Origin of the sequence: Rhodococcus sp. NPDC058532 (genome assembly GCF_042719255.1) — a bacterium.
Classification (GTDB): Bacteria; Actinomycetota; Actinomycetes; order Mycobacteriales; family Mycobacteriaceae; genus Rhodococcus_G.
Window position 1 is genome coordinate 57,672 of record NZ_JBHXNU010000004.1, and the last position, 112,258, is coordinate 169,929.

General features: G+C 71.1%; 111 protein-coding genes (2 of these 111 only partly in view). 46 read left to right on the forward strand and 65 right to left on the reverse strand.

Going from position 1 to position 112,258, the window contains the following annotated elements; translation table 11 throughout:
• The 7 genes from dpdE to ACFWQG_RS06620 form a co-directional block, all read right to left on the reverse strand.
• A protein-coding gene (gene dpdE, locus ACFWQG_RS06590; RefSeq protein ID WP_378506798.1) for a protein DpdE crosses the window boundary here: on the reverse strand, positions 1–1,127 show its 5' end (the start). It extends 2,113 nt beyond the left edge of the window; 1,127 of the gene's 3,240 nt are visible here — the first part of the coding sequence; the start codon lies at positions 1,125–1,127; its stop codon lies off the left edge, out of view.
• A 443-nt stretch (positions 1,128–1,570) separates the two neighbouring features.
• The gene (locus ACFWQG_RS06595; RefSeq protein ID WP_378506799.1) at positions 1,571–2,341 is read right to left on the reverse strand and encodes a hypothetical protein; all 771 of its coding nucleotides are present in this window, start codon (positions 2,339–2,341) and stop codon (positions 1,571–1,573) included.
• Positions 2,342–2,392: 51 nt separating this feature from the next.
• Positions 2,393–3,079, reverse strand: a complete 687-nt coding sequence (locus ACFWQG_RS06600) for an SIMPL domain-containing protein (RefSeq protein ID WP_378506800.1) — start codon at positions 3,077–3,079, stop codon at positions 2,393–2,395.
• Between the two features lie 20 nt (positions 3,080–3,099).
• Positions 3,100–3,885, reverse strand: coding sequence for an amino acid ABC transporter ATP-binding protein (locus ACFWQG_RS06605; RefSeq protein ID WP_378506801.1), 786 nt, complete (start codon positions 3,883–3,885; stop codon positions 3,100–3,102).
• A gap of 28 nt (positions 3,886–3,913) precedes the next feature.
• A complete protein-coding gene (ehuD, locus tag ACFWQG_RS06610) occupies positions 3,914–4,555 on the reverse strand; it encodes an ectoine/hydroxyectoine ABC transporter permease subunit EhuD (protein WP_378506802.1) in 642 nt (213 codons plus the stop codon).
• The gene (gene ehuC / locus ACFWQG_RS06615; protein WP_378506803.1) at positions 4,552–5,322 is read right to left on the reverse strand and encodes an ectoine/hydroxyectoine ABC transporter permease subunit EhuC; all 771 of its coding nucleotides are present in this window, start codon (positions 5,320–5,322) and stop codon (positions 4,552–4,554) included. The genes ehuD and ehuC overlap by 4 nt, the downstream gene beginning before the upstream one ends.
• Before the next feature lie 4 nt (positions 5,323–5,326).
• Positions 5,327–6,262, reverse strand: a complete 936-nt coding sequence (locus tag ACFWQG_RS06620) for a transporter substrate-binding domain-containing protein (protein WP_378506804.1) — start codon at positions 6,260–6,262, stop codon at positions 5,327–5,329.
• Positions 6,263–6,501: 239 nt separating this feature from the next.
• On the opposite strand from ACFWQG_RS06620, the gene ACFWQG_RS06625 reads away from it, so the two are divergent.
• Positions 6,502–7,263: a GntR family transcriptional regulator gene (locus tag ACFWQG_RS06625; RefSeq protein ID WP_378506805.1), complete on the forward strand. Its 762-nt coding sequence runs from the start codon at positions 6,502–6,504 to the stop codon at positions 7,261–7,263.
• Between the two features lie 18 nt (positions 7,264–7,281).
• Here ACFWQG_RS06625 and ACFWQG_RS06630 read toward each other — a convergent pair whose 3' ends face one another.
• The 5 genes from ACFWQG_RS06630 to ACFWQG_RS06650 form a co-directional block, all read right to left on the reverse strand.
• Positions 7,282–7,563, reverse strand: coding sequence for a GNAT family N-acetyltransferase (locus ACFWQG_RS06630; protein WP_378506806.1), 282 nt, complete (start codon positions 7,561–7,563; stop codon positions 7,282–7,284).
• A 160-nt stretch (positions 7,564–7,723) separates the two neighbouring features.
• Complete coding sequence (locus ACFWQG_RS06635; RefSeq protein ID WP_378506807.1) at positions 7,724–7,855, reverse strand: hypothetical protein; 132 nt, start codon at positions 7,853–7,855, stop codon at positions 7,724–7,726.
• A 323-nt stretch (positions 7,856–8,178) separates the two neighbouring features.
• On the reverse strand, positions 8,179–11,409 hold the full coding sequence (locus tag ACFWQG_RS06640) for an SNF2-related protein (protein ID WP_378506808.1): 3,231 nt from the start codon (positions 11,407–11,409) through the stop codon (positions 8,179–8,181).
• 55 nt (positions 11,410–11,464) lie between these two features.
• Positions 11,465–12,403, reverse strand: a complete 939-nt coding sequence (locus ACFWQG_RS06645) for a GTP pyrophosphokinase family protein (protein WP_378506809.1) — start codon at positions 12,401–12,403, stop codon at positions 11,465–11,467.
• Positions 12,404–12,435: 32 nt separating this feature from the next.
• Complete coding sequence (locus ACFWQG_RS06650) at positions 12,436–13,521, reverse strand: hypothetical protein (protein ID WP_378506810.1); 1,086 nt, start codon at positions 13,519–13,521, stop codon at positions 12,436–12,438.
• 177 nt (positions 13,522–13,698) lie between these two features.
• Here ACFWQG_RS06650 and ACFWQG_RS06655 point away from each other — a divergent pair, with 177 nt between their 5' ends.
• From ACFWQG_RS06655 to ACFWQG_RS06670, 4 genes are all read left to right on the forward strand, one after another.
• Positions 13,699–14,235, forward strand: a complete 537-nt coding sequence (locus ACFWQG_RS06655; protein WP_378506811.1) for a DUF3558 domain-containing protein — start codon at positions 13,699–13,701, stop codon at positions 14,233–14,235.
• Between the two features lie 21 nt (positions 14,236–14,256).
• Complete coding sequence (locus ACFWQG_RS06660; protein WP_378506812.1) at positions 14,257–14,631, forward strand: hypothetical protein; 375 nt, start codon at positions 14,257–14,259, stop codon at positions 14,629–14,631.
• Between the two features lie 27 nt (positions 14,632–14,658).
• A complete protein-coding gene (locus ACFWQG_RS06665; RefSeq protein ID WP_378506813.1) occupies positions 14,659–16,152 on the forward strand; it encodes a hypothetical protein in 1,494 nt (497 codons plus the stop codon).
• A gap of 71 nt (positions 16,153–16,223) precedes the next feature.
• Positions 16,224–16,592 carry a hypothetical protein gene (locus ACFWQG_RS06670; RefSeq protein WP_378506814.1) on the forward strand — a complete coding sequence of 123 codons (369 nt, stop codon included), beginning with the start codon at positions 16,224–16,226 and terminating at the stop codon, positions 16,590–16,592.
• A gap of 13 nt (positions 16,593–16,605) precedes the next feature.
• On the opposite strand, the gene ACFWQG_RS06675 is transcribed toward ACFWQG_RS06670, so the two are convergent.
• A complete protein-coding gene (locus ACFWQG_RS06675; protein ID WP_378506815.1) occupies positions 16,606–17,973 on the reverse strand; it encodes an FAD-binding oxidoreductase in 1,368 nt (455 codons plus the stop codon).
• A 328-nt stretch (positions 17,974–18,301) separates the two neighbouring features.
• On the opposite strand from ACFWQG_RS06675, the gene ACFWQG_RS06680 reads away from it, so the two are divergent.
• Positions 18,302–19,957 carry a hypothetical protein gene (locus ACFWQG_RS06680; RefSeq protein WP_378506816.1) on the forward strand — a complete coding sequence of 552 codons (1,656 nt, stop codon included), beginning with the start codon at positions 18,302–18,304 and terminating at the stop codon, positions 19,955–19,957.
• A gap of 99 nt (positions 19,958–20,056) precedes the next feature.
• Complete coding sequence (locus tag ACFWQG_RS06685) at positions 20,057–20,707, forward strand: class F sortase (protein ID WP_378506817.1); 651 nt, start codon at positions 20,057–20,059, stop codon at positions 20,705–20,707.
• A gap of 19 nt (positions 20,708–20,726) precedes the next feature.
• Here ACFWQG_RS06685 and ACFWQG_RS06690 read toward each other — a convergent pair whose 3' ends face one another.
• The 4 genes from ACFWQG_RS06690 to ACFWQG_RS06705 are packed head-to-tail and all read right to left on the reverse strand — an operon-like array spanning position 20,727 to position 26,576.
• Positions 20,727–21,344: a DUF4232 domain-containing protein gene (locus tag ACFWQG_RS06690; protein ID WP_378506818.1), complete on the reverse strand. Its 618-nt coding sequence runs from the start codon at positions 21,342–21,344 to the stop codon at positions 20,727–20,729.
• Complete coding sequence (locus ACFWQG_RS06695) at positions 21,341–22,774, reverse strand: HAD-IB family hydrolase (RefSeq protein WP_378506819.1); 1,434 nt, start codon at positions 22,772–22,774, stop codon at positions 21,341–21,343. The genes ACFWQG_RS06690 and ACFWQG_RS06695 overlap by 4 nt, the downstream gene beginning before the upstream one ends.
• The gene (locus ACFWQG_RS06700; RefSeq protein WP_378506820.1) at positions 22,771–25,095 is read right to left on the reverse strand and encodes a glycerol-3-phosphate 1-O-acyltransferase; all 2,325 of its coding nucleotides are present in this window, start codon (positions 25,093–25,095) and stop codon (positions 22,771–22,773) included. Before ACFWQG_RS06700 ends, ACFWQG_RS06695 begins: the two co-directional genes overlap by 4 nt.
• Positions 25,092–26,576, reverse strand: a complete 1,485-nt coding sequence (locus ACFWQG_RS06705; RefSeq protein WP_378506821.1) for a wax ester/triacylglycerol synthase domain-containing protein — start codon at positions 26,574–26,576, stop codon at positions 25,092–25,094. Before ACFWQG_RS06705 ends, ACFWQG_RS06700 begins: the two co-directional genes overlap by 4 nt.
• 430 nt (positions 26,577–27,006) lie before the next feature.
• Between ACFWQG_RS06705 and ACFWQG_RS06710 the strand changes: the two genes are divergently transcribed.
• Together ACFWQG_RS06710 and ACFWQG_RS06715 are read left to right on the forward strand one after the other, a co-directional pair.
• The gene (locus ACFWQG_RS06710) at positions 27,007–27,321 is read left to right on the forward strand and encodes a hypothetical protein (protein ID WP_378506822.1); all 315 of its coding nucleotides are present in this window, start codon (positions 27,007–27,009) and stop codon (positions 27,319–27,321) included.
• Positions 27,322–27,500: 179 nt separating this feature from the next.
• Positions 27,501–27,821, forward strand: a complete 321-nt coding sequence (locus ACFWQG_RS06715) for a hypothetical protein (RefSeq protein ID WP_378506823.1) — start codon at positions 27,501–27,503, stop codon at positions 27,819–27,821.
• 23 nt (positions 27,822–27,844) lie between these two features.
• Here the strand turns inward: ACFWQG_RS06715 and ACFWQG_RS06720 are convergent, their stop codons facing one another.
• Entirely contained in the window at positions 27,845–28,252 is a 408-nt protein-coding gene (locus ACFWQG_RS06720; protein WP_378506824.1) for a RidA family protein, read from the reverse strand.
• 70 nt (positions 28,253–28,322) lie between these two features.
• Here ACFWQG_RS06720 and ACFWQG_RS06725 point away from each other — a divergent pair, with 70 nt between their 5' ends.
• A complete protein-coding gene (locus tag ACFWQG_RS06725; RefSeq protein ID WP_378506825.1) occupies positions 28,323–28,952 on the forward strand; it encodes a TetR/AcrR family transcriptional regulator in 630 nt (209 codons plus the stop codon).
• Positions 28,953–28,958: 6 nt separating this feature from the next.
• Here ACFWQG_RS06725 and ACFWQG_RS06730 read toward each other — a convergent pair whose 3' ends face one another.
• Genes ACFWQG_RS06730 through ACFWQG_RS06745 form a run of 4 tightly spaced genes read right to left on the reverse strand, consistent with a single transcriptional unit; the run spans position 28,959 to position 31,011 of the window.
• Complete coding sequence (locus tag ACFWQG_RS06730) at positions 28,959–29,591, reverse strand: Type 1 glutamine amidotransferase-like domain-containing protein (RefSeq protein ID WP_378506826.1); 633 nt, start codon at positions 29,589–29,591, stop codon at positions 28,959–28,961.
• Positions 29,591–30,445, reverse strand: a complete 855-nt coding sequence (locus ACFWQG_RS06735; protein WP_378506827.1) for a maleylpyruvate isomerase family mycothiol-dependent enzyme — start codon at positions 30,443–30,445, stop codon at positions 29,591–29,593. The genes ACFWQG_RS06730 and ACFWQG_RS06735 overlap by 1 nt, the downstream gene beginning before the upstream one ends.
• 28 nt (positions 30,446–30,473) lie before the next feature.
• The gene (locus tag ACFWQG_RS06740; RefSeq protein ID WP_378506828.1) at positions 30,474–30,626 is read right to left on the reverse strand and encodes a hypothetical protein; all 153 of its coding nucleotides are present in this window, start codon (positions 30,624–30,626) and stop codon (positions 30,474–30,476) included.
• A 7-nt stretch (positions 30,627–30,633) separates the two neighbouring features.
• A complete protein-coding gene (locus ACFWQG_RS06745) occupies positions 30,634–31,011 on the reverse strand; it encodes a DUF488 domain-containing protein (protein ID WP_378506829.1) in 378 nt (125 codons plus the stop codon).
• Positions 31,012–31,286: 275 nt separating this feature from the next.
• On the opposite strand from ACFWQG_RS06745, the gene ACFWQG_RS06750 reads away from it, so the two are divergent.
• The 4 genes from ACFWQG_RS06750 (at position 31,287) to ACFWQG_RS06765 (ending at position 34,715) form a co-directional block, all read left to right on the forward strand.
• A complete protein-coding gene (locus ACFWQG_RS06750; protein WP_378506830.1) occupies positions 31,287–32,402 on the forward strand; it encodes a Re/Si-specific NAD(P)(+) transhydrogenase subunit alpha in 1,116 nt (371 codons plus the stop codon).
• Positions 32,402–32,728, forward strand: a complete 327-nt coding sequence (locus ACFWQG_RS06755; RefSeq protein ID WP_378506831.1) for an NAD(P) transhydrogenase subunit alpha — start codon at positions 32,402–32,404, stop codon at positions 32,726–32,728. The genes ACFWQG_RS06750 and ACFWQG_RS06755 overlap by 1 nt, the downstream gene beginning before the upstream one ends.
• Entirely contained in the window at positions 32,728–34,152 is a 1,425-nt protein-coding gene (locus tag ACFWQG_RS06760; protein WP_378506832.1) for an NAD(P)(+) transhydrogenase (Re/Si-specific) subunit beta, read from the forward strand. The genes ACFWQG_RS06755 and ACFWQG_RS06760 overlap by 1 nt, the downstream gene beginning before the upstream one ends.
• Positions 34,153–34,379: 227 nt before the next feature.
• The gene (locus ACFWQG_RS06765) at positions 34,380–34,715 is read left to right on the forward strand and encodes a hypothetical protein (RefSeq protein WP_378506833.1); all 336 of its coding nucleotides are present in this window, start codon (positions 34,380–34,382) and stop codon (positions 34,713–34,715) included.
• Positions 34,716–34,746: 31 nt separating this feature from the next.
• Here the strand turns inward: ACFWQG_RS06765 and ACFWQG_RS06770 are convergent, their stop codons facing one another.
• Positions 34,747–35,940 (reverse strand): MFS transporter, encoded by a 1,194-nt coding sequence (locus ACFWQG_RS06770; protein WP_378506834.1) that lies wholly within the window; start codon positions 35,938–35,940, stop codon positions 34,747–34,749.
• Positions 35,941–36,083: 143 nt separating this feature from the next.
• On the opposite strand from ACFWQG_RS06770, the gene ACFWQG_RS06775 reads away from it, so the two are divergent.
• Both ACFWQG_RS06775 and ACFWQG_RS06780 read left to right on the forward strand, forming a co-directional pair.
• A complete protein-coding gene (locus ACFWQG_RS06775) occupies positions 36,084–37,490 on the forward strand; it encodes a PLP-dependent aminotransferase family protein (protein ID WP_378506835.1) in 1,407 nt (468 codons plus the stop codon).
• A gap of 48 nt (positions 37,491–37,538) precedes the next feature.
• Entirely contained in the window at positions 37,539–38,513 is a 975-nt protein-coding gene (locus ACFWQG_RS06780; protein WP_378506836.1) for a DMT family transporter, read from the forward strand.
• Positions 38,514–38,682: 169 nt separating this feature from the next.
• Here the strand turns inward: ACFWQG_RS06780 and ACFWQG_RS06785 are convergent, their stop codons facing one another.
• The 4 genes from ACFWQG_RS06785 to ACFWQG_RS06800 all read right to left on the reverse strand — a co-directional run bounded on the left by ACFWQG_RS06785 (position 38,683) and on the right by ACFWQG_RS06800 (position 43,373).
• On the reverse strand, positions 38,683–39,810 hold the full coding sequence (locus tag ACFWQG_RS06785) for a dihydrolipoamide acetyltransferase family protein (RefSeq protein ID WP_378506837.1): 1,128 nt from the start codon (positions 39,808–39,810) through the stop codon (positions 38,683–38,685).
• Positions 39,811–39,819: 9 nt separating this feature from the next.
• The gene (locus tag ACFWQG_RS06790; protein WP_378506838.1) at positions 39,820–40,800 is read right to left on the reverse strand and encodes an alpha-ketoacid dehydrogenase subunit beta; all 981 of its coding nucleotides are present in this window, start codon (positions 40,798–40,800) and stop codon (positions 39,820–39,822) included.
• Positions 40,797–41,882: a thiamine pyrophosphate-dependent enzyme gene (locus ACFWQG_RS06795; protein ID WP_378506839.1), complete on the reverse strand. Its 1,086-nt coding sequence runs from the start codon at positions 41,880–41,882 to the stop codon at positions 40,797–40,799. The genes ACFWQG_RS06790 and ACFWQG_RS06795 overlap by 4 nt, the downstream gene beginning before the upstream one ends.
• A 105-nt stretch (positions 41,883–41,987) precedes the next feature.
• Positions 41,988–43,373, reverse strand: coding sequence for a cytochrome P450 (locus ACFWQG_RS06800; protein ID WP_378506840.1), 1,386 nt, complete (start codon positions 43,371–43,373; stop codon positions 41,988–41,990).
• Positions 43,374–43,609: 236 nt separating this feature from the next.
• Between ACFWQG_RS06800 and ACFWQG_RS06805 the strand changes: the two genes are divergently transcribed.
• The gene (locus ACFWQG_RS06805; protein WP_378506841.1) at positions 43,610–44,641 is read left to right on the forward strand and encodes a phosphotransferase family protein; all 1,032 of its coding nucleotides are present in this window, start codon (positions 43,610–43,612) and stop codon (positions 44,639–44,641) included.
• 187 nt (positions 44,642–44,828) lie between these two features.
• Here the strand turns inward: ACFWQG_RS06805 and ACFWQG_RS06810 are convergent, their stop codons facing one another.
• The 3 genes from ACFWQG_RS06810 to ACFWQG_RS06820 all read right to left on the reverse strand — a co-directional run bounded on the left by ACFWQG_RS06810 (position 44,829) and on the right by ACFWQG_RS06820 (position 47,253).
• Positions 44,829–45,455, reverse strand: coding sequence for a PIN domain-containing protein (locus ACFWQG_RS06810; protein WP_378506842.1), 627 nt, complete (start codon positions 45,453–45,455; stop codon positions 44,829–44,831).
• 58 nt (positions 45,456–45,513) lie between these two features.
• Positions 45,514–45,924 (reverse strand): helix-turn-helix domain-containing protein, encoded by a 411-nt coding sequence (locus ACFWQG_RS06815; protein ID WP_378506843.1) that lies wholly within the window; start codon positions 45,922–45,924, stop codon positions 45,514–45,516.
• Positions 45,925–46,419: 495 nt separating this feature from the next.
• Positions 46,420–47,253, reverse strand: coding sequence for a shikimate 5-dehydrogenase (locus ACFWQG_RS06820; RefSeq protein ID WP_378506844.1), 834 nt, complete (start codon positions 47,251–47,253; stop codon positions 46,420–46,422).
• 358 nt (positions 47,254–47,611) lie between these two features.
• On the opposite strand from ACFWQG_RS06820, the gene ACFWQG_RS06825 reads away from it, so the two are divergent.
• The 8 genes from ACFWQG_RS06825 to yhjD all read left to right on the forward strand — a co-directional run bounded on the left by ACFWQG_RS06825 (position 47,612) and on the right by yhjD (position 55,973).
• Positions 47,612–48,835, forward strand: coding sequence for an NADP-dependent isocitrate dehydrogenase (locus ACFWQG_RS06825; RefSeq protein WP_378506845.1), 1,224 nt, complete (start codon positions 47,612–47,614; stop codon positions 48,833–48,835).
• A 107-nt stretch (positions 48,836–48,942) separates the two neighbouring features.
• Positions 48,943–50,706, forward strand: a complete 1,764-nt coding sequence (locus ACFWQG_RS06830) for a molybdopterin-dependent oxidoreductase (protein ID WP_378506846.1) — start codon at positions 48,943–48,945, stop codon at positions 50,704–50,706.
• A gap of 143 nt (positions 50,707–50,849) precedes the next feature.
• The gene (locus ACFWQG_RS06835) at positions 50,850–51,992 is read left to right on the forward strand and encodes an MFS transporter (protein ID WP_378507035.1); all 1,143 of its coding nucleotides are present in this window, start codon (positions 50,850–50,852) and stop codon (positions 51,990–51,992) included.
• 34 nt (positions 51,993–52,026) lie between these two features.
• Entirely contained in the window at positions 52,027–52,830 is an 804-nt protein-coding gene (locus ACFWQG_RS06840) for an exodeoxyribonuclease III (protein ID WP_378506847.1), read from the forward strand.
• Entirely contained in the window at positions 52,827–53,342 is a 516-nt protein-coding gene (locus ACFWQG_RS06845) for a ribonuclease domain-containing protein (protein ID WP_378506848.1), read from the forward strand. The genes ACFWQG_RS06840 and ACFWQG_RS06845 overlap by 4 nt, the downstream gene beginning before the upstream one ends.
• Positions 53,342–53,797 carry a barstar family protein gene (locus ACFWQG_RS06850; protein ID WP_378506849.1) on the forward strand — a complete coding sequence of 152 codons (456 nt, stop codon included), beginning with the start codon at positions 53,342–53,344 and terminating at the stop codon, positions 53,795–53,797. Before ACFWQG_RS06845 ends, ACFWQG_RS06850 begins: the two co-directional genes overlap by 1 nt.
• A 75-nt stretch (positions 53,798–53,872) precedes the next feature.
• Positions 53,873–54,904 carry a tryptophan--tRNA ligase gene (trpS, locus tag ACFWQG_RS06855; protein ID WP_378506850.1) on the forward strand — a complete coding sequence of 344 codons (1,032 nt, stop codon included), beginning with the start codon at positions 53,873–53,875 and terminating at the stop codon, positions 54,902–54,904.
• 37 nt (positions 54,905–54,941) lie between these two features.
• Positions 54,942–55,973 carry an inner membrane protein YhjD gene (yhjD, locus tag ACFWQG_RS06860; RefSeq protein WP_378506851.1) on the forward strand — a complete coding sequence of 344 codons (1,032 nt, stop codon included), beginning with the start codon at positions 54,942–54,944 and terminating at the stop codon, positions 55,971–55,973.
• A gap of 10 nt (positions 55,974–55,983) precedes the next feature.
• Here yhjD and ACFWQG_RS06865 read toward each other — a convergent pair whose 3' ends face one another.
• From ACFWQG_RS06865 to sdhC, 9 genes are all read right to left on the reverse strand, one after another.
• Positions 55,984–57,318, reverse strand: a complete 1,335-nt coding sequence (locus tag ACFWQG_RS06865; protein ID WP_378507036.1) for a D-alanyl-D-alanine carboxypeptidase family protein — start codon at positions 57,316–57,318, stop codon at positions 55,984–55,986.
• A gap of 53 nt (positions 57,319–57,371) precedes the next feature.
• A complete protein-coding gene (locus ACFWQG_RS06870) occupies positions 57,372–58,358 on the reverse strand; it encodes a hypothetical protein (protein ID WP_378506852.1) in 987 nt (328 codons plus the stop codon).
• Positions 58,355–58,873 (reverse strand): hypothetical protein, encoded by a 519-nt coding sequence (locus ACFWQG_RS06875; protein ID WP_378507037.1) that lies wholly within the window; start codon positions 58,871–58,873, stop codon positions 58,355–58,357. The genes ACFWQG_RS06870 and ACFWQG_RS06875 overlap by 4 nt, the downstream gene beginning before the upstream one ends.
• 14 nt (positions 58,874–58,887) lie before the next feature.
• Positions 58,888–60,063 (reverse strand): hypothetical protein, encoded by a 1,176-nt coding sequence (locus ACFWQG_RS06880; protein WP_378506853.1) that lies wholly within the window; start codon positions 60,061–60,063, stop codon positions 58,888–58,890.
• Between the two features lie 58 nt (positions 60,064–60,121).
• Positions 60,122–60,541, reverse strand: coding sequence for a helix-turn-helix domain-containing protein (locus ACFWQG_RS06885; RefSeq protein WP_378506854.1), 420 nt, complete (start codon positions 60,539–60,541; stop codon positions 60,122–60,124).
• A gap of 210 nt (positions 60,542–60,751) precedes the next feature.
• On the reverse strand, positions 60,752–61,525 hold the full coding sequence (locus ACFWQG_RS06890) for a succinate dehydrogenase iron-sulfur subunit (RefSeq protein ID WP_378506855.1): 774 nt from the start codon (positions 61,523–61,525) through the stop codon (positions 60,752–60,754).
• A complete protein-coding gene (gene sdhA, locus ACFWQG_RS06895) occupies positions 61,525–63,276 on the reverse strand; it encodes a succinate dehydrogenase flavoprotein subunit (protein ID WP_378506856.1) in 1,752 nt (583 codons plus the stop codon). The genes ACFWQG_RS06890 and sdhA overlap by 1 nt, the downstream gene beginning before the upstream one ends.
• A gap of 6 nt (positions 63,277–63,282) precedes the next feature.
• A complete protein-coding gene (locus ACFWQG_RS06900; protein ID WP_378506857.1) occupies positions 63,283–63,726 on the reverse strand; it encodes a succinate dehydrogenase hydrophobic membrane anchor subunit in 444 nt (147 codons plus the stop codon).
• 63 nt (positions 63,727–63,789) lie between these two features.
• Positions 63,790–64,194: a succinate dehydrogenase, cytochrome b556 subunit gene (gene sdhC / locus ACFWQG_RS06905; RefSeq protein WP_378506858.1), complete on the reverse strand. Its 405-nt coding sequence runs from the start codon at positions 64,192–64,194 to the stop codon at positions 63,790–63,792.
• A gap of 269 nt (positions 64,195–64,463) precedes the next feature.
• Between sdhC and ACFWQG_RS06910 the strand changes: the two genes are divergently transcribed.
• From ACFWQG_RS06910 to ACFWQG_RS06920, 3 genes are read left to right on the forward strand one after another with little or no spacing between them, the layout of a single operon-like run.
• Positions 64,464–64,883 (forward strand): cytidine deaminase, encoded by a 420-nt coding sequence (locus ACFWQG_RS06910; RefSeq protein ID WP_378506859.1) that lies wholly within the window; start codon positions 64,464–64,466, stop codon positions 64,881–64,883.
• A gap of 14 nt (positions 64,884–64,897) precedes the next feature.
• Positions 64,898–66,211 carry a thymidine phosphorylase gene (locus tag ACFWQG_RS06915; protein ID WP_378507038.1) on the forward strand — a complete coding sequence of 438 codons (1,314 nt, stop codon included), beginning with the start codon at positions 64,898–64,900 and terminating at the stop codon, positions 66,209–66,211.
• 9 nt (positions 66,212–66,220) lie between these two features.
• Complete coding sequence (locus tag ACFWQG_RS06920) at positions 66,221–67,336, forward strand: adenosine deaminase (protein WP_378506860.1); 1,116 nt, start codon at positions 66,221–66,223, stop codon at positions 67,334–67,336.
• An 18-nt stretch (positions 67,337–67,354) separates the two neighbouring features.
• Here the strand turns inward: ACFWQG_RS06920 and ACFWQG_RS06925 are convergent, their stop codons facing one another.
• Genes ACFWQG_RS06925 through ACFWQG_RS06945 form a run of 5 tightly spaced genes read right to left on the reverse strand, consistent with a single transcriptional unit; the run spans position 67,355 to position 70,871 of the window.
• A complete protein-coding gene (locus ACFWQG_RS06925; RefSeq protein WP_378506861.1) occupies positions 67,355–68,623 on the reverse strand; it encodes a primosomal protein in 1,269 nt (422 codons plus the stop codon).
• Between the two features lie 10 nt (positions 68,624–68,633).
• Positions 68,634–68,921, reverse strand: a complete 288-nt coding sequence (locus ACFWQG_RS06930; RefSeq protein WP_378506862.1) for a hypothetical protein — start codon at positions 68,919–68,921, stop codon at positions 68,634–68,636.
• Positions 68,922–68,941: 20 nt separating this feature from the next.
• Positions 68,942–69,382, reverse strand: coding sequence for a hypothetical protein (locus ACFWQG_RS06935; protein WP_378506863.1), 441 nt, complete (start codon positions 69,380–69,382; stop codon positions 68,942–68,944).
• A complete protein-coding gene (locus tag ACFWQG_RS06940) occupies positions 69,379–70,545 on the reverse strand; it encodes a C40 family peptidase (protein WP_378506864.1) in 1,167 nt (388 codons plus the stop codon). Before ACFWQG_RS06940 ends, ACFWQG_RS06935 begins: the two co-directional genes overlap by 4 nt.
• Before the next feature lie 2 nt (positions 70,546–70,547).
• On the reverse strand, positions 70,548–70,871 hold the full coding sequence (locus ACFWQG_RS06945) for a type VII secretion target (RefSeq protein ID WP_378506865.1): 324 nt from the start codon (positions 70,869–70,871) through the stop codon (positions 70,548–70,550).
• A gap of 170 nt (positions 70,872–71,041) precedes the next feature.
• On the opposite strand from ACFWQG_RS06945, the gene upp reads away from it, so the two are divergent.
• Together upp and ACFWQG_RS06955 are read left to right on the forward strand one after the other, a co-directional pair.
• Positions 71,042–71,671 (forward strand): uracil phosphoribosyltransferase, encoded by a 630-nt coding sequence (gene upp, locus ACFWQG_RS06950; RefSeq protein WP_378506866.1) that lies wholly within the window; start codon positions 71,042–71,044, stop codon positions 71,669–71,671.
• Between the two features lie 83 nt (positions 71,672–71,754).
• On the forward strand, positions 71,755–72,927 hold the full coding sequence (locus ACFWQG_RS06955; protein WP_378506867.1) for an IS30 family transposase: 1,173 nt from the start codon (positions 71,755–71,757) through the stop codon (positions 72,925–72,927).
• Here the strand turns inward: ACFWQG_RS06955 and ACFWQG_RS06960 are convergent.
• Together ACFWQG_RS06960 and ACFWQG_RS06965 are read right to left on the reverse strand one after the other, a co-directional pair.
• Positions 72,845–74,542 carry a phospho-sugar mutase gene (locus ACFWQG_RS06960; protein ID WP_378506868.1) on the reverse strand — a complete coding sequence of 566 codons (1,698 nt, stop codon included), beginning with the start codon at positions 74,540–74,542 and terminating at the stop codon, positions 72,845–72,847. The two genes, ACFWQG_RS06955 and ACFWQG_RS06960, sit on opposite strands and share 83 nt — an antisense overlap.
• Entirely contained in the window at positions 74,539–75,324 is a 786-nt protein-coding gene (locus ACFWQG_RS06965; RefSeq protein WP_378506869.1) for a purine-nucleoside phosphorylase, read from the reverse strand. Before ACFWQG_RS06965 ends, ACFWQG_RS06960 begins: the two co-directional genes overlap by 4 nt.
• A gap of 54 nt (positions 75,325–75,378) precedes the next feature.
• Between ACFWQG_RS06965 and ACFWQG_RS06970 the strand changes: the two genes are divergently transcribed.
• From ACFWQG_RS06970 to ACFWQG_RS06980, 3 genes are all read left to right on the forward strand, one after another.
• Positions 75,379–76,077 carry an enoyl-CoA hydratase/isomerase family protein gene (locus ACFWQG_RS06970; RefSeq protein ID WP_378506870.1) on the forward strand — a complete coding sequence of 233 codons (699 nt, stop codon included), beginning with the start codon at positions 75,379–75,381 and terminating at the stop codon, positions 76,075–76,077.
• A 67-nt stretch (positions 76,078–76,144) separates the two neighbouring features.
• Positions 76,145–77,323 (forward strand): M20 family metallopeptidase, encoded by a 1,179-nt coding sequence (locus tag ACFWQG_RS06975; RefSeq protein ID WP_378506871.1) that lies wholly within the window; start codon positions 76,145–76,147, stop codon positions 77,321–77,323.
• Positions 77,320–78,489 (forward strand): M20 family metallopeptidase, encoded by a 1,170-nt coding sequence (locus ACFWQG_RS06980; RefSeq protein ID WP_378506872.1) that lies wholly within the window; start codon positions 77,320–77,322, stop codon positions 78,487–78,489. The genes ACFWQG_RS06975 and ACFWQG_RS06980 overlap by 4 nt, the downstream gene beginning before the upstream one ends.
• Before the next feature lie 161 nt (positions 78,490–78,650).
• Here the strand turns inward: ACFWQG_RS06980 and ACFWQG_RS06985 are convergent, their stop codons facing one another.
• Positions 78,651–79,127, reverse strand: coding sequence for a gamma-glutamylcyclotransferase (locus tag ACFWQG_RS06985; RefSeq protein ID WP_378506873.1), 477 nt, complete (start codon positions 79,125–79,127; stop codon positions 78,651–78,653).
• Between the two features lie 161 nt (positions 79,128–79,288).
• Here ACFWQG_RS06985 and ACFWQG_RS06990 point away from each other — a divergent pair, with 161 nt between their 5' ends.
• Both ACFWQG_RS06990 and ACFWQG_RS06995 read left to right on the forward strand, forming a co-directional pair.
• Positions 79,289–80,692: an NAD(P)H-quinone dehydrogenase gene (locus ACFWQG_RS06990; protein ID WP_378506874.1), complete on the forward strand. Its 1,404-nt coding sequence runs from the start codon at positions 79,289–79,291 to the stop codon at positions 80,690–80,692.
• Positions 80,693–80,880: 188 nt separating this feature from the next.
• Positions 80,881–82,020, forward strand: coding sequence for a PLP-dependent aminotransferase family protein (locus ACFWQG_RS06995; RefSeq protein WP_378507039.1), 1,140 nt, complete (start codon positions 80,881–80,883; stop codon positions 82,018–82,020).
• 80 nt (positions 82,021–82,100) lie between these two features.
• Here ACFWQG_RS06995 and glpK read toward each other — a convergent pair whose 3' ends face one another.
• Positions 82,101–83,552 (reverse strand): glycerol kinase GlpK, encoded by a 1,452-nt coding sequence (gene glpK, locus ACFWQG_RS07000; RefSeq protein ID WP_378507040.1) that lies wholly within the window; start codon positions 83,550–83,552, stop codon positions 82,101–82,103.
• Between the two features lie 95 nt (positions 83,553–83,647).
• Between glpK and ACFWQG_RS07005 the strand changes: the two genes are divergently transcribed.
• Positions 83,648–85,414, forward strand: a complete 1,767-nt coding sequence (locus ACFWQG_RS07005; protein ID WP_378506875.1) for a glycerol-3-phosphate dehydrogenase/oxidase — start codon at positions 83,648–83,650, stop codon at positions 85,412–85,414.
• A 3-nt stretch (positions 85,415–85,417) separates the two neighbouring features.
• Here ACFWQG_RS07005 and ACFWQG_RS07010 read toward each other — a convergent pair whose 3' ends face one another.
• Positions 85,418–85,912, reverse strand: coding sequence for a hypothetical protein (locus tag ACFWQG_RS07010; RefSeq protein ID WP_378506876.1), 495 nt, complete (start codon positions 85,910–85,912; stop codon positions 85,418–85,420).
• A 28-nt stretch (positions 85,913–85,940) separates the two neighbouring features.
• Positions 85,941–86,573: a TetR family transcriptional regulator gene (locus ACFWQG_RS07015; protein ID WP_378506877.1), complete on the reverse strand. Its 633-nt coding sequence runs from the start codon at positions 86,571–86,573 to the stop codon at positions 85,941–85,943.
• Between the two features lie 90 nt (positions 86,574–86,663).
• On the opposite strand from ACFWQG_RS07015, the gene ACFWQG_RS07020 reads away from it, so the two are divergent.
• Positions 86,664–87,431: an SDR family NAD(P)-dependent oxidoreductase gene (locus tag ACFWQG_RS07020; protein ID WP_378506878.1), complete on the forward strand. Its 768-nt coding sequence runs from the start codon at positions 86,664–86,666 to the stop codon at positions 87,429–87,431.
• A gap of 29 nt (positions 87,432–87,460) precedes the next feature.
• On the opposite strand, the gene ACFWQG_RS07025 is transcribed toward ACFWQG_RS07020, so the two are convergent.
• Complete coding sequence (locus ACFWQG_RS07025) at positions 87,461–88,111, reverse strand: hypothetical protein (protein WP_378506879.1); 651 nt, start codon at positions 88,109–88,111, stop codon at positions 87,461–87,463.
• A 112-nt stretch (positions 88,112–88,223) separates the two neighbouring features.
• On the opposite strand from ACFWQG_RS07025, the gene ACFWQG_RS07030 reads away from it, so the two are divergent.
• Positions 88,224–88,664: an iron chaperone gene (locus tag ACFWQG_RS07030; RefSeq protein ID WP_378506880.1), complete on the forward strand. Its 441-nt coding sequence runs from the start codon at positions 88,224–88,226 to the stop codon at positions 88,662–88,664.
• Positions 88,665–88,738: 74 nt separating this feature from the next.
• On the opposite strand, the gene ACFWQG_RS07035 is transcribed toward ACFWQG_RS07030, so the two are convergent.
• The gene (locus tag ACFWQG_RS07035) at positions 88,739–93,388 is read right to left on the reverse strand and encodes an ATP-dependent helicase (protein WP_378506881.1); all 4,650 of its coding nucleotides are present in this window, start codon (positions 93,386–93,388) and stop codon (positions 88,739–88,741) included.
• Positions 93,389–93,451: 63 nt separating this feature from the next.
• Complete coding sequence (locus ACFWQG_RS07040; RefSeq protein ID WP_378506882.1) at positions 93,452–94,243, reverse strand: VOC family protein; 792 nt, start codon at positions 94,241–94,243, stop codon at positions 93,452–93,454.
• 196 nt (positions 94,244–94,439) lie between these two features.
• On the opposite strand from ACFWQG_RS07040, the gene ACFWQG_RS07045 reads away from it, so the two are divergent.
• Entirely contained in the window at positions 94,440–95,270 is an 831-nt protein-coding gene (locus ACFWQG_RS07045; RefSeq protein WP_378506883.1) for an alpha/beta fold hydrolase, read from the forward strand.
• Positions 95,271–95,332: 62 nt separating this feature from the next.
• Here the strand turns inward: ACFWQG_RS07045 and ACFWQG_RS07050 are convergent, their stop codons facing one another.
• Positions 95,333–96,850, reverse strand: coding sequence for an aldehyde dehydrogenase family protein (locus tag ACFWQG_RS07050; protein ID WP_378506884.1), 1,518 nt, complete (start codon positions 96,848–96,850; stop codon positions 95,333–95,335).
• Between the two features lie 75 nt (positions 96,851–96,925).
• On the opposite strand from ACFWQG_RS07050, the gene ACFWQG_RS07055 reads away from it, so the two are divergent.
• The 4 genes from ACFWQG_RS07055 (at position 96,926) to ACFWQG_RS07070 (ending at position 100,000) form a co-directional block, all read left to right on the forward strand.
• Positions 96,926–97,363, forward strand: coding sequence for an Lrp/AsnC family transcriptional regulator (locus ACFWQG_RS07055; RefSeq protein ID WP_378506885.1), 438 nt, complete (start codon positions 96,926–96,928; stop codon positions 97,361–97,363).
• A gap of 66 nt (positions 97,364–97,429) precedes the next feature.
• Positions 97,430–98,761 carry an L-lysine 6-transaminase gene (lat, locus tag ACFWQG_RS07060; RefSeq protein WP_378506886.1) on the forward strand — a complete coding sequence of 444 codons (1,332 nt, stop codon included), beginning with the start codon at positions 97,430–97,432 and terminating at the stop codon, positions 98,759–98,761.
• Positions 98,762–98,903: 142 nt separating this feature from the next.
• Positions 98,904–99,161: a hypothetical protein gene (locus ACFWQG_RS07065; protein ID WP_378506887.1), complete on the forward strand. Its 258-nt coding sequence runs from the start codon at positions 98,904–98,906 to the stop codon at positions 99,159–99,161.
• Between the two features lie 26 nt (positions 99,162–99,187).
• Entirely contained in the window at positions 99,188–100,000 is an 813-nt protein-coding gene (locus tag ACFWQG_RS07070) for a tyrosine-protein phosphatase (RefSeq protein ID WP_378506888.1), read from the forward strand.
• 19 nt (positions 100,001–100,019) lie between these two features.
• On the opposite strand, the gene ACFWQG_RS07075 is transcribed toward ACFWQG_RS07070, so the two are convergent.
• From ACFWQG_RS07075 to ACFWQG_RS07120, 10 genes are all read right to left on the reverse strand, one after another.
• Positions 100,020–100,718 (reverse strand): NAD-dependent deacylase, encoded by a 699-nt coding sequence (locus ACFWQG_RS07075; protein ID WP_378506889.1) that lies wholly within the window; start codon positions 100,716–100,718, stop codon positions 100,020–100,022.
• Between the two features lie 38 nt (positions 100,719–100,756).
• Positions 100,757–101,098 carry a hypothetical protein gene (locus ACFWQG_RS07080; RefSeq protein WP_378506890.1) on the reverse strand — a complete coding sequence of 114 codons (342 nt, stop codon included), beginning with the start codon at positions 101,096–101,098 and terminating at the stop codon, positions 100,757–100,759.
• On the reverse strand, positions 101,098–101,511 hold the full coding sequence (locus tag ACFWQG_RS07085; protein ID WP_378506891.1) for a DUF1707 domain-containing protein: 414 nt from the start codon (positions 101,509–101,511) through the stop codon (positions 101,098–101,100). Before ACFWQG_RS07085 ends, ACFWQG_RS07080 begins: the two co-directional genes overlap by 1 nt.
• A gap of 81 nt (positions 101,512–101,592) precedes the next feature.
• Positions 101,593–103,386, reverse strand: coding sequence for an acetyl/propionyl/methylcrotonyl-CoA carboxylase subunit alpha (locus ACFWQG_RS07090; RefSeq protein WP_378506892.1), 1,794 nt, complete (start codon positions 103,384–103,386; stop codon positions 101,593–101,595).
• Between the two features lie 166 nt (positions 103,387–103,552).
• The gene (locus tag ACFWQG_RS07095; RefSeq protein WP_378506893.1) at positions 103,553–104,971 is read right to left on the reverse strand and encodes a condensation domain-containing protein; all 1,419 of its coding nucleotides are present in this window, start codon (positions 104,969–104,971) and stop codon (positions 103,553–103,555) included.
• A gap of 46 nt (positions 104,972–105,017) precedes the next feature.
• Positions 105,018–105,431, reverse strand: coding sequence for a SufE family protein (locus ACFWQG_RS07100; RefSeq protein ID WP_378506894.1), 414 nt, complete (start codon positions 105,429–105,431; stop codon positions 105,018–105,020).
• Positions 105,428–106,324: a sulfurtransferase gene (locus ACFWQG_RS07105; RefSeq protein WP_378506895.1), complete on the reverse strand. Its 897-nt coding sequence runs from the start codon at positions 106,322–106,324 to the stop codon at positions 105,428–105,430. Before ACFWQG_RS07105 ends, ACFWQG_RS07100 begins: the two co-directional genes overlap by 4 nt.
• Before the next feature lie 87 nt (positions 106,325–106,411).
• Positions 106,412–107,056 carry a Maf family protein gene (locus tag ACFWQG_RS07110; RefSeq protein WP_378506896.1) on the reverse strand — a complete coding sequence of 215 codons (645 nt, stop codon included), beginning with the start codon at positions 107,054–107,056 and terminating at the stop codon, positions 106,412–106,414.
• Entirely contained in the window at positions 107,053–107,334 is a 282-nt protein-coding gene (locus ACFWQG_RS07115) for an acyl-CoA carboxylase subunit epsilon (protein ID WP_378507041.1), read from the reverse strand. Before ACFWQG_RS07115 ends, ACFWQG_RS07110 begins: the two co-directional genes overlap by 4 nt.
• Positions 107,335–107,423: 89 nt before the next feature.
• Positions 107,424–109,055: an acyl-CoA carboxylase subunit beta gene (locus ACFWQG_RS07120; protein WP_378506897.1), complete on the reverse strand. Its 1,632-nt coding sequence runs from the start codon at positions 109,053–109,055 to the stop codon at positions 107,424–107,426.
• Positions 109,056–109,196: 141 nt separating this feature from the next.
• Here ACFWQG_RS07120 and ACFWQG_RS07125 point away from each other — a divergent pair, with 141 nt between their 5' ends.
• Positions 109,197–110,042: a biotin--[acetyl-CoA-carboxylase] ligase gene (locus ACFWQG_RS07125; RefSeq protein ID WP_378506898.1), complete on the forward strand. Its 846-nt coding sequence runs from the start codon at positions 109,197–109,199 to the stop codon at positions 110,040–110,042.
• Between the two features lie 66 nt (positions 110,043–110,108).
• Here the strand turns inward: ACFWQG_RS07125 and ACFWQG_RS07130 are convergent, their stop codons facing one another.
• Complete coding sequence (locus ACFWQG_RS07130; protein WP_378506899.1) at positions 110,109–110,534, reverse strand: hypothetical protein; 426 nt, start codon at positions 110,532–110,534, stop codon at positions 110,109–110,111.
• 170 nt (positions 110,535–110,704) lie between these two features.
• Between ACFWQG_RS07130 and ACFWQG_RS07135 the strand changes: the two genes are divergently transcribed.
• Together ACFWQG_RS07135 and ACFWQG_RS07140 are read left to right on the forward strand one after the other, a co-directional pair.
• A complete protein-coding gene (locus tag ACFWQG_RS07135; protein ID WP_378506900.1) occupies positions 110,705–111,157 on the forward strand; it encodes a DUF6069 family protein in 453 nt (150 codons plus the stop codon).
• Between the two features lie 20 nt (positions 111,158–111,177).
• Positions 111,178–112,258, forward strand: the 5' portion of a protein-coding gene (locus ACFWQG_RS07140) for an AI-2E family transporter (RefSeq protein WP_378506901.1). 116 nt of this gene lie beyond the right edge of the window; only the first 1,081 of its 1,197 coding nucleotides appear in the window; its start codon is at positions 111,178–111,180; its stop codon lies off the right edge, out of view.

The window sequence follows — 112,258 nt, forward strand, 5'->3', positions numbered from 1 at the left end:
CTGAGCGTGACGTCGTGGGGGACCAGGTTCAAGATCTCGTCGAATTGCAACTGGAGCAACTCGGGGTTGTCGGCATCGGGTTCTTCGTCGAGGCCGAAGATCGCCACCGCCAACTCTCGGCGTGCCTCGAGCAGATGCTCGAACTCTTCCCGGGCTTCCCAGCGGAACAACTGAGGGTCGAGCAAATTCAGCAGCGCCAGGTGGGTCGAACTGCTGCGGGAGAACGGTGTTGCAGACAACAACAACAGGCGTGGCGCCCGATGAGCGAGCATCGCCAGTTCCCGGTACGGGGAGTCCATCGGGCCCGTCGTCCGGGCGAGCAGATGGGCCTCGTCGATGACGAGCATGTCGACGCCCAAGAGATCGACCCATCGGTCGGGTTCGCTGTGCGGGACGATCTGGAACGGCAGCCTGCCATTCGAGAGGGGGAAGTCGTCGAGATAGAACTTGTCGAGCAGTTCGGAACGCCATTGTCCCACGAGCGCATCCGGCACGATGATGCCGATCCGCCTTCCGGGGGCGTCGAGCAGGAGTTGACGCATGACGAATCCAGCCTGGATTGTCTTGCCCATCCCCACTTCATCGGCAAGGAGGTAGCGCTGCACAGGATCGCGGATGATCCGCAGTGCTGCGCTTATCTGGTGTGCATGGAGACGTACGCCAGCCGACATGATGCCAGTTGCCGACGCTGTTGCCCTTCTCTCTGCCAGCAGCAGGCGCCGCACAGGTTCACGAGCGTCACGATAGCGCGGTGTCTCGTTGGCCTGCGACAGGAGGACTTGCAGGGGGTCGTGGGTCGGGCGTTCCCAACGCACCCGAAGCAAGTTTTCTGGCACCTGCAGATCCACTTCCACGTTTGGAAGTCGAACGTAGTAGATGTCTGGTCCGCCACCGATGACACGCCCCGCCCGCCACCGGTGCTGTGCATCTTGGAAGAACACGCGGGACTGCGTTCCTAGGCGGACTCGTTGGACGTCAGCGAGTGGCACCCAGCGAGCCTCAACTACGGGTTGGGCGGGGGATTCAAACTGCTCGAGTCGGACTTGCCCGTCTGTGATCTCGCCAATCCGTGCGATATCGGACGTGCCGCGCTGAACGACGAGTTTGCCCACGTCTGAGTTCGTCATCGCACCTCGCCGATCATTACGAGGCGTCCCGAAACAGATTTGACGGCCGCGGTGTGGTGCGCAATTAACAGTTGAGCAGCATGCCGAACCGTTGGCTTCTGAGTGAACCAGCAAGTTGCGCCGCCCAAGGTTGCTCTCCTGTCTGGGGATCTCATGACAATCTGTTTGGTTGCGGATCACTGTTTCGCGCGAACCATACCCGTGTGCGCCAGAAGGGCAGCCTTCGAGGTTGCCGCGGTTCGTCGCTCGCTACTGCGCAACCAATACCGCAGCGTTGGGTGCGCCGTGTGTCGACCTTGGATTCACGAGGCTGGCGCGCCGCCTCCGTCCTCACTGTCGAGTCGAATACGGGAACGGTCACAGCGGAAGCCCGAGAATGCTGAGGGGTGGTTCACGAATTGCACTCTATGGCGGCTGCAGATCACCGGATGTCGTGCGTTCGTTCAGAACAGCGTCGGTTCCGCCCGCTGCCCGGTCCGCGCCTCATGCACCCGTGCCGTCCACCGCTCGACGAGCCAGCGCTCGACGAGTTCCGGGCAGGTCTCCGCCTGCTCGGCCCAGGCGTTCAGCACGCCGAGGTACCGGTTGTACCGGCGCACGGTGAAGCCGGTGACGGCGGGGTTCTCGATCCAGCCCTGGTGGAGCAGGGTGGAGATGCCGTGCTGATCGATGAGTTGGGCGGGGCCGGCGGCGGTGCGGGCGCCGACGGCCCACAGGTACGTCGACAGCAGCACCACGCCGACGCCGGGGGTGTCGGGCCAGCCGGACCAGGAGCTGTCCGGCGCGTCGGGTATTCGTTTCTGCTTCGCGCAGAAGTCGAGGACCGCCTCGATGGTGGCGAGCGGGTCGACGTCCTTGGGGAGGCGTCCGTTTCGCACATCCGGGAACCGGCGTCGCGCCTGCCGGCTGTGGTGGGAGCCCTGCCACGCCGCGCACAGGAACAGCAGTCCGAGGTTCGGGTGGCCGCCGATGGCGAGCTCGCTGCCCGGCCGCAGGTCGTTGCGCAGGATGGTGGTCTTGCCGCCGTCGACGACCCGGCCGTCCAGGTCCCGTCCGCGCAGCCGGATCTCGTGCCCGCCGGCCTTGAGGTGCGTGTTCCACCAGTCCAGGTCGACGAGGGCGCCGTCGTCGAGGACGTGCAGATCGTGGGTGCGGTTCCGGCACCACAGCACGCAGTCCTCGGGCGGCTCGAAACCCTCGTCGAACGGATGCATCGGCCCATCATGGCAGCGGACGCCGCCGAAACTGGGGAGGCGCGGCGCCGGTTACGACGCCTCGAACCGGGCCTCCACGTCGGCGCTGATCGTCACCTGCCCGGGTTCGAGGACCAGGGCGGGTCCGCCCGCGTCGGTGGCCATCGCGGCCATCGGCGCGGCGGCTCGCATCGCCCCGCGGGCGAGCGGGCCGGGCGGGGTCGGAACGCCCAGCATGCCGGTGTCGGCGATCGCGGCGGCGTGGAAGGCGCCGAGCCCGAGGCTCTCCGTGTAGATCTGCGCCTTCTCGATCGCGTCGGCGACGGCGAGGCGGCGCACCGCCGCCACCCGCTTCGCCTCCTTCCCGCGGCTCATCCACCACCGCAGGTGCTCGACGCTCGCCGCGTCGACCTCCGCGGCACGGGTGACGAACGGCCCGACGGCGCGGAAGTCGGTGAACGTCACCGTGATCGGCGCCGACGACTGGTACAGCCACGGCTGCTGCGTGCCCTCCGGGTGGTAGGGCCGGGTCCGGGTGTGCTGCACCTGGTCGAGGCTCCACCGCCGGACCGGGCCGCCGTCGTCGCGGAGCGCGGTGATCAGGTCGGTGACCGCGGCGATCGCGGCCGCGGCCTGCCCGGCCGCCGCCTCGCGGGTGGCGCCGTCGGCGTGCACCCGCAGCGTCACCGTGCACCGGTTCGGGGTGAACCGTCGCTCGGCGTGGCCGGTGACGGTGATGGACACGGTGGGGGAACTCATGTCCGCCAGTGTGCCAGCGTTCAGTGGTCGAGGACGGCCTTGAGGAACTCGCGGGTGCGGGTGTGCGCGGGCCGGGTGAACATCGTCTCCGGGTCCGCCTCCTCGACGATCCGGCCGCGGTCGAACATCAGCACCCGGTTCGACACCTCCCTCGCGAACCGCATCTCGTGGGTGACCAGCAGCATCGTGATGTCGGTGTGCTCGGCGATGTCCCGCAGCACCGCGAGCACGTCGGCGACGGTCTCCGGGTCCAGCGCGGAGGTCACCTCGTCGAGCAGCAGGATCTCCGGGTCCATCGCCAGCGCCCGCGCGATCGCGACCCGCTGCTGCTGGCCGCCGGAGAGTTGGGTGGTGCGGAAGTCCCGCTTCTCCAGCATCCCCACCTGGGTGAGCAGTTCCTCGGCGCGGGTGACGGCCTCGGCGCGGCCACGGCCGAGCACGTGCATCGGCCCCTCGATGATGTTCTCCAGCACCGTCATGTTCGGGAACAGGTTGAATTGCTGGAACACCATCCCCACCCGGCGCCGCACCTGGCGGCGCCGCTTCTCCGGGATCGCGACCCACCGGTCGCCGCGGTACTCGTGCGTGTAGGGGTCGCCGTCGATGAGCAGCAGCCCGCCGTCGGCCTCCTCCAGCGTCATCAGCAGCCGCAGGATGGTGGTCTTGCCGGAGCCGGACGGCCCGATCAGGGTGACCCGGTCGCCGGGCGCGACCGTGAAGTTCAACCCGTCGAGCACGACGTTGTCGCCGAAACGCTTGACGACGTTGCGGAATTCGATGGCGGGGGTGGCGGCGTCGGCGGTCATGTGGTGGCTCCCAACGGGGGTGTTCAGGTCAGGCAAGGCGGCGCTCCATCCGCCGCACCAGCAGCGACGTCGGGTAGCTGAGGATCAGGAACATCAGGCCAGCCAGGGTCAGCGGCTCGGTGTACGAGAAGGTGTTGCCGCCGTAGGTTTGTGCGGCGGTGAACATTTCGACGACGGAGATGACGAACAGGTACGGCGTCTCCTTGAACATCGAGATCGCGTAGTTGCCGAGGCCGGGCAGCGTGTTGCGGATCGCCTGCGGCAGCACCACCGCCCGCCAGGTGCGGGCCCGCGACAGGTTCAGCGCGGTCGCCGCCTCCCACTGCCCGGCCGGGACGGCGTCGATCCCGGCCCGGTACACCTCGGACATGTACGTCGCGTAGTGCACCCCGAGCACCCCGCAGCCGACGACCAGCGCGGGCACGCTCGGCAGCAGCAGATACACGAACAGCAGCTGCGTCAGCAGCGGCGTGGACCGGATGAACTCGACAACGATCCGCAGCGGCAGCGTCACCCAGCGCCGCGGCGAGCGCCGGACCAGCGCGATCGCCAGGCCGAGGATCGACGCGATCACCATCCCGATCACGGTCGCGAGGACGGTGATCTTCAGGCCGTCGAGCATCTGCGGGAGCACATCCCACGCCGTCTCCCAGCTCCACACGTCGTTCACGCGGCCCCCTCCTTCACGCCGTCGGGCGCGGCGGCCGCGGCGGTGGGCGTCGGCCCGGTCCGGGGCGCGAGCCGCAGCACCTCCCGCAGCGTCGGCCGCGGCGGGCCCTGCCCGAGGCGGCGTTTCGCGCGCGCCTCAAGCACATTCATCAGCAGCGTCAGCAGGTAGGCGATCGCGAAGTACACCAGCAGCCCCACCCCGAAGCTGAAGAACGTGTCCTGCGTCGCCTGCCGCAGCTGCCCCGTCCAGAACTGGACGTCGTGCAGGAAGATCGTCGACGCCAACGCCGACCCCTTGAGCAGCTGGATCAGCAGGTTGGCCAGCATCGGGACCATCTGCGCCCACGCCTGCGGAAAGATCACCCGCCGAATCCGGTGCAGCCGACCCAGATTCAGCGCGGTTGCCGCCTCCCACTGGCCGCGGGGGACGGCGTCCACCGAGCAGCGCACCACCTCGGCGCCGTAGGCACCGAAGTTCAGCCCGAGCGCGACGATCCCCACCGCGATCGAGTCGAGCTTGATCCCGAATTCGGGGAGCACGAAGAACAGCCAGAAGAACTGGACGACGAGGGAGGTGCCGCGGAAGAACTCGACCACCACCCGGGACGGTCCCCGCACCCACAGGGTGCCCGCGCGGGACCCGAAGCCGAGCAGCACGGCGACGAGCAGGGCCAGCAGGGCGCCGCCGACGGTCAGCTCGAGGGTGACGAGGACCGCCTCCCCGAGGGCGGGGAGCCGGGCGATCAGCGTCGAGACGTCATCGGACATGCGGTCAGGAACCCAGGCCGAGCTCCGGGCCGAGCTCGGTGGCGATCTTCTCGAGGTCGCCCTCGCAGAGCATGGCGGCGGTCAGGCCGGGGACGGGCCGCTCCGCCTCGGTGAACCCGAACGGCCCGAGGATTTCCTGGTACTTCTGCGGGTCGGAGACGATGGCGGCGAGCTTGTCGTTGTAGGCGTCGAGCAGCGCGGTGTCGCCGCTGCGGAAGACGGTGCCGCCCGCGCCGACCTGCGGGACGCCGTCGATCACCGCGACGAACGAGTCGGTCGCCTCGACCGCGGCGTCGGACCGGTCGGCGAGGGCGCGCACCGAGATGCCGGTCAGCGCGAACGCGTCGGCTCGGCCGGCGACGACGGCGTCGAGCCCGTCCTGCGGGCTGCCGACCTGGATCGTCTCGACACCGGTCCGGTCCGCGTAGCCGGCCTCGATGGCGCCGTTCATCACCGCGAGCTTGACGCCGGCGTCGACGGCCGACTGCCAGTCGCCGAGCCGGTCCGGGTTGCCGGTCGGGACGAGAAACGCCGTCGTGTACATGATCTCGGGTTCGCTGAAGGCGGCGTTCGCGCAGCGGTTCGGGAGGATCGACATGCCGGCGCTGATCGAGTCGAACCGGTCGGCGGTCAGCCCGGGGATCAGGTTGTTCCACTCGGTGAGGACGCCGTCGACCCGGTCGATGCCGAGCTGCCCGTAAATCTCCCGGTTCAGGGCGACGGCGGCGCCGGTGAGCTGGCCGCCGTCGTCGGTGAAGCTGTACGGCTCCTCCCCGGCGAAGCCGACGCTGATCGCCCCCGCGCCCTGCAGTTCGGCGAGCAGGTCGCCGGGGTTGCCGCCGGAGCCGGTGCTCGAGCACGCGGTGAGCGCGGTCAGGGCGAGGGCGGAGCCTGCGGCGATGGCGGCGCGGCGGCCGCTGCTGGTCCTGGTGGACGACACGGATGTCTCCCTTCCGTGGCTCGGCGCGGGCGGTTCCGACGCGTGAGCCGGGGGTGCGTGAACGATCGGCAACGAACGAAGATGATGACGATGCGACAATCTACGTGTCGGTGTGTCGGATTGTCTACAATCTGCGTGCCGGGGTCGGCGGGTGTCGGCGCCGGCCGTCAACGCCGCGGGTCAGGCGGGGTGCGTCAAGCGATTAGGATTGCCGAGTCAGGCTGGATGAAGGAGAGCGGATGACCTCGTCGCCCCGCGGGATCGCACCGTCGCTGTCGCCGGTGACCCGCCCGTCGACCGTGGACCTCATCACCACCGAACTGCGCAACGCCGTCTACTCCGGCGCGCTCCCGGTGGGGTCGCCGATCCGCGAGGTCGAGATGTCCGGTCAGCTGGGCGTCAGCCGCGGCCCGTTCCGGGAGGCGGCCCAACGCCTGGTGCAGGAGGGCCTGCTGCGCGCGACCCCCGGCCGCGGGCTGAGCGTCGCCCGGATCGGCAGGGACCGGGTCCGCGCCCTGTACGAGGCGCGGCTGGCGGTGGAGACCAGCGCTGCCCCGCTCGCCGTCGCGCGCGCCACCGCCGCGCAGGTCGCGGCCGTGCGGGCCGCGCACGACGAGCTGATCGCCGCCGAACGTTCCGAGGACGCGCTGCGGGTCGGGGACGCCGACCTCAACGTGCACTGGACGCTGGTCGCCGCCAGCGGGAACCCGTGGCTGGTGCGGTGGATGACGACGCTGATCGTCGAGGTCCGGATCGCGAGCTTCAGCCTCAGCGAGGAGTACGCGGTCCGCAAGGACACCGCCGACTCGCACCTCGGGATCGTCGAACGGTTCGAGGCCCGTGACGCCGACGGGCTGGTCGCGGCGATCCGCGCCTGCCTGGACGGTGCGGTGACCCGGCTGCTCGCCCCGGGCAGCGTCGAGGTCGAGACGTTCGACGAGCCGCGCCCGTCGTCGGCGCCGCGGCTCGATCCGATCACCCCGATTCTCCCCGAGGCCTGAGCGGCCGGGGCGGGGGCGTCAGGCGAGCAGGTCCTGGTATTCCGGGTGCCGCGCGACGTACGCCTGCACGTACGAGCAGGAGGTGGCGATCGTGATGCCGTCGGCGCGGGTCGCGTCGAGGGCGGCGGCGACGAGTTTGCCTGCCAGGCCCTGACCCTGGAACTCGGGATCGGTGACGGTGTGGTCGAAGTCGCGGACGCCGCCGTCGATGACGGTGTAGTCGGCGTGCCCGGCGACGGTCCCGTCGACGAGGATCTCGAAACGGTTCTGCTCCGGCTTGTGCTCGATGGTGTGCGCCACGGCCCTGGTCCCTTCGTCGTCGGTGAACGCCCCGCACGCTACCCGGCGGCGGCGCCGTCTCCCTCAACGCGACGACCGGCGGCCGCATTCCATTTCCGAACTGTGCGTGAGTTTTACCCCAGTCGGGGTAAAACTCACGCACGGGCGCGTCAGCGCACGATCAGCTCAGGCCGCTCTCGCCGACGAGCTTGACCACACCGTTGATGGTGTTGGTGATCGAGTCGACGATGCCGGCACCGACGATGTCGACGCTGCCGAGCGGGATCAGGGCGATGGTCTCGAGGGAACCCATGTGTACCTCCGGGGGTGGGGCGGGACCGCGACGGCGGGCCGCCGGACTGTGGTCACCCGGCGACGCGCGCCGGGCGGGATGTCAGGGGTCGGTTCAGCTCTCGGCGAGGCCGGACAGGACCGTGAACAGGTGCGTGACCGCGGCAACGGTCTGGCTCTCGGCGAGCAGATCCTCGATCGAACCCATGAACTTCTCCTTCGCATGACAAGCTACCGCCCAGCGCGGACTGCGCTGGGCGGCAAGACTTTCGGGGTGCCCTCGGGCGGGGTGCCCGGGAACTTAGGGGATGCTAACAGGTGCGGCGGGCGGGTGGGGACGCCAGGTCAGTTCAGCAACTCGCGGATGTCCTCGGCGGTCAGCGCCGCGGTGAACGCGCCGCCGTCGTCGACAACCGACGAGAACAGTTCCGACTTGCGGGCCTTGAGCGCCATCACCTTCTCCTCGATGGTGCCGCGCGCGATCAGCCGGTACACCATCACGTGCCGGGTCTGCCCGATCCGGTGCGTGCGGTCCACCGCCTGCGCCTCCGTCGCCGGATTCCACCACGGGTCGAGCAGGAAGCAGTAGTCCGCCTCGGTCAGGTTCAGGCCGAATCCGCCCGCCTTCAGGCTGATCAGGAACACCGGCGCGTCCCCGTTCTTGAACCCGTCGAGGACCTTCGCCCGGCCCCGCGTCTTGCCGTCCAGGTAGGCGTGCGCGATGCCCTCCGCGTCCAGCCGCTGCCGCACCCGGTCCAGGAACCCGGTGAACTGGCTGAACACCAACGCCCGGTGCCCGCCCGCGACGACGTCCCCGAGCTGCTCGAGCAGCGCGTCGACCTTCGCCGACCCGACCGCGCCGTGCCCGTCGTCGACCAGCGCCGGGTCGAGGCTGAGCTGGCGCAGCACCGTCAGCGACCGCAGGATCGTGAACCGGTTCGAGTCGAGGTCGTCGACGAGGCCGAGGATCTTCTGCCGCTCCCGCTGCAGCCGGGTGTCGTACAGCTTCCGGTGCCGCGGCGACAACTCCACCTCGAGCACCTGCTCCTGCTTCTCCGGCAGGTCCGCCGCGACCTGTTCCTTGGTGCGCCGCAACATGAGTGGACGGATCCGGCGCCGCAGCTGCGCGAGCAGTTCGGTGTCGCCGCCCTTCTCGATCGGGGTGCGGTAGTACTCCTGGAATCGGGTCGGGTTGGGAAACAGGCCGGGCGCGGTGATCGACAGCAGCGACCACAGCTCCATCAGGGTGTTCTCCATCGGGGTGCCGGAGATCGCGATCTTCGTCGGCGCCTCGATCCGCCGCATCGCCTGATACGCCTTGGAGCGGTGGTTCTTCACGAACTGCGCCTCGTCGAGCAGCAGCATCGACCAGCGATGCGCCTGGTACTCGTCGGCATCCAGCCGGGCGAGCGTGTACGAGGTGACCACGATGTCCGCGCCGTCGATCGACTCGGTCAGCGCCGCACCCCGTTTCGCGGCCGTCTCCGACACCGCCACCACCCGCAGGTGCGGCGCGAACCGGGCCGCCTCCGACGCCCAGTTCGGCACCACCGACGTCGGCGCCACGATCAGCACCGGCGGATCGCTCGGCTGCCGCTGCCGGGCATGGCAGATCAGCGCGAGGGACTGCACGGTCTTGCCGAGGCCCATGTCGTCGGCGAGGATGCCGCCGAGCCGATTCGACCACAGGAACGCCAGCCAGCGGAACCCGTCCAGCTGGTAGGGGCGCAGGGTCGCGTCGAGGCTCGCCGGCGGGTCGAGGTCCGCCGTCTCGGCCAGGTCGAGCAGCCCCTGCACCTGCTCGCGCCACTGCGCTGCCTGCCGTTCCACCACCCCGAGCGCCGCCAGCTCCTCCCACAGCCCGGCCTGGAAGCGGCTCAGCCGCAACCGGTTCGGGTCCTGGTCGTGCAGGTCCCGCGCCTCCGCGATCAGGCCCCGCAGGCGCTGCAGTTCCGGCTTATCCAGCGACAGGTACGCCCCGTCCGGCAGCAGCAGGTGGGTGTCGCCCGCGCTGAGCGCGGTGAACAGGTCCTTGAACGGCACCGGCGCGTCCTCGACCCGGACGGTGATCGACAGGTCGAACCAGTCGCCGTCGTCGGTGGCGTCGGTGCCGACCCCGATCCGCAGCGACTCGCCCGCGTCCCGATAGTCGGCGGGGGTGCCGGACACCCGGACCTCGACGTCGTCGCGGCCGCGCAGCAGCGGCAGCAGCTCCCCGGTCAGCCGGGCGGTGTCGAGGCCGTGCAGCGTCACCCGCGGATGCGGGCGGCCGTCCGGCCCGGACCGCAACCCGTACTCCTCGAGCGGCGCGTCGAGCCCGGCGACCAGCGCGTCCTCCCGGTCGGGGTCGCGGATCGCGGACCGGGACGGCTCACCCAGCGGGATGAGCCGCTCGGCGCCGTCGACGCGGTAGCGCAGCGACCACGCCACGTCGGCGCGGTGGCCGGCCGCGTAGGCAACGTCGAGGATCAGCTCGGGGCCCTCGACGGTCGGCGGGGTGAAGTCGTCCCCGGTGGAGCGGACCGTCGCCGCGCGCTGCAGGCGCGGGTAGTACTCGGCGGCGAACCGGTCGGTGTCCTCGGCGGGGACGGTCAGCGACGCGTTCCCGATCACCAGGTCCTGCATCGCGCGGGGCGCCCGCCCGGTCAGCCGCGCCATCCGGAACGGCCACCGGTCCGGGTCCGGCCCGGTCGGGTCTCCGGGACGCAGGTACAGCACGCCGTGCGGGTCCGGCCCGAGGAATCCGAGCACGATCACCGGGAGGTCGGTGTCGGCGGCGTGCACGGTCGGCGTCAGCTCGAGGCCCCGCGGGGTGCGGTCGAGGTCGACCACCAGCTCCGCCCGCGACGGCCGCGGCACCGTCCCGAGCGCCTTGCGGGCGTACACGAATTCGATTCCCGCGTCCCGCATCTCGTCGAGCAGCGGCCACAGCCGGGACGGGACGATCGTGCTGAGGTCGATGTCCTTGTCGTTGCCGTACCCGTAGAAGCTGCGCCTGCCGACGTGATAGGTCGAGAGCAGCTCCGACGCCAGCGCCACGTGCCGCGGGTCGGCGTCCGGGAGGTGCCCGAGGTTCGACCAGCTCAGGTTGCCGTTGACCCAGCCGGTCTTGCCGGGACGCACCAGCCGGGCGCTGACCGCCCACCGATCCGACCGCGACCCGCGCAGCAGCGACAGCTGCACCCCCAGCGGCGTCGACTCGGCCGCGTCGGTGTCGTCGCGCAGGGCCGCATCGAGGACCGACTCCCAGTTCGGCGGGGCCGTCGCCGCGTCCCCGGCCGCGGACTCGATCAGCACCACCGTCAACGCCACCACGTGCTTGCAGTTCATCCGCACCGGGCAGGTGCACTGCCCGAACCGGAACTCGAGTTCCCCGCCGACCTCCTCGAAGTGCGCGATCGACTGGTAGGACTCGGTGCCGTCGACGGTCCCGACCGCGGTGAGGTCGTCCTCATACCAGTCGATGCCCGCGACCGCCCCGGACCGGGCGTACCGGGAGCCGCGCCCGTACGCGGCCTGCCCGACCACCCGGGCCAGCGAGGCGAGGGTGTGCGCGGAATGGGCGTCGGAGGTCATGCGTCGACGGTACCGGGACCGCGGACGGTCACCGATCGCCGCCGGTCGCGGCGGCTCACCCGAGATTCACCGGATGGAAGTACAGCGCGCTGTCGGTCTCCTCGATCCGCACGTCGACGGTGTCCCCGACCCGCAGGTGGTCGTCGACGTTGATGCGGCTGCTCGACTCGAGCGCCGCCCGCACCGACCGCGCCGGGATCAGGCCCTGCCGCCCGTCCGGGGCGATCGCCAGCGCGTACCGCCTGCCCGTCCGGGTGACCCGCGCGAACACCGTCGACTCGTCCGGGATCGGGCCGCGGTCGTCGTCGGGCGCGGTCTGCCGGTCGAGTTCCGCGGCGAGCAGATCCGCCATCGTGTCGACGTTGTCGAGCAGCTCGGCCATCCGCCGCGCCACGTCCCGGTGGAACTCGTTCGGCTTGAGCGCCTTACCCGGCTTGTACATGTCCTCGTGGGTCAGCTCGCTCCACGCGTCCTGCAGCCGCGTCTTGACCTGCACCTCCACCTTCACCGGCAGATCACCCTCGTGGGTGGGGACGGTGACCAGCAGCACCGCGTGGAACGCGCGGTACCCGCTGTCCTTCGGGTCGGCGACATAGTCCGTCGGCGGATGCGCGAGCCGCACCGAGCAGGCCGCGGACGTGCACGCCTCCTGCAGCTTCTCGGTGAACGCCGTCAGGTCCCGCGGCGTCTTGCACAGCACCTTCACCCCGAGCAGGTCGTGGAGGGTGTCGGCGACCTCCTCCGGGGTGGTCGGCCTGGCGAACTGCCCGGACGCCACCTTCCGCAGGATCTTGTCGACCGCCCGCGCCCGATCCTTGATCCGCGCCGACTCGGCGTTCAACCGGTCCCGATCCTGGCCCTCAAGCACCGCGTCGGCGAGGGTCTCCAGGAACGTCTGCGTCGTCACCAACGCCGCAGCCCACGCCCGCTCCCGCTGGTCATACAGCCGATCCACCAGGGACTCGACCGCATCCGCCCGCTTCGATCGCCGCATGACTGCTCGACTACGCCCGGTCGACGCGCCGGTCAGCTCGGGTCGTCGAACAGGGGCTGCTCGCCCGGGTCGGTGAACAGCTCCAACGGCAGCCGCGGCTGGGTCGGCGGGGTCGGCGGCATCAGCTCACCGCGCTCGACCTCGACGGCCTCCGGATCGTCGTCGGCCAGCCCGTCGAGGTGGCCACCGAACCGGGTCGCGAACCGCGGATCGACCGTCTTCGTGAACGCGAACAGCTGCTGCAGCGTGTCGATCAGGTGCTGCGGAACGTACGGGTTCGCCAGCACCGCCGCCCACACGTCCACCCGGTCCGCGGCGAGCACGAACTTCAGGTGCGGCCACCGACGGTTCAGGTCGCCGAGCAGTTCACTGGCCCGGGTCCGGTCGCTGATGTCCCGCAGCAGCGGCATCCGGACCTGCACCTCACCGCCGTCCAGGTGCGGCCCGACGAACCCGACGAGCGGACCGATCGCCAGCATGAAGTCGTCGTCGTCCGGGTCCCCGTCGTCGTCGCGGTCGTCGCCGCCGGGCGGCTCGTCGAACAGTTCCGACAGCGTCGACGCCACCAGGTCGTGCAGGTGCGCCTCGTCGCGCGGCGTCACCGCGCGCTGCAGGTCCAGCCCGTCCGGGTCCTCGGGGTCGGGCTCGTCGGAGGTGAGGGTGCGGTGGGTGTCGGCCTCGGTCGCGTCGATCCGCAGGAACGTCGGATGCGGCACCGACCAGACCTCCCGGAACACGGTCACCGCCATCGACGCCAGCTGATCCGCCCAGTTCGACGGCTTGTCGACGAAGAACGCGGGCGACCCCGAATCCGGCTCGTCGTCGGGGCGCCGGGTGGGACGGTGCCAGCCGAGGTCGACGAGCCGGGACTCGTCGTCCGCGGTCAGCCGGTACCGCGGGTCGAGGTAGTCGTTCGACGGCACCTCGCATCGGATCTGACCGTCACCCCAGGCCAGGAACTGCACGCACGGCACGAAGCCGTCGACCCGGGACTCCTCGCCGAGCTCCAGGGCAAGCAGATCGTCCTCGCGCATCGCGGCGATGACGTCCGCCAACCGCTGCTGGTGCTCGGACCAGGCGCGATCCACGCCGGAGTCGAAGTCCTCGAACTCGGACATGATCCCCCAATCCGTCGCAGCATTGTCGAGTCCACGCTAGCGCGCGCAAGCCCGTTCGGCTGGGAGCCGGGCGGGGTGTTCGGGTCACGTTTTCGGCGGCGGTTTCGGTGACGACGGAACCGGACGAGGGCAGGATGCGTCCAAGCCAGGGTGAGCCGGTCGACGGTAGGGGGAGGCATGCGCGCAGCGGTCGCCGCGGCAGTCGCGAGCGGGACGGTGATTGCCGCGGCGTTGCTCGCCGGGTGCGGACCCGGCCCGGTGTCGGGGGACGCCGAGGCAGCCGGTGTTGCTGCCGGGGAGCCGGTGTTCAGCCCGTGCGACGACATACCGGACGAGGTGCTGCGGGGGATCGGGGTGGATCCGGCGACGGAGTCGCGCGACATTCTCGGGGTGAAGCAGCCGGGGTGGAACATCTGCAAGTGGATGGGGGGCGGCCCCGCATTGAGCGTGTTCGCCACCACCTACACCCTTGACGACATCAGGGCCAAGGACGGCAACGGCGAGTTCGCCGATATTGAGATCGGTGGCCGACCGGCGTTCACCTACCGGGTTGATTCCGATCTGGACAGGCGGGACTGTGACGTCGCAGTTGAATCCGCGGAGGGGGCTGTACTGGTGTCGGTTGCGAATGTTGGGGTTGATCCGGTGGCCGAGGATCCATGCGCCACCGCAGTCCGGCGGGCAACGGGCCTGATGGCGTACATCCCGGAGTAGGTATCTGTAGTGGGGGCACAGATGATCGATCAGGGCACGTCGTGGTCGCAGATTGCGCAGCTTGTCGAGGAGGGCGGTGTCCGCCTCGATCCCGGTGTTGCGCAACGGTGCGCGCAGCATTGTTCGGACTTCGTGGCTCTCCTGGAGGCGCTCCAGGCGGAGGTTCGCGGATTGACACGAGTAGAGGGGATGGGGACGTTCCCGTCCGGGATCGCCCTGGCGCGAAAGTTCTCGTTGAAGGCCTCGGGCGGCTCCTATTCGATGGATCAGGCGCTCGCCGATCACATCGCCGAGGTGCAGCGGATGCGGCAGGTGTTTGAGCGGATCGAGGCGATGTACGCCGCCACGGATGATGCTGCGGCGCGGGGGATCACGGGCGTCGGCTCGGGGTCGTGACGGGCGGGAACCGGCAGGGGGGATGAGATGGGGATCAGCATGAACGAGATCGCCGACGCGTTGGGTCGGTTCGCGGACGGGGTGGGGGAACTCGTCGTGGACGGCGGGAACGCGGCGATCGACCTGGCCACCGGCTACAACCTCGCCGAACGCGGTCGGGTCCGGGATGCGCAGGCGGCGGGCAATGAGGAACGCGACGGGATCTACGGAACGCAGGCCGAGCTGCGCGGCAGGTTCACCGGCGACTGGGACGCCCGGCAGTTCGTGGAGGAGAGCTTCGACTCGATGTCGCATCGGCAGATCATGGACTCGGTGAACCGGATGGATCCGGCGGCCGTCACCGCGAGCGCGCACGGCTGGACCGCGATCGGAACGGCGCTCGCCGACGGTCTGCACGGCTTCACGACGGCGATCCTCGGCGAGATCAAGGACGGCTGGGAGGGCGCCGCCGCGGACCGTGCGCTCGACGCGACCGCACGCTATGTCCGGGTCTCCGACGAACTCGCCACGGCGGGAAGCCTCGTCGGCACCAAGGTGGCCGAGGCGGCGACCGGGATCACGCAGGTGAAGGCGACGGTTCCGCCGCCCGCGCAGACGTCGGTCGCCGAGGTGCTGGTCCACCAGTTCAGTCCGGGAACCGCCCTGATCAAAAGCCTGCTGCACGACCGCAACGAGGCCCACGAGCAGGCCATCCAGATCATGAAGACGGTCTACAGCCCGGTCATGCGGCAGGCGGATTCCCAGGTGCCGGTGCTGCCCGCGCCGCCGACTGTCGCGCAACCGGAGGTCGCGGGCCCGACCGGAGCGGGCGGCGGCTCCGCGAACCCGACCGCGGCGGACTCCGCCGTTTCCGCCGGATTCGGCCCGCCAGGTCGGGACGCCCCGTCCGGGCCGGGTGCGGTGCCGGGGGCAGATGCGGGGGACACCGGCCCGTCCGGGGGGCCCGCCCCCGCGGGCGCCGAACGGGGGTCGGGACGGGACGGTTCCGCGGAGTCCGTTCCCGCACAGTCCGATCCGTCGTCGCCGTGGACCCGACCGGCCGGGGTGGACGCCGCGGGCGGGGCGGGCGTCCCCGGCAACCCGGCCGCGTCGGGTGCGGGCGCGATGTCCGGCGCAGGCGGACCGTCGGGGTCCGGGCCGGGCGGGCTCGGATCCGGTGGGCTCGGATCCGGTGGGCTCGGAACCGGTGCCGTCGCTGCCGGCGGCAACGGAGTGTCCGGTGGCGCAGCCGGATCGGGGTCCGGCGGGTACGGCGGCGGGGCAGGCCTGGTGGGAATTCCTGGCGGTGCCGTGGGCACCACAGCGGGCGCCGCTGGGGGAGGCGGCGGTGCGGCGGGTGCCGGTGCGGGCGCCCCCGGCAGGCCGGGCATGCCCGGCGCCGGGATGATCCCCGCCGCGGCCCGCGGCAGGGGCGAGGACGACACCGAACACGCCACCCCCGGCTATCTCGTCACCGTCGACAACGGCAACGACATCGTCGGTACCCTCCCGCTGGTTGCGCCGCCGGTGCTTGGCGGGTAGCGCAGGCGGTCCGGGGCCGTCTCGCGGTCCTCCCCGATGTGCTGGACGCCGAATCGTGGTGAGCTGTGGTCATGATGGTCCTTGCGGCGGAGGCCGCCGCCGACCCGCCCCGCGCCATCGGGATCGCCGTGTTCGTCGTGCTCGTTGCGCTCGGTGTGCTGCTGATCGGCTCCGTGTTCAGTCGGACCCTGCGGTCCCGGGTCCTCGCACCGGCGGGTTACGCCGTCGTCGGCATCGTCGGCGGGTACCTCGTTGCCCGCGGCATCGTGGAGGTCGTCACGATCGACGTCGCCGACCCGGCGAGCTACCGCGACGACTGGGGAGGCCCGAGCCTGCTCGGGGTGCTCGCCGTGCACTGCGGCCCCGGGGTGGCCGTGCTGATCGCCGCGGGACTCCTGATCCGCCGACGCCGAGCCAACCGCGTGCCCGTGGCCGACTGAGCAGGCGCGCGCGTCAGTCGAGGACGGCGCCCGGATTGAGGATTCCGTCCGGGTCGAGCGCGGTCTTGATCCGGCGGGTCAGGTCCATCACGTCGGGGCCGAGTTGGTTCGGCAGCCAGTCCCGCTTGAGTCGGCCGACGCCGTGTTCGCCGGTGATGGTGCCGCCCAATGCGATCGCGAGATCCATCACCTCCCCGAACGCGCGGTGGGCTCGCTCCGTTTCGTCGGGGTCGTCCCGGTCGAACACGATCAGCGGATGGGTGTTGCCGTCCCCGGCGTGGGCGACGACGCAGATCCGGACGCCGCAGTCCGCGGCGATCGCCGCGACGCCCGACACCAGCGTCGGCAGGGCCTGCATCGGCACCCCGACATCCTCGAGCAGCAGCGACCCCAGTGCCTGCACCGCGGGGAACACCGCCCGCCGCGCCGCCGTGAACGCCTCGCCCTCGGCCGGGTCGTCGGTGGCGAATACCTCGGTGGCGCCGCACGATTCGCATGCCGCGACCATCGCGGCGATCTCCAGGCCCGCGGCAGCGCCGGGCGCATCGGACTGCGCGAGCAGCAGCGCGTTGGCGTCGCGGTCCAGCCCCATCCGCAGCGAGTCCTCGACCGCGCAGATCGACGCCTGATCCATGAACTCGAGCATCGCCGGTCGCAGCGTCGCGGTGATCGCCAGCACCGCGTCCGCCGCCGCCTCCACCGTGCCGAACGAGGCGACCATCGTCGACGTGGGAGGCTGCGCCGGAATCAGTTTCAGGGTGATCTCGGTGATCACGCCGAGGATTCCCTCGCTGCCGACGAACAGCTTCGTCAGCGACAACCCGGCGACGTCCTTCAGTCGCGGTCCGCCGAGTCGCACCGCGGTGCCGTCCGCCAGCACCACCTGCAGCCCGAGGACATAGTCGGTGGTGACGCCGTACTTGACGCAGCACAGCCCGCCCGCGTTGGTGGCGGCGTTGCCGCCGATCGAGCAGATCTCGAACGACGACGGGTCCGGCGGGTACCAGAGTCCGTGCTCGGCGACGGCCCGTTTGACCTCGGCGTTCAGCAGTCCGGGTTGCACGACCGCGGTCCGGGTCACCGGGTCGACGACGATCGACCGCATCCGCTCGGTGGACAGCACGATCCCGCCGTCGACCGCGGACGATCCACCGGACAGCCCGGATCCGGCGCCGCGGGGGACCACCGGAACGCGGTGCGCGCTCGCCCAGCGCAGCACCGCCTGCACGTCCTCGGTGCGGGTGGCGCGGACCACCGCGAGCGGGGTGCCCGCGTTCGGGTCTGCCGCCCAGTCCTGGCGGTAGCCGACGAGTAGGTCGGGGTCGGTGAGCAGGGCGCCCTCGGGGAGGTCGGCGGCGAGTGCGGCGAGGTCGGCGGGCATGAGACCATCCTTCGCCGATCCGGCGGGGCGGGCCATGTCGACGCGCCGAGGGTGAGCTGGGTTACGAGACGTAATCGTGATCGGAACGTTACTGGCAACTGTGTAGTTCTCGAGGAGCCCTGCTCAGGGGCCCGAGGAGGTGTCGAATTGGACACGGTGGCCTCGGGATTTGGCCGTCGGGGCCCGGTGGGGAGGTTCGTTCTCAATGCTTGCGAACGCTACAGTTACCGCGCCGCAACCCAAGGCGGTAGCAATCCGGGGCTCCGACCGTGTCTACGTCGGCGGGCTCCGCCGGGGTCGACCGACCCAGTGACTTCAGGACGGAAAAGTGAATCTTCACTCGAAACGACCGTGGCTCCCGCGCGTCCGCGCCACGGTCGCCGTGGCAGGCGCGATGGCCCTGATTGGTGCGGGCGGGGCGGGCATTGCCGCGGCCGATCCCGCAGACCCGAGCTTCACCGCGCCGACATGCGAGGCGACGGAATGGACCCCGCTCGACGGGCAGCTGACCCTCACCGGGGCGCGCCTGGACAGCCTCAACGCCGGCAACGTGGTGCCGCTGTACGGCAACCTGCCCGAGGACGACATCACCATCCAGTACCCGCCGATCTGTGGTGTCCGACTGGTGAACGGCGCCCCGGTCGCGGAGTGGATGTACTGCACCGACGCCGACAACGGCACCTGTGCAGGCGTCGCCCCGGAGGGCTGGGTGGATCCCTTCACCAAGGAGCCCATCCCGGAGGGGACACAGCTCAACGACTACGGCGAGGCCGTCGGCCCGACGCTGCCGCAGACCGGCAACCCGAGGCTCACCGCCGACCAGGAGAAGGTCATCAGCTACCTCCTGCTGAACGGCGTCGAATGGCAGACCACCAATCCCGAGCATGGCGGCACCTCCACCTGGACCGACAACACGTCGGAGGCCAACCGGAACGCGCTGCAGGACGCGATCTGGTGCGTCTCGGACTACGGCGCCGGCGACACCGCGCTGTGCGACCGGTTCATCGGCAAGGAGAAGCAGGCCGAGATCCTCGCCTCGATTCCGGATCACGAGGAGTCGGTGCTCGACCTCGAGCGGGTCGACCCGACCCCGGGCGACGAGCTGCCGGTCGGTGACACCGCCCGGTTCACCCTGACCACCAACCTGTACAACCAGGACCTGGACCTGGTCCTGCCGCCCAACGCGACCGTGACCGTCTGCGAGGGCGACGCCACCATCACCGACGGCAAGCTCGTCGTGACCGGCACCGCCGCGGCGGGCACCACGATCACCCTGTGCGTCACCTCGGACACCGAGGGTCGGGTGGACCTCGCCGTGCGGGGCACCGAATCGCCGGAGAAGCACATCAAGTGGAACCAGGCGAGCTCCACCGACGCCGACCCGGCCGAGCACGCCGGCTGGCCGCGGCACGAGTGCCAGGTCTTCGCCACCTTCGACACCACCGCCGAGAAGCTGCGCGACGCCGACCATGCGGTGTTCGTCGACGACGAGGGCAACGGTTCGCTCGGTAGCGCGGGCAGCGTCGGAAGCCTCGGCAGCCTGGGCGGCAGTACCGGCAGCCTCGGCAGCGCGGGCAGTGCCGGTGCCGGTAGCGCCGGACTCGGCAGCGCGGGCCTGGGCAGTGCCGCCCTCGGCAGCGCGGCACTGGGCAGCGCCGCGCTCGGCAGCAGCGACCTGGGCAGCAACGGCGGCTCGCTCGGCACCACAACGCCGCAGCCCGCGCCGACCACGACGCAGCCCGCGCCGACCACCACCCCGGCGCCGACGACCACCGCCCCGACGACGGCTGCGCCGACGACCACGGTGGCTCCGACCACCACGGCTCCGGCCACGACCGCGCCGCAGGGCGAGCGCCCGCACGCCATCGACGGTGGCGCGGCGGAGGAGGGCTTCACCGCGACGACCGGTCTCGGTCTTGCCCTTGCCCTGCTCGCCGTGGGCGGCGTCGGTGTGGCCATCGCGGTCCGCAGGCTGCGTGGCTAGCCTGAGCTGACGGACGGCGCCCGCCCCGGTCGAACGCGACCGGGCCGGGCGCCTCGTCGTCGCCGGACACCCGGCCGACGGACACGACGAGGACGGACCATGACACGAACTGGACGGCATCGGCGGCGGCCGAGCGTGATCGGGACGCTCGCGGTGCTGGTGGTGGCGCTGCTCGCGGTCGTCGTCGGCGTCGGCATGCTCACCGCCGACGGCGAGGAACCCGCCGTCGCCGACCCGAATCCGCCCGGTGTCGCCGCGCCGGTTCCCGCCCCGACATCGCCGCAGCCCGACATCGGAACATTGCCGCCGCGCACCCTTGCCCTGCCCCGGGTCGGGGTGGCCGCGCCGATCGGCGTCGCCACCGTGCCCGGCGGGGTGCTCACCCCGCCGAACGACGTGTCGACGGTGGGGATCTGGCAGGACGGGGCGCCGCTCGCCGCGGACGCGGGCACCACCCTGCTCGCCGGGCACGTCAACATGGTCGGCCAGGGCAACGGTGCCCTGTTCTCCCTCGCGTTGATGCAGCCGGGGGACGTCATCCACACCTCCGACGATGCGGGCCGGTCCACGGCGTGGCGGGTCACCCGGGTGGTGGAGCGCCCGAAGGCGGACGGCGTCGAGGAGAGCGTGCTCGACGGTCCGACCGGTCCCCGCCGCCTCGCGGTCGTCACCTGCGGCGGCGACCTCACCTACACCGACGGCGTCGGCGACTACACCGACAACGTGTACCTGTACGCGGACGCCGTCTGACGCGCGTCACCCCTCCCGCTCACCGGGCCGCGACCGCGGTCACCTGCAGTTGGTTCACGTCGTAGGTGGCGCATCCGGTGCCCGCGTGGCCGACGAACAGGGTTGCGGTGTCGTTCGGGGGATAGACCCGCAGACCCGCGACCGGGGTCGGGACGCACTCCTGCGCGGGGTAGTCGAGCACCTGCACCGCGCGCACCATCGCGGTGGCCCGCGCGCCCGGCGCCAGCACCACCGGTGCGCCGCCCTCGCCGGACCGGGTCGCCGCCCGGCCGACCTCCCTCCCGTCCTCGCCGTCGACGTAGGAGACCCCGGGGAACCCGTCCAGTGTGCAGGTGCGTCCGCCGGTGTTCGTGAACACCAGCGGAATCGTCACCGAGCCAGCGGATCCCTGCGACTTGCCGTCGTTCACCGACAGTTCCCGCGTCGTGCAGCGGTCCGTGTCCGCCACCGGTGCGGCGGCAGCGGTCTCCGCCGCGGCGACCTCCGGTGGGGTGGCCGCGGTGGTGCCCGGGTCCGCCACGGCGGCCGCCGGGCGCGGTGTCGCCCCGGACGGGTCGGACGCGCACCCGGCGACGATCCCGGCGCCGATCAGCAGTGCTCCCGCGGCCGCGCCTGCCCGGGTGGCTGCGGCGGTCATCGCGGCCCCCGCCGCAGGCATTCGTCGAACATCTCCCGCACCTCCCGCACGTGTTCGTCGAGCGTCTCCACGGTCCAGTCGTCGGTCGGCACCGGCGCGAGCACGTCGACGTGCACCGTCCCCGGATGCGCGACAAGGGAATTGCGCCACATCAGTTCGCCGGCGTCGTGAATGACGATCGGCACGATCGGGACCCGCCCCTGCATCGCGACGTGGAATCCGCCCTTCTTGAACCGCCCCAGCCGCGGTGTCGGGGACCGGGTGCCCTCCGGCGCGATCGCCAGCGACGTCCCCGACCGGAGCTTCGCGACCGCGGGGGCCAACGCAGCCTTCGCCGCGGTGGTATCCGACCGGTCGAGGTAGGCCACGTCGAGCAGCGCCCCGACGGGGAGGAAGCGGGGATCGCGGGCGGCCTCCTGCTTCGCGACACCGGTCACGTCGCAGCGGATCACGGTGCCCAACACCAGCACGTCGAGGGAACTCTGGTGGTTGAACATGAACACCGCGGGCCTGCTGCTCCACGCGTTCTCCCGGCCCCGCACCGTCACGGTGATGCCGCAGATCGTCAACGCCAGGTCCGGGCCGACCGCGCCGACCAGGTTCGCCGCGGTCTGCCGGTTCCGGGTGAGCAGGCCGACCCCGACCGCGGCAGCGGTCGTCGTCATCAGCGCGCCGATCGCGGTCGCGGTGCGGACGGTGGACAGTGGTGTCGCGCCGCGCTGCGGCCTCGGCAGCCGCACGATCGGCCATCCGCCGCGCCGCGCCCGCCGGGACAGTTCCCGATCCGGGTTCAGCGCGACCGGGTGGCCCACCGACTCCAGCATCGGAACATCCTCGCCGCCATTGGAATACGCGAACGCGACCGCCAGGTCGATGCCCCGCTCGTCCGCGTACCCGGCGAGCGCCTTCGCCTTCGCGGGGCCCCACAACGGGGGCGACGCCAGCCGCCCGGTGAGCATGCCGTCGCGCACCTCCGGTTCGGTGCACAGCAGGTCGGGGAGGTCGAGGTCCTCCGCCACGTACCGGGCCTGGTACGGCGTCGCGGACGTCGCCAGCACCACGGTATGCCCGGCCCGGCGGTGCGCCGCGACGATGGTGCGGGCGTCGCGGTAGATCATGCCCGCGATCTGCTGCCGGAACAGTCGCAGGCCCCACTCGAGCAGGTCATCCTCCTGCCTGCCCGCGAGCGCGTGCACCGCGACGTCCATCAGGCCGCCGACGTCGGCGCCCCGGAACTGGGTGTCGAGCACCGCGCCCGTCGTGCGGAGCAACTCGCCGACGCTGATGTCCCTGGTGCGCAGTCGATCCCGATACACCACCGTCGCGGAGTAGCCGGCGATCAGGGTGCCGTCGAGGTCGAACGCGGCGAGCGTCCCCGGCCCCGGCGGCGCCTCCTCAATGGCCCGCAGGACGGTGGCGAGGGCACTCACGACGCGGACCCGTCCGGCTCGGGTGCGCCCCCGTCGGTGTCCGGGCCGGGTACGGGCGCGGGGACCGGCTCGGACAGGCTGTCCAGGCGGGCGTGGGCCAACTCCCGGATCCGCTGCACCCGGCGAACCAGCACCCCGATCTCCGCGGCGAACTGGGCCCGCCGGTGCGCGGTGTCGGCCCCGGTCGCCTCCACCAGCCCCCGGTTGCGCGCCAACGCCAACGCGGTGCCGAACAGTTCACCCGAGATCGATTCGCTGCTCGCGATCTGCTGACGCAACCGCCGCTGCTTCGCGATCGCCAGACACTGCTCCACGAACGCCGGCTCGTCGAGGGCGGGGGACGCCGGCGCGAGCACCAACTGGTCGGCCACCACCGCGTACGCCTCGAGGAACGGCTGCAGCACCCGGTGCGCGAGATACGGCCGCACCGCGCCGAGAATGTTCTCGGCGTAGTGCGGGTTGGTCAGCTCGTCCTCCCAGGTGGGGCGGATCAGGTCCAACTCGTCGCGCAGCTGCCGCTCGAAGGTGTCCTTGTCGGGGAAGAAGAATTCGAACTTGAGCAGGTCCCGGATGCGTTTCGCCTCGGTCCAGCCGTCCCGGATCGGGTCGGTGAACCGTTCCTCGACCGCCGCCTGCAGGACCAGTTCCGCGATGGCCCGCACGACAAGGAAGTGAATCGAGTTGTTGCGGTAGAACGCCGCAACGAGATGCTGATCGGAGCCGAGGAAGTAGACGCGCTCGTCGCCCTTGTCGAAGCGGCGCAGCACGCCGGAGTCCAGATGGGTCTGCAGCGCCGTGCGGAACACCAGCGGGTTGGTCAGGTCGAAGTCGCCCGCGGTCGGGAGGCGGCGCGCCCGGATGTAGTCGATCAGCGGGTCGAGGATGAAGTCGAGTTCGGGCACCGTCAGCGCCCGGTCCTCGATGCCGAGGAACGCGAGCAGCAGCAGCGACGACGCGGTGACCGGGGTGACCTCGTTGATTCGATGGCACACCTCGAACGCGGTCTTCTGGATCGCGAGGCGCTGGTCGGGTTCCTGCGCGAGGGACCGCGCCAGCGACAGCGGACGCCCGATCGTCACGTGCGCGACACCGCGCCGGTTGCCTTGCGCGCGAACATATCCGACCATCCAACGGAAGCCCTCCTTCTGCTTCACCTCACCGTGGGCCTCCGCGGCCATCGCCTTCACCTCGTACAGCTGGTCGTACGTCAGCGCCACCGGCACCAGGTACACGTCCGAGGCGACGGACGTCCGGAACGCCTGTGCGAGGTAGGTCAGCAGCCCGAATCGTGGCGGCCGCAGCTTCCCGGTGCGGGTGCGTCCGCCCTCGATGTACCACTCCAGGTTGAACCGCTTCGTCACCAGATACCGCATGTACTCGCGCAGGGTCCACTTGTAGACGTCGTCGTCGCCGAACTTGCGGCGGATGAACACGGTGCCGCTGCGCTTGCCGATCGGACCGATCGGCCAGAAGTTGATGTTGAGGCCGCCCATCACGTGATTGAGCGGAAGATCGTTGGCCAACAGCGCCGGCCGCAGCACCAGCGGATCCAGGTACGACCGGTGGCTGGGCAGGAACACCAGCGAATGCTGCCGGTTCAGCTCCCGCAGTTCGTCGAACCGCGCGGTGTCGACGTCGAGGCGGTAGGCGCGGGAGAAGTAGCGGCCCAGCCGATCCCACACCGCGATCGCCCGCCTGCTCTGGGTGGCGACCAGCTCGTCGAGCGCCTCCCTGGCCCGCCCGTCCACCTCGCCGAGCGGGACGCGAAGGTCGGCCGCCAGCTGCCGGGTGCCGTCCCGGTAGCGGCGGCTGTCGGTGATCTCGTCGACCACGAACCGGGACACCTTGTACTGGTCGCCGAGCAGGGTCCGCTCGGCGCGCTCGAGGGCGAGGGCGGCCTGGCGGCGGATGAACTCCGGCAGCGATCCGCCGCCGTCCTCGGTGAGGCGGCGTTCGAGGTCGCTCAGGGGTGCCGGTTCGCCCTCGATGACCCGGCAGCGGTCCGGGTCGGTGCGCAGCATCCGGCGTTGCGCGCCGCGCCCCGGGTGCAGCGGGTCCCGCGGGGACAGCGCCTCCCGAAGGCGCTGGGCGCCGGGCTCGTCCGGGTCGCGGGGCAGCCACACCACCCGGACCGGCGTCAGCAGCGGATCGTCGTCGCGGGCGGTCAGCTCGGCCAGCGCCCGATCACTGATCGTCACCGCGGTTGCCGGGGTCGCCGAACCGCTCACCTGCTCGCCGAGCCAGGTGTGCAGGACACCGGATTCGGTTTCGGTCATCGGTTCGGTCAGGTACACCCGGGGATGCTGCCCGTTCGTCCTCATCGCGGGGATCCTTCCGTCGCGCCGAGCGCGACCACCTCGTCGAAGCCCTCCTGCAGGCATTCCATGAACGCGGCCGGTGCGGTGACGGCCGCGGTGTCGAGATTGACGCCGACGCAGCAGATCCCGTTGTGGGAGACCAGCGTCGCCATCACCGCGCAGCCCGGCGCCGGGCCGAACGGGAACATCCGCTCGATCCGGGCACCGGCGAGGTACACCGGAACCGGAACCCCGGCGACGTTGCTCGCCTGCAGGTCCAGCCCGGTGGACTGGGCGAGGTACCAGTTCGCCAGCAGCCATGTCGGCAACCGCGACAGCACCGGGGCCGCGAGGTCGAGCGCGTCCAGTGCCGGTTCCTCGCGCAGGCCGAGCACGATCGCGCGGACCGCCGCGATCCGGGCCGCGGGGTCGCGTTCGGCGGCCGGGCCTGCGAACCGCACCGCGGTGAAGCGGTTGCCGCCGGATGGATCCGACGCGGTGCGCAGGTTTACCGGCATGCCCATCGGGACCGCCCCGACCCGTCGACCGTGCCGGTCGTGGTAGCGCGCGACGCCGCCGAGCAGCGCAGCGACGTAGGCGTCGTTGACGGACCCGCCCGCCGCCTTCGCGCCCGCCTTCAGTTCGGGCAGGCCCACCTCGAGGGCACCGAACCAGCGCCCAAGACCCCGGTCGCGGAGCAGTGCCGACCCGGTCGCCGGTGGGGGAGTGACCACCCGGCGCAGCGAATTGGCGTACTCGAACGCCTCGGTGACCGCCCCGATCGGGTCCGCGACGGCGGCCGTTGCCGTGCGCACCGCCCCGCCGACCAGTCCGGCGATCCGGCCGGGGGCCCGCCGCGCCAGGGTCACCACCTCCTCGCCGAGCGCGGTGACCGTGTTCAGGTTCTCCGGCGGGGCGGGCAGCCGGTCGGGCTTGTCGGGGGTCGGTTCCCGGCGGCGGCTGTGCAGCAGGGTCATCAGCCCGATGCCGCCCATCCCGTCGGTCATGCTGTGGTGCGTCTTCACCACGTACACGGCGCGGCCGTCGTCGAGGCCCTCGATCAGCATCGCCGTCCACGGCGGGCGGGCCTTGTCGAACGGTTCCGTCGCCAGGTGCCTGCAGATCCGGAGGGCGTGGTCGAAGGTCGCCGGGTCGGGCAGCCGGACCCGGCGCAGGTGGTAGTCGAGGTCGAACTCGGGGTCGACCGACCACACCGGATTGCCAAGGCCGAACACCGGTTCCACCGCCCGCATCCGGATCCGGGGGACGATGTGCGAGGCCCACTCGTGCGCCCGGACCAGCCGATCCCAGTCCGGCGGGCCGTCGAGGACATCGACCGCGACGATCGGGGAGCGGAGCTTGGGCTGGGCCTCCTCCATCCGCCACATGCCCGCCTCGAGGTCGGACATCGTCCGGTCCCAGCCCCGAGCGAGTCCGGACAGGTCGACGTCGACGGCGCTCGGCGGGACGAGGGGCGGGCCGCTGGCGTCGCCGACTGTTCCCATCTCGCACTCCTACGGTTGTCCACTGCCCGCGCGGTGCCGGTGCCGCAACGCGGCGCCGCCTCCAGTCTGTACCCGAGTCCCGGCCCGCGCGCGTTATCCGGGGGACGGTGCGGTCCGGGACCGCCGCGTCCCGCTCACCGGGACCGGGGTCCGCCCGGCGCGCGACACGCCCGACCGGGGCGGGCCCCGACGGAGACGCTGGTAGTGACGCAGATTACATTTCCGGGCAGGTCACTGTGGGGCACCCCACATGCCGTGTTACCTGAAATTTCCGAGCTGGCTATACACAACTGCCCGGTAAGGGGCTAGATTCGCGTCCATCGCTCGACGTCACTTCGGTGTTACAGGTCGGGTGTGCATGTCCTTCGAGTGGGGGACACGGTTCTACCGCCGCGCGTGCGCGCGTGGCATGCGTGATGGGAGTGACGAGATGGGCGATCGGACGGTCACGGACGGCATGGTCCGCGCGATTCTCGCGTACGAGTTCGAGGAACTCGACACCGACGGCGCCGCCGTCGTCACCGCGGTCCGCGCGGGCCTGCTCGGCGACTGGGTTCGGGCCGTCGCCGACTCCGGGATGATGTCCGTCGGCGCGGTGCGGGACCTGGAGGCGCAGTGGCGGGCCGACCCGGAGCTGCTGGTGGATGCACTCCTCGACGGCGTGGACGAGATCACCCGCCGACGGCTGACCGGGTCCCGCGTTGCGGTGCTGCCGGTTGCCGCGGAGCGGGTCACCGCGGGCTGACCGCCGCACCCGCCGCCTCGTTTGCCCCAAGAATCACAATTGTCACTCTGTTACCGGATTGTGGTGATTGGTTCTCGCCAGGGCCCGCGAGACCGGCTAGGTTTGCACCAATCGCTCGAGCGCACCGAAGTGTTACGCCCATACGGACGGACATCGCAGCCGACGAAGGGACCGCACCCATGAACCCTCTGGCATCCCCGACGAAAGACCTGGTCACGGCCGTTCTGTTCAGTGAATGGGACGGCGGCGAGATCGACGTCCATGCCATCGACCTGGTGCGGGACGGCGAGATGTCGGAGTGGCGGGAGGCGCTCTCGGACAGCGGCCTGTTCACCGACGAGGCGCTCGTTGAGATCGTCGCGGCCTGGCGCCGCGACCCCGAACTGCTCGTCGACGCCCTGCTGGCCGGGGCGGACGAGGTGTCCCGGCGCAGGCTCAAGGTGCCGCGCAGGCTCTCGCTGCTGCCCGCGGTGCCCGACCGGGTTGCCGTTTTCGGCTGACCCGGTCGGCCGCCCGGTTGCCGTCAGGGGAGAACGGCGGTCGCCTCGACCTCGACCATGAGGTCCGGCTCACCCAGGGCCGCGACCCCGAGCAGCGTGATCGGCTTGACCGGGTCGACGCCCAGCTTCTCGGCCGCCCGGCTGACGCCCTCCCCGAGGAGGGGCATCTTGTCCGGGGTCCAGTCCACGATGTAGATGGTCAGCTTCGCCACGTCGTCGAAGGATCCGCCGATCGCGGCGAGCGCCGTTCCGACATTGAGGTAGGCCTGCTCGACCTGCGCGGCGAGGTCGCCCTCGCCGACCCGGTTGCCGTCGGCATCGCGGGCCACCTGACCGGCAAGAAACACCAGCCTCGATCCCGTTGCGACGGAGAGTTGTCGGTAGACGTCGGGCGTCGGCAGGCCTTCGGGGTTGAGCAGTGTCACGGGCATGGCGGTCTCGTCTCGGTTGGGTGGCGAGCGGTCACGGCAAAATGTAGCAGCTGTTATGTATTGTCGGGTGGTGGTGAGAACGAAGGACCCGGCGGTCCGCGGACTGCTGGTCGAACGGGCGGCGCGGATGCTCCGCGCCAGGGAGCCGATCACCCTCCGGTCGCTCGTCGCCGGGACCGGCGTCTCCACGATGGCGGTCTACACCTACTTCGGTGGCGTGGACGGACTGTGGCGGGCGGTGCGGCAGGAAGGCTTCACGCGGCTTGCGGCCACGCTGCGGGAGGTCGCGGTGTCCGAGGATCCGGTGCGGGACTTCGTCGCCCTCGGGTCGGCCTACGTATCGAACGCCTTGGCCAACCCCGACCTGTACCGGGTGATGTTCGACGACACCATCGAGCTCGACGATCCGCGGGCCGCGGACGACACCCTGAACTACCTCGTTCGCGCCGTGCAGCGAGCACAACGCGCCGGACGCTTCGCCGACACCGTCGTCGCAGCCGACCTCGCAACGCGGTGTTGGGTCATCGGCCACGGGCTGGTCTCGCTCGTTGCCACCGGACCGCTGGACAGGCGGGCACTCGACCACGGTGCGGCCATGCTGACCGCACTGCTGATCAGTGCCGGCGACGAGCCGGGGCGGTGCGAACGTTCGGTCGAGGCGGGCTGGCAGATGCATCCGCCCGCCGCCAGCACCGACTAGTTCGTGTCACGAACCCTCACCGACGACGATCACCTCGTCATCGGTGAGGGTTCGGTGTTTCACGCCGTCGCGGCGGTAGCCGTCGGCGATCCGCTCGATCCGCGCGGACTCCTCCGCCGGGTATCCGGGCGAGCGGTAGTGCGGGACGATCGCGTGGTCGACCAGCCCGAGCCCCTCCCAGACGACCGGCACCCCGCACGCGGCGGCGACCTCGGCAGGGTCGTCGACGAGGTCGAGGCCGCGCAGGCTCGGCGCCAGCACGCAGGCGCCCGCGCTGTACCCGGCGTACACCAGCGCGTCCGCCCGGAGCAGGTCGGTCAGCACGGTGTCGGCGCCGCTGCGCGCGAGCTGCGCCCGCAGCACGAAGGTGTTCCCGCCCCGCACCCACACCGCCCGATATCCGGACAACTCGTCGCGCAGCCGATCCGGCGCGTTGACGAACCGCCGCAGGTCCAGCTCCTGCGGCTCGAACCCCAGCCGGCGCAGCGGCACCAGGTCCGAGACCACCGCCGAGTCCCGTGCCGAGCCCCACGCGTCGGTGGCGTTGGCGATCACCGCGACGCGGCCCGGCCCGCCGGTCAGCCGGAGCAGCCGGTCGGGGTCCGCGCCGAACCGGTAGGACGCGAGAAACAGCCGCATCAGATCGTGAACGCGAGGTTCGCCGCGATCCGCCTGCCGAGGTCCTCGTCGCCGGAGATCGCGATCTCGTCGATCCGGTCGGCGGGGCGGAGCCGCCCGCCGCACAGCCGGGTGAACAGCCGAGAATCCAGGGTCAGGATGACGGTGGCCGGCGCGGGCAGGGCGGCAACGACCGCGGCGCGCCCGCCGACCGCGACGTGAATCTCCCGCGGCCGATCGTCGGTGGGCGCCATCGGACCGGTCAGCGCGAACGTCACCGACGACCCGTGCGGCGCGCCCCCCTTCTTGCCGACCGCATACCCGAGGCCGGTCAGCAGTTCGGCGAGCGCGTACTCGGCGCGGGCGCCGCCCTCGTCGCCGGGCAGGGCCAGCGCGTCGCGGAGGTCGTGTTCGTGGAACCAGCAGTCGAACAGGCGGGTGCGCATGAATCGTCCGTAGCTGTCCGGACCGACCGGCGTCATCGCGGGGGCGTCGAAGTCGTCCTGGGTCATCGCGGCGAGCGCGCCGGCGCGGCGGGCGGTGATGTCGCGGTACGCGGCGAGCAGCTCGGCGGCGGTCCGGTCCCGCAGCCCGAGGATCCACCGTTCGTTGAACGCGCCGATCGGATTGTGCACGTGCGGGGAGTCCGGGACGGCGTCCGCGTCGACCGGCGGGTCGATGCCCTCAAGCATCGACTCGGTGCCGACGAGGTGCGCGACGACGTCCCGCACCGCCCAGCCGGGCAGCGGGGTCGGCGCCTCCCAGCGGTCCGTCGGGAGGCCGTCGAGCAGGGAATCGATGGCGTGCCACTGCGCGAGCAGGGCCGCGGTCAGCGGTTCCCGCTCGAGCAGCGTCGGGGTCCGTGCCTGGCTCATCCGGTCACTGTAGGCGGGTGTACCGCGGTCACGTCGCGATCTCGTCGCGGCCGGGTGTCGCGGCGCCTGCGCCGCACCGCGGGCAGCCGTGGTCGGGTCCGTCCGGCAGGAACGCCCCGCAGTCCGGGCACACCCGGTCCAGCCAGCACACCGGGTCGCCGCCGAGGTCGTCGTCGATCACGGCGCGCTCAGTGCTCGCCGCCGAGGACCTCGGCGAGCACGTCGGCGTGGCTGTGCTCGAGGTCGCGGGTTGCGGTGAGCAGCACCAGCGGCCTGCCCGCCGTCAGGGTCAGCACCCGGGAGACGGCCTCGCGGCCCTCGTCGGATTCGAGTTCGGCGCGGTAGCGGGCGCGGAACTCCCGGAAGTGCGCGGCGTCGTGGCTGTACCAGCGGCGCAGTTCGGCGGACGGGGCGAGGTCCTTGGCCCAGTCGTCGTAGTGGAAGTCGTCCTTGCGCACCCCGCGCGGCCACAGTCGGTCGACGAAGACGCGGACCGCGCCGGGTTCCGGCTCGGGATGGTCGTAGACCCGCTCGACCGTGATGCTCGGTGTCGTCCGACTGGTCATCGTCACCTCCGCGGTTGTGCGCGTTCCAGTCTAGGTTTGGCCGCTCGAATCGCCCGGCGGCGGTGTGACAGAAGGCACAATTACCTCGCAATTTACGCCTCTTGCCCTTGATCGGATTCGATTCAGTGACCGTTTTTCCGATTTCGAGATGTATCCGTGACCCTTTGCCTGGCTAGCATTGGCAAATTCGTGCCGCCTCACCCACGGGCCGCTCGTCGCGTGAGGGCCACCGTCGGTCCCGGCCCGATAACCATCAATCGCAGGAAGTAGTCACATTGGACACATCGAAGAGCACGCCGCAGGCGCGCCCGACGGTCGGCGTCGTTCGGGAGACGAACGACGGTGAACGGCGGGTGGCGCTTGTCCCCAAGGTCGTGACGACCCTGATCGGCAAGGGCCTCGACGTGGTCGTCGAGACCGGTGCCGGACTGGGCGCGCTGATCCCCGACGAGCTGTACAAGGAGGCCGGTGCCACCATCGGCGACCCCTGGTCGGCGGATGTGGTGGTCAAGGTCGCGCCCCCGACGGACGCCGAGACGGCGAAGCTGCGCTCCGGCGCGGTGCTGATCGGCTTCCTGGCGCCGCGCACCAACCCGGACGGCATCGCCGCGCTCAAGGCCGCGGGTGTGCAGGCGTTCGCGGTCGAGTCGATCCCGCGCATCTCCCGCGCCCAGGTGATGGACGCGCTGTCCTCGCAGGCGAACGTGGCCGGCTACAAGGCGGTCGTGGTCGCGGCGTCGGAGTCCACCCGGTACTTCCCGATGCTGACCACCGCCGCAGGCACCGTGAAGCCCGCGACCGTGCTGGTCCTCGGTGTCGGTGTCGCCGGCCTGCAGGCCCTCGCGACCGCGAAGCGCCTCGGCGGCCGCACCACCGGCTACGACGTGCGCCCGGAGGTCGCCGACCAGGTGCGCTCCGTCGGTGCGCAGTGGCTCGACCTCGGCATCGACGCCGCCGGTGAGGGCGGCTACGCCCGCCAGCTCACCGAGGCCGAGCAGGCGCAGCAGCAGCAGGCGCTCGAGGACGCGATCAAGGGCTTCGACGTGGTGATCACCACCGCGCTGGTGCCGGGTCGTCCCGCGCCGCGCCTGGTCACCGCCGCCGCGGTGCAGGGCATGAAGCCCGGCTCGGTGATCGTCGACCTCGCGGGCGAGACCGGCGGCAACTGCGAGCTGACCGAGCCCGGCCAGGTCGCCGTCAAGCACGGCGTGACGATCTGCTCGCCGCTGAACCTGCCCGCGACGATGCCCGAGCACGCCTCGGAGCTGTACTCGAAGAACCTGCAGGCCGTGATCGAGCTGATGCTCGACGAGAACGGTGCGCTGGCACCGGACTTCGACGACGAGATCCTCGCCGCCGCCTGCGTCACCTGTGAGGGGGCGAACGCCTGATGTACACCGAGCTGTTGGCGAACATCGCGATCCTGGTCCTTGCCGGGTTCGTCGGTTTCGCGGTCATCTCCAAGGTCCCGAACACGCTGCACACGCCGCTGATGTCGGGCACCAACGCCATCCACGGCATCGTCGTGCTCGGCGCCCTGGTCGTCCTCGGTCACCTGCCTGGTGACGCGCCGTGGTCGATCAAGATCATCCTGTTCGTCGCGCTGGTGTTCGGCACCCTGAACGTCGTCGGCGGTTTCGTGGTCACCGACCGCATGCTGGCGATGTTCAAGCCGAAGAAGGACGCGCCTGCCGTGAAGAAGGGGGCTGACGCCTGATGGGCTACCTCGTGACAATCCTGTACATCGTCGCGTTCTCGATGTTCATCTACGGTCTCTCGGGTCTGACCGGCCCGAAGACCGCGGTGCGCGGCAACTACATCGCCGCGGTCGGCATGCTCGTCGCCGTGATCGCGGTGCTGATCGACATCCGTGAGACCGACAACTGGGCCCTGATCGTCGGCGGCCTCGTCGTCGGCATCGTCCTCGGCGTTCCGCCGGCGCTGCGCACCAAGATGACCGCGATGCCGCAGCTGGTCGCGCTGTTCAACGGCGTCGGTGGCGGCACGGTCGCGCTGATCGCGTGGGCGGAGTTCCTCAACTCGGACGGCTTCACCGCCGTCGAGTCGGTGCCGTCGGCGCCGTTCATCATCGGGTCGCTGTTCGCGGCGATCATCGGTTCCGTCTCGTTCTGGGGTTCGCTCGTCGCGTTCGCCAAGCTGCAGGAACTGCTGAACAAGAACCTCGAGAAGAAGGTCGTCGCCGCGGCGAAGCTGTTCCAGGTCGCGAACATGATCCTCGCGCTGGTTTCGATCGGCCTCGCGATCTACATCGGCCTCGGCGCCGACGGCGACCCGCAGTCGTCGTGGCTGATCGTCGGCCTGCTCGTTGCGGCGGGCGTGATGGGCCTGTTCGTGGTGCTGCCGATCGGCGGCGCCGACATGCCCGTCGTCATCTCGCTGCTCAACGCCCTCACCGGCCTGTCCGCCGCGGCCGCTGGCCTGGCGCTGAACAACCAGGCGATGATCGTCGCCGGCATGATCGTCGGCGCGTCCGGCACCATCCTGACCAACCTGATGGCGAAGGCGATGAACCGGTCCATCCCGGCGATCGTGTTCGGCTCGTTCGGTGGCGACGACGGCGGCGCGGCGGGCGGCGGCGCCGCTGGCGGCACCGTCAAGGCGACCTCCGCCTCCGATGCGGCGATCCAGATGGCGTACGCCAACCAGGTCATCGTCGTTCCCGGCTACGGTCTCGCCGTCGCGCAGGCCCAGCACGCGGTCAAGGAGATGGCGGCGCTGCTCGAGGAGAAGGGCGTCGAGGTCAAGTACGCGATCCACCCGGTCGCCGGCCGCATGCCCGGTCACATGAACGTGCTGCTCGCCGAGGCCGACGTCGCGTACGACGCGATGAAGGAGATGGACGACATCAACGGTGAGTTCTCGCGCACCGACGTCACCATCGTCATCGGCGCCAACGACGTCACCAACCCGGCCGCGCGTCAGGACTCGTCGTCCCCGATCTACGGGATGCCGATCCTCAACGTCGACCAGTCGAAGTCCGTCATCGTGCTCAAGCGGTCCATGTCGTCCGGCTACGCCGGCATCGACAACCCGCTGTTCACGGCCGACCAGACCTCGATGCTGTTCGGCGACGCGAAGAAGATGGTCGGCGAGGTCACCGAGGAGCTCAAGGCCCTGTAGGACCCACCCGACCGACAGCTGCGCGCGGCCGGAAACCACGGTTTCCGGCCGCGCGCAGCTGTCTGCCTAGGGCTCGTCTCGGACGTAGAATGAGGGCTTCTTGGGCCAGCGCCGATGTTCGGGGGGGTTTGGAGCGGGCCGCCGGGCAGGGAGGTTCGTCGATGTGGCACCGTCACCGTCTACGCCGAGCATCGATCGTCGCCGGAGCTGGCGCTGCGCTGCTCCTGGTGGCACACCCCGCGGCCGCCGCACCGACCGACACGGTCTTCGCCATTCCCGGTTCCGGTTTCGGCGTCGGTGTGACCGGACTCCCGAGCGCGGGCACCTACTACCTGACTGCCACTACCGACACGGACGCTCCGGGAGTGACCCGATTTGGGCCGTACACCGATGTCTTCGTCCATTGGCGGAACATCTCAACCGGTGCAGCGGGCGTCGCATACCTCCGTGACGGCGCAGAGGTCGAGACCGGTTCCGGGACGGTGGTCGCTCTGGCCACCCTGCCCGATGGATATGGGCTACTCGCGAGCACGCCCGGCGCTGGCGCCTGGACGGTCCCCTGACCGCGCCAACACCGTCACCTAGCGCCGCGAGTCACAGCTCGTCAGCTGCTGCGGCCGGTCGGACCTGGTCCGCGAACCGGCACGCGACCAGGACGAACACCAGGGGGACGGTGAGGGTCAACGTCAGCGGGATCACCTCGGTGAGCCAGCCGAGCAGCGCAGGACCGGCCAGCAGGCCCAGGTAGCCCATGCCGACGACCCGCGACATGTTCACCCCCGGCGCCCCCTCGTGCAGATTGCCCGCCGCGGTGAAGATCTGCGGAATGCACCCCGACAGGCCGAGGCCGAACACCGCCCAGCCGGCCAGCGTCAGCCACACCCAACCCGAGCCGATCACCGCCGTCAGCCCGACCGCCGCGATCAGGGTGCCGTACCGGACCACGGCGACTGGGCCGAGGGCGGCGGCAACCCGATCCGCGGTGAGCCTGCCGACGGTCATCATTACCGCGAACGCGCCGAACGCGAGCGCCGCGGTCGCATCCGACGTGCCGAGATGCTCCTTCACCTGCAGGGTGCTCCAGTCGTTGGCCGCCCCCTCGGCGAGGAACAGCGCGAACGCGATGGTGCCGAGGGCGAGGACGCGCCGGGTCGCGGCCCGGGTCGGCGGCCGCCGCCCGGTGCCGGTCTCGGAAGCTTCGGGCGGGTGCGGTTCGTGGGGGAGCAGCGCGGGCAGGCAGCCGAGGATCGTCGCGGCGCCGAGCGCCCCGGCACCGGCCAGCGCGGTCGGCGGGGCAACGCCCGCGGCAAGGGTCGCGGCGCCCAGCACCGACCCGACCACCCCACCGAGCGAGAACAACGCGTGGAACGCCGACATGATCGGCCTGCCGTAGGCCCGTTCGACGTGCACGGCCTGCGAGTTCATCGACACGTCCAGCGCGCCGTTCCCGAGCCCGAACACGGCCAACGCCACCGCAAGGCCCGTCGCGTCCGACGCCAGTCCCGGCCCGATCGCGCCGACGGACAGCAGCAGTCCGGCCGCGCCGATCATCCGGCGGCTGCCCCACCGGTCGGCGAGCGGTCCCGCGATCTGCATGCCGACCAGCGCGCCCCCGGCCAGCACCAGCAGCAGCCAGCCCAGCGTCGCGTGGCTGACGCCGGTGCGGTCGGAGATCGGCGGGATGTGCACGACCCAGGCGGCGAGCAGGAAGCCGTTGACGGCGAACACGCCGAACACGGCGGCGCGGGCGGAACGGAGCCGGGCGGGGTCGAGCGTCGCGAGGGTCATCGGCACCCATTGTGGCTGGCCGCGGCGATCACCGGATCGGAGAACGGTGCTCACGCGTCGGTGCCGTCCCGGTCCCGACCGGGTCGACCCGCAGCTGCGCGTTGCTGCCTGCCCCCTACCGCTATCGACGTAGAGTCGGGTTTGTGAGTAGCGCTGATCGGATCGTGACGGATCTCCGTGCCTGGATCGCGTCCGCCGCGCCCGGCGCGCAGCTGCCGTCCAGTCGGGAGCTGGCCGGCCGGTACGGCGCCAGCCCGGTGACGGTGCAGAAGGCGATGCGGACCCTGATCGGGCTGGGGCTGGTCGAGAGCCGCCCCGGGGCGGGCAGCTTCGTCCTGGGGCACCGCACGCCGCGGGCCCTGGATTTCGGCTGGCAGACCAGCGCCCTGCGTTCGGCCGCGGCGAGCGTGCCCAGCCTCGCCGCGCCGCTGCGCGAGCCGGCGATCGACGCGATCGAGCTGCATTCGGGCTATCCGGCTCGCGAGCTCCTTCCGGAGCGGATCGTCCGATCGGCGCTCGCGCGCGCGGCCCGGGGGGAGACGGCGGTGACGCGGTCGCCCGCGCAGGGCCTGCCCGAACTGCAGGCCTGGTTCGCCAGCGAGTTGGCGTCCCGGACCCCGGCCGGGGTGACGGCGGTTGCGCCCCGCGACGTGCTCGTGGTTCCCGGCACCCAGAGCGGGCTGACCTCGGTGTTCCGGTCGGTCGCCGGGCCCGGACTGCCGGTGCTGATGGAGTCCCCGACCTACTGGGGGGCGATCCTCGCCGCGGCGCAGGCCGGGGTCCAGATCGTCCCGGTCGCTGGCGATGCCGACGGTCCGGACCCCGACGACGTCGCCCGCGCGTTCGCCGAGACCGGCGCTCGCCTGTTCTACGCGCAGCCGACCTTCGCCAATCCGACGGGCGCGCAGTGGTCGTCGACCAGGCGCGAACGGGTGCTGGCGGTGGTGCGCGAGCACGGCGCGTTCCTGGTCGAGGACGACTGGGCGTGTGACTTCGCGATCGACGGGGAGGCCGTGCCGATGGCCGCCTACGACGACACCGGCCACATCGTCTACATCCGGTCCCTGACCAAGAGCGTCTCCCCGGCGGTGCGGGTCGGCGCGGTAATCGCGCGCGGGCCGGTCCGGGAGCGGATGGTGGCGGACCGGGGCGCCGAGTCGATGTACGTCAGCGGTGTCCTGCAGTCCGCGGCGCTGGAAGTCGTGCTGGCGCCCGCCTGGCGAACGCACCTGCGGAGCCTGCGGGGGCAGCTGCGCGAGCGGCGCGACCTCCTTGCCCGAAGCGTGGCCGAGCACCTGCCGCAGGCGACCCTGGACCGCCTGCCGCGCGGCGGGCTGAACCTGTGGCTGCGGCTGCCCGACGAGGTCGACGCGGAGCGCCTGGTGCGGGACTGCGAGCAGGACGGCGTGCTCATCGCGGCGGGCGCCGAGTGGTTTCCCGCGGATCCGTCGGGTCCGTTCGTCCGGCTGAACTTCGCCGGTCCGGATCCGTCGCGGTTCCCGGACGCGGCCCGGATCATCGGGCGCGCGGTGGGGACGCAGCTGCGCTGACCGGACGCGGGGGCGGCGTCAGCAGGCAACACGGTGCTATCGTCAAACATGAATGACGTGAGTAGCGCTATCGGTAGGGCGCGAGCACTGGTATCGAGTGGTTCCGGGCTTGGTTGGGGCCTGCTCGGGGTGACGGCGTTCTCCTTCACGGTGCCGCTGACCCGGGTCGCCGTCGACAGCGGTCACCTGTCGCCGATGTTCGTCGGCGCGGGCCGCGCGGTGATCGCCGCGACGCTGGCGGCCCTGGCGCTGTGGTTCACGCGGCAGCGGTGGCCCAGCGGGAGGCAGTGGCTGCAGGTGGGTGTGGTGGCGGGCGGCACGGTCGTCGGGTTCCCGCTGCTGACCTCCTATGCGCTCACCGAGGTACCGGCCAGCCACGGCGCGGTCGTGATCGCGCTGCTGCCCGCGGCGACGGCGGTGGTTGCCGTGGTGCGGACCCGCGAACGGCCCGGCCGCGGCTTCTGGCTTGCCGCCGCGGCCGGCGCGGTCGCGGCCGTCGGCTTCGCCGCGGCGCAGGGCGGCGGCCGCACCGGACTCCGCTGGCCGGACCTGCTGCTGTTCGCCGCGGTGATCGTCTGCGCGATCGGCTACGCGGAGGGCGGCGTGCTCGCCCGCACCCTCGGCTCGTGGCAGACGATCTCCTGGGCGCTGGTGGTCGCCTCGCCGCTGATGGTCGTCCTCGCGGGTGTCGCCGTCGTCGAGCAGCCGCAGGCCGGCACCCCGATCGAGTGGGCGGCGTTCGCCTACCTCGCGGCCGTCAGCGCGTTTCTCGGCTTCTTCGCCTGGTATCGAGGGCTCGCGATCGGGCCGATGGCCCAGGTCAGCCAGGTGCAGCTGGCCCAGCCGGTGATGAGCATCTGCTGGGCGGGGCTCCTGCTCGGCGAGCAGGTCACCGGGGGCACCCTCCTCGGCGGCCTCGCCGTCATCGCCTGCGCCCTCTTCGCGGTGCGTACCCGCGGCGCGCGCACCCCCGCCCACGTCCCGCGCGCCCGGGCGTCCGCACCCAAGGAGATGTCCCGATGATCGGGCTAGGGCATGTCTCCCAATCCCCATTTCGGCGCCCCTGGCGTCCAATCGCCGCCCGGCGGCGTTGTCGTCGGCGCCGATACAACAGCGGTATCGGCTTCTCCTCCGCCTACCCGGACGACGATTGTCCGGCCAGGTGCATCCGAGAGGGATTAGGAGACACGCCCTAGGCGCGGGCGAGGAGGGTCAGGGGATCGGTGAGGAGGGCGGCCACGTCGGCGAGGAACCGGGACCCCTGCGCCCCGTCGACGACGCGGTGGTCGATCGACAACCCGAGCGTCGTCACCCACCGGGGGACCACCTCGTCGTCGACCACCCACGGCCTGCGTGCGATCGCGCCGAGGCACAGGTTCGCCGCCTCTCCGGGCGTCAGGATCGGGGTGCCCGCGTCGACGCCGAACACGCCGACGTTGGTGATCGTGATCGTGCCGCCGGTCAGGTCGGCGGGTGTCGCGGTGCCCGCGCGGGCGACGGCAACCCGGTCGTCGATCGCGCGGGTCAACTCGACCAGACTCATCGCCTGCGCATCGCGGACCGTCGGAACCAGCAGACCTCGCTCGGTGTCCGTCGCGATCCCGAGGTGCACCCGGCTGTCGACGACGATCTCCTGCCGCTCCTCGTCCCAACTCGAGTTCAGGTCCGGGTGGGTGCGCAGCGACACCAGCATCGCCCTCGCCACCAGCGGGAGCGGGGTCGGGGTGAGGCCGGCGAACTGCGGCAGCACACGGAGCCGATCCAGCAGCTGCACCGTCGCGGTCACGTCGCACGTCGCGAACACCGTCACGTGCGGCGCGGTGAACGCGCTGCGCACCATCGCGGCGGCGGTCCGCTTCCGGATGCCGCGGATCGGCACCCGCGTCTGCGTCCCCGGTGCCTGGTTCCCTAATGTCACATCGGGGGTCGTGACGTGAGCCGATGTGACATTAGGGAACCTCGGGGTGGGCGCGCGGCGGGCCCGCCGCCTGCTCGGCGCGGGCGCGCTGGGGCCGTACCCGACGAGGACCGAATCACGCTGGGCCGCGGCGGCATCGGTGGTGGTCGCCGGGTCGTGGCCGATCGTCTCGATCCGGATCAGCGGGGCCCCCACCGGAACGGTGTCCCCTGGCGCCGCGAGCAGCGCGCGGACGGTGCCCGCAAACGGGGAGGGCAGCTCGACGGCCGCCTTCGAGGTCTCCACCTCGGCGAGCACCTGATTCAGTGCAACGGTGTCCCCGACGGACACCGACCAGGACAGCAGGTCCGCCTCGGTCAGGCCCTCCCCGAGGTCGGGCAGTCGGAACTCGTTCTCGGTCACGGCGGCACCTCACGCGGCGAGGACGCGGTCGACGGCGTCGAGAATGCGGTCGGGGTCGGGCAGGAAATGCGTCTCCAGGCGCGCGGGCGGGTACGGCGTCGCGAACCCGCCGACCCGCAGGACCGGCGACTCCAGCCGGTGGAAGCAGCGTTCGCTGATCCGCGCGGCGATCTCGGCGCCGAGACCGGCGAACACCGGGGCCTCGTGCACGACCACCAGTCGCCCGGTGCGCCGGACCGACGCCTCGACGGTGTCGAAGTCGATCGGCGACAGCGAGCGCAGGTCGACCACCTCCAGCGAATTCCCTTCCCGCTCGGCCACATCCGCGGCGGCGATGGCGGTCGCGACCATCGGCCCGTACGCGACGAGGGTGGCGTCGGTGCCCGATCGGGCGACCCGCGCCCGATACAGGTCGGTGGCCGCCGCCGCGTCGGGGTCCACCTCGCCGCGATCCCAGTACCGGCGTTTCGGTTCGAAGAACACCACCGGGTCGTCGTCGGCGACGGCCTGCTGGATCATCGTGTACGCATCGGCCGGGGTGGCGGGGCTGACGACGCGCAGGCCCGCGGTGTGTGCGAAGTACACCTCCGGTGACTCCGAATGATGTTCCACCGCACCGATACCGCCGCCGAACGGGATCCGGATCGTGAGCGGTGCCCGGACCAGGCCCTCGGTGCGGTAGTGGATCTTCGCGACCTGCGAGACGATCTGGTCGAAGGCGGGGTACACGAACCCGTCGAACTGGATCTCGCACACCGGCCGGTAGCCGCGCAGGGCGAGACCGAATGCGGTGCCGATGATGCCGGACTCGGCGAGCGGGGTGTCGATGACGCGGGTGTCACCGAAGTCCTTCTGCAGGGTGTCGGTGACGCGGAAGACGCCGCCGAGCGCGCCGATGTCCTCGCCGAGCAGCACCACCTTCGGGTCGTGTTCGAGGGCCCGCCGCAGACCGGCGTTGATCGCGCCTGCCAGGGTCATCGTGGCGGTCATGACGGCACCTCCTCCAGCGTCCGCAGGTAGTCGGCGTACCGGCCGCGTTCCTCCTCGAGCAGGGGATGGGGGCCGGTGTAGACGTGGTCGAACAGGGTCATCGGGTCGGGGTCGGCCAGCGCGAGTGCACCGGCCCGGAAGGCCGCGGCCACCTCGTCCGCCTTCGCCCGGACCCGGGTGTCGAGCGTGTCGTCCCAGGCGTCCTCGCGGTCGAGGAGTCGGCGGACGCGGTCGATCGGGTCGCGGGCCTGCCAGGGGGCGAGGTCGGCCGCGCCGCGGTAGCGGGTCGGGTCGTCGGAGGTGGTGTGCGGGCCGAGCCGGCACGTCAACGCCTCGACGAAGCTCGGGCCGCTGCCCTCCCTGGCCCGTGCCGCGGCGGTTCGGGTGACGGCCAGCACCGCGAGCACGTCGTTGCCGTCCACCCGGGCCGACGGAATGCCGTACCCGGTTGCCCGCTGCGCCAGCGGGACCGGGCTCTGCAGGGTCACCGGTTCGCTGATCGCCCACTGGTTGTTCTGGCAGAAGAACACCACCCCGGCGTGGTAGGACGACGCAAACCCGAGCGCCTCCGCCAGGTCGCCCTGGCTGGTGGCGCCGTCCCCGAAGTAGGCGACGGTCGCGATCTCGGCGCCGTCGAGGTGCGCCCCGATCGCGTAGCCGGTGGCGTGCAGCCCCTGCGCGCCGACGACGATCGCCGGGTTCGTCAGCGCCAACTCGTTCGGATCCCAACAGGACAGCGCGACCCCGCGCCACAGCCGCGGCCACTGCGCCGGGTCGACGCCGCGGCAGTAGGCCACCCCGTGCTCGCGGTAGCTGGTGAACACATAGTCGTCGGCGGCGAGCGCGTGCGCGGACCCGACCTGCGCGGCCTCCTGTCCGAGGCACGGCGCCCAGATCCCCAGCTGCCCCTGACGCTGCAGCGCGGTGGCCTCGGTATCGACGCGCCGCACTACCACCATGTCCTCGTACAGTGCGCGCAGCCGTTGCGCGTCGACGTCGGCGACGACGTCCGCGTACCGGGCGCCGTGCACCCGCCTGCCGTCCGGTTGGACGAGCTGGACCGGGTAATCCCTGTCGGTCACCGGGACCTCCTCGTGCCAGCGCCGAAGAGGTCCTCGTGAGACCACGTCCGGCGCGCTGAGCCCTCACCTCCCAGCATCCCCCTTTGCCCGCCGGACGCAACCAGGTCAGCGGCGGCGCAGCCCGAGGCGCAGGTTCGCGGGCTTGAGGGTGAACTCCTCGGCGACCTGGAGCCGGTATCCGGGGTCGGGTTCGAGGCCGAAGCGGTGCAGGATCATCGCCAGCGTGAGCACCGTCTCGTGCAGCGCCAGCTGCCGTCCGATGCACTGCCGCAGGCCGGTCCCGAACGGCTTGTAGACGCCGGGCGGGCGGGTGCGGGCCCGTTCGGGGAGGAAGCGGTCCGGGTCGAACGCGAGGGGGTCGCCGCCCCACAGCGGGTCGCGGTGCACCGCAAGGGTCAGGGCGACCATCGGCTGCCCGGCCCGGACCAGGTAGCGGCCGCCGAGCAGGGTGTCGTGCAGCGGTTCGCGGAGGAACCCCGGCCCGATCGGCCACAGCCGCAGCGTCTCGTCGACGACGCGACGCAGGTAGCGGAGCTTGTGGACGTCGGCGAAGGCCGGGTCCGGTTCGGTGCCCGCGGGCCACAGCGCCTCGATCTCGGTGCGGGCCCGGTCGGCGACGTCGGGGTGGGTGGCCAGCAGGTGCAGCGCGAACGACATCGTGCCGGAGGTGGTCTCGTGCCCGGCGGCGAGGAACGTGAAGACCTGGTTGCGAATGTTCTCGTCGTCGAGGTACTCGCCGGTCTCCGGGTCGGCGGTGGTCAGCATCAGGGCCAGCAGGTCGTCGTCGGGTGCGGCGTCCGGGTGCGCCCGCCGGTCCCGGATGACGTCGTCGACGACCTCCTGGGTGTACGCCACGTCGGCATCGACCCGCGCGATCGCGCGGTGGTGGACGAGCTGGTCGAGCCAGCGCACCGGGATCCGGTACCCGGCCCGCCCCATGTAGGCGAACACCCGCAGCGTCGCGGCGGCGTACGGGTCCGGCTCGGCGGAGTCGAAGCAGTGGAAGTCGCGACCGAACCCGATCCGGCCGATCGTCTGCAGCGTCAGCTTGCTGGTGTCGGTGTGCACGTCCACCGGCCCGGACCGGGACGCCCTGTCCCAGTGGGTGATCAGGCCGCGGCTGGTCTCGACCATGGTGTCGTGGTAGTTCTTCATCGCCGACAGCGAGAACGCGGGCTGCAGGATGTTGTGCGCGCGCGACCAGTTCGGCTCGGTGGTGTACGCGGCGAACAGGGCGTCGCCGGTGATCTCGCGGGCGAAGGCGGTGCTGAACGCGATCCGTTTGCCGAACCGCGCGTCGTCGCACAGGTCCGCGTACAGGTCGGGACCGGACACCACGGTGAGATGCTCGCGGAACACCTGGACGTCGAAGATCGGCCCCAGCGTCGCGGCCTGCTCGGCCATGTGCTGGACGGGGCGGTGCGGGTCGGCCGTCAGCATGTCGCCGAGCAGCGGCAGCCGTCGCGGCGGGTGCGGAAGGGTGGTGGTCATCGGGATGCTCTCGCTTCCATCCCCCGAGGGTGGACTGTGCCGCCGCCATTCTCCCGCATCCGGGCGGCACTGTCTGCTGCCGTTTCGTGATGTGCCGGTTCCACTTCGGCGAACCGGGGCGTCGTTGCCGAGGTCGCTCCCGAACGGCGCGACGGCACTAGCATCGTGTCGGATGGGCAGCACCCGTCGATCCGCCCCGACCGGGGCGGGCGGGCGATCAGTGAGGGGAGCGGTCGATGGGCGACGTCGTTGGCTTGGACGAGCGGGCGGTCTCCGCCTGGATCGCGGATCTCGGGGTCGGCGCGCTGGCGCCGCTGACGTTCACCCGGATCGGCAACGGGCAGTCCAACCTCACCTACCGGGTGACCGACTCGGGCGGCTCGAGTTGGGTGCTGCGCAGGCCCCCGCTCGGGCACCTGCTGGCGTCCGCGCACGACGTCGCCCGCGAGTATCGCATCCTCTCGGCGCTGCAGGGTACCGGCGTTCCGGTACCGAAAGCGCTTGCCCTGACCGAAGATCCGGCGGTCACCGACGCGCCGCTGATGCTGATGAGTCACGTCGACGGGATCGTCGTCGACAGCATCGGGGTGGCCAAGGAGCTCACCCCGGAGCGCCGCCGAGCCACCGGGCTGTCGATGCCGAGCGCGTTGGCGAGCATCCACCGGGTCGACCTGGAATTGGCCGGGCTCGACGATCTGGCGAGCCGGTCACCGTTCGCGGAGCGGCAGATTCGGCGGTGGTCCGGGCAGTGGGACAAGTCCCGGACCAGGGACGTGCCCGCCGTCGACGACCTGACCGCGCTGCTTTCCCGGACCGCGCCGGAGCAAACCGAAACCACCCTCGTGCACGGCGATTTCCACCTAAGCAACGTCATCACCGCCCGGGACGACGGCCGGGTCGTCGCGGTGCTGGACTGGGAACTGTGCACGCTCGGCGACCCGCTCGCGGACGTCGGGGCGCTGCTGGCGTACTGGTCGGAGGCGGGCGACCACGTGCAGGGTCCGTTCGTCGCGTCCTCCGCGGAGGGCTTCCCGACCCGCGACGAACTCGCGGACGCGTACTTCGCGGACACCGGCCGGGACCGGTCCGCGGTCGGCTACTGGCACGCGCTGGCGCTGTGGAAGCTGGCGATCATCGCGGAGGGGGTGCTGCGCCGCACCCTCGACGACCCGCGCAATGCCGCGGCGACCGGCGGGCCGTCGACCCGGATCATCGACGACATTGTCGCGCGGGCGCAGGAGGTTGCTGCGGCGGCCGGCCTTCGCTGAACTCAGGTCACGAAACCCGCCCAGGTTGATCCCGACACGCCGCGGCAGGGTCCGGGTGTCCCGGAACCGTTCGATTTCGAGACGCCGAATCTGGACCTGATCAGACCGAGTTCGAGCAGGTCGGGCAGTCGGCCGAGCGCGGCTCACGAACCCAATCTCCTGGCCTATGTGCCATCCGGATATCTCCTCATCTGGTTGTGTCGGAAACGTAGGAGAGAGCCTGGGCGACCGCCGGCGCCTGCATCATCTCGCGGACCGCGGCAGCGAACTTCGGTGCCTGAGCCGACTCGAGACGGGCGGCGAGGTTGAACGGCTCGCCGCGTCGGCGGAAGTAGGCGATCTGGTCGAGCAACGCCTCGCGGACCGTGGCGATCGCATCCCGGTGAACGAGCATCAGGAAGTCGTCCGGGGTGTACACCTCGTAGCCGAGGTGATCATCATTGGCCGCGGCGAAGTCGTGGAATCCGCGGTCATTGGTGATGACGTACTGGACGCCGCCGTGTTCGGCGGCGGCATGCAGGTGCGCGTCGTACTCGTCGGTGTACTCGAGGTCGGGGTCGATCTCGTATCCACGGATCGGGCCGTGCTCGGCGACGGAGATGATGCGGTCCCGCACTCCTCCGATCTGACGGTCGGAGAAGTGCGGGTGGTTCTTGCGCAGGTGATAGACCAGCTCCGCGAGTATGTCCTCGGACCAGCGCAGGTGGAACAGCGGTGGACCGGACCGGGTGGCCACCAGGCAGAACCAGTCCCGCAGCGTCCGCGAATACAGCACGTTCGCGTCCGGCAGCACGTTCGGAACTCGTGAACTCACCCGAGTGACAATAGGTGCCGGCGCCGACCGCCCGTGCCGCACCACCGGTCCCGGATGGTCAGTAGTCCAGACCCTCCGCTTCTTCGAAGTCACGCAGCTCCTGCAGCGCCGCCCGTTGCCGCTCACGCAGTCGATCCCGATAGCCGAGGACATCGGAGGTATTCAGTCGGGTGTGGGTGCCGACCTTGTGCGCGAGGATCTGGCCTTCCCGTACCAGTTTCATCAGCGTCGGCCGGGAGATCCCGAGCAGATCCGCCGCTGAGGTGGTGGTCAGCTCGGCCGGCGTCGACCCGATCGTCACCGTGCCCCCGGCCGCGACGATCCGCACCACCTCGGTGAGGATTCCGGCCAGCTCGGCTGGCACCACCGACCGCAGTGCCGTCGGGTCGAACGCCCCGGCCTGCGACACCTGATCGGACGTCACCGTCAGGGTTGTCTTTCCGACTCCGCTGTCGATCACCGTGTTCATCGCCTTGCGCCTCCTGCTGTCTACCGCCGACCGTACCCCTGTTTCACTTACAAGTGCAACGCCGTATGCGTGGTGGACAATCCAGACCCCCGGTACGCCAGTGTTCGGCGGCGACGTGCGCAGCGCTGTGCCGGCCCGCGCTGAACCCGCCGGTGCGGGCAATGGTTGTCCGATCGTGATCGCACATGTCTTGAAAAGTTCACTTTCGAAACCTGGGACAGCGGGCCGCCGGCCGTGCACACTGGGTCGCGGCCGGATCCGGCCGATACGACAACCGAAGGGGTACATCATGGAGAAGATCCTCGAACTGCTCACCGGCCTGCTCGGCAGCTTCTCGGCCGACGCCGAGACCCCGGAGACCACCCCGCCGGTTACCACCCCCGAGGCCTGATTCGCCTCTCTGCGAGGCCTGCGGGCCCGCCTCCATCTCGACTTCCGTCCGCCCCGCTCACCAGAGCCGGGCGGACGGCGTCGTTCCGGCCTCGCCCCGCTCGATCACGTTCGTCGGGAGAACTCCGACGCCCGGCGGATCTGGTCGGGGGTCGGGGTCACGCCGGTGTACAGCACGAACTGGGCGGCGGCCTGCAGCGCGCTCACCTCGTCCCCGGTGATGACCGCCGTGCCCGCGGCCCTGGCCGCCCGGACCAGCGGCGTGTCCGCGGGCATCGCCACGACGTCGAACACGGTGTCGGCGGCCCGCACGACGTCCAGGTCGAAGGGGCAGGCCTCCGTGCCGGGACCGCCCGCCATGCCGATCGGGGTGGCATTGACCAGCAGTCCCGTCCGTTGCCCGTCCGGTGCGGGGTGCCATTCGAACCCGTACTGCCGGGCAAGCGCCCGCCCGGTGGTCTCGTTCCTGGCCAGCACCGTCACCGCCCGGAACCCGCAGGCGCGCAGGGCCGCGACGACGGCCTTGGCCATGCCGCCGCTGCCCGCGACGACGGCCGGGGTCGCGGGGTCGACCCCACGGTCGGTGAGCAGGGTGACCACCGCCTCGTAGTCGGTGTTGTGGGCGTGCAGCACGCCGGACTCGTTGACGATCGTGTTCACCGACGCGATCGCCGCCGCGGACGGGTGCAGCACGTCGACGTGCTCGAGGCAGGCCTCCTTGAACGGCATCGACACCCCGCAGCCGCGGATCCCGAGCGCCCGGATCCCCGCGATCGCGGACGGCAGGTCGGTGGTGGTGAACGCCTTGTACAGGTAGTCGAGGCCGAGCTCCTCGTAGAGGTGATTGTGGAACCGGGTCCCGAGGTTCGACGGCCGTCCGGACAGCGACATGCACAGCGTCGTATCCCTGGTGATGGTGTCCCTGCTGATCCGGCGCACCCGACCACGGTATCCGGGGCGGCGACCGCAGGCACGGAGGTGACTCGCCTCACATCCGGACGTAGAGTCTGGGGGCGTCGTCGTCGACGCCGGTGCGGCGTCGGGCGCGGTGGGGTCGCGGGCCGCGCCGCTGGTGGGGGTCTGAACTGGGAGAAGTTACCGATTGGTAGGGGGTGGGCCCGTGGGGTCGGCCGTTGTGCGAAACGCCGCTAGCAGTACGCTTGTCTTGTTTGGCGCGGCAGCCCGGTGCTCGCGCGCCACGTATAGGTTTATCGATTGAGTCGTTCGCCGACCGCTCACGAAGCGGTCGACAGACCGTGTGACCAGGGGAAACTTCCTAGGAGGACGCGAAGTACACATGTCCAAGATCAAGGTTGAGGGCACCGTCGTCGAACTCGACGGCGACGAGATGACCCGCATTATCTGGCAGTTCATCAAAGACAAGCTGGTTCATCCGTACCTGGATGTGAACCTCGAGTACTACGACCTCGGCATCGAGTACCGCGACAAGACCGACGACCAGGTCACCATCGACGCCGCGAACGCCATCAAGAAGCACGGCGTCGGCGTCAAGTGCGCGACCATCACCCCGGACGAGGCCCGGGTCGAGGAGTTCGGCCTCAAGAAGATGTGGCGTTCGCCGAACGGCACCATCCGCAACATCCTCGGCGGCACCATCTTCCGCGCGCCGATCCTGATCTCCAACGTGCCGCGCCTGGTTCCGGGCTGGACCAAGCCGGTCATCGTTGGACGTCACGCGTTCGGCGACCAGTACCGCGCCACCGACTTCAAGGCGCCCGGCGCGGGCACCGTCACCATCACGTACACCCCGGACGACGGCTCCGAGCCGATCCAGCACGAGGTGTGCAAGCTGCCCGAGGACGGCGGCGTCGTGATGGGCATGTACAACTACAAGAAGTCCATCCAGGACTTCGCGCGGGCGTCGCTGGCCTACGGCCTGCAGCAGAACTACCCGGTCTACCTGTCGACCAAGAACACGATCCTCAAGGCCTACGACGGCATGTTCAAGGACGAGTTCCAGCGGATCTACGAGGAAGAGTTCAAGGCCGAGTTTGACGCCGCGGGCCTGACCTACGAGCACCGCCTGATCGACGACATGGTCGCCTCCTCGCTGAAGTGGGAGGGCGGCTACGTCTGGGCCTGCAAGAACTACGACGGCGACGTCCAGTCCGACACCGTCGCGCAGGGCTACGGCTCGCTGGGCCTGATGACCTCGGTGCTGATGACCCCGGACGGCAAGACCGTCGAGGCGGAGGCCGCGCACGGCACCGTCACCCGGCACTACCGCCAGCACCAGCAGGGCAAGCCGACGTCGACCAACCCGATCGCGTCGATCTTCGCCTGGACCCGGGGCCTCGAGCACCGCGGCAAGCTGGACGGCACCCCCGACGTCATCGGCTTCGCGCAGCAGCTTGAGGACGTCGTCATCAAGACCGTCGAGGGCGGCCAGATGACCAAGGACCTCGCGCTGCTCGTCGGCGGGGACCAGGGCTACCTGACCACCGAGGAGTTCCTCGGCGCGCTGGACGAGAACCTGCAGAAGGCGTACGCGGCCAAGTAGTCCGCGCGCGCGTTCGTCACGAAGGGCCACCCCCGCGATCGTCGATCGCTGGGGTGGCCCTTCGGCGTACCCTGCGGGGCCGACTGTGCGGTGTTACCTTGCGACGCATGACACTTCACGGTGCGGAAGGTCGGGACGGGGACAACGGAACCGGTCCGGACCTGCGCCGAGGAGTGCGGCGCAGCGGCGAGGACCGGGTCGACATCGCCACCTGGTCGGGATCCGTCCCACCCTCGCCCGCGCTGGCGCCCCGGGTGCGGATCGGACGGGACCGGTGGCTGAACCTGCTGTGGCTCATCCCGATCGGCTTCGTCCTGCTCATCGCCGCCGTCGCCGCCGCGCAGGGCCTGCGCGGCAACCCGTCCGTCCAGGCGTTCATGGAACGCAACCCCGGTGTGGTGGATCCCGGGGTCGGTCCGGGGATTCCCGCGTGGGTCGGCTGGCAGCACTTCTTCAACCTGTTCCTGATGACGTTCATCATCCGGTCGGGCATTCAGATCATCACCGACCATCCGCGGCTGTACTGGACCCGGCACTGCACGCCGGGCCGGGAGTGGTTCCGGATCCAGAAGCCCGTCCCGGACGATCCGCTGTGGACGGCGAAGCAGGACTCGGTGTCGCTGCCCGGCCAGGTCGGGCTGCCCGGGGTCCGGCATTCCATCGGCTTCGCCCGCTGGTGGCACCTCGGGATCGACGTCCTGTGGCTGGTCAACGGCCTGGTGTTCTACATTCTGCTGTTCGCCACCGGCCACTGGCGTCGTCTCGTCCCGACCAGCTGGGACGTCTTCCCCAACTCCGTGACCGTGCTCATCGAGTACCTGTCCCTCGACTGGCCGACGGAGAACGGCTGGGTCGCCTACAACAGCCTGCAACAGCTGACCTACTTCGTGACCGTCTTCGTGGTCGGGCCCGCGGCGCTGCTCACCGGCCTGGGCATGTCGCCCGCCCTGTCCACCCGGTTCCGTGCGCTCAGCCGGGTGCTGAGCATCCAGGTCGCGCGGTCGCTGCACTTCCTGGTGCTGGTGTGGTTCCTGCTGTTCATCGTCATCCACGTCGCCCTCGTATTCACCACCGGCCTGTTGCGGAACCTCAACCACATGTACGCCGGACGGGACGCGAACACCTGGGTCGGCTTCGCGGTGTTCGCGGCGTCGATGGTCGTGGTGATCGTCGGCTGGGTGGCCGCGACCCCGGTGACCTTCCGGTATCCGCGGCTGATCCAGCGGGTCGGTGCGGCGCTGCTCGGCCCCGCCGAGCGGCTGTTCGAACACGTCGACACGAAGCCCGGCGAGTACACCGAGGCGGACATCTCGCCGTACCTGTGGCACAACGGGCGCTACCCCGAGAACGACACCTACCGTGCCCTGCAGGACAGCGACTTCGCCGACTACCGGTTGCGGATCGGCGGCGAGGTGGACAACCCGGTGGACCTGAGCCTGACCGAGGTGCGCGCCCTGCCGCACCACGAGCAGATCACCCAGCACTTCTGCATCCAGGGCTGGTCCGGTGTCGCGAAATGGGGCGGGGTGTCGATGACGACGGTGATGGAGCTGGTCAAGCCAAGCCCGGAGGTCCGGTGGGTGGTCTTCTACTCGCTCGGGGAGGGCGCCGACGGCGGCACCTACTACGACGCGCACCCGATCGAGCAGATGGGCTACCACCTGACGATGCTCGCCTACGACATGAACGACGCGCCGCTCAGCTACGGGCACGGCGCCCCGATCCGGCTGCGCAACGAGGTGCAGCTCGGGTTCAAGCACGTCAAGTGGATCGGGGCGATCGAGTTCGTCTCCGACTTCGAGTCGATCGGCCGCGGCTTCGGCGGCTACAACGAGGACCACGAATTCTTCGGGTACCGGCAGTCCCTGTGACGGCCCGGTGAGCGAACTCACCCGCCCTCGGTTGGGGTCCGCGCGGCCCCCACGCGGACAATCGGTCGGTGGTTTCGACACTCACCCCTTCCGGACCGGCCCGCGCCGGCGGTGCGCCCCGTGACCGCCGTCGGCTCCTCGCGATGCTCGCGTTGGCGCTGGGCGGCTTCGGGATCGGCACGACCGAGTTCGTCGCGATGGGCCTGCTGCCGGAGATGTCGACCGGGCTGGGCATCAGCGAACCGACCGCCGGGCACGTCATCTCCGCGTACGCGCTCGGGGTGGTCGTCGGCGCCCCGACGATCGCGGCGCTGACCGCGCGGATGCCGCGCCGCACCCTGCTGATCGTGCTGATGGTCGCGTTCACGGTCGGCAACGCGGCATCGGTGTTCGCGCCGAGCTACGCGACGCTGATGGCGGCGCGGTTCGTCGCGGGCCTGCCGCACGGCGCGTACTTCGGCGTCGCGGCGCTGGTCGCCGCGCATCTCGCCGAACCGGGGCGCCGCGCGAAGGCGGTCGCGACGGTGATGCTCGGCCTGTCGGTCGCCAACGTCGTCGGGGTTCCCGCCGCCGCCTGGCTCGGCCAGCACCTCGGGTGGCGCTCCGCGTTCGCGCTCGTCGCGGTGATCGGGGTGATCACCGTCGGGTCGCTGCTGCGCTGGATCCCCCGGCTCGGGGACATGCCGACCACGAACCCGGTCACCGAACTCGGTGCGCTCGGCCGGGTGCAGGTGTGGCTGACGCTGATCATGGGCATGGTCGGTTTCGGCGGTATGTTCGCCGTCTACTCCTACATCAGCACCACGCTGACCGACGTGTCCGGGATGGCCCGCTCCCTGGTGCCGCTGGCGCTGATGCTGTACGGCCTGGGCATGGTTGCGGGCAACCTGCTCGGCGGGTATCTCGCCGATCGGGCACTGATGACCGGGCTGGCCGCGACGATGGTCGCGCTGGCGGTGATCCTCGCGGTGTTCGTCGCCGCCGCGCACACCCCGGTGACCGCGCTGCTGTTCGTGTTCCTGATCGGGCTGGCCGGCTCCGCGATGGTGCCCGCGCTGCAGACCCGGCTGATGGACGTCGCCGCCGACGCGCAGACCCTCGCCGCCGCGCTGAACCATGCCGCGCTCAACGTCGCGAACGCGTTCGGCGCCTGGATCGGTGGCGTGGTGATCGCCGCGGGCTTCGGGTACACCGCGCCGGCGGCGGTCGGCGCACTGCTCGCCGTCGCGGGGTTGCTGGTGCTCGCCTGCGCGGTCCTGCTCGAGCGCAGGCGCGGCCACGCCTGATCGCCGCGGACCCCATCCGATACGGTTTCCCCTCGTGCCGCACATCATTTCCACCGTCAACGTCAACGGCGTCCGGGCCGCCGCGAAGAAGGGTCTGCTGGAGTGGCTCGCCGCCACCGACGCGGACGTGGTCTGCCTGCAGGAGACCCGCGCCGACGACACGCAGCTGCGCGCCACCCTCGCCCCGGCACTCGACGCGGGCTGGCACCTGGCGACGGCGGAGTCCGCGATCAAGGGCCGCAACGGCGTCGCGGTGCTCTCCCGCAGGCAGGCGGACGCCGTCCGGATCGGGCACGGCGACGACGAGTTCACCGCGGCAGGCCGCTATCTGGAGGCCGACTTCGACGAGCTGACCGTCGCCAGCCTGTACCTGCCGTCCGGGGAGGTCGGCACCGAGCGGCAGGACGAGAAGGAACGGTTCCTCGCCTCGTTCGGCGCGCACCTGGCCGCGACCGCCGCGTCGGCCGCCGGGGCGGGCCGGGACGTCGTCGTGTGCGGCGACTGGAACATCGCGCACACCGAACTGGACCTGAAGAACCACAAGGGCAACGTCAAGAACTCCGGGTTCCTGCCGCACGAGCGGGAGTGGATGAGCACGGTGTTCGGCGAGCACGGCTGGGTGGACGTGGTGCGCGGGCTGCACCCCGACCTCGCCGGGCCGTACAGCTGGTGGTCGTACCGCGGCAAGGCGTTCGACAACGACTCCGGCTGGCGGATCGACTACCAGGCCGCGACCGCTGGCCTCGCCGAGCGGGCGAAGGAGGCCGTCGTCGAACGCGCCGCGTCCTACGACCAGCGCTGGTCCGACCACGCGCCGGTCACGGTGCGGTACCGGTGACCCGGTTCGGGGCGCGGGCCCGCGCCGTCCTTGGCACCGTCGTCGCGATCGTCGCGGTGGTGGCCGGGTTCCTGCTCACCGGCCCCGCCGACGACCCGGGATCCGGACCGGCGACCGGATCGTCGACCACGACAACGACCGCGACCGCACCGCGGCCGCCGGACCCGACGGGCCCGTCCCGGGCCTCCGCGGCCCCGGTGACCGCGGGCCCGCGCGGCGTCGTCCCGGTCCCGGTGCCCGACGCGGCGTGGGTGACGCTCGCCGAGATCGACGCGGGCCGCTGGCCCGGGTCGGCGGACGCGCCGGGCACGAAGGGCGGCGACCCGTGGCGGAACCGGGACGCGACGCTGCCCCGCACCGAGCCCGGTGGCGCGTCGATTCGGTACCGGGAATGGGACGTGAACCCGAAACGCCGCGGGGAAACACGCGACGCGGAGCGGATCGTCACCGGGAGCGACACCAGCGCCTGGTACACCGGTGACCACTACACGTCGTTCGTAAGGATGCGCTAGTGACCACCCTGCACCAGTTCGTGACCGCCCAGCCGCCGATCGTCGGGCTGCTTCCCGGGGCGCCGCGCGACGCCGACAACGCCGCCTACGCGCTCACCGAGAGCGGGTACGCGGTCCGGCTGGTCCGCGGACCCAAGATGCCGACCGTCGCCGCCGTCTACGACGAGGTCGCCGCGGCCCTGCAGTTCCCGTACTACTTCGGCGGCAACCGGGACGCCTTCGACGAATGCCTCCGGGACTGGCGGGACTGGCTCGGGGACGCGCCCGAACTGGTCGTCGTGGTGCGCGACGCGGACGCGCTGCTCGGCGAGGAGCCGCAGGAGATCGGCTGGCTGCTGTCGGCGTTCGCGGACGCGTCGATCCGGGTGGTGGCCCAGGCCGGGCCGACGCGCTCGGCGGCGGTGACGCGGCGATGGGCGGCGGCCGGGGCGCCGGTGCAGCGCATCGACGACTGACCGGCCGTGGTCGTCGGCCCGGCGGCCGCAGGGCGGACGCCGGGGCCCGGCCTCGGGCATGAAAAGATCGGGGGCATGTCGAGTTCCGCATCGTCCGCCCCCACCGCACAGCCGCGGGTGCTCTCCGGCATCCAGCCGACCGCCGACTCCTTCCACCTCGGCAATTACCTTGGTGCGCTGGCCCAGTGGGTGCCGCTGCAGGACGACTTCGACGCCTTCTACTTCATCCCCGACCTGCACGCGATCACCGTGCCGCAGGACCCGAAGGAACTGCGCAAGCGGACCAAGATCGCGGCCGCGCAGCTGCTGGCGCTGGGCATCGACCCGGACCGGGCCACCCTGTTCGTGCAGAGCCAGGTGCCCGAGCACGCGCAGCTGGCGTGGGTGCTCAACTGCATCACCGGTTTCGGTGAGGCCAGCCGGATGACCCAGTTCAAGGACAAGTCCGCCAAGCAGGGCACCGAGGCCGCGACGGTCGGCCTGTTCACCTACCCGGTGCTGATGGCGGCGGACATCCTGCTGTACCGCCCGCAGCGGGTGCCGGTCGGCGAGGACCAGCGTCAGCACCTGGAGATGGCCCGCGACCTCGCGCAGCGGTTCAACACCCGTTACGGCAAGACGTTCGTGGTGCCCGAGGCGCAGATGATCAAGGGCACCTCCAAGATCTACGACCTGCAGGACCCGACGTCGAAGATGAGCAAGTCCGCGGCGTCCGAGGCGGGGCTGATCAACCTGCTCGACGACCCCAAGGTTTCCGCGAAGAAGATCAGGTCCGCGGTCACCGACAACGAGCGGGAGATCCGCTTCGACCGGGACACCAAGCCCGGCGTGTCGAACCTGCTGACCATCCAGTCCGCCCTGTCCGGCACCGGCATCGACGATCTGGTCGCCGGGTACCAGGGCAAGGGCTACGGCGACCTGAAGGCCGACACCGCCGACGTGCTGGTGGACTTCGTGACGCCGCTGCGCGCCAAGGTCGACGAGTTCCTCGCCGATCCGGCCGAGCTGGACCGCATCCTCGATGCGGGCGCCCAGCGGGCACGGGAAGTGTCGGCCCGGGTTTTGGCCACCGTGTATGACAAGGTGGGGTTCCTGCCGCAGCGGTGATCCGGTGGCGGCGAGTCAGCGACAGGGGTGAACGCCGGTGCCGGACCTCAAGGGCATGCTCGAGCGCCGACGCGCCGCCTGGCCCTGGCTCGATCACGCCATCCGCGCCGGCGGCCGGTACCAGGAGAACCGGGGCGACTACTTCGCCGCGGGCATCACCTATTTCAGTGTCTTCGCGCTGTTCCCGATCCTCATGGTGGCGTTCGCGGTCTCCGGGTTCGTCCTTGTGCAGAACCCGGAGGTCCTCGACTCGATCCACGACGCCGTCACCAAGGCGATGCCCGGCGATCTCGGGGACCAGATCAACGCGCTGATCGACTCCGCGATCGCGGCCCGCGCCACCGTCGGTGTCCTCGGCCTGCTCACCGCCGCGTACTCGGGTCTGGGGTGGATGGCGAACGTCCGCGAGGCCCTGTCCGCGATGTGGGCGCAGCGGCACCCGTCGTCGGGTTTCGTCGCGACCAAGCTGCGGGACCTGTCGAAGCTGCTCGGCCTGTTCCTTGCGCTGGTGTTGTCGGTCGGGTTGTCGATCCTCGCGGAGGGCGGGGTGACGCGGACGGTCCTCGAGTTCCTCGGCATCGACGACATCGGCTGGGTGCAGACCCTGGTGCAGGTCGGCACGTCGCTGCTCGCGGTCCTGATGACCTGGATCCTGTTCACCTGGGTGATCGCCCGGCTGCCGCGGGAGCCGGTCACCCTGCGCAGCGCGGCGCGGGCCGCGTTGATAGCGGCGGTCGGGTTCGAGGTGTTCAAACGGGTCGGCGTGATCTATCTGCAGTCGGTGACCGGCGGCCCGGCGGGGTCGACGTTCGGCCCGATCATCGGTCTGCTGGTGTTCATCTACTTCACCGCGCGGCTGCTGCTGCTGTCCACGGCCTGGGCCGCCACCGCGCACGAGAACGAGCGGCGGGCGTTCGTGCCGCCACCGGACCCGGTCGTGATCGAGGTCGCGGCCCCACCGGCCCCGCGGCGGGCGACCCTCACCGGGGCGGCGGTGCTGCTCGGGACCGGGGCGGCGGCCGCGCTGGGGGTCGGGGGGTGGCTGCGGCGCAGGCGCGGGGAGCGCTGACGCGGGACCGTCAGCGGCGGCGACGCTGCAGCAGGGCCGCGCCGATCAGCAGCGCCGCGATCACCACGCCGCCGCCGACGAGCACCGGGACGCGCGACGGGGCAGCGCCCGGTTCGTCGTGGTCGTCCGCGGCGGGCGGCGGCGGGGTCGCGAGCAGGATCGACGGGGCGGGGGCCGCGTCGGCGCTGCCCGGGTCGACGAGCGTGCCGACCGACGTCGACGCCGGGAGCGCGAAACCGTGGTCGAGCAGTCGGGCCGCCTGCTCCCACGGCCGGATCGGTCGCACGTCCGCGGCGAGCAGCGTCACCACCAGGCGTCGCCCGTCCCGCTCGGCGCCAGCGACGAACGTCTGCCGCGCGTCGTCGGTGTACCCGGTCTTGCCGCCGAGCGCGCCCGGGTAGTTGTAGAGCAGGCTGTTGTCGTTCGCGAGGGTGAACGGGGGATGGTCGGTCGGCACCGGGGTACTCGACGCGGGATCGCCCGCGGCGGCGGGGTCGGTGGTGGGGAGCGGGTCGTTCGGGTCCCGTGGGAAGCCGGGGAACTCGACGGACTCGGTGCGGATCAGCTCCGCGAACGTCGGATTGCGCATCGCCTCCCGATAGAGCAGCGCGAGATCATATGCGGACGTGGACATTCCCGGGCCGTCCAGGCCGGACGGGGTGGCCGCCCGGGTGTCGAACGCGCCGAGACCCTGGGCGGTCTCGTTCATCTTCCGGACCGTCTCGTCCACCCCGCCGAGCTGGCTGGCCAGCGCGTGCGCGGCGTCGTTCCCGGACGCCATCACCAGGCCCTGCATCAACTGCCGGATCGTGTAGGTGCCGCCCTTGCCGAGCCCGACGGCGCTGCCCTCGATGTTCGCGTCCTCCTCGGTGGCCGTCACGACAGTGTCGAGGTCCAGTTCGTTCAACGCGACGATCGCCAGCAGGATCTTGATCGTGCTGGCGGGCCGGTACCGGCCGTGCGGATCCTTCGCGGCGAGCACCGCACCGGAGTCGAGGTCGGCCAGCACCCACCCGGTCGCCGAGATCTCCGCGGGCAGCGGGGGAGTGCCGTCGGCGGTGACGATCCCGCAGCGGTCGAGGTCGCCGCCGCCGATCGGTCGCTGCGGCACCGGCAGCGGCGTCGGGGTCGGGTCGCCAGGGGCGGGCACCTCGGACAGGTCGATCGCGGGCGGCGGCGCCACCCGGTGCGGGCAACGGTCGGTGTCCGGGGTGGCGAACGGGGTACTGGTGACGGTCGGCGGTGGGGGCTGCGCCGCCGCGGGCGGGGGTTGCGCCGCCGCGGGCGCCCCGATCAATCCGATCGCGGTCGCGAGGATCGCGCAGCGTCGTGCCGTGGCGAGCATGTCCATCGTGCTGGCAGGGTAGCAGTCGGGTCGGAAAGCGCAGGTCGCGCGGGTCAGGCGACGGTGGCCGTCGCGCGCCGCCGGGGACGGTCGTATGCGGCGCTGACGGACAGAATCCACTGCCGGTCGGTGAGGCCATCGGGGGTGCCGAGCCATCCCGGGTCGATCGGCTCGACCTCGACGGCGGTCCGGTGCAGCCACCGCGCGACGGACTCCGCGTGCTCCGCCGGGTCGGCCGGGGGCGGGGTGCCGCCGGGACCGAGCAGCCCGGCGCCGTCGTGCAGGTACAGGCCGTCGAGGATCTGAGAGATCCGGTCGCCCGCGGTCAGCGTCGCCGTCATCGACCGGTAGTCGCTGTCGAGCAGTTCCGGGTGGGCGGCCGTCAGCGCCGTCCACAGCCCGCGGGTGCGGCGCAGATCCAGCTGGGCGCGGGCCCACGCCTCGATCATCACCGACGAGCAGCCGCCGCACACCAGGATCACCGCCAGCGACCACCATCCCGACGCGGGCGACAGGTGCTCACGCGGCTGCGCGACCAGACCGGCCACGCACACCGCGGCGACCACGACGAGGCCCGCGCAGTACAGCCCGATGGCCCGGCCGAGCACGTTCCAGCGGACGTGTCGCGCCGCGACGGCGGTGGCGATCAGCGACGCCGCAACCAGGTACGCCGACGTGCTCGGCGCGTGCTGGGCCGCCGTCAGCTCCGTCCCGGCCACCAGCACCGCGACCGCGGCACTGGCGACCGCGAGCGGCCACTGCTGGCGCGTGCTCAGCGCCGTCAGCGACGCCGCCGCGATCAGCGCGGTCGTCGCGGCGAACGCGATCAGGCACAGTTCGAACACGGTCGCGGCGAGCTGCTCGCGGTGGCCGTCGAGCAGCTCCGACACCGTCGCGGTGCGCACCGTCGCCGCGGCGGTCAGCGCGATCGCCGCGATCGCGATCGACACCCGCGCCAGCGACGGGGGACGCACCGTCAGCCGCCCGATCCGCGCCCCCACCGCGGTCGAGCAGAGCAACGCGACGATCCAGGTGATCACCCGAGCGCCTCGTCGAAGCAGAGCAGCGGGCGCCAGTTGTCGTCGCGCTCGAACTGCCCGAGCCGCTGCAGCAGGCGGACCGCGAACGCCTCCGCCTCCCACTCGTGCAGCGCCTCCTGCGACAGGTCCGTGGAGCCCGCCGACCGCTGGCTGAGCATGTAGGCGATCAGATCGTCGTCCGCCGCGAGTGTCGTCTCGGCGACCGCCGCACCCGGATGGCGGAAGACGATGTGCCCGATCTCGTGGGCGAGCGTTCTGGTCACACTGGGCAGGCTACGCGCGAGCACGATCCGGTCGTGATCCGGGAACTCGCGACGCTGCCCCCAGATCCCCGGACCCAGATCCTCGAAGGCCACCTCGATCGGGCGCCTGCGGGTGGCGGCCAGCGACTGCACGATGTCCTCGACGGTGACCGCATGGGTCTGCGCCGCCATGTCGAGGACCGCGTCCACCGCCGCCAGCACCCGGCGGTGATTGCGGACCGGACGCGACCCCGGATTCCGCTGCGCCGTCATCTCTGTGGGACTGGTCACGGGAGCGGCTCCAGGAACTCGGCCCGGGCCAGGTTCAGCCGGGTGCGCGCCGCGCGGGCGCTGCGGAAACTCATGAATCCGGTCGCGCAGGCAACGAACACCACCGCGGAGATGCCCGCGGACGCGGCCCCGAGATCCCCGCCCGGCCGGGATGCCGACGCGAGCGCCGCCTCGGCCGGGGGCGCGGTCGGATCACCGAGGGTCACAGCACCGAGTGACGCGGCACCGGGCGGCCGCTGCTCCGGCGGTGCCGCCATCGCGATCAGCGTCTCGTGTCCGGGCGCTGCCTCGCGCCGCGCCGCTGCCTCGGGCCTCGCCTCGGGGCCATCGTTCGGCAGCTGGCGCACCTCGGACGCCGGCTGGCGGTCCTGCGCAGCGGGGGAGTCGTTCGGGGCGTTGTCAGCACCGGGAGCCGCCTCGTCCGGTGCCGGTGCCGGCACCGGTGACCCGGCCTCGGGGTTCGGGTCCGGGGCGGCGAGCGGAGGGGGCGACGGACGGGTGGGGTCCTCGGGGCGGTCGTTGCCGTTCGACGGGCCGTCGCCCGGCACGACCGCACCCGCGGAGGCAGTGGTCGTGGTTGTCGAGGGGGCCGTGGTCGTCGAGGGGTCCACGGTGGTGGTTGTGGGGTCGACGGTGGTCGTGGTGGTGGTGGGGTCGACGGTGGTCGTGGTGGTGGTGGGGTCGACGGTGGTCGTGGTGGTGGTGGGGTCGACGGTGGTCGTCGTGGGGTCGACGGTCGTGGTTGTGGGGTCGACGGTGGTCGTGGTGGTGGGGTCGACGGTCGTGGTCGTCGTGGGGTCGACGGTCGTGGTTGTGGGGTCGACGGTCGTGGTTGTGGGCTTCGTTGTCGTCGGCCTGGTGGTGGTGGTCGGCTTGGCGGTGGTCGGCTTTGGCTTGGTGGTGGTCGGCCTGGTGGTGGTCGGCCTGGTGGTGGTGGTGGGTTTCGTTCCACCGCAATGGTTGCCGTGCCGATCGTGCCGGTCGTGGCATCCGCCGTGATGGCCGCCGTTGCCCGGACGGTTGTTCCCGCCGCCGTGGTTCCCGCCGCCGTTGTTTCCGCCGTTGCCGTGCCTGGCCTCGTCCTGCCCGCGGTCCTGGGTCGATTGCGGGGGCGGGCCGTCGCTGTTCGCGGCGGCGGCCAGTCCGGGGAGGAACAGGAGTGAACCCAGCAAGGCGCCGGCGGTCAGGACCCGCCGGCGCCTTCCTCGTGAATGTGGGGTGCGCACTCCGCTACTCGGTGGAATCCGGCGGGGTTGCCGGCAAACCTTCACTGCGCCGCAGCTTCTCGGCCATTGCCGAGAGCAACTCCTGCGATTCGCTGGAGAGGTCGAATGCGCGCGCCGACAGCCTGCGCAGGCCGTAGCCGCGCAGCTGGGACAGCAGGTCCAGGTCGTGGTCGATCCGTGCGGCGTAGATGTCGTCGAAGAAGTAGTCGGACTTGACCTTGAAGAACTGGGCAAGGGCCGCAACGGTTTCCGTCGACGGATTGGTGCGCTGCCCGTTCCGCAACTGCGAAATGTATGGCTTGGAAATGCGGTGGCCTGCGGCGTTGAGCGCCTCGGCGACCTCGGTGTTCGTGTGTGGCTTGCGGCCCGGTGGATGTACCGTGTCGAACAGTTTGTTCAACCGCGATGCGAAATCTGACTCCATTGCCGTAGGTCCCGATCCCTTCGTGTGATGCCCCGTGAATTGGGGTCTCGCGCAATGCTGCGACCACATGGTAACGGATTGGTTGCGGACGTTACAGGTGTTTCTGAAGTGAAATATAGATTTCACGTTTCCGCTGGTGGAACGCAGGAAAAGGCGCGGACCCGGAGGGGTCCGCGCCTTAGCTGGGATCATGCGAAGGACCGCGAGCGATCAGCGGGCGAAGAGCAGGGCGCGCTTGACTTCCTGGATCGCCTTCGTCACCTGAATGCCGCGGGGGCACGCGTCGGTGCAGTTGAAGGTGGTGCGGCAGCGCCACACGCCTTCCTTGTCGTTCAGGATGTCGAGTCGCTCGGCGGCACCCTCGTCACGGCTGTCGAAGATGAACCGGTGTGCGTTCACGATCGCGGCCGGGCCGAAGTAGCTGCCGTCGCTCCAGTACACCGGGCACGACGTGGTGCAGCAGGCGCACAGGATGCACTTGGTGGTGTCGTCGAACCGGGCGCGGTCGGCCTGCGACTGGATCCGCTCGCGGGTCGGCTCGTTGCCCGAGGTCATCAGGAACGGCTTCACGGCACGGAACGCGTCGAAGAACGGCTCCATGTCGACGACGAGGTCCTTCTCGACCGGCAGGCCCTTGATCGGCTCGATCGTGATGGTCAGCGCCTTGCCGTCCTTCGGCAGCAGGTCGCGCATCAGCACCTTGCAGGCGAGTCGGTTGACGCCGTTGATGCGCATCGCGTCGCTGCCGCACACGCCGTGCGCGCAGGACCGGCGGAACGTCAGCGTCCCGTCGAGGTAGCCCTTCACGTACAGCAGCAGGTTCAGCAGGCGGTCGGTCGGCAGGCACGGAACCTGGAACGACTCCCAGTGCTGGCCGTTGCCGTCCTCCGGGTTGAACCGGGCGATCTTGAGGGTGACCAGGACGGCACCTTCGGGCACGGGCGGCAGCGCGGGTGCGTCCTTGTCTACAACGGGTGCGGACATCAGTACTTACGCTCCATCGGCTCGTAGCGGGTCTGGACAACCGGCTTGTAGTCCAGACGGATCTCGGAGATCAGGTCCTTGCCGACCTTGTACGCCATCGTGTGCTGCATGTACTCGGCGTCGTTGCGATCCGGGTAGTCCTCGCGGGCGTGGCCGCCGCGCGACTCCTTGCGGTTGAGCGCACCGACGACGGTGACCTCGGCCATCTCGAGCAGGAAGCCGAGCTCGACGGCCTCGAGCAGGTCGCTGTTGTAGCGCTTGCCCTTGTCCTGCACGGTGATGTGGTTGTAGCGCTCCTTGAGGGCGTGAATGTCCTTGAGCGCCTGCGTCAGGGTCTCCTCGGTACGGAACACCGACGCATTGTTGTCCATCGACTGCTGCAGTTCGCGGCGGATGTCCGCGACCCGCTCGTGGCCGTGGTCGGACAGGATGACCGCGAGCCACTCCTCGACCATCTTCGCCGGCTCCTCCGGGAGCGGGACGAAGTCGGTGGCGAGGGCGTGCTCGGCGGCGGCGATGCCCGCGCGGCGACCGAACACGTTGATGTCGAGCAGCGAGTTGGTGCCCAGACGGTTCGCGCCGTGCACCGAGACGCACGCACACTCGCCAGCGGCGTACAGGCCGGGGACGTGATCGGTGTTGTTGCGCAGCACCTCACCGTTGATCTTGGTGGGGATGCCGCCCATCACGTAGTGGCAGGTCGGGTACACCGGCACCAGTTCGGTGACCGGGTCGACACCGAGGTAGGTGCGGGAGAACTCGGTGATGTCGGGGAGCTTCTCCTCGAGCACCTCCTCGCCGAGGTGGGTCACGTCGATGTAGACGTAGTCCTTGTTCGGTCCGGCGCCGCGACCCTCGAGCACCTCGAGCACCATCGAGCGGGCGACGATGTCGCGCGGCGCGAGGTCCTTGATGGTGGGGGCGTAGCGCTCCATGAAGCGCTCGCCGTCGACGTTGCGGAGGATGCCGCCCTCGCCGCGGACGGCCTCGGAGATGAGGATGCCGAGGCCGGCCAGTCCCGTCGGATGGAACTGGTGGAACTCCATGTCCTCGAGCGGCAGGCCCTTGCGGAAGATGATGCCCATGCCGTCACCGGTGAGGGTGTGCGCATTGGACGTCGTCTTGTACATCCGGCCGGAGCCGCCGGTGGCGAACACGATCGACTTCGCGTGGAAGACGTGGATCTCGCCGGTGGACAGCTCGTACGCGACGACGCCTGTCGCGACTGGGCCGTCCTCGGTCTCGGTGAGCGCGATGTCGAGGGCGTAGAACTCGTTGAAGAACTCGACGTCGTGCTTGACGCAGTTTTGGTAGAGCGTCTGCAGGATCATGTGGCCGGTGCGGTCGGCGGCGTAGCAGGCTCGGCGGACCGGGGCCTTGCCGTGGTCACGGGTGTGGCCACCGAAACGGCGCTGGTCGATCTTGCCCTCGGGGGTCCGGTTGAACGGCAGACCCATCTTCTCCAGGTCGAGCACCGCGTCAATGGCCTCCTTGGCCATGATCTCGACGGCGTCCTGGTCGGCGAGGTAGTCGCCGCCCTTGACGGTGTCGAAGGTGTGCCACTCCCAGTTGTCCTCTTCCACGTTCGCCAGTGCGGCGCACATGCCGCCCTGCGCCGCACCGGTGTGGGAGCGGGTGGGGTAGAGCTTGGTGAGGACCGCGGTGCGGGTGCGCGGACCCGACTCGATGGCCGCGCGCATGCCCGCGCCGCCTGCGCCGACGATGACCACGTCGTAACGATGTTCCAACATGAAGAATTAGCTCCCCGGGACGAAGGTCGGGTCGAAGGTGAAGATGACGTACGTGCCGGTGACCATGATCAGGATCATCGCGATCGCGAGGATCGTGTTCAGCCAGAAGCGCGTCTTGTCATTGCGCGAGTAGTCCGCGATCACGGTGCGCAGGCCGTTGCCGCCGTGCAGCTGGGCGAGCCACAGCATCGACAGATCCCAGATCTGCCAGAACGGGCTGGACCAGCGGCCCGCGACGAACGCGAAGTTGATGCGGTGCACACCGTCGTCCATCATCAGCATGATGAACAGGTGGCCAAGCACCAGGATGACCAGCGCGAGGCCGGACAGTCGCATGAACAACCAGGCGTAGAGCTCGAAGTTGTTCTTGGCCTGACGGCGCGGCGAGCGCGGCGCGTCCAGGCTGGCGGGGCGGTCGAACGACGTCCCGATAGTCTTCGCTTCGCTCATGTCAGTGCCTCAAATGTCGTCGCTTCGCTCATGTCAGTGCGAGGGGTCGTCGCTTCGCTCATGTCAGTGCCCCGCAAACATGTTGTAGAAGATGCGTCCGGCGGCCGGAATCATCACGACGAACCAGATCGCGAGGATGACCCAGAGCATCACGCGCTGGTACTGGGGGCCCTTCGACCAGAAGTCCACCAGCATCACGCGGATGCCGTTGAGCGCGTGGTAGAGGACCATCGCCACCAGGGCGAGCTCCATGAGACCCACGAGCGGGTTCTTGTAGGTCTCGATGACCCGGTCGTAGGTGTCCGCGTTGACCCGCACGAGTGCGGTGTCGAGCACGTGGACGAAGAGAAAGAAGAATGTCGCGACGCCGGTGATCCGGTGTAGAACCCAAGACCACATTCCGGGGTCGCCCCGGTATAGCGACCGCGTGCGCTCCTGTGCCGGAGCGGCTTCAGTCGTGCTACTCATCGAGTGCTGTGCCTCCAACGTCTTTGATGGACGCGTCGCACCGGAATTTCGGCTGTTTGTGGGGACCACCCGTGGAGTCTTCAGCCTATGGCGCGACGAGAACCTGAACCGACTCCCTGCACTGTAATCCTCCCGTGAAGTGGGAACTAATTTGGCGGGCGGTTCGTACGACCCCGACCGCGGCGACTTAGGTTTGCCTTTCCAATGATTCGGGGTGTCGCGGCGAGCTACGCTGCGATCCCGCCCGCGCCGTGACAGGATGGGGAGCCGTGGCCGAGATTGATTGGAAAATGTTGCGGGACAACGCAGATGGGGTTCGGGTGGGGGCGTATGCGCCGTACTCGCACTACCCGGTGGGTGCGGCAGCTCTGGTCGACGACGGCCGGATCGTCGTCGGATGCAATGTGGAAAATGTCTCATACGGACTGAGCCTCTGCGCCGAATGCGGACTCGTCGGTAACTTGCACGCGACCGGTGGTGGGCGGCTGGTCGCGTTCACCTGCCGGGACGCAAACTCCCAGGTCCTGACGCCGTGCGGGCGGTGCAGGCAACTGCTGCACGAGCACGGCGGCCCCGGCCTGTTGGTGGACGGCGAGGCCGGGCCGGTGCCGTTGTCATCGTTGCTGCCTGCGGCTTTCGGGCCTGCCGATCTCGCGCGGGTGCACGGCGCCGACGGCGGTCCGCGATGACCGCGCGGTCCGGGATGATCGACGCGGTCTCGGTCATCACCACCAAACGGGACGGGCACCCGCTCACCGACGACCAGATCGTGTGGGTCGTCGACGCCTTCACCCGCGGCGACGTCGCCGACGAGCAGATGGCGGCGCTGGCAATGGCCGTCGTCCTCCGTGGGCTGGACCGGCGGGAGACGGCGACGTGGACCCGCGCGATGATCGGGTCCGGCAGGCGGATGGACCTGTCGTCGCTGCCGCGGCCGACGGTCGACAAGCACTCCACCGGCGGGGTGGGGGACAAGCTCACCCTGCCGCTCGCGCCGCTGGTCGCCGCGTGCGGTGCCGCGGTCCCGCAGCTGTCCGGGCGCGGACTCGGCCACACCGGCGGCACCCTCGACAAGCTCGAATCGATCCCCGGCTGGCGCGCCGATCTGGGCGCCGCCGAGATGCTCCGGGCGCTGGCGGATCCGCAGGTGGGGGCGGTGGTCTGCGCTGCGGGCGCGGATCTCGCCCCGGCGGACCGCAGGCTGTACGCGCTGCGCGACGTCACCGGCACCGTCGAATCCGTTCCCCTGATCGCAAGTTCGATCATGAGCAAGAAGATCGCGGAGGGCTCACAGGCGCTGGTTCTCGATGTGAAGGTCGGGTCGGGGGCATTCATGAAGACGGTCGAGCAGGCGCGGGAATTGGCAACGGCGATGGTCGAACTCGGCGAGGACGCCGGGGTGCACACCGTCGCCCTGCTGACGTCGATGGACACCCCGCTCGGGTACACCGCGGGCAACGCGCTTGAGGTCGAGGAGGCGATCGCGGTGCTCGCGGGCGCCGGCCCCGCGGACGTGGTTGACCTGACGGTCACCCTGGCCAGGGAGATGCTCGCCGCGGTCGGCCTGGACGCCGTCGACCCGGCGGACGTGCTGCGCAGCGGCCGCGCGATGGACCGGTGGCGTGCCATGGTGGCGGCGCAGGGCGGCGATCCCGCCGCACCGCTGCCCGTCGCGGCGGAACGAGAAGTGTTGTACGCCGACAGTTCCGGGGTGCTCACCCGACTCGATGCGCTGGCGGTCGGGACCGCGGCCTGGCGTCTCGGCGCCGGACGGGAACGGCAGGGGCAGGCCGTGCAGGCGGGCGCAGGCGTGCAGTGGCACGCCAGGCCCGGTGACGTGGTCACCGCGGGAGCGCCGCTGCTCACCCTGCACACCGACACCCCCGATCGGATCGCGGCCGTCCGCGCGGCGCTCGACGGGGCTTGGGAGATCGGCGATCCGCCACCCGACGAGCCCCTCGTGATCGACCGCATCGGACCGGCACGTCGGCCCCGCACGTCGGGGTCGGGGCGCTAGCGTCGGTCCATGAGTACGCCACCCCCGCTGCCCGGACCGGCACCGCTCGACCTCGCCGCGGTCCGGACCGCGCCGAAAGCACTGCTGCACGACCATCTCGACGGCGGACTTCGGCCGGCGACCGTCCTCGAACTCGCGCAGCACTGCGGGTACGACCGGTTGCCCGCCGACGACGCCGACACGCTCGCGGCCTGGTTCGCCTCGGCGGCGAGCAGCGGATCGCTGGAGCGGTACCTCGAGACGTTCGCCCACACCGTCGCCGTGATGCAGACCCCGGAGGGGCTGCAGCGGGTGGCCCGCGAATGCGTCGCCGACCTCGCCGCCGACGGCGTCGTGTACGCGGAGGTCCGGTTCGCGCCCGAACAGCACCTCGAGCGGGGCCTGACGCTCGACGAGGTTGTCCACCACACCCTGCTCGGCTTCGAGGACGGGATGGCGCAGGCCGCCGACGGCGGGCACCGGATCCGCGTCGGGTGCCTGCTCACCGCGATGCGGCACGCCGCCCGCTCCAGGGAGATCGCGGACCTCGCCGTCCGGTTCCGCGACCGCGGCGTCGTCGGGTTCGACATCGCGGGCGCGGAGGCAGGGCATCCGCCGAGCAGGCACCTCGACGCCTTCGAACACATGCGGGCGAACAACGCGCACTTCACGATTCACGCGGGGGAGGCCTTCGGGTTGCCGTCCATCCACGAGGCGATCGCGTTCTGCGGCGCGGACCGGTTGGGGCACGGCGTGCGGATCACCGACGACATCACCGTCGGCGACGACGGCGACGTCCGGCTCGGTCGGCTGGCCAACTATGTGCGGGACAAGCGGATTCCGCTGGAACTGTGCCCGAGTTCGAACGTGCAGACCGGCGCCGTCGCCAGCCTCGACCAGCACCCGTTCGACCTGCTCGCGCGGCTGCGGTTCCGGGTCACCGTCAACACCGACAACCGGTTGATGAGCGCGACCAGCATGAGCCGGGAAATGGTCGTGCTCGCCGACACCTTCGGCTACGGGTGGGGCGACCTCGAACGGTTCACGATCAACGCGATGAAGTCCGCGTTCATCCCGTTCCCGGAGCGGCTGGCGGTGATCGACGAGGTGATCAAGCCCGCCTACGCCCGGCTCCGCGGGGAGTGACCCGAGCCGGGGTCCGCGTCACTCGACCCGCAGCCGGGCCTCGAACTCCTGCTCGAGTTGCCGCCACGCCTGCGCCTCCGCGGTGAACGGTGCGCTCGGTGCCAGCCGGGTGGGATCCGGGTTGAGGGTGTACGAGACGTACCACCCGAGCGGGGTCGACGGCGCCAGCGCCCGCTCGGTGGAGTCGTCGTCGGCGAACGCCGCCGCGTCGGTGAACAGCTCCACCGCGAGGTCGAGCTGGTCGGCGTCCACCGCGCGGGGGCCCGCCGCGAGATCCTCGGCGATCCCCGACAGGACGTACACGTTCTCCTCGGTCACCTCGATCACCAGCGACCCGTCGACGGCGGCGGTCGACACCTCGGTGTAGGTGCTGACGTGGGCGAGGTCGTGCTCGTGGTTGTCGGCGAGGTACCGCGCCAGCGCCCGCTCGGAGGTGAACACCAGGATCCGGCCGGACCGGCCGAGGAAGACCGGCTCGTCGTCGAGGTAGCAGCGCAGCGTGAAGTAGGTCGCCGCGGCGGTGATGATCTTGATCGGGTCGATCCCGACCGACGTCCAGAACGTCTCCTCGGCGGCGGCGTCGGCGGTCGGGTCGTCCTGGTGGTCGTCGATGTCGAGGATCGTGTACTCGAGATCGTCGTCGTCCTCGCCCTCGTCGGCGGCATCGTCGGCGTCGACGACGTTCTCCTCGGCGGCGACGATCTCGGCCTCCGCCTCCTCGACCGCGGCGGCATCGACCGTGGGGGAGGTGGTGACCGCGTCGATCGCGTCGATCACGTCGTCCCAGCCCGCGGCAATCGCCGCGCCGATCTGATCCCAGCGCTCCTCGCCGTCCCGGCCCACGAACGCGGCCGGGCCCGCCGCGACCGAGCCGAGCACCGGGTGCGCGCCGAAGTAGCGGGTGACGACGTCGAGGTCGCAGACCTCGCCGATCGAGCGGGCCATCTCGAACGTGTCCTCAAGCTCCCCGAGGGTGTCGGCGTCCGGGTCGCCGGCAACGAGTTCGGGGACGCCGATCAGGTCGAAGACATGCGAGTCGTCGGGCTCAAACTCCGCCGCGGACAGCGCGGCGACGATCGGCCAGGACGGGTGCTCGGCCAGGTCGTGTTCGGCGCGTCCCCGGACGAAGGCGGCCAATTCGGCGGCCGAGCCGAACCCGTACAGATCCTCCCCGTGGCCGAGGAACGCCTCCCATTCGTCGTCCCCCTCCCGCCAGCGGGGAGCCCACAGGGTGACGAGGTCGCCGTCGGTCAGACCGAGTTGGATCGGGACGATGTCTCCAGCCATGGCGCGAAGCCTAATCGGTGAACCGGCGTGCAAGCGATGCCAGGACCTGTTCGCGTTGGGCTGCGACCAGTTCCGCCGCCCGGGCCGCGGTCTCCACCACCGCCCGCCCCAGGTCACCGGCGTCCACGCCGCCCAACGCCGCCGGCAGCCACAGCCCGCACATGCCGCCGTGCTCGTCCGCCTCCACGCTCACCAGGCCGGACGGATGTGTGACCCGGGCCCGCGCCGTCGTCAGCTGGTGCAGCGCCTCCTCGAGGTCCGCGAGCCGCGTCCCCGCCCGGGTGACCACCGCGTCCATCGGGCGCCCGCCCGCGCCGCTCACAGCGGTCGCAGCCAGGTCGGCGGCACGGGCCCGTCGGCCGCGTCGCGGTCCTGCACGGACGCCATTGCGTCCCGGGTCGGCAGCCCGAGCCGGTCGAGGATGTCCGGCGGGACCCCGGCCCCCGCGAGGTCGTCGCGGCGGCGGGCCTTCGCCTCCGCCGCCGCCGACCGGCACATCTCGAGGATCGCGGCTGCCAGTTCGGCTCCGCCGTAGCGCAATTCCCGCTGGTCGACGCGCAGGTCGAGCGGCTGCCCGCGGTCGGTCGCCGTGACCGTGACGGTGCCGCGCCGGTTCGACGCCGACGCGACCGCGACGTCGTCGGGTGCCGATGCCGGTGCGGCCTGCTCACCGCCCGGCGTGCGGTCGTCGGTGGGCGGGGCAGCGGGGGCGCCGAGCACGCCGTCGACCGGGACGCCCGGCCCGAACGGGGTGCTCACGCGGTCGGCCGGTAGAAGCCGTGGAAGCTCATCCCGATGTTGTCGGTGCGGACGGAGCTGACCTGGACCGGGTCGCCCGCCTCGACCATCTGACCATTCCCGATCACCATCGCGACGTGGCCGTCCCAGACGGCCAGGTCACCGGGCCGCAGATCGGACGGGTCCACCGCGGAGCCGACGGACTGCTCCTGCGCGAGCCGCGGAATGTCCACCCCGGCCTCGCCGTACGCCCACTGCGTCAGGCCCGAACAGTCCAGCCCCTGACCCGGTGTGGTGCCGCCCCACGAGTACGGCACCCCCTGCTGGCTCAGCGCGTTGCGGACCGCGTCCGCCGCCTCGCGGTTCGGTGCCATCGCGGTGCTGCCGTCGGGCAGGAACACCTCGACGCCGCCGCTGCTGCCCAGCGGGTCGGAACTGCTGCCGCCCCGCACACCGGCCGCCTGCGGCTGCGCGCCGCCGCGGCCGGCGCCCAGCGCGCCCGCGAAGCCGGGATATCCGGGGTTCGACGGCGATCCCGAGGTCGTGGCATCGGCGAAACCGCGTGCGAACCCGCCGAACGCGTCGCCGCGCTGCTGCAGCCCGGCCAGCGGCACCGACGGGCCGGACGAGGCGGGCCGCACCACGGCCTCCGCGGTCCCCGCACTGGCCGGGGCGACCCCCGGATCCGGAGCCGTCAACCGCGTCATCGCGGCCGTGTGCAGGTCGAGCTCGGAGCGGACCCGGGCCACCACCGCCACCCCTCGGGAGAGGTGGTCGATCGCGGCCGCGACGATCATGAGCTGCCCCGCCGGGGTCGTCAGCGCCGGGCCAGCCGCGACGGCGGTCGACACGAACGACGCCGCGATGCCCTGCAACTCGGCGAGGCCGGCGCCCACGTCCCCGGACGCCGCGGTCAGCACCGTCGCGATCTCCGTGCCCCGCTCGGAGAGCTGCACCTGCTGGATCTGCGCCTGCCCGCCCTTCGAGGCCGCCGCATCGGCGGCGCTGCCCGACCAGGCCCCGCCGAGCTCGGCGAGGCCGAGTTTGCCGATGGCGTAGGCGGAGTCGAGGGCGGCGGACGCGATCGTCAACGCCTCCGGCGGGCCGTCGGGCGGCACCACGCCGGTGCCGAACGTGTCGAGCAGGTCCGTCAACGGCCGGGTCAGCAGGTCGAGTCCGATCACCGTCACACCCCCAGCCCGGTGCCGGTGACGGCGAGGCCGCCCGCGGCCCCCGCGTCGGCCTCGTCGTAGGCGGCCGCCGACGCCGCCGCGGCGGCACCCATGCTGTCCAGGGTGTCGGCCAGGGAGCCGAGGGCGGCGGTGTGTGCGGCGTGCGCGGCGGTGAACGCGGCAAGGAAGTCACCGCCGATCAGACCGAACACCGGTGTCAACACCCCGGGGCCGACCGCGGCCGCCCCCACCGCCGCCTGGCGAACCCCGGCCGCCATCGTTGTTGCCGTCGCGCCGAACGCGCGGATGCCGTCGGTTGCCGCTGCGAACTCGGTCATGGCCCGATCCCCCCCGTTTCTCGTCGCGGCCACCCCGGTCCCGTCCCACCCGGGGTCGCCGCACCCGACCCGTCACGACATTGGACGCATCGGTTCCCGATCCGGTTCCCGGCGGACGCGATGCCGCCGATGGCGCGACGGACCGGGGCCGACTGCCTATCCTGAAGCGCATGGACACGCAGGTGGTCGACCATCCACTGGCCGCGGCACGTCTGACCACGATGCGCGACGAACGCAGCAGCAACCCGGCGTTCCGCGCGGCGCTGCGCGAGCTGACCCAGATGCTGATCTACGAGGCCATCCGCGGCGCCGCCGTCGAGGAGTTCGACATCGCCACCCCGGTCGCCCCGGCCCGCGGCGTCCGCCTCGCCCACCCGCCGCTGCTCGTGCCAGTCCTGCGGGCCGGGCTCGGCATGGTCGAGCAGGCCAGCCTGACCATCCCACAGTCCCAGGTCGGGTTCGTCGGCGTGGCGCGCGACGAACAGACCCACAGCCCGATCGCGTACCTGGAATCGCTGCCCGCCGACCTCTCCGGCATCCCCGTCTACGTGCTCGACCCGATGCTCGCGACCGGCGGGTCGATGGTGCACACCCTGGAACTGCTCGCCGACCGCGGTGCCACCGACATCACCGCGGTCTGCGTGGTTGCCGCGCCGCAAGGTGTTGCCGCACTGGAGAACTCGGGCCTGCCCGTCCGCCTCGTCACCGCGAGCATCGACGACGGCCTGAACGTGGACGCCTACATCGTTCCCGGCCTCGGCGACGCGGGCGACCGCCAGTTCGGCCCCCGCAACATCTGAGCCGCGCCCCGCGCCCGTGCGCGATTTTTACCCCTCTGGGTCAAGCGGTCGTTGCAACACCCCGATGATGGAGGGTGTTTGTGATGGCGATGGTGGTGGGACGCCCGGCTGCGTCGATCGAGGCCCGGCTGCGGTTCTGGCAGTGCCGTAGCGACGGCAAGACGCGACTGGAGGCGGCGTGCGAGGCCGGGGTCAGTCTCGGGACAGCCCGGCGGTGGATCGTCGCGTCCGGCGGGGTCCGTCCCCGCACCCCGGTGCCACCGTCGGGACGGTTCCTGAGCCTCGAGGAACGCGAGACCATCGCGGAGATGCTCACGGGCGGTCGCAGCAAGTCTGCGATCGCCCGCGAGTTGGGGCGTGATCGCAGCACCATCGGCAGGGAAATCGAACGGGGAACCAACGCCCGCGGCTACTACAGTCCCGGCGCCGCGGACCGGGCCGCGAAGAACCGAGCGAAACGTCCGAAGGACGCGAAACTTGCTGTCTCCAAACGGCTTCGAAGGTTCGTCGAGGACAAACTTAAGCTGAACTGGTCGCCCCGACAGATTTCGAAGGCGTTGATCCGGCAGTTCCCGGACGACGAGACTATGCGGGTGTCACACGAGACGATCTACCTCGCCCTCTACATCCAGTCCCGGGGCGCCCTCAAGCGGGAGTTGACGCGGCACCTGCGCACCGGCCGGCATCTGCGTCGCGGGCACAAACGCTCCGACGAGCGCCGCGGGAAGATCCCGGGGATGGTCAACATCTCCGAGCGGCCCGCCGAGGTCGCCGACCGGGCGATACCGGGTCACTGGGAGGGGGATCTGATCCTGGGCGCGAACAACGCCTCGGCGATCGGCACGCTGGTCGAACGCACCACCCGGTTCGTGATGCTGCTGCACCTGCCCAACGGGCACACCGCCGAGCAGGTCGCCGCGGCGATGGCCGCCAAGATCCGCGAGCTGCCCGCGGCGCTGGTCCGGTCGATCACCTGGGATCAGGGCAAGGAGATGTCCCGGCATGCCCAGTTCACCGTCGACACCGGGGTGCAGGTCTACTTCTGTGACCCGCACTCACCGTGGCAGCGGGGCACCAACGAGAACACCAACGGCCTGCTCAGGCAGTATTTCCCGAAGGGCACCGACCTGTCGGTGCACTCCGAGAAACACCTGCGGCGGGTCGCCGACGAACTCAACGGGCGTCCCCGCGAAACCCTCGACTGGCATAATCCGGCGGAGAAGCTCGACGAGCTCCTTGTTGCGACGACCGCATGAATCCGCCCCCCGATCGGGGTAAAAATCGCGCACAGTCGCGGAGCGACCTGGCGGCGGCCGCGCGGGCGCGGGGCAGGTCGGCGGGCCCGTCGACCGGCTCGACGACCTCGAGATAGCACTTGAGCTTCGGTTCGGTCCCGGACGGCCGCACCACCACCCGGAGGCGCTCGCCGGTCAGGATCACGGCGTCGGTGGCCGCCTGGCCGCGGCGGTGCAGCAGATCCTCCGCGACCACCGGCGCGCCCGCGACGTCGGTGGGGAGATCGGCGCGGAACCGCGCCATGATCGCGGCCACCTCCTCGACCCGCGCGACCCGGCGCGACACCTGGCTGGTGGCGTGCACGCCGAACTCGACGGCGAGGTCGTCCAGCGCGTCCTGCAGGGTCCGGCCCGCCGCCTTCAGGGTCGCGGCCAGCCCCGCGGCGACGACCGCGGCGGAGATGCCGTCCTTGTCCCGCACCGCGTCCGGGTCGACGCAGTGCCCGACCGCCTCCTCGTAGGCGTACACCAGGCCGCTGCCCGCGCGGACCAGCCACTTGAAGCCGGTCAGGGTCTGCGCGAACCGGGCGCCGCGGGCGGACGCGATGCGCTCGAGCAGTTGCGAGGACACGATCGTCGTCGCCACCAGGGGATCGGCGCCGTCGGGTTGCCGCGCGAGCAGGTGCGCACCGAGTAGGGCCCCGGTCTCGTCGCCGGTGAGCATCCGCCAGCCGGTCGCCGTCGGGATCCCCACGGCGCACCGGTCCGCGTCGGGGTCGAGGGCGATCGCCAGATCCGCCTCCACCCGCGACGCGAGGTCCAGCAGGGCGTCGGTCGCGCCGGGCTCCTCGGGATTCGGGAAGGTGACGGTCGGGAAGTCCGGGTCGGGTGCGAACTGGCTTGCGACGGTGTGTATCTCGGTGAATCCTGCCGCCCGAAGGGCCTCGACGGCCAACGGTCCGCCGACACCGTGCAGCGGCGTCAATGCGATCCGCAGCTCCCGCGCGGGACCGGCGGGCAGGGTCGATACCCGGGCCAGGTAGTCCCGGACCAGGGGGTGCTCCGTCGGCCGCACGGGGGTGCGCGGGACGTCGACGGCCCGCCCGATCCCGGCGATCGCGGCCTCGATCTCCCGGTCCGCGGGCGCGACCAGCTGGGCACCGCCGTCGAGGTACACCTTGTAGCCGTTGTCGCCCGCCGGGTTGTGCGAGGCGGTGATCTGCACGCCGAGCTGCGCACCGAGGGCCCGGACCGCGTAGGCGACCAGCGGGGTTGGCGTCGGGCCCGGCAGCATCACCACCGGGAATCCCGCCGCGGCAAGCACTTCCGCTGCCACGGTCGCGAAGGCCGCGCTGCCGTGGCGGGCGTCGCGACCGACCACGACGGTGGATCCGCCGAGGCATCTCGCCTGCAACCAGGCGGCGATCCCGGCGGTGGTGCGGGTGACGACGGCGACGTTCATGCCGTTCGGCCCGGCCCGGACCGGACCCCGCAGGCCCGCGGTGCCGAAGGTTAGCGGGGCGGAGAAGCGTTGCGCCAGTTCGCCTGCGGGGAGGCTCGCGAGCTCGGCGCGGTCGGCGGCGTCGGGATCGCCCGTGATCCAGGCGGCGACCCGCTCGGGCAGGTCACCGGTCACAGCGCCGTCACCAGCTCGCGCAGCAGTTCACCGATGCGACCGGCGGACGCGGCGCCAGCGGCGAGGACCTCGGCGTGGTCGAGCGGCGCGCCGGTGATACCCGCCGCGAGATTGGTGACCAGGGAGATGCCGAGCACCTCCGCGCCAGCCGCTCGGGCGGCGATCGTCTCGTGCACGGTGGACATGCCGACCAGGTCGGCGCCGAGGGTGCGGAGCATCCGGATCTCGGCGGGCGTCTCGTAGTGCGGGCCGGGCAACCCGGCGTACACGCCCTCCTCGAGGGTCGGCTCGATGGACCTGGCCAGGGACCGCAGCCGCGGCGAGTAGGCGTCGACGAGGTCGACGAATTGCGCTCCGACCAGCGGGGATCGTGCGGTCAGGTTCAGATGGTCGCCGATCAGGACGGGCTGGCCGACCCGCATGCCCGCGCGGATGCCGCCCGCCGCGTTGGTCAGGACCACCGTCGCGGTGCCCGCGGCGATCGCGGTCCGGACCGGGTGCACCACCCGGGAGAGGTCGTGGCCCTCGTAGGCGTGGGTACGGCCGAGGAGTATCAGCACCCGGGCCCCGCCGACCGGGACGGAGAGCACCGTGCCCGCGTGCCCGGCCGCCGACGGGGCGGCGAAGCCGGGGAGATCGGACATCGGCACCGCCGCGCTCGGGGTTCCGAACGCGTCGGCGGCGGCCCGCCACCCGGAACCGAGGACGATCGCGACGTCGTGCTTCGCGACGCCGGTCCGCTCACCGAGGACCCGTGCGGCCTGCTCTTCGAGGCTTCCCATGACGGCACACGCTACTCGGCGACAACGGAAGTTACCGGCAGGTAGTATTCGGGCATGCCTTATCTCGAGCGCGACGGCGACGTCCACATCCTGCACCTCGGTGACCGGGGGCAGACCGACACCGAGAACCGCTTCCACCCGGACTGGATCGACGCGTTCCACACGACCATCGACGAGGTCCTCGCCGTCGACGGCCCGGCCGCGCTGGTGGTGACCGCGACCGGCAAGTTCTTCACCAACGGCCTCGACACCGACTGGCTGTTCGCCAACCTCGGCGAGATCCACGGCTACCTCGACCGGGTCCACACCGTCTTCACCCGGCTGCTGACCCTCCCGATGGTCACCGTCGCCGCGGTCGGCGGGCACGCGTTCGGGGCGGGTGCGATGCTCGCCGCGTCCTGCGACCAGCGGGTGATGCGCGCCGACCGCGGGTTCTGGTGCCTGCCGGAGGCCAAGCTGAACATGCCGTTCACGGTCGGGATGAACGCGCTGATGACGCAGCACCTGCCGCGGCAGACGGCCGTCGAGGCGATGACCACCAGCCGCCGCTACGGCGGGCCCGACGCGCTCGCCGCGGGCATCGTCAACGAGATCGTCGATGGGGACGGGGTGCTCGCGGCCGCCGTCGCCCGCGCCGCGGCGGGCACCGCGCTGCGCGGACCGAACCTCGGCCGGATCAAGGCCGACATTCACGCCCCGATCCTGGCCGCGCTGGCCACCAGGACCGACCCGTCCAACCTCGCCTTCGGATAGGAGTCCGCAGGGCCCGGGGTGCCGCACCAGTGCGGCTGCGGGGCAGCGTGAGTGAGACACTGGAGCCGTGACCCCGGACGTGGACGACGCGCTCACCGCCGCGCAGGCGGACCTGCTCGCGTTGTCCCATTCCCTGCACGCGGAGCCGGAGCTGGCGTTCGCCGAGCATCGCAGTGCCGCGAAGGTCGCGGACGTGTTGTCCCACCACGGGTTCGACGTCACCACGCCCTACGCGGACCTGCCGACCGCACTGTGCGCCGAGTTCGGCAGCGGGGACCTGGTCGTCGGGGTGTTCGCCGAGTACGACGCCCTGCCCGAGATCGGGCACGCCTGCGGGCACAACATCATCGCCGCGGCCGCGGTCGGGGCTGGCATCGCGCTCGCCCCGCTCGCGGACCGGCTCGGGATCACGATCCGGGTGATCGGCACCCCCGCGGAGGAGACCGGCGGCGGCAAGATCCTGATGCTCGAACGCGGCGTCCTCGACGACCTGGCGATGGCGTTGATGGTGCACCCGGGTCCGGAGGACATCGCCGGTGCCCGGTCGCTGGCGATGGCGGACGTCGCCGTCACGTTCAGCGGTCGGGAGGCGCACGCGTCCGCCGCGCCGCAGCACGGCCGCAACGCCGCTGACGCCGCCACCGTCGCGCAGGTCGGTCTCGGGTTGCTGCGCCAGCACCTGGCGCCCGACCAGCAGCTGCACGGGATCGTCAGCGACGGGGGAGCGGCACCGAACATCGTGCCCGCCCGCACCGAGATGCTGTACTACCTGCGTGCGGACACCTCGCGGTCGCTCGCCGAACTCACCGAGCGGGCCTTCGCGTGTTTCCAGGCGGGCGCGCTCGCGGCGGGCTGCACACACGACATTCGCACGGTGTCACCGAATTACGCGGAACTTCGTCCGGACCCCTGGCTGGTCGGGGCGTACCGGGAACTGATCGAGACGATGGGCCGCAGTCCGCTGCCCCCCGACCGGGAAGGAACGCGCCCGTTGGGTAGCACCGACATGGGAAACGTGACGCAGGTGATTCCGGGGATCCACCCGGTGATCGGGATCGAGTCGAACGGTGCGGTGACGCATCAGCCGGAGTTCGCCGCCGCGTGTGTGACCGCCTCCGCGGATCGGGCGGTGCTCGACGGTGCCCGGGCGCTGGCCGGGACCGCGCTCGCGGCCGCCGGTGACCGGGCGCAGCGCGACCGACTGCTCGCCGCGGTGCAGCGGCGCGCGGCGGGAGCGGCGTCGTGAGCAGCTGGATCGACCGCTGGGTCGACGCGCACACGACCGACCTGTCGGCCTGGCGCAGGCACATCCACGCCAACCCCGAGCTGGCCAGGCAGGAGTTCGCCACCACCGAGTTCGTGGCCCGCAAGCTGACCGCGGCCGGCCTCGAACCGCGAATCCTGCCCGGCGGCACCGGTCTCACCTGCGATATCGGCCCGGACGGCCCGCGGGTGGCGCTGCGCGCCGACATGGATGCGCTGCCCCTGCAGGAGGACACCGGTGCCGCCTATTCGTCCACCGTTCCCGGCATCTCCCACGCGTGCGGGCACGATGCGCACACCACCATCCTGCTCGGTGCCGGGCTGGCGTTGACGCAGTCCCCGGAGCCGCTGCCGTACGGCGTCCGGCTGGTGTTCCAGCCCGCCGAGGAGGTGATGCCGGGCGGCGCGCTCGACGTCGTCGCCAGCGGCGCGATGAAGGACGTGTCGAGAATCTTTGCGCTGCACTGCGACCCGCGCCTTGCCGCGGGCCGGGTCGGGGTGCGTCTCGGCGCGATCACCTCCGCGGCGGACACCGTTGAGCTGCTGCTCGACTCGCCGGGCGGGCACACCTCCCGCCCGCACCTGACCACCGATCTGGTGTACGCCCTCGGCACCGTCATCACCGGACTGCCCGGCATGCTGAGCCGGCGCGTCGACCCGCGGACCGGAACGGTCATGGTGTGGGGCGCCGTCAACGCCGGGCAGGCGCCGAACGCGATCCCGCAGTCCGGACGCCTGGTCGGCACGGTGCGCACCGGCAACCACGACACCTGGTTGCTGCTCGAACCGCTGGTCCGGGAGATCGTGGACGGCCTGCTCGCCCCGACCGGCGTCCGGTACGAGCTGAACTACCGGCGGGGGGTGCCGCCCGTCGTCAACGACGAGGTCTCCACCCGGATGCTTGAGCACGCCATCTCCCAGTTGGGTCCCGACGCGCTGTCGGACACTCCGCAATCCGGTGGGGGCGAGGACTTCTCGTGGTACCTCGAGGAGGTTCCCGGCGCGATGGCGCGGCTCGGGGTGTGGTCCGGGGTCGGCCCGCAACTCGACATCCATCAGCCGACCTTCGACCTCGACGAGCGGGCCCTCGGGGTGGGGGTGCGGGTGCTCGCGAACCTCGCGGTCGCTGGCGAGCCGACGCTGCCCTAGGGCATGTCTCCCAATCCCCCATTTCGGCGCCCCTGGCGTCCAATCGCCGCCCAGCGGCGTTGTCGTCGGCGCCGATACAACAGCGGTATCGGCTTCTCCTCCGCCTTGCCGGACGACAATTGTCCGGCCAGGTGCATCCGAGAGGGATTAGGAGACACGCCCTAGCCCCCGTAGCCGGGGGTGCCCGGGCCGACGTTGCGGCTGTTGCGGGTCCGCAGTTCGCGGACGTACTCGGCGGGGGCGCCCGCGATCTCCGCCGCGTCGGCCATCACGCCGAGGTAGCGGGCGGACGGCAGGCCGCCCTCGTAGGCGTCGAGCACGTACAGCCAGGCGAGCGCCGACTCGCCGGTATCCGTGTCGACGCGGAGCCGGATCTTGCGGTGCATGCCGAACTCGGATCCCTCCCAGCGGTCCAGGCTTGCCTCGTCCTCGTCCGGCACGTCGTAGAGCACGACGAACACCCGCGAGTCGGGGTCCTCAACCACCGTCGCGAGCGCACCCTCCCAGCCGATGTCGCCGCCGCTGAACGTCAGCCGCCAGCCGTTCAGCCAGCCGGTACCCGCCATCGGCGAGTGCGGGCAGCGCTGGAGCATCTGCTCCGGGTGCATGTTGGATCCGTACGCGGCGTAAATCGGCACGCGGAAAGCGTAGACCGTGCGCGAACCGACCTCGAACCGTACACAGCACAATCGGCCCCGTTCGGCGCATCGGCGGCTCGTCGGCGTGCGCGTGCACGGTCCGGTGGAATAGCGTGGATGCACCGAGAACTGTGCACACGCTGCCGAAACATGGAGGACGCATGACCCGGATCGTGATCATTGGCGGCGGGCCCGCCGGCTACGAGGCGGCCCTGGTCGCGGCGCAGCACGGGGCGACGGTCGCCCTGGTCGATTCGGACGGCGTCGGCGGCGCGTGCGTGCTGTGGGACTGCGTTCCGTCGAAGACGTTCATCGCGTCCACCGGCGTCCGGACCGACATGCGTCGCGCCACCGACCTGGGGATCGCCCTCGACCCGTCGCAGGCGACGATCGCGCTTCCACAGATCCATGCCAGGGTGAAGAGCCTTGCGCAGGCGCAGTCCGCGGACATTCGGGACAAGCTGCGGACCGCGGGCGTGGAACTGCTCGCGGGCACCGCCGAACTGATCGACCCGGTGATCGGCATGGCCACACACCACGTCCAGGCGACCCTCGCCGACGGCGACGAGCGCGTGCTCGAGGCGGACGTCGTGCTGATCGCGACCGGTGCGTCGCCGCGGGTGCTGGCCGGCGCCGAGCCGGACGGTGACCGGATCCTGAACTGGCGTCAGCTCTACGACCTCGAGGCCCTGCCGGAGCATCTCGTCGTCGTCGGCTCCGGTGTCACCGGCGCCGAGTTCGTCTCGGCCTACACCGAGATGGGTGTGCGGGTGACGATGGTGTCGAGCCGGGACCGGGTGCTGCCGCACGAGGACGCGGATGCCGCGATGGTCCTCGAGGAGGCGCTGTCCGAACGCGGTGTCACCCTGGTCAAGCACGCGCGGGCGGACGCCGTCGAGCGCACCGGGGACGGCATCGTCGTGCGACTGTCCGACGGTCGCGCGGTCACCGGCAGCCACGCCCTGATGACGGTGGGCTCCACCCCGAACACCTCCGGTCTCGGCCTGGAGAAGGTCGGCATCGAACTCGACCGAGGCGGCTACCTGCGGGTGGATCGGGTCTCCCGCACCCGAGTCTCCGGCATCTACGCGGCCGGTGACTGCACGGGCCTGCTGCCGCTGGCGTCGGTGGCGGCGATGCAGGGCCGGATCGCGATGTACCACGCGCTCGGTGAGGGCGTGAGCCCGATCAAGCTCAAGACGGTCGCGTCGGCGGTGTTCACCAGGCCCGAGATCGCCAACGTCGGTGTCAGCCAGGCCTCGATCGACAACGGTGAGGTGCCCGCGCGCACGGTGATGCTGCCGCTGAACACCAACCCGCGGGCCAAGATGTCCAGCCTGCGACGAGGTTTCGTGAAGATTTTCTGCCGCCCCGCGACCGGCGTGGTGATCGGTGGTGTGGTGGTCGCGCCGACCGCCTCCGAGCTGATCCTGCCGATCGCGATCGCCGTGCAGAACAACCTGTCGGTGAACGATCTCGCGCAGACGTTCTCGGTGTATCCGTCGCTGTCCGGGTCGATCACCGAGGCCGCGCGGCAGCTGATGCGGCACGACGATCTGGACTGATCTGTCCGACATGTGGGATCAATGGTTCACATGTCGAACGCGGTGATGCAATAGTGGAAGGCGGCCGGCACCCCCGGCCGCCTTCCGTGCCTCCCGCCCGTGGATCCGCCGGCGACAGGTCTCTTCACGCCTTGTCCCCGCTTGCCGATTCCCCGGAGGATCCCGTGTCCCCAGTCCTCGCGCGCAGCATGGCCGCACTCCGTTCGTCCGCCATTCGTGACCTCCTCGCGGTGACCGCCCGCCCCGAGGTCATCGGCCTCGCAGGCGGCCTTCCCGACCCGAATCTCGTTCCACTCCAGAGAATTCGAGATGCCACCATGCGAGCGCTCGCGACGGCCGACGCGCTGCAGTACACCGAGACCGCGGGACTGCTCGCGCTGCGCGAGGTGATCGCACACCGTGAGTCGGCGCACCGTCCCTGCCGGGTGGACGTGGCCGACGTCGCCGTCACCCACGGCTCCCAGCAGGGGCTGAGCCTGCTCGCTCAGGTGCTCATCGATCCCGGCGCAACCGTCGTCGTCGAGGAACCGGCGTACCCCGGCGCCCTGCAGGTGCTGCGGGCGGCCCAGGCGCGGATCGTGACCGTTCCCCTGGACGAGGACGGCATGCGCGTCGATCTACTGGCCGACCTGCTCGAATCGGGGGAGCGGCCGGTGTTCGTGCACACCGTCAGTACCTTCCACAACCCGCGTGGGGTGACGCTGTCCGCGCCGCGTCGACAGGAGCTCGTGGCACTTTCCGAGCGATTCGGGTTCCACGTCGTCGAGGACGACCCGTACGGAGAGCTGTACTACACCGGTCGGCCACCGGAACCCGTTGCCGCGCTGTCGGATCGGGTGATTCGGCTGTTCAGCGTGTCGAAGATCCTCGCGCCTGCCCTTCGCGTGGGGTGGATGGTCGCCCCGCGCGAGATCCGTGCCGCAGTCGAACTCGTCAAGCAGGGCGCGGACCTGTGCGATTCCCGACTGACCCAGCAGGTGGTCGCAGAACTGCTCGCCGACGGGCCGTGGCTCGACGACCACCTCGCCTGCCTGCGGGCCGATTACGGTCGGCGCGCCGACACGCTGGGTGCTGCGGTCCGGCGCGAGTTCGGCGGCGCCGCGACACTGTCCCCGATCGGCGGCGGAATGTTCGGCTGGCTCGAATTCCACGACGGCACCGACACCGACGCCCTGCTCACGGCGGCACTCGATCGCGGAGTCGCCTTCGTCCCGGGCTCCGCCTTCGCCGTCGGGGCCGGGGATAGTGCGCGCCTGTGCTTCACGACGAACACCGCCGACCGACTGGAGGAGGCAGTCGCCCGGCTCGCGGCTGCCCATGCCTGCTGAGCGGCCTCTGCCCGGTTCCCTGATGTCACATTCGGACACTTGGCGATACCCGATGTGACATCAGGGAGCGTGACCCTGGGTCAGTCGACCCAGTCGTAGGTGCGCTCGACGGCCTTGTTCCACCCCGCGTACAACCGGTCCCGCTGCTCGGCGGGCATGGTCGGGGTCCAGGTGCGGCCGATCTCCCAGTTTGCCCGGATGTCCGCCTCGGAGCTCCAGAACCCGACGGCAAGACCGGCGGCGTAGGCGGCGCCGAGCGCGGTGGTCTCGTTGACGACCGGCCGGATCACCGGGACGTCGAGGATGTCCGCCTGGAACTGCATCAGCGTCTCGTTGAGCACCATGCCGCCGTCGACCTTCAGTGACGTGAGGGCGACGCCGGAGTCGGCTTCCGCGGCCTCGATCACCTCGCGGGTCTGAAAGGCGGTGGCCTCCAATGCGGCCCGAGCCAGGTGCCCCTTGTTTACGAATCGGGTTAGGCCGACGATGGCGCCGCGCGCGTCGGCACGCCAGCGTGGCGCGAATAGCCCGGAGAAGGCGGGCACGATGTAGGCGCCGCCGTTGTCCGGGACCGTGGCCGCCAGCGCCTCCACCTCGGTCGCCGAGCCGATGATGCCGAGGTTGTCCCGCAGCCACTGCACCAGCGACCCGGTGACCGCCACCGAACCCTCCAGCGCGTACACCGGCGGGGCGTCGCCGATCCGGTAGCACAGTGTCGTCAGCAGTCCGTGTCCGCTGTGCACCGGCGTCGTTCCGGTGTTGAGCAGCAGGAAGTTTCCGGTGCCGTAGGTGTTCTTCGCCTCGCCCGGGCTCAGGCACGCCTGCCCGAAGGTGGCGGCCTGCTGGTCGCCGAGGATGCCGGCGATCGGGACGCCTGCCAGGGTGCCGCGCTCCCGGCAGGTGCCGTACGACGCCGAGGAACTGCGGATCTGCGGCAGCATCGACATCGGGATCCGCAGGTCGGCGCAGATCTGTTCGTCCCAGTCGAGTGTCGTCAGGTCCATCAACATGGTCCGGGACGCGTTGGTGACGTCGGTCGCGTGCACCCCGCCGTCCGGTCCGCCGGTCAGGTTCCACAGGATCCAGCTGTCCATCGTGCCGAAGCACAGCTCGCCCGCCTCGGCGCTGGCCCGCACCCCGTCCACGTTGTCGAGGATCCAGCGCAGCTTCGGACCCGAGAAGTACGTCGACAGCGGCAGTCCGGTGACCTTCCGGTACCGGTCCGGGCCCATCCCGGCGGCGAGTCGCTCGCACAACTCGTCGGTCCGGGTGTCCTGCCACACGATCGCGTTGTGCACCGGCACGCCGGTGGCGCGGTCCCACACGACGGTGGTCTCGCGCTGGTTGGTGATGCCGACCGCGGCGATGTCGTCGCGGGTGAGGTCCTTCTTCGCGAGCGCGGCGGCGACAACCTCCCTGGTGCTGCGCCAGATCTCGGCGGCGTCGTGCTCGACCCAGCCCGCCCGCGGGAAGATCTGGCGGTGTTCCTGCTGCGCGGAGGTGACAACACGGCCGCCGTGATCGAAGATCATGCAGCGACTCGACGTGGTGCCCTGGTCGATGGCGGCGACATACACGCCTCGAAGCTACTAGCCTGGACGCTGATCCGCCGACATAAGGAGCTCGCATGGGCACGGTGCCGGAACACGATCTGCCGGGACGAGGGGGTCCGCACGCGACCGCATCGCTCGGACCCGAGCAGCGGGCGCGGGCCTGGGAGGACCTGCAGGCCGACCAGTTCGACGTGGTGGTCGTCGGTGGCGGCGTCGTCGGGGCGGGCGCGGCGCTCGACGCGGCGACCCGCGGGCTGAAGGTCGCGCTCGTCGAGGCCAGGGACTACGCGTCCGGCACGTCGTCCCGGTCGTCGAAGATGTTCCACGGCGGTCTGCGGTATCTTGAACAGCTCGAATTTGGTTTGGTCCGTGAGGCGTTGCGGGAACGCGAACTGTCGCTGACGACGCTGGCGCCGCACCTGGTGAAACCACTTGAGTTTCTGTTCCCGCTGATGCACCGGATCTGGGAGCGCCCGTACATGGCGGCCGGGATTTTCCTGTACGACCAGATGGGGGGCGCCAAGTCGGTTCCCCCGCAGAAGCATTTCACCCGGTCGGGGGCGTTGCGTCGCGCACCGGGCCTGAGGCGGAACTCCCTCGTCGGCGGCATCCGCTACTACGACACCGTCGTCGACGACGCCCGGCACACGATGACGGTCGCCCGCACGGCAGCGCACTACGGCGCGGTGGTGCGCACCTCAACTCAGGTGGTCGGGTTCCTGCGCGAGGCCGATCGGGTTTCCGGTGTGCGGGTGCGGGATTCGGAGGATGGCAGGACCGCGGAGGTGCGCGGTCACGTCGTGATCAACGCGGCCGGGGTGTGGACCGACGAGATCCAGGCCCTGTCGAATCAGCGCGGCAGGTTCCGGGTGCGCGCCAGCAAGGGCGTGCACATCGTGGTGCCGCGGGACCGGATCGTCAGCGAGGCGGCGATCATCCTGCGCACCGAGAAGTCCGTGCTGTTCGTCATCCCGTGGGGCGGGCACTGGATCATCGGCACCACCGACACCGACTGGAACCTTGACCTCGCGCACCCGGCGGCGACGAAGGCCGACATCGACTACATCCTCGGGCACGTCAACAAGGTGCTGGTCACCCCGCTCACCCACGACGACATCGACGGGGTCTACGCGGGCCTGCGCCCCCTGCTCGCCGGCGAGTCGGACGAGACGTCGAAGCTGTCGCGGGAGCATGCGGTGGCGCGGGTGGCGCCGGGGATGGTCGCGATCGCCGGCGGCAAGTACACCACCTATCGGGTGATGGCCGAGGACGCCGTCGACCTGGCCGCCGAGGACGTTCCGGCGCGGGTCGCCCCGTCGATCACCGAGAAGGTGCCGCTGCTCGGCGCCGACGGCTACTTCGCGCTCGCCAACCAGACCGTGCAGGTGGGGCAGGTCTACGGGCTGCACCCGTACCGGGTCAAGCACCTCCTCGACCGGTACGGCTCGCTGATCCATGAGGTGCTCGAACTGGGTTCGCGCACACCGGAACTGCTGCAGCCCATCACCGACGCCCCGGATTATCTCCAGGTCGAGGCGGTGTACGCGGCCAGCCGCGAGGGGGCGCTGCACCTGGAGGACATCCTCGCCCGCCGCATGCGGATCTCGATCGAGTACCCGCACCGCGGCGTCAACTGCGCGGAGCAGGTGGCGGAGCTGGTGGCGCCGGTGCTGGGGTGGGATCGGGCGGCGATCGATCGGGAGGTCGCGACCTATCGGGCACGGGTGGAGGCGGAGATCGCGTCGCAGCGGCAACCGGACGACCAGTCCGCGGACGCGTTGCGGGCCGCTGCGCCGGAGGCGCGCGCGGAGATCCTGGAGCCGGTGCCGATCGCGCGGTGACCGTCAGTGCGTGAGGATCAGCTTGATCGCGACGACCCCGACGGCGAGGACGCCGAGCACGAGCGAGGCGAGCAGGGTGTTGCGGGTGGGGCGTTCGCCGCGCAGCCGGGTGATCACGTAGGTGATGCCGGTGATGCGGGTGACGACCCAGATCTCGGCGAGCAGCAGTGCCGTGCCCAGTTCGAGCCAGCCGAGCCCACCCATGCCGACCACCACGGCGGGGATCACCCCGGACGTGAGCACCGGGACGGAGTCCCGCAACTCCTGGATCCGCTCGACCGGGGTCAGGGAGCGGCCCATCCGGGTGCTGCGGCCGACGGACTCGGCGAACGCGTGCGCGACGAACGTGGACAGCGAGGTGCCGATGACCACCAGACCCGCGTGCGTGACCGTCGTGTTGTTCAACGGGATCAGGGCGGTCAGGACCAGGATGTTCCCGTAGACGTACGCGCTGATGCGGCTGGCGTAGTCCTCGACGGGCAGCGGCGGGCGCGGCATGCCGTCCACTGTCCCATGGGCACCGCGGTCAGGCGGTGAGGCCCGCGGTGAGGGTGCGGATGCAGCGGGCGGCGATGTCCGCGGGCGTCCCGGCATCCCCCGGCCCGTCCCCGGTGCCCGCCCAGGTCTGCAGCGCCAGCCGCATCGCGGTGTTGCCCGCGACCGCGGTCAGGCGCACCTCGAGCGGATCGGCGTCCGGGCCCATCAGGTCGCCGAGGATCCGCACCAGGGATTCCTCGGTGTTGTGCACGACCCGGAACCACACCGATTCGAGGGCCGCGTCCCCGGGAACCGCGCGCAGCAGGTCCCGGCCGAGGCGCAGCGAGTCCAGCTCGCCGGGGTCGGCGCGGGTCAGGGCGCGGCGCGCGGTGTCCTCGAGGGCGCGGGCGGCCGGGGTGCCGGCCGGGGTCGCGGCGAGATCGGCCAGCCAGCCGGCGACGCCGATGGTCAGCAGCGGGGTCACCGCCTCCTCCTTGGTGCGGAAGTACCGGTAGAACGTCCGCAGCCCGATCCCGGCCGCGCCGGCGATGTCCTCGGCGGTGACGCCGCTCGTGCCGCGCCGGGCGAACAGTTCGGCGGCGCGCCGCGCAATCTCGAACTGGGTCTGCGCCTTGCGGCGCTCGGTCAGGGGGCGAGGGGCTGGTGTGGTTGGGTCCGCCATGCACCCATGATGGCACGATGTGCCATTTCGGCGTAGCGTGCAGGGACCGTGTCGGACGGCGATGCGGGTGAACGCGAAGGAGTGCAGCTGATGAATCGCTTCGAGGGTCGCAGGGTGCTCGTCACCGGGGCCGGATCGGGCATCGGGCAGGCGACGGTGGCCCGCATCCTCGCCGAGGGTGGCGTGGTTGCCGCGGCGGACGTGTCCGCGGACGGTCTCGAGGTCACCCGGCAGCGCGCCGAGGACGCGGGCGCCGGGGACCGGCTGAGCACCGTCGTCGTCGATATCTCCGACGAGACGTCGGTGCGCGACAACGTCGGCGGCGCGATCGAGCGGCTCGGCGGCCTGCAGGTCCTCATCAACGCGGCAGGCATCCTGCGCTCCGCGCACACCGCCGAGATGTCGCTCGACTTCTGGAACACGATGATCGGCGTCAACCTCACCGGCACCTTCCTGGTGACGCGGCAGGCGCTGCCCGCGCTGCTCGACAACGGTCAGGGCGTGGTGGTGAACTTCAGCTCCACCTCGGCGCACTTCGCGCACCCGTACATGGCCGCCTACGCCGCGACCAAGGGCGGCATCCGCTCGTTCACCCACGCGATCGCGCTCGAATACGCCAAGCAGGGCCTGCGGGCGGTCGCCGTCGAGCCCGGCTCGATCGCGTCGGGGATGACCAGCAACCCCGGCTTCCCGGAGCAGGGCGTCGATCCGACCCTGATCGGCAAGCTGTACCCGTGGATCGGGGAGGGCTTCGCGCCGCCGGAGGACGTCGCGGGGGTGATCGCGATGCTGGCCTCCGACGACGGGCGCTTCGTCACCGGCACCGAGATCCGCATCGACGGCGGCACCCACATGTGACGGCCCGCGCTGCGGTGTCGGACCCCGGCTCAGGGGAACAGGAGCGTCTCGAGCCGGGGGTCGGCGTGCACCGCCTCGAGCCGGGACCGGTCCGCGGCGGCGACGAGGGTGTGCTCGTCGTCGATCCCCGTTGCCGCGCACCAGCTCCGGTCCCGGGGCCACCAGAAGTTCGGGGTGCGCGAGCGCACCACGCGCCCGCCCGGAACCCGGGTCGCCGCGATCACCTGGTACTCGAGGCCGTCCGGTTCCCGCACCCGCGCGCAGCCCCCGATCTCCTCGTCCAGGAATCCCGCCCAGCCCGCCCACATCAGCCCCGACCCGGCGTCCGGGAAGTGCTCGTAGAGCGCGGGGACGAGCTCGACCGGAACCGATCCCATCTCCGGTCGTCCGTCGAAGACGCCGTCCACCACCGCGTTCGGGCCGTCGACCGCCGCGACCTGCATGAAGGTGGCGCCGGGCGACAGGGTGGTGCCGCACGCGGCGGCGATGGCGGCCCAGCTCACCGGGGTCGGCTCGGCGCCGCCGTCGAGGTAGGCCGGATGCAGGATCTGCAGCAGGGGCCCGAAGCGGTCCGCCAGCCACCCGCCGCCAGCAAGGGCGTCGGGATAGCGGTACGGGAACACCCATTCCGCCGCCGACGGGTCGGGGTCGCCGATCCACCCGATCGCGGTGTCCGTCATGGACTCAGCATGACGGATCAGGGTGCCCCGGGGTCGGTCAGGATTCGAGAAGCGGGCCGCCCCCGGCGACCGTAGGGTCGGATCGAGCGACCGAACCGAGCGAGGAGACGACATGGCACAGAACGGAAGCGGGTTCTCCGCCGAGGAGCGCGCGGCGATGAAGGAGGCCGCCGCCGAGCGGCGGGCGCAGGCCAAGGCCGACAAGTCCGCGGCGAAGCGGGAACTGAACCTGCAGGGGGTGCTCGACGCGATCGCCGCGATGGACGACGCCGATCGTGTGCTCGCCGAACGGTTCCACGCGATCGTCACCGAGACCGCACCGGACCTCGAACCCAAGACCTGGTACGGCATGCCCGCCTACGGCAGGGACGGCACCGCGCTGTGCTTCTTCCAGGCCGCGAGCAAGTTCAAGGCCAGGTACGCGACGATCGGGTTCCAGGACACCGCGCGGCTCGACGACGGCGAGTTCTGGCCGACCTCCTTCGCGGTCGTCTCGTTCACCGACGACGTCGCCGCCCGGGTCAAGGACCTGGTCGCCCGCGCCGTCGAGTGACCCGTCGGCTGGCGTCCCGCGTGGCACCCCCACGCCCCGGTGTCCTCGCGTCGGCGGCGCGGGGACACCGGAGGTCACCGGCCCGCGTAGGATGCCCGCTTGCGCAGTCCGCGCGGTGTCGCCGCGAACCCGGCCTCGACGAGGACGGGTGAGAGCGCGCTGCCGTGCACCGACTCGCCGTCGACCCTCTCGATGACGATCTTCTCCACCCCGCCGCGGTCGACGAGGCCCGCGAGTGCGGCCGCGGCCGCGACCAGCACGGTCGGTTCGTCGGTGAACGTGAGCAGGGTCTTGCCGCCGCGCTCCACGTACAGCGCGAGGCCGCCGTCGACGAGGACGACCATCGCGCCCGCCTTGCGTCCGGGCCGGTGCCCGCCCTCGGTGGCGGGCCACGACAACGCCGCCCCGTACGGGTTCGCCGGGTCGGTCGCCGCGAGCGTCACCGCGGCGGGCGCCGGACGGGCCGTGCCGGGGGAGTCGGCGTGCCCGCGCAGCCGATCGACGACCTCCGACGTCGAGAACTGCGCCGCGCCGAGACCCTCCACGAAATAGCCGCGGCGGGCGCGGCCACTGTCCTCGAAGCCGCGCAGCACCTTGTACATCATCGCGAACCCACCGGGAACGTCCTCCGCGACCACCGACCCGCGGGTGAGCACCCCGTACCGGTCAAGCAGCAGGTCCGCGCGGGCATGCGCGCGGAGGGTGGCGTCGGGTTCCGGGTCGGGCAGCAGCGCCCACCGCCCGCCGACCGTCGGCGGCCCGGTGCGGGACGGCACCGCGGGCCGGGGCAGCGCACGGTACGCGCGGGTCCGCGGCGCCCGCCGCGGCGTTCGATGGCTGGGCGTCGCCCGCGTCGTCCCCGACAGCAACGCCCGCAGCGGCGCGAACGAGTCGCCTGCCAGGTGCCCTGCCCACACCAGCTCCCACAGCGCAGCGACGAGGCCCGCGTCGTCGGTGGAACCGACGTGATCCGACAGCGTGCGGAAGAAGAACGCGCCACCGGTCGCGAGCGCGTCGAGGATGCCGCGGTGCAGGTCGGTGAGGTCGATGTCCTGCGGCGGCGGCAGCGTCAACGGCGCGACGTCGGCGAGATGCAGGCGGATCCAGCCGTCGCTGCCGGAAATCTGCCCGGCGCCTGACCACAGCACCTCCCCGGTCGTGGTCAGCTCGTCCAGCATCGCGGGCCGATAGTCGCGGACCCGGGACGGGAACACCAACGATTCCCAGGCCGACGCCGGAATCGGCACCCCGGCCAGCTGGTCGACGACCGCCGCGACCCCGTCGACGCCGCGCAGCCCGCCGCCGACGTGCTGCCACTCGGGCAGGAAGCGGCCCAGCGCCGCGGGTTCCACCGGTTCGACGTCGCGGCGGGCGGCGGCCAGCGAGCGCCGCCGGACCCGGCGCAGCACCTCCGCGTCGCACCATTCCGAACCCGTTGCCGCCGGCCGGAATTCGCCCTCGACCACCCGCTTCTCCTGCGCGAGTCGGAGCAGGACGTCGCGGACCACCGCGGCGCCGAGGCCGAATCGGGCGGCGGCCTCGGTGACGGTGAACGGCCCGTGCGTGCGGGCATAGCGGCCGATCAGGTCGCCGAGCGGGTCGTCGACCGCCTCGATGAACGCCGCGGGCACACCGATCGGCAGCGGCACCCCGAGCGCGTCCCGCAGCCGGGCCGCATCCTCGACGGCGACCCACCACCGCTGCCCGGCGAACGTCACCCGCATCGCACGCTTGCGGGACTCCAATCCCGCCAACCATTCCCGAGGGTTCGCCACCGTGCGGGCAACGACCTCGGAGTCGGTGAGCGGGCCGAGCAGGCGCAGCAGGTCCGCGACACCCTCCGCGTCGCGGGCGCGGCGGTCCTCGGTGAGCCGCTGCAACTCCCGCTCGGTCCGCTCGATCACCGTCTCGTCGAGCAGTTCACGCAGCTCCACCCGGCCGAGCAGCTCCGCGAGCAGTGACTGGTCCAGCGACAGTGCGGCGGCGCGGCGTTCGGCCAGGGGACTGTCCCCCTCGTACATGAACGCGCCGACGTAGTCGAACAGCAGGGCCGTCGCGAACGGCGACGGCGACGGCGTCTCCACCTCCACGATCCGGATCCGGCGGCGCCCCACGTCCGTCAACAGCCGCACCAGCGACGGCAGGTCGTACACGTCCTGCAGGCACTCCCGGACCGTTTCGAGGAGGATCGGGAACGTCGGGAACTTGCGTGCCACGTCGAGCAGCTGGGACGCGCGTTGCCGCTGCTGCCACAGCGGCGCCCGCCGCCCCGGGGTGCGGCGCGGCAGCAGCAGGGCGCGGGCCGCGCACTCGCGGAACCGCGACGCGAACAGCGCCGACGATCCGACCTGGTCGGTGACGACATCCTCGATCTCGTCCGCGTCGAAGACGAACAGGTCCGCGCCGGGCGGGTCGTTCTCGGTGTCCGGCAGCCGGACGATGATCCCGTCGTCGGAGGCGGTTGGCGCGGAGTCGATCCCGTACCGCTCCTGCAGGCGGGCGCCGACCGCGAGCGCCCACGGCGCGTGCACCGGCAGGCCGTAGGGGGAGTGCAGCACCAGCCGCCAGTCGCCGAGCTCGTCCCGGAACCGCTCCAGCACCAGCGTCCGGTCGCTCGGAACCTGCCCGGTCGCGGTGGCCTGCTCGTCGACCAGGGCAAGCAGATTGGTCGATGCATTGTCGTCGAGGCCCTGCCCCGCGAACCGCTGCCGCAGCTCCGCCCGGTCACCGAGCGCGGTCTCGCGCAGGAACTCGCCCAGCGCCGCACCGAGTTCCGCGGGCCTGCCCAGCCCGTCGCCGTGCCAGAACGGCAGCCGACCCGGCATCCCGTACGCGGGGGAGACGAGCACCCGGTCGTGGGTGATCTCCTCGATCCGCCAGCTGGTCGCGCCGAGCGCGAAGACATCCCCGACCCGGGACTCGTACACCATCTCCTCGTCGAGCTCGCCGACCCGGGAATGGCCAGGAGCGGAGCCTGCGGAGCGACCAGAGGGCGCAGCGCCGACCATGTAGACGGTGAACAGGCCGCGGTCCGGGATCGCGCCGCCGGAGGTGACGGCGAGGCGCTGCGATCCCGGGCGGCCGGTGAGCACGTCGGCGTCCCGGTCCCACACCAGCCGCGGCCGCAGCTCGGCGAACTCGTCGGACGGGTACCGCCCGGCGAGCAGGTCGAGGGTGGCGTCGAACGCGGAGCGGGGCAGGGTCGCGAAGCTGCCGGTCCGCCGAACCGCGGCGAACCACTCGCCCGTGTCGACCGGGTCCAGCGCGCACACCGCGACGGTGTGCTGGGCGAGAATGTCCAGCGGATTCGCAGGCACAGCAAGGGATTCGATCTTGCCGGTGGTCATCCGCTCCACCGTCACCGCGCAGTGGACCAGGTCGGTTCGGTGCTTGGGGAACAGCACACCGCGGGAGACCTCCCCGACCTGGTGCCCGGCGCGGCCGACGCGTTGCAGTCCGCTCGCCACCGACGGCGGGGCCTCCACCTGGACGACCAGGTCCACCGCGCCCATGTCGATGCCGAGTTCCAGGCTGGAGGTGGCAACCACGCAGCGCAGCCGCCCCGACTTCAGGTCGTCCTCGATCAGCGCGCGCTGGTCCTTGCTGACCGAGCCGTGGTGGGCGCGGGCGAGCAGCGGGTCGGCGCCGTGGATCACCTCCGTCGACGCCCCCAGCTGCGCAGGGGGTGCGTGCACCGACTCGGCCGGGGTGCCGAGCCGCGTGGCGTACACCTCGTTGAGCCGGGCCGTCAGCCGCTCGGCGAGCCGACGGGAATTGGCGAACACGATCGACGAGGAGTGCGCGAGCACCAGGTCGACGATCTGCTCCTCGACGTGCGGCCAGATCGAGCCCTGCCGCGGGGCGGGCGCGGACGACATCGCAGCCGGATCTGCCGCGGCGGTCCCCGGTGCTCCGCTCGGCTCGACGCCCAGTTCGGTCATGTCCTCGACCGGCACCCGCACCGTCAGGTCGAACGTTTTCGGTGCGGGCGGCGCGACGATGCGCACCGGCGCCGACCCGGCAAGAAACCGCGCCACCTCCTGGTGCGGCCGGACCGTCGCGGACAGGCCGATCCGCTGCGCTGGCCGCTCCAGCAGCAGGTCCAGCCGCTCCAACGACAGCGCCAGGTGCGCACCGCGTTTGGTGGCGGCGACGGCGTGCACCTCGTCGACGATCACCGTGTGCACGGTGGTGAGGGTCTCGCGGGCCGCGGAGGTGAGCATCAGGAACAGCGACTCCGGGGTGGTGATCAGGATGTCCGGTGGGGTGCGCAGCATGGCGCGGCGCGCGGCGGGGGTGGTGTCGCCGGAGCGGACCCCGACGCTGACCTCGGGTGGGGCCAGGTCCAGACGCCGCGCGGTTTGGGTGATGCCGACCAGCGGTGCCCGCAGGTTGCGTTCGACGTCCACCGCGAGCGCCTTGAGCGGGGAAATGTAGAGCACCGTCGTGCCGGGGGGCCGGTCCGGATCGGGCGGGCGGGAGGTGAGGCGATCCAGCGCCCACAGGAACGCGGACAGCGTCTTGCCCGAGCCGGTCGGCGCAACGACCAGGGCGTTGGCGCCGTCCGCGATTGCCTCCCACGCCCCGATCTGGGCCGCGGTCGGGGCGGGGAAGGCCCCGGTGAACCACTCCCGGGTGGCGACGGTGAACCGGCCGAGGACGGCGGCGGCGCGGTCGACCCCGCCGTGCCCGGCGTCCCCGCGCGCCTCCCGTTCGGCATCCATGCGTCCATACTGCCCCGCGGCACCGACATGCGGACGGCGGCGCCGAACCGGCGGGGCGCGGTGCTACATTCCGGCAGGCGGGTGCCCGAGGCAGATGGCGGCGCCGAACGGGTCGGTGACGACGGCGAGCGTGCCGTACGGGGTGTCCACGGCGGGCATCCGGACGGCGCCGCCGAGCGACTCGACCTGCGCGACGGTTCCCGCGACGTCGTCGACGGTGATGTACACCTGCCAGAACGATGGCACCTCCGCAGGCTGGATCTGCGCGGCGTCCATGATCCCCGAGTAGGCGGACTCGCCGACGAACACCTGGCTGTACGCCCCCGGTGTGTCCGGTCCCGCTGGCACGACCTCCTCGATCCGCGCACCGATCACCTTCGGGTAGAAGGCGATCGACTTCGCGTAGTCCTTGCTCTGCGACTCGAACCAGTACGGTGTCCCGTGCTCGCCCCACCGCGAGAACCCGGTGTGGTCCGCGGGCTGCCAGAACCCGATCGCGGCCCCGGCCGTGTCGCTCGCCGCGAGCATCGTGCCCTCGGTGCCGATGGCCATCGGCGGGAACAGCACCGACCCGCCCGCGGCCTCGACGGCCCGGGCGGTCGCGTCGGCATCGGCGGTGTGCAGGTACACCGACCACACGTTCGGCGGCCCGCCCGCCTCCTGCATCCACGGGGACAGCCCGGCCACCCGCCGACCGTCTCGCGTGAAGTTCTGGTAGCCGCCGAACTCCTCGCGCGGCGGCCCCTCGACCTCCCAGCCGAAGATCGCGCGATAGAAGTCGGCGGCCCCGGCCGGGTCGCTGCTCATCAGGTCGCACCAGATGGGGGCGCCGATGGGTGCGGAGTACTCGGACATGATCGAACCCTTCCCTCGGATCTCGCCGCGCGGGTGTGCCCGCTCGATACAGGTATGGACCGTCGTGCCGTCCGATTCTCATCGGTTCAGCGTCGGGTCGCCACCGACGCACGGACTCCGGTGCGCAGGCACGGGTCGACATCACGACTGGGTGACGATCCCCGTGTGGGCTCGACGGGTGTCGTACGGTGCGGGAATGCGCACCTCACCGGACCGGTACCGGCGCGTCGGCCACGGCGAGCCGGTGCTGCTGATCCACCCGTTCACGCTTTCGCATCACGTGTGGCGGCGGACGGCGGACCTGCTTGCCGATGACCATGATGTGCTCGCGGTGTCGATGCCGGGGCACTGGGGTGGCGAGCAGATCCGCGCACTGGACGTCAGCATCGAGCACTACGCGGACGGGGTCGAACGGGTCCTCGACGAGGTCGGCTGGGGGGACTGCCACGTCGTCGGCAATTCGCTGGGCGGCTGGGTCGGCTTCGAGCTCGAGCGCCGCGGACGGGCCCGCTCGCTGACCGCGATCGCGCCGGCGGGCGGCTGGTCGGACCTGTCTCCGTCGGAGCTGCGGCTCGGGGCGATCTTCCTCGCGCTCACCCCGATCGCGGCGGTCGGCCGGGTCGTCGGGATGCCCGCCTCCCGGCTCGCGGTGGTCCGGCGCCTGGTGCTGTCCCTGCTCTCCGACGACGCCGCGTCGGTTCCGGAGCGGGAGGTCCGGACGGTGATCCGGGCCGCCACCCGGTGCCGGGTGTTTCTGCCCACCGAGTGGATGGGACTGCGCGACGGCGGGATTCGCGGACTCGACCGGGTGCGGGTGTCGACGCTGCTCGCCCTGTGCGAGCACGACCGGATGCTGCCGATCGAGACGTACGGTCGCCGGTTCCTCGACGAGCTGCCGGACTGGGCGGGCCGGGTGGTGCTTCCCGGGGTCGGGCACGTGCCGATGCTGGAGAACCCCGACCTGGTTGCCGAGACGATCCGCGGTCACGTCGCGGCGACGGCGATGGGCAAGCCGCTCGCCCGGTGAGCGGCTCCGCCGCCTGTGAGTCCTTCCGGTCCCGTGGCGGGCCGAAAGGACTCACGGGTGCGTCAGCGCCCGAACTCGACGCCTTGGGCGAGCGGCAGGTCGGGGGAGTAGTTGATGGTGTTCGTCGCCCGCCGCATGTACGCCTTCCACGAGTCGGACCCGGATTCGCGGCCGCCGCCGGTGTGCTTCTCGCCGCCGAACGCGCCACCGATCTCGGCGCCGGAGGTGCCGATGTTGACGTTCGCGATGCCGCAGTCGGACCCGTCGGCGGCGAGGAAGCGTTCCGCCTCCCGCTGGTCGAGGGTGAAGATCGACGACGACAGTCCCTGCGGGACCGCATTGTGCAGCGCGATCGCCGCGTCGAGGGTGTCGTAGGTCAGCACGTAGAGGATCGGCGCGAACGTCTCCTCGCACACCACCGGGTATTGCTGCGGCATCCGGACCACCGCTGGCGTGACGTACACCCCGTCCCGGTCGAGCCGCGTGCCGCCGCACACCAGCTCGCCGCCCTCGACGTACGTCGCCCGGTAGAGAGCGGATTGCATTGCCTCCCAGGAACGTTCCCGGATCAGGGGGCCGACGAGGGTGTCCGCGTCGAAGGGATCCCCGACCGGGAGCCGGCGATACGCGTCCGCGATCCGGTCGACGACGGTGTCCACGATCGAGGCGTGCACGATCAGCCTGCGCAGCGTGGTGCAGCGCTGCCCCGCGGTGCCCGCCGCCGCGAACACGACCGCCCGGACGGCGAGGTCCAGGTCGGCGGACGGGGCGACGACCGCGGCATTGTTGCCGCCGAGTTCGAGCAGGCAGCGACCGAGCCGCGCCGCGACCCGCAGTCCGACCTGTCGACCCATCCCCACCGACCCGGTCGCGCTGACCAGCGCCACCCGCGGATCGTCGACGAGGAAGTCCCCCACCTGTTCGCCGCCGAGCAGCAGGCCGTGCACGCCCTCGGGGGCGCCGGTGTCGGCGGCCGCCCTGTGCAGCAGGGCATCGCAGGCGAGGGCGGTCAGCGGGGTCAGTTCGGACGGCTTCCACACCACCGGGTCCCCGCACACCAGGGCGATCGCCGCGTTCCACGACCACACCGCGACCGGGAAGTTGAACGCCGAGATCACCCCGACCACCCCGAGCGGATGCCAGGTCTCCATCAGCCGGTGCCCCGGCCGCTCGGACGGCATGGTCCGGCCGTACAGCTGGCGGGAGAGCCCGACCGCGAATTCGCAGACGTCGATCATCTCCTGCACCTCGCCGAGGGCCTCCGACGTGATCTTTCCCGCCTCGAGGGTCACCAGCGTCGCGAGGTCGTGCCGGTGCTCGGCGAGCAGCGCGCCGAGCCTGCGCACCAGCGCGCCGCGTTGCGGTGCCGGGACCGTGCGCCACGACGAGAACGCCACTCGCGCATCGGCGATCGCGGCGTCGACGTCCGCGGCTGTGCTCGCCCGCAGGTCGGCCAGCACCGACCCGTCGATCGGGGTGCAGACGTGCAGGTCCGTGCCGGTGGGCAGGTCGGTGACCCCGCAGGCGCGCAACGCAACGGCGGCGCGGTCACGGGGGGACGGGTGGGTGGTGTCGGACATCTGGTCGGCCTCCCTGGTCGCGGCGGATGAACGTCCTTCTCCTTTCCTACTCCACGAGTGGGCTAGCCTCCCCTCATGGCGGAGCCATTGGACGAGATCGACACGCTGCTTGTGCGTGAACTCGTCGACGACGGGCGCGCGACGCTGGCCACCCTTGCGGGGAAGGCGGGACTGTCGGTGTCCGCGGTCCAGACCCGGGTGCGCCGGCTCGAGACGCGCGGGGTGATCCGCGGGTACGGCGCGCGCGTCGACCCGGCGGCGCTCGGTGAGGAACTGTCCGCGTTCGTCGCGATCACCCCCTTCGATCCGTCGGGTCCCGACGATGCCCCCGCCCGGCTGGCGCACCTGCCCGCGATCCGGTCGTGTCACTCGGTCGCGGGGGAGGAGAGCTACATGCTGCTGGTGCGGGTGGAGTCGCCCCGGGCGCTGGAGCGTCTGCTGCAGGAGATCCGGACCACGGCCAACGTCCGCACCCGCAGCACCGTCATCCTGCAGACTTTTTACGACAGGTAGCGGATCGAACAGGAATTGTTACCGGCGCTCGCACCGAGACAGGAATTTTCGGCATAGCCTCGGGGTATGAGTGGCGCGATCGATCTGCGGCACGGCGGCGGGCGCATCGAGCCCGGCGAGGTTCTCGGCGTGCTGCGGGAACACATGCTGGTCGACGGGTTCGACCTCGTCCTTGACCCGGTCCGGTCTCGCGGGCGCACGCTGGTCGACCAGCGTGACGGCACCGAATACCTCGACATGTTCGGCTTCTTCGGGTCGAATGCGCTCGGCATGAACCATCCAGCTCTCGTGCTGGACCGCGGGTTCCTCGCCGAACTCACCGAGACCGCGGTGAACAAGCCGAGCAACTCCGACGTCTACACCGTCGCGATGGCACGGTTCGTGCGCACCTTCGCGCGGGTGCTCGGCGACCCCGCGCTGCCGCACCTGTTCTTCGTCGACGGCGGCGCCCTCGCCGTCGAGAACGCGCTCAAGGTCGCGTTTGACTGGAAGAGCAGACACAACGAGGCCGCGGGCCGCGACCCCGCCCTCGGCACCCGGGTGCTGCACCTGCGGCACGCCTTCCACGGCCGCAGCGGATACACGATGTCGCTGACCAACACCGATCCGGTCAAGGTCGCCCGGTTCCCCCGCTTCGACTGGCCCCGCATCGACGCGCCGACCGCGGAGGGCGGCGCGGACGTCGCCGCGGCGGAACGACGGGCGCTGCAGCAGGCGCGCCGCGCATTCGACGAAAACCCGAATGACATCGCCTGTTTCATCGCCGAACCGATCCAGGGCGAGGGCGGCGACCGGCACCTGCGCGCGCAGTTTCTGCAGGCCGTCGCCGACCTGTGCCGTGAGCGCGACGCGCTGTTCGTCCTCGACGAGGTACAGACCGGTGCGGGCACCACCGGCACCGCGTGGGCATACCAGCAGTTGGGGCTGCGGCCGGACGTGGTCGCGTTCGGGAAGAAGACCCAGGTGTGCGGCATCATGGCGGGCGGCCGCGTCGACGAGGTCCCGGACAACGTTTTCGCCGTCGGCTCCCGGATCAACTCCACCTGGGGCGGCAACCTCACCGACATGGTGCGGGCACGGCGCATCCTGGAGGTGATCGAACGGGACCGGCTGATCGATCGGGCCCGGATGCTCGGGGCGCAGCTGCTCGCCGACCTGACCGCGCTGGCCGGTCGACACGACGGTGTCACCGACCCCCGCGGCCGCGGGCTGCTCGGCGCCGTCACCCTCGACAGCACCGCCCGGCGCGACGCGGTGCTCGCCGCGCTTCGGGAACGCGAGCACGTCCTCGCGCTCGGCACCGGGGAGCGTGGCGTCCGGTTCCGGCCCCCGCTGACGGTCACCGCAACCGAGCTGTCGAACGCCGTCGACGCCCTCGACGCGGTGCTCCGCCGCTGATCCGCCCGGTTTCCGGCGAACGTGTCGGTGGCACCTGTCATTCTGTGCGGCTCCGAGGTGGAGCGGTGGCCCCGGACGGGCGACGCTGTGCGACAGCGTCCCCGCGCGGGACCGCCCCGACCGCATTCTCGAGGACGTCCACGTGAACGAGTTCGACCCCGCCCCGCACCCCGACCCCGCCCCGCACCCCGACCCCGCCCCGCACCGTGACCCGGTCGACCGCATCGACGCCGGCGTCGCCAGGTCCACCTGGGTGATCGGCGTCGCCGCCGCGCTGGTGCTCGGCATCGCGATCGGCGCCGTCATGAACGAGGCGGCCGCCGCGCCGGCCCCGGGCGGGGCCTGTGAACAGCGGTCGGCGTCCGGTGCGGCCACCGCGGGCCCGCGGACGGCGCGGTGATCGGCGCCGTGGTTTACCGTGCAGGCATGAGCATCCCGCGGCCGGTCGGTTCGTCCATCCCCATCGCCTCCGTGCCCAACCTTCGGGACGCGGGCGGATACCGCACCGCCGACGGATCGCTGGTGCGCACCGGCCGGATCTACCGGTCCACCGACCTCGCGGCGGTCGCGGATGCCGACCTCCCGGCCCTGGAGGCGCTGCAGCTCGCCACCGTATTCGACCTGCGCACCCTCGCCGAACGCGAGGTGAAGCCGGATCGGATCCCCGCGGGCGCCAAGGAGGTTCCCCTGGACGTGCTCGCCGACCGGGACGCCTCGCAGGCCCCGGCGATGATGCAGAAGATCCTCGACGACCCGGTGCTCGCGGAGGACCTGCTCGGCGGCGACCAGGCGGGCGGGTACCTGATCGGCAGCTACCGGGACTTCGTGTCGATGCCGTCCGCGGTCGCCGCGTACCGGGCGCTGTACACCGACCTGGCCCGCCGCGACGACACCGCAGTCCTGATCCACTGCACCACCGGCAAGGACCGGACGGGCTGGGCGGTGGCGGCGCTGCTGCTGCTGCTCGGTGTCGACGAGGGGCGGGTATTCGACGAATACCTGTTGACGAACGACCAGCTGCTGCCCGCGCTGGCTCCGGTGTTCGACCGCTTCCGGGACGCGGGCGGCAACCCGGACATCCTGCTGCCGCTGCTCGGGGTGCGCCGGGACTACCTGGAGGCCGCGCTCGACGAGATGCGCACCGGTTTCGGTGACATCGAGGGCTACTTCGTGCGGGGTCTCGGGCTCGGCGCCGACGACATCGCCGCGCTGCGCGGCCGGCTCCTCACCCGGGACTGATCGAGGCGGGCCGCCCGGGTCAGCGACGCTGCTCGAGCACCTCGCGGACCCACGCCGGGACCAGTTCGCCCGCCGTGCCGTGCCGCGCCTCGTGGAACAGGTGGCTGCCCTCGCTCGGGTCGAGGTTCAGCTCGAGCGTGGCGGCGCCGTTGTCCCTGGCGTACCGCACGAATCCGGCGGCGGGGTGGACCGCGCCGGAGGTGCCGATAGACACGAACTGGTCGGCACCAGCGAGCGCGTCGGTGATGCGGTCCATCTCGTAGGGGACCTCCCCGAACCACACCACGTCCGGCCTCAGGTCGGCGACGCCGCAGTGCGGGCACGCGGGCTCGCCGCTGAGGTCGCCGCTCCACGGATCCGCAACGCCGCACGCGCGGCACAGCGCCCGGCGCAGCTCGCCGTGCATGTGGATGACGTTGCGCGAACCGGCCCGCTCGTGCAGGTCGTCGATGTTCTGCGTCACCACCAGCAGGTCCCCGCCGAGGACGTCCTCAAGTTCGGCGAGGGCCCGGTGCGCGCGGTTCGGTTCGACGGTGTGCAACGCCGCGCGGCGGGCGTCGTAGAACCGCTGCACCAGCATCCGGTCCCGCGCGAACGCCTCCGGGGTCGCCACGTCCTCGACCCGGTGGCTTTCCCACAGGCCGTCGGCGTCGCGAAAGGTCGGCACCCCGCTCTCGGCTGAGATGCCCGCGCCGGTGAGGACCACGATCGGGGACACGGGGGACAGGCTACCCGCGCGGGGGCCTGTCCCGACGCTCACCGGTCAGCGACGGTGAGCCCGAGGGCTCCCTCCGCGAACCGTCGGACGGCCGCGGTCGCGGCGGCGAGGGCGGCGTCGTGACCGGGACGCGCCCAGCCGCCGAGCGTGCCGTCCGTGCCGGCCGGGGTCAGACCGACCTCCCCGAGCAGTTCACCGGTCGTCGGCTCGCACACCGCCCACGAGTAGTGCTCGTCGCCCGCCCACTGCCGGGCGCGGGCGGCGACGTGGTCGGGGTCGGTGATGCCGCCGTCGGCGAGCGCAGGCCGGTCGTCGACCCGCTCGTCGGCCCGCAGCCCCCGCAGATACCAGGATCCGGCGTTGATCTCGATCGGTTCCATCAGTGGTCGTTCCCCTCCACCCCGCGTCGACGCTTGCGTTCCCGATCGGTGCCGAGCAGCAGGATGCCTGCCGCGGGGACGGCAAGGAACCACACCCACGTCCCGGTGACGAAGAACAGCACCAGCGCGATCAGCGGGACCAATGCGACGATTCGCCCCGCCCAGTCGGGGCGGGGCGACGCGGCGACCGGGCCGGATTCCGCGGCGGCCGGGACGCTCGTCTGCGGCGACAGTGCGGGCAGGTCCGCGAGCAGGCGGTCGAGCTCGCCGCGGGTGGAGGAGACCGCGATCAGCCCGCTGCGCTCGTCGAACTCGGTGACCGTCAGCCTGCCCGCACTGAAGTGCTGGCTGAGCTGGTCGAGCGCCTGCTCGCGTTCGGCGGTCCCGATGCGGATATCCGGTGGTTCGGCCATGCCCCCAGGGTAAGCGGCTGCGCCGCCCGTGAGTCCTTTCGGCCCGCCACGGGACCACAAGGACTCACGGGCGCGGAGCGCCTACTTGAGTTCGGCGAGGACGGTGCCCTGCGTGATCGCCGCACCCGGCTCCACCGCAAGACCGGTCACCACACCCGACTTGTGCGCGGTCACCGGGTTCTCCATCTTCATCGCCTCCAACACCACGATCAGGTCACCCTCGGCGACCTCCTGACCCTCCTCAACAGCGACCTTCACCACGGTCCCCTGCATCGGCGCGGTCACCGCATCACCCGACGCCGCAGCACCACCGGCACCGCCCCGCTTGCGGGACTTCGGCTTCCGGGTGATCGCCCCGACCGCAGGCGCCGCCGACCCGAGGGAGAACTGACCCGGCAGCGACACCTCCACCCGACGACCCCCGACCTCGACGACCACGTTCTGCCGCGGCAACGCCTCCTCACCATCGGCGTCCACCTGCCCGGCACCGGTGTACGGCTCGATCGGGTTGTCCCACTCGTTCTCGATCCACTTCGTGTACACCTCGAACGAGGTCCCGTCACCGACGAACGCCGGGTTGGTCACGATGTGCCGGTGGAACGGCAGCACCGTCGCCAGCCCATCCACCTCGAACTCCGCCAGCGCGCGGGACGCGCGCGCCAGCGCCTGCTCGCGGGTCTCGCCGGTGACGATCAGCTTCGCGAGCATCGAGTCGAACTGGCCGCCGATCACATCGCCCTGCACGACACCGGAGTCGACGCGCACACCCGGGCCGGTCGGCTCCTTGTACACCGAGATCGGGCCCGGCGCGGGCAGGAACCCGCGGCCAGCGTCCTCACCGTTGATCCGGAACTCGAAGGAGTGCCCGCGCGGGGTGGGGTCCTCGGTGATCTCAAGCTTCTCGCCGTTGGCGATGCGGAACTGCTGCCGCACCAGGTCGATGCCCGCGGTCTCCTCGGTGACCGGGTGCTCGACCTGCAGGCGGGTGTTCACCTCGAGGAACGACACGGTGTCGCCCTGCACCAGGTATTCGACGGTGCCGGCACCGTAGTAGCCGGCTTCCTTGCAGATCGCCTTGGCGGAGTTGTGGATCCGGTCGCGCTGGTCGTCGGTGAGGAACGGGGCGGGGGCCTCCTCGACGAGCTTCTGGAAGCGGCGCTGCAGCGAGCAGTCGCGGGTGCCCGCGACGATGACGTTGCCGTGCTGGTCGGCGATGACCTGCGCCTCGACGTGCCGGGCCTTGTCGAGGTACTGCTCGACGAAGCATTCGCCGCGACCGAACGCGGCGATCGCCTCACGGGTCGCGGACTCGAACAGCTCCGGGATTTCCTCGATCGAATGGGCGACCTTCATGCCGCGGCCACCGCCGCCGAACGCGGCCTTGATCGCGACCGGGACGCCGTACTGGCGGGCGAAGTCGACGACCTCGTCGGCGCCCTTGACGGGGTCCTTGGTGCCCGCGGCCATCGGGGCGTTGGCGCGTTCGGCGATGTGCCGGGCGGTGACCTTGTCGCCGAGGTCGCGGATGGACTGCGGGGACGGGCCGATCCAGATCAGTCCGGCGTCGAGGACGGCCTGCGCGAAGTCGGCGTTCTCGGAGAGGAACCCGTAGCCGGGGTGGATGGCGTCGGCGCCGGACTTGGCGGCGGCGTCGAGGATCTTGTCGAACACCAGGTACGACTCGGCGGAGGTTTGGCCGCCGAGGGCGAAGGCCTCGTCGGCGAGCTTGACGAACTGGGCGTCGGCGTCGGGTTCGGCGTAGACGGCGACGCTGCCGTAGCCGGCGTCCTTCGCTGCCCGGATCACCCGCACCGCGATCTCGCCGCGGTTGGCGACAAGCACCTTCGTGATGTGCGCGCTGGCATGACTGGGCACTGAGCCTCCTGGTGGTCGCAAGGGGTATCCGCGGGGGAGCGCCGGCTGGTGACGGCAGTATCTCGCAGTGTAGGCACCGGCCGAGAGGTCACCGCACCCGGCCGGTGGATCGGTTCACCCGGAACCGGGCGCCACTCTAGGCGCTACTGACCAGTACGTTCGTGGTTCACCGGGTGACCCGGTCGGGCAGTCGGCAGGTGCCGGTTCCGGCGACCTCGGCCATCAGGGTGCGCAGGCGGACGAGGTAGTCGTGGACGGCGGCGGTCGCGGCCTCGGTGGCCGGGTAGCGCGCCGCGACGTTGACCCCCTCCGGGGTCCGATTCACCCAGATGTGCACGTCGTTCGCATAGTGCCTGCTGCGCAGGGCCCGCGCATTCCAGTCCGTCCAGCTGGTCGCGGCGGGAACGAACCGCACATCCATGTACGAGACCACGAACCGTGGGCGGGCATCGGTGCCGAGGACCTCGCCGACCCACTCGAACGGAACCCGGGCCGCCCGCTTCGCGGCGGCCGCCTGGACCGACGCGCGGCGCACCAGCTCGGCGAACGATCCGGCGCCGCGCACCCCGAACGAGATCGGGCCGACACCGACGAACCAGCCGACCGATCCGGCCCAGCCCGGTGCGTCGCGGGTGTGCATCGGCACGACCGCCGCGAACCGGTCCGCGTCCGTGAGGCCGGCGGCGGCGACCGCAAGGCAGGCCAGCGCGCCAGGGAAGAAGCCGTGGCCGATCTTGCGGCAGACCACGGCAAACGCGTCCGCCGCGGCCGCATCGAGGACCCGTGCCGACAGGCCGCGCTGCGCAGGCGGCGCGTCGGGCAGGTCCCCGAGTGCGAGCGGGAACTCGGGCAGCCGCCCGCCGCCCAGGTCGAGCAGGCCGCGCCACAATGCGACGACGGGATCGGCGGCGTCCAGGTCCCGGACCCCTGCCCGTTCCCGGGCGGCGAAGTCGAGGTAGCTGCCGACCGGGAACAGGTCCGGTGCCGCGCCGCGCTGCTCGTGGCGGTACAGCGTCTCGATTTCCTGGGCGACGAGAACCACCGAATACCCGTCGACGAGCGCGTGATCGGCGGCGAAGTAGACCGTGAACGCCCGGTCGCGGTCCGGTGGTTCGACCGTCGCGAACGCGAACGCGGGCCACGATAGGGGGGAGGTGGCGCGGTCGAACAGCGCGTGCAGGTGCTCGAAGTTCCCGGCACCGGAGGTGCGGTACCCGTGCCGCGCGGCGTCCACCCGCACCCGCCCCGCGGTGACCGTCCGCCGCCGCACCTCGCCGGGGCCGGTGGGTGCGGCGTGGCTACGCAGCCCCTCGTGCCGGTCGATCCACGCGGTGAGCGCGCGCCCGAACGCGTCCGCGTCCAGGCCCCCGTCGATCTCGAACGCGGCGCCAAGCCAGGACTCGTGCGCGGCCCCGGCCCTGGCGTCGGCCTCGCGCAGTCGCGTTTCCTGCACGAACGACGTCGGTCGCGGATCGTCGTACCACGGGTCCGCGCCCGGCGCCGCATCGTCGAACGGCACCGTCGGGTGCCATTCGGTCACCGTGCCCGGCGACACCGGATAGTCGGCCAGCTCCGTGAATTCCATTGGCAGAACCCGTCGTTCGCGATCTGCTCCGGTGAATGGGGCGCACTCACTCCCGCAGATGACGTTTGATGCGTGTGAGCATCGCGGACATGCCCCGCAGGCGCAGCGGGCTGACGGCGTCGGCCAAGCCCAGCGCGGAGTAGAAGTCTCCGGGCACCTCCAGTATTGCCTGCGCGCTCTGCCCGTCCAAACCCTGATGCAGGATCGACGCGAAGCCGCGGGTGGTCGGCGCCTCGGGTGGGGCACTGAAATGCAACCGCACGTGCTCGGGATCGTCGGCGTCGACGGACAGGAACAGCGGCGACTGGCACTCCGGGACCGGTTCCATCGCCGCCTGCTCCAACTCCGCGGGCAGCGGCGGCAGCTCGCGGCTGAATTCGAGCAGCAGCTGCAGCTTCTCCTGGCCGGAGACGGCGGCGAAATCGTCGACGATTTCGGCGAGCGGGGCGGGCAGGCTCATGCGATCGCCGGGATCTCGCCGGGCTCGTCACCCCGGACGATCGGCACCCGCACCGTGTTGCCCCATTCGGTCCACGAACCGTCGTAATTGCGCACGTTCTCGAAACCGAGCAGGTGGGTGAGGACGAACCAGGTGTGGCTGGACCGCTCACCGATCCGGCAGTACGCGACCACATCGTCGGACGGGGCGAACGCGCCGTAGATCTCGTCCAGTTCGGCGCGCGAGCGGAACCGGCTGTCCGGCGCAGCGGCCTTCGCCCACGGGATCGACACCGCGGTCGGGATGTGCCCACCGCGCAGCGCGCCCTCCTCCGGGTAGTCCGGCATGTGGGTGCGTTCCCCGGTGTACTCCTGCGGCGACCGCACGTCGATCAGCGGACCCGAGCCGAGATGCGCCAGCACGTCGTCGCGGTATGCGCGGATCGGGGCGTCATCGCGGGTGACCACCGGGTAGTCGGTCGGCGCCTTCTCCGGGACGTCCAGGGTGGTGTCGCGGTTCTCCGCGATCCACGCGTCCCGGCCGCCGTCGAGCAGCCGCACGTCCTCGTGCCCGAACAGGGTGAACACCCACAGCGCGTACGCGGCCCACCAGTTGCTCTTGTCGCCGTAGATCACCACGGTGTCGTCCCGGCGAATGCCCTTGCGGCTCATCAGCTTCGCGAAGGCCTCGCCGTCGATGTAGTCGCGGGTCACCGGGTCGTTGAGGTCGGTGTGCCAGTCGATCTTCACCGCGCCAGGGATGTGCCCCACGTCGTAGAGGAGCACGTCCTCGTCGGATTCGACGATCGTGATCCCCGGAGCGCCGATGTGCGCGCCGAGCCACTCCGAGGTGACGAGCCGTTCCGGGTGCGCGTAGGCCGCGAAGGAGGGGTGGGGATCGGGCGCAACGGGCACGGGCGGGCTCCTGACGGTGGGACTACGGGTTGACAGTCACAAGTCTAGGCGTAACCCGAGTTCCGCCGCTCCCGCCGGGCGGCGCGCTCAGCCCTCGGCGGGGCAGGCGGTCCACAGTTCGGCGATGCCGACGCCGACCTCGCCGAGCAGCTGCCGCACCAGCGGCAGCCCGATCCCGATCACGCTGGACGGGTCGCCCTCGATCCGGTCGATGAACCAGCCACCAAGCCCGTCCAGGGTGAACGCGCCCGCCACCTGCATCGGCTCGCCGGACTCCAGGTAGGCCTCGAGGTCGTCACCGGACGGGGTGCCGAAGTGCACGACCGTCGCGCTGTCCGCGCCGACCTCCCCGACGGGGGCGCCGCCCCGGACCCGGATCACGCAGTGCCCGGTGAGCAGGGTTCCGCTGCGCCCGGCCATCGACCGCCACCGCGCGCGGGCCACGTCCGCGGTGTGCGGCTTGCCCTGAAGCTCCCCGTCGATCAGCAGCATCGAATCGCACCCGATCACCACGGCGTCCGCGACGATGTCTTCGGGCAGCGCGGGGAGAACGGCGGCGGCCTTGGCCCTGGCCAGTTCGGTCACCACGTGACGCGGAGCGGCCCTCGGGCCGAGGGCCTGCTGGATCGCGTCCTCATCCACCCCGGACACGTGCACATACGGCTCGATCCCCGCCTTGCGCAGGACCGTGCGGCGCGCAGGCGAGGCCGAGGCGAGGACGAGGCGGGTCACGTTCGGTTCGGGAACGCGTACGGCGAAAACGGTGCCCGGCTGCGGTGCATCTTGACCGGCTCACCCCAGCGGTCCGGGGGAGTCGTGTCGGCGGGGGCCTGACCCGAGCCTGCCGCCGCGAGGACCGCGACCAGTGCCGCGATCTCGACGTCGGAAGGGTTTCCCTTGAGCACCTTGATGACCGGCAATTGCATACCTTCGCTAGCAGTTCCCTCGGCGGTGTCGACTGCGGCGGCGGCGTCGGCCAGCACCTCAACCTCGGCGAGTGTCGTGTCCATGAGTGTCGTCACAGCATCAATGTATTCGGCCGCGCTCACCGTGCTGATGTGTTCGGCTGCGCTCACCGTGCTGATGTGTTCGGCTGCGCTCACAGGGGAATGTTCCCATGCTTCTTCGGCGGCAACGTCACCATCTTGCGTTCAAGCAACCGCAACGCCGCCACGATCTGACCCCGCGTATGCGACGGCGGAATCACCGCATCCACATACCCACGCTCGGCAGCCACATACGGATTGACCAGCGTGTCCTCGTACTCGTTCTGCAACTGCAGACGCAACGCATCCACATCCTGACCGGCCGCCGCCGCGTCCTTGAGCTGCTTGCGGTACACAAACCCCACCGCACCCGAGGCACCCATCACCGCGATCTGCGCCGTCGGCCACGCCAGATTCACATCCGCACCCATGTGCTTGGACCCCATCACGTCGTACGCCCCGCCGTACGCCTTGCGGGTGATGACGGTGATCTTCCCGACCGTCGCCTCCCCATACGCGTACAGCAGCTTCGCACCGCGGCGGATGATGCCGTTGTACTCCTGCTCCGTACCCGGCAGGAACCCCGGCACATCGACCAGGGTCACGATCGGCACATTGAACGCATCACAGGTCCGGACGAACCGGGCCGCCTTCTCCGAGGCGTCGATGTCCAGACAGCCCGCGAACTGCGTCGGCTGGTTCGCCACGATGCCCACGGAGCGGCCGTCGATCCGACCGAACCCGACGATCACGTTCATCGCCCGCCCGGCCTGCACCTCAAGGAACTCGTCGTCGTCGAGCAGCCGGCGGATCACCTCGTGCATGTCGTACGGCTGATTCGCGCTGTCGGGGATGATCGTGTCCAGCTCGAGGTCCTCGTCGGTCAACGAGTCCGCGATCGCCCCGACGATCGGGTCGGTCGGCGCCAACCGGGGCGCGGCGGCCTGATTGTTGCTCGGCAGGTACGAGAGCAGGTCCTTGACGTAGTCGAGGGCGTCCTGCTCACCGGAGGCGACGTAGTGCGCGACACCGGACTTCGCCATGTGGGTGTGCGCGCCACCGAGGTCCTCCATCGTGACGTCCTCACCGGTGACGGTCTTGATCACGTCGGGGCCGGTGACGAACATCTGCGAGGTCTGGTCGACCATCACCACGAAGTCGGTCAACGCCGGGGAGTAGACGTGGCCGCCGGCGGCGGGGCCCATGATCAGCGAGATCTGCGGGATCACCCCGGACGCCTGGACGTTGCGGTGGAAGATCTCCCCGTACAGGCCGAGGGAGACCACGCCCTCCTGGATGCGGGCGCCTGCGCCCTCGTTGATCCCGATCAGCGGGCGCCCGGTCTTCAACGCGAGGTCCATCACCTTGACGATCTTCTCGCCGTAGATTTCGCCGAGGGAGCCGCCGAAGACGGTGGCGTCCTGGGAGAAGACGCACACGTCGCGGCCGTCGACGGTGCCGTAGCCGGTGACGACGCCGTCGCCGGCGGGGCGGTTGTCGGCGAGCCCGAAGTTGGTGGAGCGGTGCCGGGCGAGGGCGTCGAGTTCGACGAACGATCCCTCGTCCAGGAGGGCCTCGATCCGTTCGCGGGCGGTCAGCTTGCCCTTGGCGTGCACCTTGTCGACGGCGGCTTCGCCGGTCGGGAAGTGTGCCTCGGCCTGACGGCGGTGCAGGTCCGCGAGCTTGCCCGCGGTGGTGTGGATATCGGGGGCCGCGGTCGCGGCCGGCTCCTGGACGCTGGTCATGGGTACGAGCTTATCGACAGCCGTGCACGCCCGACCGCGCGAGGTCGGCTCGCGGTGCCCGATCAAACCGAAGCTACCTGCGGGTATTGTCCGCCCGCGGTGCCGCCGATCGGTGCGGCGCGGGGCGCCTACGCTCGACCCATGTACACGGACCTGAACCGGCCCCCGCTGAACGCGGCCGCGTTGCGCACCGCGCTCGTCGCGGGCGGCGCCGACCCCAACGCCTTCTATTCGAGCCTCGAGGTGGTTCCGGAGACGGGATCCACCAATGCGGACCTGCTGGCCCGCGCGGTCGACAGCGCGCTCGACCGTGCGGTGCTGATCGCCGAGTATCAGGATCACGGGCGCGGCAGGCATGCGCGCAGCTTCGTCGCCCCGCCGCGGTCGTCGGTGTCGGTGTCGGTGCTGCTGCGGATGCCCGGGCTGCCGCTCGAATCGATGGGCTGGTTCCCGCTGATGACCGGGGTCGCGGTGCTGGACGCGTTGCGGTCCGTCGCGGAGGTGGACGCGGAACTGAAGTGGCCGAACGACGTGCTGATCGGCGGGAAGAAGGTGGCGGGGATCCTCGCCGAGGTCGCGTCGACGGCGCCGGTCCCGTCGGTGGTGATCGGGGTCGGGCTCAACGTGACCCTGACGGAGGCGGAGTTGCCGGTGCCGACGGCCACCTCGCTCGCCGTCGCTGGCGCGGCGACCACGGACCGGGACACCATCGCCCGCGCGTTGCTGCGGTCGCTGGCCGCGCAGTTCACCGCATGGCGGGAGGACGGGTGGCGGGTCGACGGACTTGCCGCGGACTACCGGCGCCGGTGTGTCACGGTCGGGCAGCGGGTGCGGGTGGAACTGCCGGGGGATGCCGAGCTGATCGGCACCGCGGTGGACGTGGACCTGCAGGGCCGGGTCGTGGTGCGTCCCGACGGCGGCGGCGAGGCGGTTGCGGTGTCGGCGGGCGACGTGACGCACCTGCGGCCGTACCCGGGCCCCGCCTGACCGGACGACGCGACGGGCGCCGACGGTGACGTCGACGCCCCTCGCGGGTCCGGTGGACCGGGCTGGTCAGTACCGGTCGGTGTCCCAGGTGGTGACCGCCCAGATGACCACCACGTCGAGGGCGATGATCAGGATCGACCACAGCGGGTAGTACGGCAGCCACAGGAAGTTGGCGATGATCGACAGTGCGGCAAGGAAGATCGCGGTGATCCTCGCCCAGGTCGCACCGGTCATCAGGAAGAAGCCCGTCAGCGCGATCAGGATGCCGACGACGATGTGGATCCAACCCCAGGTCGTGACGTCGAAGCTGTAGGTGTACTCGGGTCCGAAGACGAGGACGTTGTCCTTGGCGACGGCGGAAATGCCCTGGAAGATCTGCAGAATGCCGACGGTCAGCAGCAGGATCGCCGCCGCGATGGAGGTGCCCGCGGCGAAGCCTTGCTTGACGCTGCCGTCGCTGTGATTTGCCACCGAGTGGTCGGTCATGACCATTCCTCTCCGAAAGTCCCAGCGGCTGCGAGCGCCGATGAGAGATGGGCCGTGAGTGTCCACTGCAGTCTCGGCGCTGCCGCCGCGCGAAACCTCATCCGTCGAGGGTGAGGTTTGCCGGGCGGCGACGGGGAACCCTCGCAGTGGATCCGACTGCGGTGAAAGGGGACGTGATGACGGGCTATCCGGGGACAGGTGGCGGGCCGAGCGCGGGGGAGCGGACGCTGTCGGCCGCCAAGTTCTGGCCGGGGGCGGCGGCGACCGCGCTGGTGACCGCGTTGTCCGGGCTGGTGGTCACCCTGATCGTGCGGGCGTTCGGGCTCGACCCGCTTGCGCCGCCGTGGCTTCCGGAGTTGACCCTGTCGGTACGGTTCGCCGTGCTCGGGTTCATCGCCGCCCTGCTCGCGGCGGTGCTGCTGTACCTGCTGGAGTTGAGCACCCCCGGCGGCGAGTCGTTCTTCGGCTGGATCGTCGGGCTGCTCGTCGTTGCGTCGGTGATCCTGCCGTTCGTGTACGACGCCACCGCGGGCGATCGGGTCGCGACCGCGCTCGTGCACCTGTCGCTGGGTGTGCCGATCCTCGGGCTGCTTCCCGGCGTTGCCCGTCGGGCCCTGGTGTGGAGGTGAGACACGGGCGGGAGGCCCCGGTGCGGCAGGCGCCGCCGCAGTCCTCGCCGTGGCCGCGCGGCCTGATCGTGCTGCTGGGCGCGGCGGGTGCGGTCGTCGCGATCGCCGGAATCCGGGCGTTCTCCGGCATCATCGGCCCCGTCTTCCTCGCGCTGATGCTTGTCGTTGCGGTGCAGCCGCTCGGGGACTGGCTGCAACGCAAGGGCGCCCCGACCTGGGTGGCGGTGCTGGCGACCCTGGCGTCGGTCTACGCCGTGCTGCTCGGCCTGATCGGCGCGCTTGCGGTCTCCGTCGCCCAGCTCGCCACCCTGCTTCCGGAGTACGCGGACAAGGCCAACCAGCTCGTCGCCGACGTGCAGGACTGGCTGATGCGGTGGGACATCGGGTCCGCGGAGCTGGACACGGTGTTCTCCAACTTCGACTTCGGCAAGCTCGTCGGGCTGCTCGACGACATTCTCGCCGGCCTGCTCGGGGTGTTCTCGAACATCTTCTTCATCCTCGCGGTGCTCATCTTCATGGCGATGGATGCGTCCTCGTTCGGTGACCGGATGCGGGCCGTCGCGTTCTCCCGCCCCGACATCGCGTACGCGTTCTCGTCGTTCGCGTCCGGCACCCGCAGCTATCTCGTCGTGTCGACGGTGTTCGGTCTGATCGTCGCGGTGATCGATGCGGGCGCCCTGTGGGCGATGGGGATTCCGCTGCCGATCCTGTGGGGTCTGCTGTCGTTCATCACCAACTACATCCCGAACATCGGCTTCGTGATCGGCCTGATCCCGCCCGCGCTGATCGCCCTGCTTCAGGGCGGCCCGACGCTGATGCTGTGGGTGATCGTCGTCTACAGCGTCATCAACGTCATCATCCAGTCGGTGATCCAGCCGAAGTTCGTTGGCGACGCGGTCGGGTTGTCGGTGACGCTGACGTTCCTGGCGTTGGTGTTCTGGGGTTGGGTGCTCGGCCCGCTCGGTGCGCTGCTGGCGATCCCGATGACGCTGCTGGTCAAGGCGCTGCTGCTGGACATCGACCCGTCGACGAGGTGGGCGAACGCGTTGATCTCCGGATCGCCGCCGTCCGCCGAGGAACTGGTGACCGCCGAGCGGGAGG

Coding starts and splice junctions, on each gene's coding strand:
- sdhC (WP_378506858.1), bottom strand. CDS start 64,194: ATGAGTAGCACGACTGAAGCCGCTCCGGCACAGGAGCGCACGCGGTCG.
- ACFWQG_RS06745 (WP_378506829.1), bottom strand. CDS start 31,011: ATGACCAGTCGGACGACACCGAGCATCACGGTCGAGCGGGTCTACGAC.
- ACFWQG_RS06830 (WP_378506846.1), top strand. CDS start 48,943: ATGACACTTCACGGTGCGGAAGGTCGGGACGGGGACAACGGAACCGGT.
- ACFWQG_RS07135 (WP_378506900.1), top strand. CDS start 110,705: ATGACGGGCTATCCGGGGACAGGTGGCGGGCCGAGCGCGGGGGAGCGG.
- ACFWQG_RS06805 (WP_378506841.1), top strand. CDS start 43,610: ATGGGCGACGTCGTTGGCTTGGACGAGCGGGCGGTCTCCGCCTGGATC.
- ACFWQG_RS06780 (WP_378506836.1), top strand. CDS start 37,539: ATGAATGACGTGAGTAGCGCTATCGGTAGGGCGCGAGCACTGGTATCG.
- ACFWQG_RS06660 (WP_378506812.1), top strand. CDS start 14,257: ATGATCGATCAGGGCACGTCGTGGTCGCAGATTGCGCAGCTTGTCGAG.
- ACFWQG_RS06640 (WP_378506808.1), bottom strand. CDS start 11,409: ATGACCTCCGACGCCCATTCCGCGCACACCCTCGCCTCGCTGGCCCGG.
- sdhA (WP_378506856.1), bottom strand. CDS start 63,276: ATGTTGGAACATCGTTACGACGTGGTCATCGTCGGCGCAGGCGGCGCG.
- ACFWQG_RS07030 (WP_378506880.1), top strand. CDS start 88,224: ATGGCACAGAACGGAAGCGGGTTCTCCGCCGAGGAGCGCGCGGCGATG.
- ACFWQG_RS06790 (WP_378506838.1), bottom strand. CDS start 40,800: ATGACCGCCACGATGACCCTGGCAGGCGCGATCAACGCCGGTCTGCGG.
- ACFWQG_RS06915 (WP_378507038.1), top strand. CDS start 64,898: ATGATCGACGCGGTCTCGGTCATCACCACCAAACGGGACGGGCACCCG.
- ACFWQG_RS06815 (WP_378506843.1), bottom strand. CDS start 45,924: ATGAACACGGTGATCGACAGCGGAGTCGGAAAGACAACCCTGACGGTG.
- ACFWQG_RS06635 (WP_378506807.1), bottom strand. CDS start 7,855: ATGGGTTCCCTCGAGACCATCGCCCTGATCCCGCTCGGCAGCGTCGAC.
- ACFWQG_RS06685 (WP_378506817.1), top strand. CDS start 20,057: ATGACACGAACTGGACGGCATCGGCGGCGGCCGAGCGTGATCGGGACG.
- ACFWQG_RS06655 (WP_378506811.1), top strand. CDS start 13,699: ATGCGCGCAGCGGTCGCCGCGGCAGTCGCGAGCGGGACGGTGATTGCC.
- ACFWQG_RS07025 (WP_378506879.1), bottom strand. CDS start 88,111: ATGACGGACACCGCGATCGGGTGGATCGGCGACCCCGACCCGTCGGCG.
- ACFWQG_RS06665 (WP_378506813.1), top strand. CDS start 14,659: ATGGGGATCAGCATGAACGAGATCGCCGACGCGTTGGGTCGGTTCGCG.
- ACFWQG_RS07085 (WP_378506891.1), bottom strand. CDS start 101,511: ATGGCCGAACCACCGGATATCCGCATCGGGACCGCCGAACGCGAGCAG.
- ACFWQG_RS06970 (WP_378506870.1), top strand. CDS start 75,379: ATGCCTTATCTCGAGCGCGACGGCGACGTCCACATCCTGCACCTCGGT.
- ACFWQG_RS06625 (WP_378506805.1), top strand. CDS start 6,502: ATGACCTCGTCGCCCCGCGGGATCGCACCGTCGCTGTCGCCGGTGACC.
- ACFWQG_RS07080 (WP_378506890.1), bottom strand. CDS start 101,098: ATGGAACCGATCGAGATCAACGCCGGATCCTGGTATCTGCGGGGGCTG.
- ACFWQG_RS07100 (WP_378506894.1), bottom strand. CDS start 105,431: ATGAGCCTGCCCGCCCCGCTCGCCGAAATCGTCGACGATTTCGCCGCC.
- ACFWQG_RS07050 (WP_378506884.1), bottom strand. CDS start 96,850: ATGTCCGACACCACCCACCCGTCCCCCCGTGACCGCGCCGCCGTTGCG.
- upp (WP_378506866.1), top strand. CDS start 71,042: ATGGACACGCAGGTGGTCGACCATCCACTGGCCGCGGCACGTCTGACC.
- ACFWQG_RS07015 (WP_378506877.1), bottom strand. CDS start 86,573: ATGGCGGACCCAACCACACCAGCCCCTCGCCCCCTGACCGAGCGCCGC.
- ACFWQG_RS06890 (WP_378506855.1), bottom strand. CDS start 61,525: ATGTCCGCACCCGTTGTAGACAAGGACGCACCCGCGCTGCCGCCCGTG.
- ACFWQG_RS06720 (WP_378506824.1), bottom strand. CDS start 28,252: ATGCCCGTGACACTGCTCAACCCCGAAGGCCTGCCGACGCCCGACGTC.
- ACFWQG_RS06800 (WP_378506840.1), bottom strand. CDS start 43,373: ATGACCACCACCCTTCCGCACCCGCCGCGACGGCTGCCGCTGCTCGGC.
- ACFWQG_RS06965 (WP_378506869.1), bottom strand. CDS start 75,324: ATGGGAAGCCTCGAAGAGCAGGCCGCACGGGTCCTCGGTGAGCGGACC.
- ACFWQG_RS07010 (WP_378506876.1), bottom strand. CDS start 85,912: ATGCCGCGCCCGCCGCTGCCCGTCGAGGACTACGCCAGCCGCATCAGC.
- ACFWQG_RS06990 (WP_378506874.1), top strand. CDS start 79,289: ATGACCCGGATCGTGATCATTGGCGGCGGGCCCGCCGGCTACGAGGCG.
- ACFWQG_RS06690 (WP_378506818.1), bottom strand. CDS start 21,344: ATGACCGCCGCAGCCACCCGGGCAGGCGCGGCCGCGGGAGCACTGCTG.
- ACFWQG_RS06930 (WP_378506862.1), bottom strand. CDS start 68,921: ATGGACGCGGTGGTCACCCGGGCGGGGACGCGGCTCGCGGACCTCGAG.
- ACFWQG_RS06995 (WP_378507039.1), top strand. CDS start 80,881: ATGGCCGCACTCCGTTCGTCCGCCATTCGTGACCTCCTCGCGGTGACC.
- ACFWQG_RS06835 (WP_378507035.1), top strand. CDS start 50,850: ATGCTCGCGTTGGCGCTGGGCGGCTTCGGGATCGGCACGACCGAGTTC.
- ACFWQG_RS07070 (WP_378506888.1), top strand. CDS start 99,188: ATGAGCATCCCGCGGCCGGTCGGTTCGTCCATCCCCATCGCCTCCGTG.
- ACFWQG_RS06770 (WP_378506834.1), bottom strand. CDS start 35,940: ATGACCCTCGCGACGCTCGACCCCGCCCGGCTCCGTTCCGCCCGCGCC.
- ACFWQG_RS07115 (WP_378507041.1), bottom strand. CDS start 107,334: ATGGACACGACACTCGCCGAGGTTGAGGTGCTGGCCGACGCCGCCGCC.
- ACFWQG_RS06605 (WP_378506801.1), bottom strand. CDS start 3,885: ATGACCGCCGACGCCGCCACCCCCGCCATCGAATTCCGCAACGTCGTC.
- lat (WP_378506886.1), top strand. CDS start 97,430: ATGAGTGGCGCGATCGATCTGCGGCACGGCGGCGGGCGCATCGAGCCC.
- ACFWQG_RS06875 (WP_378507037.1), bottom strand. CDS start 58,873: ATGACGGCGCAGCGGAATCCGGGGTCGCGTCCGGTCCGCAATCACCGC.
- ACFWQG_RS07125 (WP_378506898.1), top strand. CDS start 109,197: ATGTACACGGACCTGAACCGGCCCCCGCTGAACGCGGCCGCGTTGCGC.
- ACFWQG_RS06885 (WP_378506854.1), bottom strand. CDS start 60,541: ATGGAGTCAGATTTCGCATCGCGGTTGAACAAACTGTTCGACACGGTA.
- ACFWQG_RS06730 (WP_378506826.1), bottom strand. CDS start 29,591: ATGCGGCTGTTTCTCGCGTCCTACCGGTTCGGCGCGGACCCCGACCGG.
- ACFWQG_RS06920 (WP_378506860.1), top strand. CDS start 66,221: ATGAGTACGCCACCCCCGCTGCCCGGACCGGCACCGCTCGACCTCGCC.
- ACFWQG_RS06760 (WP_378506832.1), top strand. CDS start 32,728: ATGGGCTACCTCGTGACAATCCTGTACATCGTCGCGTTCTCGATGTTC.
- ACFWQG_RS06825 (WP_378506845.1), top strand. CDS start 47,612: ATGTCCAAGATCAAGGTTGAGGGCACCGTCGTCGAACTCGACGGCGAC.
- ACFWQG_RS07045 (WP_378506883.1), top strand. CDS start 94,440: ATGCGCACCTCACCGGACCGGTACCGGCGCGTCGGCCACGGCGAGCCG.
- ACFWQG_RS06650 (WP_378506810.1), bottom strand. CDS start 13,521: ATGTCCGAGTTCGAGGACTTCGACTCCGGCGTGGATCGCGCCTGGTCC.
- ACFWQG_RS06710 (WP_378506822.1), top strand. CDS start 27,007: ATGGGCGATCGGACGGTCACGGACGGCATGGTCCGCGCGATTCTCGCG.
- ACFWQG_RS07055 (WP_378506885.1), top strand. CDS start 96,926: ATGGCGGAGCCATTGGACGAGATCGACACGCTGCTTGTGCGTGAACTC.
- ACFWQG_RS07120 (WP_378506897.1), bottom strand. CDS start 109,055: ATGACCAGCGTCCAGGAGCCGGCCGCGACCGCGGCCCCCGATATCCAC.
- ACFWQG_RS06600 (WP_378506800.1), bottom strand. CDS start 3,079: ATGAGTTCCCCCACCGTGTCCATCACCGTCACCGGCCACGCCGAGCGA.
- ACFWQG_RS07035 (WP_378506881.1), bottom strand. CDS start 93,388: ATGGATGCCGAACGGGAGGCGCGCGGGGACGCCGGGCACGGCGGGGTC.
- ACFWQG_RS06715 (WP_378506823.1), top strand. CDS start 27,501: ATGAACCCTCTGGCATCCCCGACGAAAGACCTGGTCACGGCCGTTCTG.
- ACFWQG_RS07005 (WP_378506875.1), top strand. CDS start 83,648: ATGGGCACGGTGCCGGAACACGATCTGCCGGGACGAGGGGGTCCGCAC.
- ACFWQG_RS07130 (WP_378506899.1), bottom strand. CDS start 110,534: ATGGTCATGACCGACCACTCGGTGGCAAATCACAGCGACGGCAGCGTC.
- ACFWQG_RS07040 (WP_378506882.1), bottom strand. CDS start 94,243: ATGTCCGAGTACTCCGCACCCATCGGCGCCCCCATCTGGTGCGACCTG.
- trpS (WP_378506850.1), top strand. CDS start 53,873: ATGTCGAGTTCCGCATCGTCCGCCCCCACCGCACAGCCGCGGGTGCTC.
- ACFWQG_RS06925 (WP_378506861.1), bottom strand. CDS start 68,623: ATGGCTGGAGACATCGTCCCGATCCAACTCGGTCTGACCGACGGCGAC.
- ACFWQG_RS06675 (WP_378506815.1), bottom strand. CDS start 17,973: ATGCCCGCCGACCTCGCCGCACTCGCCGCCGACCTCCCCGAGGGCGCC.
- ACFWQG_RS06700 (WP_378506820.1), bottom strand. CDS start 25,095: ATGAGGACGAACGGGCAGCATCCCCGGGTGTACCTGACCGAACCGATG.
- ACFWQG_RS06900 (WP_378506857.1), bottom strand. CDS start 63,726: ATGAGCGAAGCGAAGACTATCGGGACGTCGTTCGACCGCCCCGCCAGC.
- ACFWQG_RS06595 (WP_378506799.1), bottom strand. CDS start 2,341: ATGCATCCGTTCGACGAGGGTTTCGAGCCGCCCGAGGACTGCGTGCTG.
- ACFWQG_RS07020 (WP_378506878.1), top strand. CDS start 86,664: ATGAATCGCTTCGAGGGTCGCAGGGTGCTCGTCACCGGGGCCGGATCG.
- ACFWQG_RS06945 (WP_378506865.1), bottom strand. CDS start 70,871: ATGACCGAGTTCGCAGCGGCAACCGACGGCATCCGCGCGTTCGGCGCG.
- ACFWQG_RS06865 (WP_378507036.1), bottom strand. CDS start 57,318: ATGCTCGCCACGGCACGACGCTGCGCGATCCTCGCGACCGCGATCGGA.
- ACFWQG_RS06705 (WP_378506821.1), bottom strand. CDS start 26,576: ATGGGAACAGTCGGCGACGCCAGCGGCCCGCCCCTCGTCCCGCCGAGC.
- ACFWQG_RS06670 (WP_378506814.1), top strand. CDS start 16,224: ATGATGGTCCTTGCGGCGGAGGCCGCCGCCGACCCGCCCCGCGCCATC.
- glpK (WP_378507040.1), bottom strand. CDS start 83,552: ATGATCTTCGATCACGGCGGCCGTGTTGTCACCTCCGCGCAGCAGGAA.
- ACFWQG_RS07095 (WP_378506893.1), bottom strand. CDS start 104,971: ATGGAATTCACGGAGCTGGCCGACTATCCGGTGTCGCCGGGCACGGTG.
- ehuC (WP_378506803.1), bottom strand. CDS start 5,322: ATGTCCGATGACGTCTCGACGCTGATCGCCCGGCTCCCCGCCCTCGGG.
- ACFWQG_RS06645 (WP_378506809.1), bottom strand. CDS start 12,403: ATGCGGCGATCGAAGCGGGCGGATGCGGTCGAGTCCCTGGTGGATCGG.
- ACFWQG_RS06755 (WP_378506831.1), top strand. CDS start 32,402: ATGTACACCGAGCTGTTGGCGAACATCGCGATCCTGGTCCTTGCCGGG.
- ACFWQG_RS06955 (WP_378506867.1), top strand. CDS start 71,755: ATGGCGATGGTGGTGGGACGCCCGGCTGCGTCGATCGAGGCCCGGCTG.
- ACFWQG_RS06735 (WP_378506827.1), bottom strand. CDS start 30,445: ATGAGCCAGGCACGGACCCCGACGCTGCTCGAGCGGGAACCGCTGACC.